The organism is Clostridium nigeriense (assembly GCF_050585265.1).
GTDB classification, from domain to species: Bacteria; Bacillota; Clostridia; order Clostridiales; family Clostridiaceae; genus Clostridium; species Clostridium nigeriense_B.
The window spans coordinates 1-115343 of the sequence record NZ_JBNOOE010000003.1; the positions used below are offsets into that span (position 1 = coordinate 1).

At 27.7% G+C, this 115343-nt stretch carries 105 protein-coding genes, 1 tRNA gene, 1 other RNA gene, 2 pseudogenes, 1 riboswitch and 2 other annotated features; of the genes and pseudogenes, 85 read left to right on the plus strand and 24 right to left on the minus strand.

From position 1 onward, the window contains the following. Positions 1-160: 160 nt before the first annotated feature. The gene (locus ACQPVP_RS03595; protein WP_430847321.1) at positions 161-1222 is read right to left on the minus strand and encodes a CotS family spore coat protein; all 1062 of its coding nucleotides are present in this window, start codon (positions 1220-1222) and stop codon (positions 161-163) included. A gap of 144 nt (positions 1223-1366) precedes the next feature. Here ACQPVP_RS03595 and ACQPVP_RS03600 point away from each other — a divergent pair, with 144 nt between their 5' ends. The 21 genes from ACQPVP_RS03600 to ACQPVP_RS03700 all read left to right on the plus strand — a co-directional run bounded on the left by ACQPVP_RS03600 (position 1367) and on the right by ACQPVP_RS03700 (position 24971). Next, positions 1367-2398, plus strand: a complete 1032-nt coding sequence (locus ACQPVP_RS03600) for a deoxyguanosinetriphosphate triphosphohydrolase (RefSeq protein WP_430847323.1) — start codon at positions 1367-1369, stop codon at positions 2396-2398. 175 nt (positions 2399-2573) lie between these two features. Further along, positions 2574-4331 carry a DNA primase gene (gene dnaG / locus ACQPVP_RS03605; RefSeq protein WP_430847325.1) on the plus strand — a complete coding sequence of 586 codons (1758 nt, stop codon included), beginning with the start codon at positions 2574-2576 and terminating at the stop codon, positions 4329-4331. A gap of 45 nt (positions 4332-4376) precedes the next feature. Continuing rightward, positions 4377-5483, plus strand: a complete 1107-nt coding sequence (gene rpoD, locus ACQPVP_RS03610) for an RNA polymerase sigma factor RpoD (RefSeq protein ID WP_430847327.1) — start codon at positions 4377-4379, stop codon at positions 5481-5483. 43 nt (positions 5484-5526) lie between these two features. Further along, positions 5527-6219, plus strand: a complete 693-nt coding sequence (locus tag ACQPVP_RS03615) for a tRNA (adenine(22)-N(1))-methyltransferase (protein ID WP_430847329.1) — start codon at positions 5527-5529, stop codon at positions 6217-6219. 12 nt (positions 6220-6231) lie between these two features. After that, complete coding sequence (locus ACQPVP_RS03620; RefSeq protein WP_430847331.1) at positions 6232-7023, plus strand: Nif3-like dinuclear metal center hexameric protein; 792 nt, start codon at positions 6232-6234, stop codon at positions 7021-7023. A gap of 96 nt (positions 7024-7119) precedes the next feature. Beyond that, a complete protein-coding gene (locus ACQPVP_RS03625; protein WP_430847333.1) occupies positions 7120-7371 on the plus strand; it encodes a hypothetical protein in 252 nt (83 codons plus the stop codon). A 54-nt stretch (positions 7372-7425) separates the two neighbouring features. Continuing rightward, positions 7426-7836, plus strand: an RNA gene (gene rnpB / locus ACQPVP_RS03630) — RNase P RNA component class A. Between the two features lie 100 nt (positions 7837-7936). Beyond that, entirely contained in the window at positions 7937-8068 is a 132-nt protein-coding gene (locus ACQPVP_RS03635; RefSeq protein ID WP_430847335.1) for a hypothetical protein, read from the plus strand. An 82-nt stretch (positions 8069-8150) separates the two neighbouring features. Continuing rightward, entirely contained in the window at positions 8151-8435 is a 285-nt protein-coding gene (locus tag ACQPVP_RS03640; protein WP_430847337.1) for a hypothetical protein, read from the plus strand. Between the two features lie 258 nt (positions 8436-8693). Then, entirely contained in the window at positions 8694-9728 is a 1035-nt protein-coding gene (locus ACQPVP_RS03645) for an NADH:flavin oxidoreductase/NADH oxidase (protein ID WP_430847339.1), read from the plus strand. A gap of 27 nt (positions 9729-9755) precedes the next feature. Next, positions 9756-10091: a DUF1653 domain-containing protein gene (locus ACQPVP_RS03650; RefSeq protein WP_430847341.1), complete on the plus strand. Its 336-nt coding sequence runs from the start codon at positions 9756-9758 to the stop codon at positions 10089-10091. Positions 10092-10308: 217 nt separating this feature from the next. Then, positions 10309-14478: a Cna B-type domain-containing protein gene (locus tag ACQPVP_RS03655; protein ID WP_430847343.1), complete on the plus strand. Its 4170-nt coding sequence runs from the start codon at positions 10309-10311 to the stop codon at positions 14476-14478. 286 nt (positions 14479-14764) lie between these two features. Next, positions 14765-15808 carry an aldose epimerase family protein gene (locus ACQPVP_RS03660; protein ID WP_430847345.1) on the plus strand — a complete coding sequence of 348 codons (1044 nt, stop codon included), beginning with the start codon at positions 14765-14767 and terminating at the stop codon, positions 15806-15808. 160 nt (positions 15809-15968) lie between these two features. After that, positions 15969-16079: riboswitch (TPP riboswitch) on the plus strand. 173 nt (positions 16080-16252) lie between these two features. Then, positions 16253-17428, plus strand: a complete 1176-nt coding sequence (cytX, locus tag ACQPVP_RS03665) for a putative hydroxymethylpyrimidine transporter CytX (RefSeq protein WP_430847347.1) — start codon at positions 16253-16255, stop codon at positions 17426-17428. Positions 17429-17438: 10 nt separating this feature from the next. Continuing rightward, positions 17439-18218 carry a bifunctional hydroxymethylpyrimidine kinase/phosphomethylpyrimidine kinase gene (gene thiD / locus ACQPVP_RS03670; protein WP_430847747.1) on the plus strand — a complete coding sequence of 260 codons (780 nt, stop codon included), beginning with the start codon at positions 17439-17441 and terminating at the stop codon, positions 18216-18218. A 273-nt stretch (positions 18219-18491) separates the two neighbouring features. After that, positions 18492-19034, plus strand: a complete 543-nt coding sequence (gene thiW / locus ACQPVP_RS03675; RefSeq protein ID WP_430847349.1) for an energy coupling factor transporter S component ThiW — start codon at positions 18492-18494, stop codon at positions 19032-19034. Positions 19035-19038: 4 nt separating this feature from the next. Beyond that, positions 19039-19839, plus strand: coding sequence for a hydroxyethylthiazole kinase (thiM, locus tag ACQPVP_RS03680; protein ID WP_430847749.1), 801 nt, complete (start codon positions 19039-19041; stop codon positions 19837-19839). Between the two features lies 1 nt (position 19840). Then, entirely contained in the window at positions 19841-20467 is a 627-nt protein-coding gene (gene thiE, locus ACQPVP_RS03685) for a thiamine phosphate synthase (RefSeq protein ID WP_430847351.1), read from the plus strand. A gap of 318 nt (positions 20468-20785) precedes the next feature. Further along, the gene (locus ACQPVP_RS03690; protein WP_430847353.1) at positions 20786-21568 is read left to right on the plus strand and encodes a potassium channel family protein; all 783 of its coding nucleotides are present in this window, start codon (positions 20786-20788) and stop codon (positions 21566-21568) included. A gap of 17 nt (positions 21569-21585) precedes the next feature. Next, complete coding sequence (locus ACQPVP_RS03695; protein ID WP_430847355.1) at positions 21586-22716, plus strand: glycosyl hydrolase family 8; 1131 nt, start codon at positions 21586-21588, stop codon at positions 22714-22716. Positions 22717-22817: 101 nt separating this feature from the next. Further along, a complete protein-coding gene (locus ACQPVP_RS03700; RefSeq protein WP_430847357.1) occupies positions 22818-24971 on the plus strand; it encodes a YhgE/Pip family protein in 2154 nt (717 codons plus the stop codon). Positions 24972-25081: 110 nt separating this feature from the next. Here the strand turns inward: ACQPVP_RS03700 and ACQPVP_RS03705 are convergent, their stop codons facing one another. Further along, positions 25082-25600, minus strand: coding sequence for a hypothetical protein (locus ACQPVP_RS03705; RefSeq protein WP_430847359.1), 519 nt, complete (start codon positions 25598-25600; stop codon positions 25082-25084). Positions 25601-25716: 116 nt separating this feature from the next. Between ACQPVP_RS03705 and ACQPVP_RS03710 the strand changes: the two genes are divergently transcribed. The 7 genes from ACQPVP_RS03710 (at position 25717) to leuA (ending at position 32281) form a co-directional block, all read left to right on the plus strand. Next, a tRNA-Leu gene (locus tag ACQPVP_RS03710) sits at positions 25717-25802 on the plus strand. Between the two features lie 231 nt (positions 25803-26033). Beyond that, a complete protein-coding gene (locus tag ACQPVP_RS03715) occupies positions 26034-26921 on the plus strand; it encodes a helix-turn-helix transcriptional regulator (protein ID WP_430847361.1) in 888 nt (295 codons plus the stop codon). 68 nt (positions 26922-26989) lie between these two features. Next, positions 26990-27640 carry a GyrI-like domain-containing protein gene (locus tag ACQPVP_RS03720; RefSeq protein WP_430847363.1) on the plus strand — a complete coding sequence of 217 codons (651 nt, stop codon included), beginning with the start codon at positions 26990-26992 and terminating at the stop codon, positions 27638-27640. Position 27641: 1 nt separating this feature from the next. Continuing rightward, positions 27642-28532, plus strand: coding sequence for a radical SAM protein (locus tag ACQPVP_RS03725; protein WP_430847365.1), 891 nt, complete (start codon positions 27642-27644; stop codon positions 28530-28532). Positions 28533-28660: 128 nt separating this feature from the next. Beyond that, positions 28661-29293 carry a pyrophosphatase PpaX gene (gene ppaX / locus ACQPVP_RS03730; protein ID WP_430847367.1) on the plus strand — a complete coding sequence of 211 codons (633 nt, stop codon included), beginning with the start codon at positions 28661-28663 and terminating at the stop codon, positions 29291-29293. Positions 29294-29312: 19 nt separating this feature from the next. Further along, a complete protein-coding gene (locus ACQPVP_RS03735) occupies positions 29313-30272 on the plus strand; it encodes a D-2-hydroxyacid dehydrogenase (protein WP_430847369.1) in 960 nt (319 codons plus the stop codon). Between the two features lie 73 nt (positions 30273-30345). Then, positions 30346-30545: a binding site (T-box leader), on the plus strand. Positions 30546-30613: 68 nt separating this feature from the next. Then, the gene (gene leuA / locus ACQPVP_RS03740; protein WP_430847371.1) at positions 30614-32281 is read left to right on the plus strand and encodes a 2-isopropylmalate synthase; all 1668 of its coding nucleotides are present in this window, start codon (positions 30614-30616) and stop codon (positions 32279-32281) included. A gap of 100 nt (positions 32282-32381) precedes the next feature. Here the strand turns inward: leuA and aspD are convergent, their stop codons facing one another. Next, a complete protein-coding gene (gene aspD / locus ACQPVP_RS03745) occupies positions 32382-34040 on the minus strand; it encodes an aspartate 4-decarboxylase (RefSeq protein WP_430847373.1) in 1659 nt (552 codons plus the stop codon). A 352-nt stretch (positions 34041-34392) separates the two neighbouring features. Between aspD and ACQPVP_RS03750 the strand changes: the two genes are divergently transcribed. Further along, complete coding sequence (locus ACQPVP_RS03750; protein ID WP_430847375.1) at positions 34393-35355, plus strand: glycoside hydrolase family 73 protein; 963 nt, start codon at positions 34393-34395, stop codon at positions 35353-35355. A 161-nt stretch (positions 35356-35516) separates the two neighbouring features. On the opposite strand, the gene ACQPVP_RS03755 is transcribed toward ACQPVP_RS03750, so the two are convergent. Beyond that, entirely contained in the window at positions 35517-35786 is a 270-nt protein-coding gene (locus tag ACQPVP_RS03755; RefSeq protein ID WP_430847377.1) for an acylphosphatase, read from the minus strand. A 141-nt stretch (positions 35787-35927) separates the two neighbouring features. On the opposite strand from ACQPVP_RS03755, the gene ndk reads away from it, so the two are divergent. After that, complete coding sequence (ndk, locus tag ACQPVP_RS03760) at positions 35928-36329, plus strand: nucleoside-diphosphate kinase (RefSeq protein WP_430847379.1); 402 nt, start codon at positions 35928-35930, stop codon at positions 36327-36329. 26 nt (positions 36330-36355) lie between these two features. Here ndk and ACQPVP_RS03765 read toward each other — a convergent pair whose 3' ends face one another. Genes ACQPVP_RS03765 through ACQPVP_RS03785 form a run of 5 tightly spaced genes read right to left on the minus strand, consistent with a single transcriptional unit; the run spans position 36356 to position 40666 of the window. Continuing rightward, positions 36356-37417 (minus strand): ABC transporter substrate-binding protein, encoded by a 1062-nt coding sequence (locus ACQPVP_RS03765; protein ID WP_430847380.1) that lies wholly within the window; start codon positions 37415-37417, stop codon positions 36356-36358. Continuing rightward, entirely contained in the window at positions 37404-38213 is an 810-nt protein-coding gene (locus ACQPVP_RS03770) for an ABC transporter permease (protein ID WP_430847382.1), read from the minus strand. Before ACQPVP_RS03770 ends, ACQPVP_RS03765 begins: the two co-directional genes overlap by 14 nt. Next, entirely contained in the window at positions 38207-39061 is an 855-nt protein-coding gene (locus tag ACQPVP_RS03775) for an ABC transporter permease (protein ID WP_430847384.1), read from the minus strand. The genes ACQPVP_RS03770 and ACQPVP_RS03775 overlap by 7 nt, the downstream gene beginning before the upstream one ends. Further along, positions 39054-40103 carry a spermidine/putrescine ABC transporter ATP-binding protein gene (gene potA / locus ACQPVP_RS03780; RefSeq protein WP_430847386.1) on the minus strand — a complete coding sequence of 350 codons (1050 nt, stop codon included), beginning with the start codon at positions 40101-40103 and terminating at the stop codon, positions 39054-39056. Before potA ends, ACQPVP_RS03775 begins: the two co-directional genes overlap by 8 nt. Positions 40104-40126: 23 nt before the next feature. Further along, positions 40127-40666, minus strand: a complete 540-nt coding sequence (locus tag ACQPVP_RS03785) for a helix-turn-helix domain-containing protein (RefSeq protein WP_430847388.1) — start codon at positions 40664-40666, stop codon at positions 40127-40129. Between the two features lie 455 nt (positions 40667-41121). Between ACQPVP_RS03785 and ACQPVP_RS03790 the strand changes: the two genes are divergently transcribed. Together ACQPVP_RS03790 and pflA are read left to right on the plus strand one after the other, a co-directional pair. Continuing rightward, positions 41122-42195 (plus strand): GNAT family N-acetyltransferase, encoded by a 1074-nt coding sequence (locus tag ACQPVP_RS03790; RefSeq protein WP_430847390.1) that lies wholly within the window; start codon positions 41122-41124, stop codon positions 42193-42195. A 101-nt stretch (positions 42196-42296) separates the two neighbouring features. Further along, positions 42297-43010, plus strand: coding sequence for a pyruvate formate-lyase-activating protein (pflA, locus tag ACQPVP_RS03795; RefSeq protein WP_430847392.1), 714 nt, complete (start codon positions 42297-42299; stop codon positions 43008-43010). 186 nt (positions 43011-43196) lie between these two features. Here the strand turns inward: pflA and ACQPVP_RS03800 are convergent, their stop codons facing one another. Together ACQPVP_RS03800 and rocF are read right to left on the minus strand one after the other, a co-directional pair. Beyond that, positions 43197-43826, minus strand: coding sequence for a 3'-5' exonuclease (locus ACQPVP_RS03800; RefSeq protein ID WP_430847394.1), 630 nt, complete (start codon positions 43824-43826; stop codon positions 43197-43199). A gap of 137 nt (positions 43827-43963) precedes the next feature. Further along, the gene (rocF, locus tag ACQPVP_RS03805) at positions 43964-44869 is read right to left on the minus strand and encodes an arginase (protein WP_430847396.1); all 906 of its coding nucleotides are present in this window, start codon (positions 44867-44869) and stop codon (positions 43964-43966) included. Positions 44870-45175: 306 nt separating this feature from the next. Here rocF and ACQPVP_RS03810 point away from each other — a divergent pair, with 306 nt between their 5' ends. Then, positions 45176-45916, plus strand: a complete 741-nt coding sequence (locus tag ACQPVP_RS03810) for an alpha/beta hydrolase (RefSeq protein WP_430847398.1) — start codon at positions 45176-45178, stop codon at positions 45914-45916. 59 nt (positions 45917-45975) lie between these two features. Here ACQPVP_RS03810 and ACQPVP_RS03815 read toward each other — a convergent pair whose 3' ends face one another. Next, positions 45976-46611, minus strand: a complete 636-nt coding sequence (locus tag ACQPVP_RS03815) for a hypothetical protein (RefSeq protein WP_430847400.1) — start codon at positions 46609-46611, stop codon at positions 45976-45978. A gap of 195 nt (positions 46612-46806) precedes the next feature. On the opposite strand from ACQPVP_RS03815, the gene ACQPVP_RS03820 reads away from it, so the two are divergent. The 3 genes from ACQPVP_RS03820 to argS all read left to right on the plus strand — a co-directional run bounded on the left by ACQPVP_RS03820 (position 46807) and on the right by argS (position 51493). After that, complete coding sequence (locus ACQPVP_RS03820; protein ID WP_430847402.1) at positions 46807-48252, plus strand: LCP family protein; 1446 nt, start codon at positions 46807-46809, stop codon at positions 48250-48252. Between the two features lie 314 nt (positions 48253-48566). Beyond that, positions 48567-49211 carry a site-2 protease family protein gene (locus ACQPVP_RS03825; protein ID WP_430847404.1) on the plus strand — a complete coding sequence of 215 codons (645 nt, stop codon included), beginning with the start codon at positions 48567-48569 and terminating at the stop codon, positions 49209-49211. Positions 49212-49508: 297 nt separating this feature from the next. Further along, positions 49509-49712: a binding site (T-box leader), on the plus strand. A gap of 89 nt (positions 49713-49801) precedes the next feature. Continuing rightward, positions 49802-51493 carry an arginine--tRNA ligase gene (gene argS / locus ACQPVP_RS03830; RefSeq protein WP_430847406.1) on the plus strand — a complete coding sequence of 564 codons (1692 nt, stop codon included), beginning with the start codon at positions 49802-49804 and terminating at the stop codon, positions 51491-51493. Positions 51494-51707: 214 nt separating this feature from the next. Here argS and ACQPVP_RS03835 read toward each other — a convergent pair whose 3' ends face one another. Then, positions 51708-51866 (minus strand): FeoB-associated Cys-rich membrane protein, encoded by a 159-nt coding sequence (locus tag ACQPVP_RS03835; protein ID WP_430847408.1) that lies wholly within the window; start codon positions 51864-51866, stop codon positions 51708-51710. Between the two features lie 408 nt (positions 51867-52274). Here ACQPVP_RS03835 and ACQPVP_RS03840 point away from each other — a divergent pair, with 408 nt between their 5' ends. Further along, positions 52275-53063, plus strand: coding sequence for a ribonuclease H-like domain-containing protein (locus tag ACQPVP_RS03840; RefSeq protein WP_430847410.1), 789 nt, complete (start codon positions 52275-52277; stop codon positions 53061-53063). Between the two features lie 71 nt (positions 53064-53134). On the opposite strand, the gene ACQPVP_RS03845 is transcribed toward ACQPVP_RS03840, so the two are convergent. Further along, positions 53135-54007 carry a ComEC/Rec2 family competence protein gene (locus ACQPVP_RS03845; RefSeq protein ID WP_430847412.1) on the minus strand — a complete coding sequence of 291 codons (873 nt, stop codon included), beginning with the start codon at positions 54005-54007 and terminating at the stop codon, positions 53135-53137. Positions 54008-54153: 146 nt separating this feature from the next. Between ACQPVP_RS03845 and ACQPVP_RS03850 the strand changes: the two genes are divergently transcribed. From ACQPVP_RS03850 to ACQPVP_RS03860, 3 genes are all read left to right on the plus strand, one after another. After that, positions 54154-54864, plus strand: a complete 711-nt coding sequence (locus ACQPVP_RS03850; RefSeq protein WP_430847414.1) for a lysophospholipid acyltransferase family protein — start codon at positions 54154-54156, stop codon at positions 54862-54864. Between the two features lie 437 nt (positions 54865-55301). Next, the gene (locus ACQPVP_RS03855; protein WP_430847416.1) at positions 55302-57050 is read left to right on the plus strand and encodes a phosphoenolpyruvate carboxykinase; all 1749 of its coding nucleotides are present in this window, start codon (positions 55302-55304) and stop codon (positions 57048-57050) included. A gap of 162 nt (positions 57051-57212) precedes the next feature. Then, a complete protein-coding gene (locus ACQPVP_RS03860) occupies positions 57213-58553 on the plus strand; it encodes a DUF2334 domain-containing protein (RefSeq protein ID WP_430847417.1) in 1341 nt (446 codons plus the stop codon). A gap of 44 nt (positions 58554-58597) precedes the next feature. Here the strand turns inward: ACQPVP_RS03860 and ACQPVP_RS03865 are convergent, their stop codons facing one another. Together ACQPVP_RS03865 and ACQPVP_RS03870 are read right to left on the minus strand one after the other, a co-directional pair. Continuing rightward, on the minus strand, positions 58598-58807 hold the full coding sequence (locus tag ACQPVP_RS03865; RefSeq protein ID WP_430847419.1) for a DUF378 domain-containing protein: 210 nt from the start codon (positions 58805-58807) through the stop codon (positions 58598-58600). A 62-nt stretch (positions 58808-58869) separates the two neighbouring features. Beyond that, positions 58870-59337 (minus strand): Lrp/AsnC ligand binding domain-containing protein, encoded by a 468-nt coding sequence (locus ACQPVP_RS03870; RefSeq protein ID WP_430840066.1) that lies wholly within the window; start codon positions 59335-59337, stop codon positions 58870-58872. 252 nt (positions 59338-59589) lie between these two features. Here ACQPVP_RS03870 and ACQPVP_RS03875 point away from each other — a divergent pair, with 252 nt between their 5' ends. Then, on the plus strand, positions 59590-59925 hold the full coding sequence (locus ACQPVP_RS03875; protein WP_430847421.1) for a hypothetical protein: 336 nt from the start codon (positions 59590-59592) through the stop codon (positions 59923-59925). Between the two features lie 45 nt (positions 59926-59970). Here ACQPVP_RS03875 and ACQPVP_RS03880 read toward each other — a convergent pair whose 3' ends face one another. Next, the gene (locus ACQPVP_RS03880) at positions 59971-60996 is read right to left on the minus strand and encodes a CehA/McbA family metallohydrolase (RefSeq protein WP_430847423.1); all 1026 of its coding nucleotides are present in this window, start codon (positions 60994-60996) and stop codon (positions 59971-59973) included. 123 nt (positions 60997-61119) lie between these two features. Between ACQPVP_RS03880 and ACQPVP_RS03885 the strand changes: the two genes are divergently transcribed. From ACQPVP_RS03885 to ACQPVP_RS03920, 8 genes are all read left to right on the plus strand, one after another. Next, entirely contained in the window at positions 61120-61620 is a 501-nt protein-coding gene (locus ACQPVP_RS03885; RefSeq protein ID WP_430847425.1) for a gamma carbonic anhydrase family protein, read from the plus strand. 14 nt (positions 61621-61634) lie between these two features. Continuing rightward, complete coding sequence (locus tag ACQPVP_RS03890; protein WP_430847427.1) at positions 61635-62477, plus strand: CvfB family protein; 843 nt, start codon at positions 61635-61637, stop codon at positions 62475-62477. Positions 62478-62769: 292 nt separating this feature from the next. Further along, the gene (gene licT / locus ACQPVP_RS03895) at positions 62770-63606 is read left to right on the plus strand and encodes a BglG family transcription antiterminator LicT (RefSeq protein ID WP_430847429.1); all 837 of its coding nucleotides are present in this window, start codon (positions 62770-62772) and stop codon (positions 63604-63606) included. Between the two features lie 182 nt (positions 63607-63788). After that, the gene (locus ACQPVP_RS03900; protein ID WP_430847431.1) at positions 63789-65672 is read left to right on the plus strand and encodes a beta-glucoside-specific PTS transporter subunit IIABC; all 1884 of its coding nucleotides are present in this window, start codon (positions 63789-63791) and stop codon (positions 65670-65672) included. 61 nt (positions 65673-65733) lie between these two features. Continuing rightward, on the plus strand, positions 65734-67146 hold the full coding sequence (locus tag ACQPVP_RS03905; protein WP_430847433.1) for a glycoside hydrolase family 1 protein: 1413 nt from the start codon (positions 65734-65736) through the stop codon (positions 67144-67146). Positions 67147-67310: 164 nt separating this feature from the next. Next, positions 67311-68087: an amino acid ABC transporter substrate-binding protein gene (locus tag ACQPVP_RS03910; protein ID WP_430847751.1), complete on the plus strand. Its 777-nt coding sequence runs from the start codon at positions 67311-67313 to the stop codon at positions 68085-68087. A gap of 33 nt (positions 68088-68120) precedes the next feature. After that, on the plus strand, positions 68121-68762 hold the full coding sequence (locus tag ACQPVP_RS03915) for an amino acid ABC transporter permease (protein WP_430847753.1): 642 nt from the start codon (positions 68121-68123) through the stop codon (positions 68760-68762). Between the two features lie 10 nt (positions 68763-68772). Beyond that, positions 68773-69462: an amino acid ABC transporter ATP-binding protein gene (locus ACQPVP_RS03920; protein WP_430847435.1), complete on the plus strand. Its 690-nt coding sequence runs from the start codon at positions 68773-68775 to the stop codon at positions 69460-69462. A gap of 22 nt (positions 69463-69484) precedes the next feature. Here ACQPVP_RS03920 and ACQPVP_RS03925 read toward each other — a convergent pair whose 3' ends face one another. Next, complete coding sequence (locus tag ACQPVP_RS03925) at positions 69485-72118, minus strand: calcium-translocating P-type ATPase, PMCA-type (protein WP_430847437.1); 2634 nt, start codon at positions 72116-72118, stop codon at positions 69485-69487. A 202-nt stretch (positions 72119-72320) separates the two neighbouring features. Between ACQPVP_RS03925 and ACQPVP_RS03930 the strand changes: the two genes are divergently transcribed. The 4 genes from ACQPVP_RS03930 to ACQPVP_RS03945 all read left to right on the plus strand — a co-directional run bounded on the left by ACQPVP_RS03930 (position 72321) and on the right by ACQPVP_RS03945 (position 77204). Further along, positions 72321-74033 carry an ABC transporter ATP-binding protein gene (locus tag ACQPVP_RS03930; RefSeq protein WP_430847439.1) on the plus strand — a complete coding sequence of 571 codons (1713 nt, stop codon included), beginning with the start codon at positions 72321-72323 and terminating at the stop codon, positions 74031-74033. Between the two features lie 109 nt (positions 74034-74142). Next, on the plus strand, positions 74143-74457 hold the full coding sequence (gene trxA, locus ACQPVP_RS03935) for a thioredoxin (RefSeq protein ID WP_430847441.1): 315 nt from the start codon (positions 74143-74145) through the stop codon (positions 74455-74457). A 14-nt stretch (positions 74458-74471) separates the two neighbouring features. Then, the gene (locus ACQPVP_RS03940) at positions 74472-75335 is read left to right on the plus strand and encodes an NAD(P)/FAD-dependent oxidoreductase (protein ID WP_430847443.1); all 864 of its coding nucleotides are present in this window, start codon (positions 74472-74474) and stop codon (positions 75333-75335) included. Positions 75336-75467: 132 nt separating this feature from the next. Further along, complete coding sequence (locus ACQPVP_RS03945; protein ID WP_430847445.1) at positions 75468-77204, plus strand: oleate hydratase; 1737 nt, start codon at positions 75468-75470, stop codon at positions 77202-77204. 374 nt (positions 77205-77578) lie between these two features. Here the strand turns inward: ACQPVP_RS03945 and ACQPVP_RS03950 are convergent, their stop codons facing one another. Further along, on the minus strand, positions 77579-78640 hold the full coding sequence (locus ACQPVP_RS03950) for an NAD(P)H-dependent flavin oxidoreductase (RefSeq protein ID WP_430847447.1): 1062 nt from the start codon (positions 78638-78640) through the stop codon (positions 77579-77581). Positions 78641-78992: 352 nt separating this feature from the next. On the opposite strand from ACQPVP_RS03950, the gene ACQPVP_RS03955 reads away from it, so the two are divergent. The 11 genes from ACQPVP_RS03955 to ACQPVP_RS04005 are packed head-to-tail and all read left to right on the plus strand — an operon-like array spanning position 78993 to position 88056. Continuing rightward, the gene (locus ACQPVP_RS03955) at positions 78993-79970 is read left to right on the plus strand and encodes a beta-ketoacyl-ACP synthase III (protein WP_430847449.1); all 978 of its coding nucleotides are present in this window, start codon (positions 78993-78995) and stop codon (positions 79968-79970) included. 12 nt (positions 79971-79982) lie between these two features. Beyond that, the gene (gene acpP / locus ACQPVP_RS03960) at positions 79983-80204 is read left to right on the plus strand and encodes an acyl carrier protein (protein WP_430847451.1); all 222 of its coding nucleotides are present in this window, start codon (positions 79983-79985) and stop codon (positions 80202-80204) included. Between the two features lie 21 nt (positions 80205-80225). Next, a complete protein-coding gene (fabK, locus tag ACQPVP_RS03965; protein WP_430847453.1) occupies positions 80226-81152 on the plus strand; it encodes an enoyl-[acyl-carrier-protein] reductase FabK in 927 nt (308 codons plus the stop codon). Between the two features lie 14 nt (positions 81153-81166). Next, positions 81167-82120, plus strand: coding sequence for an ACP S-malonyltransferase (fabD, locus tag ACQPVP_RS03970; protein ID WP_430847455.1), 954 nt, complete (start codon positions 81167-81169; stop codon positions 82118-82120). Further along, positions 82113-82856: a 3-oxoacyl-[acyl-carrier-protein] reductase gene (gene fabG, locus ACQPVP_RS03975; RefSeq protein ID WP_430847457.1), complete on the plus strand. Its 744-nt coding sequence runs from the start codon at positions 82113-82115 to the stop codon at positions 82854-82856. Before fabD ends, fabG begins: the two co-directional genes overlap by 8 nt. 15 nt (positions 82857-82871) lie before the next feature. Next, a complete protein-coding gene (gene fabF / locus ACQPVP_RS03980; RefSeq protein ID WP_430847459.1) occupies positions 82872-84113 on the plus strand; it encodes a beta-ketoacyl-ACP synthase II in 1242 nt (413 codons plus the stop codon). 1 nt (position 84114) lies between these two features. After that, the gene (accB, locus tag ACQPVP_RS03985) at positions 84115-84606 is read left to right on the plus strand and encodes an acetyl-CoA carboxylase biotin carboxyl carrier protein (RefSeq protein ID WP_430847461.1); all 492 of its coding nucleotides are present in this window, start codon (positions 84115-84117) and stop codon (positions 84604-84606) included. Between the two features lie 9 nt (positions 84607-84615). Next, positions 84616-85032, plus strand: coding sequence for a 3-hydroxyacyl-ACP dehydratase FabZ (gene fabZ / locus ACQPVP_RS03990; protein WP_430847463.1), 417 nt, complete (start codon positions 84616-84618; stop codon positions 85030-85032). Positions 85033-85047: 15 nt separating this feature from the next. Next, positions 85048-86391, plus strand: coding sequence for an acetyl-CoA carboxylase biotin carboxylase subunit (locus tag ACQPVP_RS03995; protein WP_430847465.1), 1344 nt, complete (start codon positions 85048-85050; stop codon positions 86389-86391). 13 nt (positions 86392-86404) lie between these two features. Next, positions 86405-87262, plus strand: a complete 858-nt coding sequence (accD, locus tag ACQPVP_RS04000) for an acetyl-CoA carboxylase, carboxyltransferase subunit beta (protein WP_430847467.1) — start codon at positions 86405-86407, stop codon at positions 87260-87262. A gap of 44 nt (positions 87263-87306) precedes the next feature. Continuing rightward, positions 87307-88056 (plus strand): acetyl-CoA carboxylase carboxyltransferase subunit alpha, encoded by a 750-nt coding sequence (locus ACQPVP_RS04005; protein ID WP_430847755.1) that lies wholly within the window; start codon positions 87307-87309, stop codon positions 88054-88056. 613 nt (positions 88057-88669) lie between these two features. On the opposite strand, the pseudogene ACQPVP_RS04010 reads toward ACQPVP_RS04005, so the two are convergent. After that, a pseudogene (locus ACQPVP_RS04010) lies at positions 88670-89690 on the minus strand (IS6 family transposase). 123 nt (positions 89691-89813) lie between these two features. Here ACQPVP_RS04010 and ACQPVP_RS04015 point away from each other — a divergent pair. From ACQPVP_RS04015 to ACQPVP_RS04065, 11 genes and pseudogenes are all read left to right on the plus strand, one after another. Further along, positions 89814-90308, plus strand: a complete 495-nt coding sequence (locus tag ACQPVP_RS04015; RefSeq protein WP_430847469.1) for a deoxycytidylate deaminase — start codon at positions 89814-89816, stop codon at positions 90306-90308. Positions 90309-90419: 111 nt separating this feature from the next. Then, positions 90420-90938, plus strand: a complete 519-nt coding sequence (locus tag ACQPVP_RS04020; protein ID WP_430847471.1) for a YcxB family protein — start codon at positions 90420-90422, stop codon at positions 90936-90938. Positions 90939-91206: 268 nt separating this feature from the next. After that, on the plus strand, positions 91207-91464 hold the full coding sequence (locus ACQPVP_RS04025) for a CD3324 family protein (RefSeq protein ID WP_430847473.1): 258 nt from the start codon (positions 91207-91209) through the stop codon (positions 91462-91464). Between the two features lie 198 nt (positions 91465-91662). After that, complete coding sequence (locus tag ACQPVP_RS04030) at positions 91663-92229, plus strand: GNAT family N-acetyltransferase (protein ID WP_430847475.1); 567 nt, start codon at positions 91663-91665, stop codon at positions 92227-92229. A 92-nt stretch (positions 92230-92321) separates the two neighbouring features. Then, positions 92322-93731 carry an amino acid permease gene (locus ACQPVP_RS04035; RefSeq protein ID WP_430847477.1) on the plus strand — a complete coding sequence of 470 codons (1410 nt, stop codon included), beginning with the start codon at positions 92322-92324 and terminating at the stop codon, positions 93729-93731. A 346-nt stretch (positions 93732-94077) separates the two neighbouring features. After that, the gene (locus ACQPVP_RS04040) at positions 94078-94890 is read left to right on the plus strand and encodes an ABC transporter permease (protein ID WP_430847479.1); all 813 of its coding nucleotides are present in this window, start codon (positions 94078-94080) and stop codon (positions 94888-94890) included. Positions 94891-94899: 9 nt separating this feature from the next. After that, entirely contained in the window at positions 94900-95883 is a 984-nt protein-coding gene (locus ACQPVP_RS04045; protein ID WP_430847481.1) for an ABC transporter ATP-binding protein, read from the plus strand. A 23-nt stretch (positions 95884-95906) separates the two neighbouring features. Further along, complete coding sequence (locus tag ACQPVP_RS04050; RefSeq protein ID WP_430847483.1) at positions 95907-96713, plus strand: ABC transporter permease; 807 nt, start codon at positions 95907-95909, stop codon at positions 96711-96713. Positions 96714-96734: 21 nt separating this feature from the next. Next, positions 96735-97691, plus strand: a complete 957-nt coding sequence (locus tag ACQPVP_RS04055) for a DUF5937 family protein (RefSeq protein WP_430847485.1) — start codon at positions 96735-96737, stop codon at positions 97689-97691. 51 nt (positions 97692-97742) lie between these two features. Next, positions 97743-97843, plus strand: a pseudogene (locus tag ACQPVP_RS04060) (peptide deformylase); the annotation flags it as partial. A gap of 112 nt (positions 97844-97955) precedes the next feature. Next, entirely contained in the window at positions 97956-98483 is a 528-nt protein-coding gene (locus ACQPVP_RS04065; protein WP_430847487.1) for a putative immunity protein, read from the plus strand. Positions 98484-98617: 134 nt separating this feature from the next. Here ACQPVP_RS04065 and ACQPVP_RS04070 read toward each other — a convergent pair whose 3' ends face one another. Then, positions 98618-98989, minus strand: coding sequence for a hypothetical protein (locus ACQPVP_RS04070; RefSeq protein WP_430847489.1), 372 nt, complete (start codon positions 98987-98989; stop codon positions 98618-98620). A gap of 349 nt (positions 98990-99338) precedes the next feature. Here ACQPVP_RS04070 and ACQPVP_RS04075 point away from each other — a divergent pair, with 349 nt between their 5' ends. Together ACQPVP_RS04075 and ACQPVP_RS04080 are read left to right on the plus strand one after the other, a co-directional pair. Then, positions 99339-100598, plus strand: a complete 1260-nt coding sequence (locus tag ACQPVP_RS04075) for a Gfo/Idh/MocA family protein (RefSeq protein WP_430847491.1) — start codon at positions 99339-99341, stop codon at positions 100596-100598. A 42-nt stretch (positions 100599-100640) separates the two neighbouring features. After that, on the plus strand, positions 100641-102533 hold the full coding sequence (locus ACQPVP_RS04080; protein WP_430847493.1) for a beta-N-acetylhexosaminidase: 1893 nt from the start codon (positions 100641-100643) through the stop codon (positions 102531-102533). Between the two features lie 92 nt (positions 102534-102625). Here the strand turns inward: ACQPVP_RS04080 and ACQPVP_RS04085 are convergent, their stop codons facing one another. The 3 genes from ACQPVP_RS04085 to ACQPVP_RS04095 all read right to left on the minus strand — a co-directional run bounded on the left by ACQPVP_RS04085 (position 102626) and on the right by ACQPVP_RS04095 (position 107554). Further along, positions 102626-104179 (minus strand): response regulator transcription factor, encoded by a 1554-nt coding sequence (locus tag ACQPVP_RS04085; RefSeq protein ID WP_430847495.1) that lies wholly within the window; start codon positions 104177-104179, stop codon positions 102626-102628. After that, positions 104172-106106: a cache domain-containing sensor histidine kinase gene (locus ACQPVP_RS04090; RefSeq protein ID WP_430847497.1), complete on the minus strand. Its 1935-nt coding sequence runs from the start codon at positions 106104-106106 to the stop codon at positions 104172-104174. Before ACQPVP_RS04090 ends, ACQPVP_RS04085 begins: the two co-directional genes overlap by 8 nt. 107 nt (positions 106107-106213) lie before the next feature. Next, a complete protein-coding gene (locus ACQPVP_RS04095) occupies positions 106214-107554 on the minus strand; it encodes an extracellular solute-binding protein (protein WP_430847499.1) in 1341 nt (446 codons plus the stop codon). Positions 107555-107878: 324 nt separating this feature from the next. Between ACQPVP_RS04095 and ACQPVP_RS04100 the strand changes: the two genes are divergently transcribed. The 8 genes from ACQPVP_RS04100 (at position 107879) to ACQPVP_RS04135 (ending at position 115256) form a co-directional block, all read left to right on the plus strand. Further along, a complete protein-coding gene (locus tag ACQPVP_RS04100) occupies positions 107879-108826 on the plus strand; it encodes a carbohydrate ABC transporter permease (RefSeq protein ID WP_430847501.1) in 948 nt (315 codons plus the stop codon). A 14-nt stretch (positions 108827-108840) separates the two neighbouring features. Next, the gene (locus tag ACQPVP_RS04105) at positions 108841-110181 is read left to right on the plus strand and encodes a carbohydrate ABC transporter permease (RefSeq protein ID WP_430847503.1); all 1341 of its coding nucleotides are present in this window, start codon (positions 108841-108843) and stop codon (positions 110179-110181) included. Between the two features lie 30 nt (positions 110182-110211). Beyond that, positions 110212-112122, plus strand: coding sequence for a right-handed parallel beta-helix repeat-containing protein (locus ACQPVP_RS04110; RefSeq protein ID WP_430847505.1), 1911 nt, complete (start codon positions 110212-110214; stop codon positions 112120-112122). Between the two features lie 285 nt (positions 112123-112407). Continuing rightward, complete coding sequence (locus ACQPVP_RS04115; RefSeq protein WP_430847507.1) at positions 112408-113166, plus strand: hypothetical protein; 759 nt, start codon at positions 112408-112410, stop codon at positions 113164-113166. 136 nt (positions 113167-113302) lie between these two features. Then, entirely contained in the window at positions 113303-113497 is a 195-nt protein-coding gene (locus ACQPVP_RS04120) for a hypothetical protein (RefSeq protein WP_430847509.1), read from the plus strand. A gap of 24 nt (positions 113498-113521) precedes the next feature. Continuing rightward, positions 113522-113809 carry a hypothetical protein gene (locus ACQPVP_RS04125; protein WP_430847511.1) on the plus strand — a complete coding sequence of 96 codons (288 nt, stop codon included), beginning with the start codon at positions 113522-113524 and terminating at the stop codon, positions 113807-113809. Continuing rightward, a complete protein-coding gene (locus ACQPVP_RS04130) occupies positions 113796-114383 on the plus strand; it encodes a DUF3885 domain-containing protein (RefSeq protein ID WP_430847513.1) in 588 nt (195 codons plus the stop codon). Before ACQPVP_RS04125 ends, ACQPVP_RS04130 begins: the two co-directional genes overlap by 14 nt. Positions 114384-114455: 72 nt before the next feature. Beyond that, positions 114456-115256, plus strand: coding sequence for a hypothetical protein (locus ACQPVP_RS04135; protein WP_430847515.1), 801 nt, complete (start codon positions 114456-114458; stop codon positions 115254-115256). The last annotated feature ends 87 nt before the right edge of the window (positions 115257-115343 follow it).

Sequence of the window (115343 nt, forward strand, 5' to 3'; positions counted from 1 at the left end):
CTTCGCCACAAATTTCTATATATTTGTCAAGTTTTTTATCAAAAAAAGAGCAAGATATTAATTTATATCTTGCTCTTAGTAGATTTTTTTAAAACCAATTTCTTAACTTAATGACATTGGCTGAAAGGCAGCCTTTTTTATGGAAAATGAAGATTTTATTCTAAATTTTTATATTGTAGTGTTTCCTAAAGGTATTTATTATTTCATAAGTGAATTCTAGTTGATTTTTACTTTTATTAAGGCCTTTTTCCATAAGAGAAATAAAAGAATTTTTATTACATTTACGTATGTTTTTATAGTAATCTCGTGATAGCTTCCAGAATTTTTGAGGAAAAGCAATATATGCCACTATATATCTTAAATCTGATTCAGTTAATTCATTTTCTTCCATATAAGTATCTAATATATTTAAGGTTAGATTAATTTGCCAATTAGTATTCTCTCTTTTTAATAACCTTCTTAAAAAGTAAGAAATATCCCTTGAACAAAAATCAAAGGCACATTTATCAAAGTCTATTAATGATACTTTATTGTTAATAATTAAGATATTTTTATTTACATAATCTCCATGACAAAGAGATCTAGATAAATTATTTAAATCTATTGAAGAGGATACTTCAAAAGAAATTTTTGCTAGCTCTAAGTTTTCATCTATATTGTCCAAAAATAGTCTAGAAAATCTATCATTATATTTATGAGCATTGTTTATACTTAATAGTAGTTGATTAAAGTGCTTAGCTATAGATTCACTATAATTATCAAATCCTTCTCTTTTAGCACTGCCATCTATAGGTCTGAAGTTCTTAGAGGATTTATGTAATCTACCAAGGGTACTAGAAGATAATAATACGTGAGTTAAATTGTCAAAATCACATTTTTCTCCATTAAGCCAAGGGGTAAGTATAAAAAGCATATTCTTATATTTAACATACCTACTTCCAGTAGTAGTAGGAAGTAGTTTTGGAACATCTATTTCATTTCTAAAGCACCATTCCATAGCAGAATAAACATATAAAAGGTCTTCTTCATTATAATATACTTTCTTTAAGCAATAACTTCTCTTATTAAGGTCTATTCTATAAACTGCTCTTTGTTTTTCAGTATCCTTAAATTTTATATTAACAATAGAGGCATGTTCTAAATTATAATATCTTAAAATATTATGTTTAATTTCATCCATAGGAAGCAACTCATCTTTTTTATTTGATAATAAGTTTCCCATTATTCTCTCCTTTATAATTACTTATTATTAAGATATTAGTAAAAAAAAGAAAATATACTTGGTATTAAATATATTATTATAAAATATGTTTAATTAGAGGAAAATAGAGAAAAATATAGAATATGTAATATAGAGGTGAGATATATGAATGTAAGAGAAAAAATGGAAGGTTTTGAAAGGTTGACATTAGTTTCTCAAGCTAAATTTAGCAGTGAAACCTTAGGAAGAAAAAGAAAAGAAGAAAATGATTCAATGAGAACATGTTTTATGGTAGATAGGGATAGAATAATTCATAGTAAATCATTTAGACGTTTAAAGCACAAAACGCAAGTTTATATAAAAACTTTTGGTGATCACTATAGAACAAGATTAACACATACATTGGAAGTATCTCAAATAGCTAGAACGATAGGACTAGGAATTGGTTTAAATGAACAATTAATAGAAGCAATAGCAGTAGGACATGACTTAGGGCATGCAGCTTTTGCACATAATGGTGAAGAGGTATTAAACCAATTTTTAGATGAAGGATTTAGGCATAATGAGCAAAGTGTTAGAGTGGTTGAAAAACTAGAAAAAAACGGTAAAGGTCTAAATTTAACTGAAGAGGTTATAGATGGAATTTTACATCATAGTGGATTAAGTAATAATAACAATAATAAAGCAAAGACTTTAGAAGGAAGAGTTGTTAGAGTAAGTGATAAGATAGCTTATTTAAATCATGATATAGACGATTCTATAAGAGCTGGACTTTTGAGTGAAGATTCGCTACCAAAGGAAGTAATAAAAGTACTTGGAAAAACTCATTCACAAAGAATAGATACATTAGTTAAAGATGTAGTTATTAATACTACTAAGACTTTAAACAATAATGAATTTGATATTGCCTTTAGTGAAGAGGTTTGGGAAGCTATGACAGAGCTTAGGAGATTTATGTTTAAAAATGTATATCTAGGGGATATTTTAAAGGTAGAAAGAAATAAGGCAAAATTTGTCTTAGAAAACTTAATAGAATACTACTATACTCATGAAGATGAGCTTCCTGGAATATATAAAGAAATAGCAAAGGAAGAAGGAATAAAAAGAGCTGTAGCAGACTATATATCAGGAATGAGCGATGATTATTGTTTAAATACTTTTAATTCTATATTTGTTCCCAAATTAGTAATATATTAATATTTTGGGTAAAATAAAATTTAAAGAAATGAAGGAATTTGAACCTTGGTAAAGAATATAGATAAAGAAGAAGTAATAAAAAAATATAAAAATTTTTATTTAAAGAAGGATTTTTATATAAAATGTCGAAATAAATATAAGTTGACGAAAATTTATAGTAAGGAGGTGAATCTCCTTGCAGATTTCTGAAGAGATTCTAGAAAAAATTAAAGAAGAAAATGACATAGTAGATATAATATCTGAGTCAGTAAGGCTAAAAAAGGCTGGAAGAAGCTTTTCAGGATTATGTCCATTTCACAATGAAAAATCTCCTTCATTTTCTGTTTCACAAGAAAAACAAATATATAAATGCTTTGGTTGTGGTGAATCAGGAAATGTAATTACTTTTGTTATGAAAAATAAAAATATGAATTTTGTAGATGCCGTTAAGTATTTAGCAGATAGAGCAAATATTCTATTAGAGGATGAAAAAAGAGTAAATCCCACTGCAAAAAAGAAGGAATTACTGTATAAAGTAAATGTAGAAGCAGGTAGGTTTTTTTATTCGAATTTAAAATCTAATAAAACAGCATTAGAATACTTTTTAAATAGAGGTATAAGACAAGATACTATAAAAAGATTTGGATTAGGATATGCAAAGGATAGTTGGAATAGTTTATTATTTCATTTAAGAAAGCTGGGTTTTAATGATAATACATTATTAGAAGCTGGTCTAGTTCTAACCTCAGAAAAAACAGGAAATAAATATGATAGATTTAGAAATAGAGTCATGTTTCCAGTTTTTGATTATAGGGGGAAGGTAATAGGTTTTGGTGGTAGAGTATTAGATGATTCTAAGCCAAAATATTTAAACTCTCCAGAAACATTAGTATTTCAAAAGGGAACTAATTTGTATGGCTTAAACTTTGCAATTAAAAGTAATATGAAGGAAAGATACTTCATTATGGTGGAAGGATATATGGATTTAATATCTTTGCATCAATATGGAATTACAAATGTTGTAGCATCTTTAGGTACTGCACTTACAGTTAATCAAGCAAGACTCTTAAAAAGGTATGCAGATAAAGTAATAATATCCTACGATGCAGACGTAGCAGGTCAAACAGCTACTATGAGAGGGTTAGAAATATTAAAAAATGCAGGCTTTGAGGTTAGAGTTTTAAGTATTCCACAGGGAAAAGATCCTGATGAGTACGTAAGAAGCAATGGAAAAGAAGCTTTTATGAAGTTGATTAATGAAGCAGAAGGCTTAATAGAATACAGAATAAAAAAAGCAGGGGAAAATATAAACTTTAAAGATAGCAATGATTTGGTTAAGTATGGTAAGATGGTAACTGAAATTTTAGCAAATGTCAATTCAATAGAAAAAGATATCTATATAAAGAGGATATCAGAGAATACTGGTATAAGAGAACAAGCATTATATGATTTATTATCAAAAGAAATGACAAAAAATATTAAAAATCAAGAATTTATGAATAATAAGGAAGAAAATGGAACAAAATTATATAATGAGCCTGCTTTTATAAAGGCAGAAAGATCTTTATTAAAATTATGTTTAGAAGAAGAATACTTTGATTATATTTCTCAGCTAATAAGTAAAGATGAGTTAATTCTTCCAGAACATAAAGAGATATTTTCTATTATTAAAGAAGCTAAAAAGGGAAACATAAATAATATAGTAACTTTTTTAGAGTCAAAGAGTGAAAATGTAAAGACTATTGAAGAAATAGTTAAAATTAAAGAACAGCAAGTTCTTAATGGAAAAGATAATAAGAAATTAATTCAAGATTTAATAAAACAGATAGAGAATTATAAATTAAACCAAAGATTAAAAGAACTAAAGCAAAAACAAAAGGTATTGGAAGCACAAGGAAAAATTGAGGAATCTATACAGATTGCAATTGAATTAAAAAAATTAATGAGTAGCTAAAGAGAGGTGTAGGCGCAGTTGGCAATAACGGAAGGAGGTAAAAATATGTTAGATGAAAAAACAAAAGCTAAGCAGGTTAAAAAAGAAAATGATGATAGAAGTAATAAGATGAATATAGTTAGGAACTTGCTTGATAAAGGAAAGAAAAATGGAACTTTAACATATAAGGATATAATGGATGAAGTTGAACATATCGACTTAAGTCCAGAGCAAATAGAAAAGATTTATGAAGTGTTAGAATCTATGGGAATAGAGGTAATTGGTGAACCAAGTGCTGAAGAAGAAATAGAAGAAGAATTAGATTTAACTATTCCAGAAGGTATTGCAATTGATGACCCTGTTAGAATGTACTTAAAAGAAATAGGTAAAGTTCCTCTATTATCCTCAGAAGAAGAAATAGAGTTAGCAAATAGAATAGAGCAAGGTGATGAAAAAGCTAAAAAGAAATTAGCAGAAGCCAATTTAAGACTTGTTGTAAGTATTGCTAAAAGATATGTTGGAAGAGGAATGTTATTTTTAGACCTTATTCAAGAAGGAAATTTAGGACTTATTAAGGCTGTTGAAAAGTTCGATTATAGAAAAGGCTTTAAATTCTCAACATATGCTACATGGTGGATAAGACAGGCGATTACAAGAGCTATTGCGGACCAAGCAAGAACTATTAGAATACCAGTTCACATGGTAGAAACTATAAATAAGTTAATAAGAGTTCAAAGACAATTATTACAAGAGCTTGGAAGAGATCCATTCCCAGAAGAAATCTCAAAGGTTATGGATTTACCAGTAGATAAGGTTAGAGAAATTCAAAAAATAGCTCAAGAACCTGTATCTCTAGAAACACCTATCGGTGAAGAAGAAGATTCACATTTAGGAGATTTTATACCAGATGATGATGCTTTAGCACCAGCAGAAGCAGCCGCATTTACAATGCTTAAAGAACAACTAATTAATGTTTTAGATACTTTAACTCCAAGAGAAGAAAAGGTATTAAGACTTAGATTTGGTTTAGATGATGGTAGAGCAAGAACTCTTGAAGAAGTTGGTAAAGAGTTTAATGTTACTAGAGAAAGAATAAGACAAATTGAAGCAAAGGCACTTAGAAAATTAAGACACCCTTCAAGAAGTAAAAAATTAAAGGATTATTTAGATTAGCACCAACAGGTGCTAATTTTAATTTAGCAAGGAGAAGAAATTTATGGAACTAAGCAAAAGATTAAATTTTATAATTGACAACATTGACAATACATCTGTTTTAGCAGATATAGGAACAGACCATGGTTATATTCCTTTATATGCTGTCCAAAATGGATTATGTAGTAAGGCTATTGCAATTGATGTAAATAAAGACCCATTAGATAAGGCTAGACTTAATGCAATCTTAGAAGGCGTGGGAGATGAATTAGAATTTAGATTAGGTAATGGACTTAAGCCTTTAGAAAAAGATGAGGTAGAAGTAGCAATTATTGCTGGTATGGGAGGAAACTTAATAAGAGATATACTTGAAGAAAGTATTGATAAAGTAAGTTCAATAGGTTATTTAATACTTGTACCTGCTCAGAACCCTGAAGTATTAAGAGAATATCTTTATAATAATGATTATGAAATAATATGTGAAGATCTTTGTGAAGAAGATGGAATATATTATGAATTATTTAAAGTAAGAAAAAAATCAGGGGAATCAATGAAACTAGATTCAATTTATTATGAAGTTAGTCCTAAATTATTAATGCAAAAGCATCCGTTAATTAAGGATTTCTTAAATGCAAAAGTAGATAATTATAAAAAAATACTTAGTTTTATAACAGAAAGTACAATCACTGCTAAAGAAAGAAAAGCAACTATAGAAGAAAAAATAAACATAATTTCAAATATGATTAATTTTTTATAAGGAAGTATAATTATGAAAAAAGTTAAAGATATTATTGAAATAATTGAAGATTTTGCTCCAGTAAATTTGAAAGAAGATTTTGATAATGTTGGATTAATGGTTGGAGATAGAGAAAAAGAAGTAAATAAAATACTTTTATCTCTAGATTGTACATTAGAAGTAATTGAAGAAGCAAAGGAAAACGGGGCTAATTTAATAATTACCCATCATCCATTACTTTTTATAAAGCCAAGCAGTATAACAACAGATACATTAGTAGGTAAAAAAATAATAAATCTTATAAAAAATGATATAAGTTTATACTCAAGTCATACTAATTTAGATTCTGCAAGTGGTGGATTAAATGAAACAATAGTAAATATATTAGGTTATGATTCAAAAGAACTTATAGAAGTAAACAAAAATGCTAGAAATTCAAATGAAGGACTTGGAAGATTTATTAGATTAAACGAGGAAATAGCCTTAGAAGATTTAGTTAAACAAGTTAAAGAAAAGCTTAATATAGGTGGATTAAAGGTAGTAAAAGCTTCAGAAAAAGTTAAAAATATTGCTGTTATTAATGGAAGTGGAAGTAGCTTTTTTGATATAGCATATAAAAAAGGTGCTGATTGTATAATAACAGGAGATACTACATATCATTTTGCAAGTGATTATAAGGAAATGGGAGTATCAATAATAGATACTGGACACTTCCTATCAGAATGGATAGTATTTATAGAAGTAATAAATAAATTGCAAGATAAGCTAAAAGACGTAGAAATAATTATTTCAGAATATAGCAAAGATCCATATACATTTGCATAAAATAAATAGGCATCAGTTTTTGATGCCTATTTATTTTAACTATTTATAAGTGTATAGCATAAACTAAATATAGGATAATAATTTGGGAGATGTGCTATGGGAAAATCTTATTATAAAAAAAAGAAAGGATCTTGGGCGAAAATATTTCAAGATGGAATTAAAGATATATTTGATGGTATAGGAAAAAAAATTGGTGATGGAGGACCTATATTTTTTAAAAATTGTATTAATCCTGCAGCAAGATTAGTTATATTCGTACTTATATTGTTAACTCTATTGCTTTCTGGTATAGGATTTTATTCTTGGGTAATACTACTAATGTTAGTTTTAATACTTCAATTTGTTTAAAATGTAAAAAATTTCATTTGTATTATTTATAAAGTTGTGATAATATAATTTTTGCGAGTAAGACATGCAATCGCTGCTAGACTTAGATCTAGGAGAGGAAAGTCGGAGCTCCATAGGGCAGGGTGCTGGATAACGTCCAGTCAAGGCGACTTGAAGGAAAGTGCAACAGAGAGATACCGCCTAAGTTAAGTGACACTCCAAATCTATGATTTGGTTAGTGAAACTTATACATTCTAATTTATTAGAATGTATTCCTTAGGTAAGGGTGGAAAGGCGAGGTAAGAGCTCACCAGCATCATGGTGACATGATGGCTATGTAAACCCCACTTGGAGCAAGGTCGAATAGGGAAACATTTAGGGGTTGCCCGCCCCGTTTCCGGGTGTACCGCTTGAGCTTATTGGCAACAGTAAGCCTAGATAGATGATTGCTTAATACAGAACTCCGCTTACGGCTTATCTCGTACATGAAAAACACTAGGTTAACGTCTAGTGTTTTTCTTTTTTTAATAGAATTTTTTTTGATTAATAGAGAATACTAATAGCATTTATGGAAGAGGTGAAATAAATGCTATTTTTTATTGTAACAATATGGCTAATAAGTATTACTCTAATATTAATATTTTTCAAGGGAGCAACTAGAAAAGAAAATGAAATAGAAATGAGAATGAGATTATTAGGTAATGAAGAAGATAAATAATAAAAAAATTATAACGAATAAGTGAATACTAAGATAAATATGATGTAATAAATGGATTTTAAGAAAATATGGGGGAGATATTATGGAAAAATTATTTATCATATTTATTTTAGCATTAATATCAGAAAGTGTTTGGGAAACGTTGAAGATGACGTGGCAACAAGGAAAAGTATCCAAGGATAGGATAGGAGCTTTAATAGTTTCCTTAATTATATGTTCAGATGTTAAATTAGATATTTTAAGTTTACTTGAAATTAATACTACTATACCTTTTGTAGGAGTAATATTAACAGCTATTTTAATATCTAGAGGATCTAATTTTGTACATGATTTAGTAGTCAAATTAGGACAGGCTAAAAGTAGATAATAGGAATATATATAATAAGAGTTTTAATTATTAAGAATGCCAGATAGAAAAGCAGTATGTAATAAAATCTACCTGGCAAAATAATTAACTACTGAATATATAATAAATTAAAGACAAGTTTTATGTCAAATACATATTTTAGCTAATTTTATAGATTGAAAATAATAATAATTCTTAAATAAAAATTAATACTCTTGATTTATAAAAGTAGTATATTTATACTAAGGTTAAGGAATAATATAGAAAGGTGGTTTTTTAATGGAAAATTTATTTACTCCCTATGAATTTAAGGGACTTAAATTAAAAAATAGAATAGTTTTACCACCAATGTGTCAATACTCAGTAGATAAGAAGGATGGAATAGCAAATGATTGGCATTTTGTTCACTACATAAGTAGAGCAGTTGGCGGAACTGGCTTAATAATTGTTGAGATGACAGATGTAGAGCCAGATGGACGCATTAGTGATTATGATTTAGGGTTATGGTGTGATGAACAAATAGAACCATTAAAAAGAATAGTAGATGAATGCCATAAATATGGAGCAAAGGTAGCAATACAAATTGCTCATGCTGGTAGAAAGGCACAGGATGCAAATGTACCAGTAGCGCCTTCACCAATAGCTTTTGATGAAAATAGTAAAACTCCAAGAGAATTAACTACAGTTGAAGTTAAGGAAATAGTTGAAAAGTTTAGAATGTCAGTTAGACGTGCTGTTAAGGCTGGATTTGATGCTATAGAAATACATGGAGCCCATGGATATTTAATACATCAATTTCATTCACCATTAACTAATAAAAGAGATGATGAATATGGAAAAGACTTAACTAAGTTTGGTTCAGAAATTTTAAAAGTAGCTAAAAGTGAAATGCCAGAAGAAATGCCATTAATTATGAGGCTTTCTGCTGTTGAATATGTAGAAGGTGGATATGGAATTGAAACTGGTATAGAAATTGCAAAGGCCTATAAGAAAGCTGGAGCTGATATATTCCATATTAGTGCTGGAGGAGAAGGACCAATTGCAGCAGCAGGTAGACCAGGAACTCATGCTGCATATCAAGTTCCATTTGCAAGAGCTATAAAAGAAAATGTAAATACTGATGTTATAGCTGTTGGAAGATTAGATGAACCTGATCTTGCAAATTCAGTTATAGGAAATGGAGATGCTGATTTAGTAGCAATAGGTAGAGCTATGTTTAGAAATCCTTATTGGCCTCTTGATGCTGCTATGAAGCTAGGTAAAAAGATAAAAGTACCTAAACAATATATAAATGGCTTTCCAAGAAATATATAATAGGTAAGTAAAGGAATAGGTGATAAAATGAGAAGTATAAAGTATCCTGCTATTTATAAACACTTTAAAAATAAATATTATGCTGTAATGGCAGTAAGTAAGCCGAAGGAAGACAAATCTATTATAGACAATAGTACTAAGCTACAAGGATACCACACAGAATTAAATAAGTTTATAGATATTTATAAAAGAGGAGATTTATATTATCATGACATAGAAATGGAAGATGTTTTAGTTTTATATAAAGCACTTTATGACGATAAAGGAATATATGCTAGACCTATAAATATGTTTTTAAGTGATGTAGACAAAAATAAATATCCAGATATAGAACAAAAATATAGATTTGAATTATTTAACTAACTAAAATATAGCTGTTAATATTAATTTATTAGCAGCTTTTTATTATGTTCTAAATTATTAACAGACTTTTTCTTCTTATTAGGAACATCAATATTCTTTTAATAAACTAGTCCTTATTCCATATACTTAGCATTTACCATTAGTAATATAGTTAAATGCTTTTATAAATCATAAAAGTAGAGTAATAAGAATACTATTAAAACGGGAGGAAAAGTTTATGTTAAAAAAAGTAATTAGTAGTATTTTAACCTTTACTTTAGTAGCTAGCTGTATTACATTTTCAAGTAACGAAACACATGTTAAAGCAGAAAGCATACCTATTGTTACAAGTGATAATCAGATAGTATATGAAGGTGGTACAAATGAAGTCAGTGCAGATAAAGTTAGTACTTCAAAAACTATTGAAGGAACAAATGTTGAAAATGAGTTTGATATTACTCTAAAAGTAACTACAGAAGAAGAATTAAAAAACATTAGCATATCTCCTGATGCAGTAACAGTATTAGTACTTGATAGATCTGGAAGCATGCGTGAAATATTAGATGGGGGTACTCGCTTTGAAAAAATGCAAATAGCTGCAGATGATTTTTTGAAAAAGTTTGCTGATGTAGAATCAGGTAGTAATGCAAAGCGTTTAGTATCTATTGTATCTTTTTCTAGTGATGTACAAAATGAAACTTATAGTAATGGAAAAAATAACTGGATTGATGTAGCTAAATCTTCCAACGATTTAAAGAAAGCAACAGATATAATAGATAACATTGAAAAGCCTAATGGAGGAACTAATATTGAAGGTGCATTAATAATGGCAAACAATATTGTGAACGATGGAAAAAGTAAAAATAGTCTTATAGGTACTGATGGAAAAGAAATAAAGAATATCAATATTATCTTATTAACAGATGGTTCTCCGACATTTCATATGAGTAACTCTAATACAGATAGTATTAATAAGTTAACAGGCACTCAAGGTGGGGGAAACTATGCAAAACTAAGTGATTGGCAACCAGTAGGAGGCAAAGTAAATAATGTATTAGCTAATAATAATAATATCTCTAATAAAATTAAAACAAGTGGTACAAATCTATATACAATTGCATTTTCTACGACAGAAGATACTTTTTATTATAGTAATAATAATTCAATAAAATTAAATCCAAGTGATTGGATGGCAACTTTTGCAACACGTAATTTTTTAGCTAAAGATTCTAATGATTTAAATGAGCAGTTCGAAAAGATTAATAAATTAATTGCGTTAAGTGCTCAAGCTTGGAAGGTTACTGATCCTATGGGGGAAAATATTATTTATAAAGATATTACTGGTTTCGCTGAAGATAATTCATTTAATTTTGATGATAATACTTTAACTTGGGATTTGAAAAATAGTACTCCAATAGAAAGTACTACAGAAGAAGGAAATAAAAAATATACTTATACATTAAAATATAGAGTAGTTTTAGATACAATAATAAAAGATGCTAATTATGAAGAAGTTCTAACAAATGGAGAAACAATACTATATTATTATTTATTTTCAAAGCAAGATGAACAAGAAGATATAAAATTAAAAGAAACTAATTTTAATGTTCCTAGAGTAAAAGGATTATTTGGAGAAGTTAAATTTAATAAAGTTAACCATAATAATGAAGCCATATCAGGAGTTAAGTTTATACTTAGTGGAACCTCAACAGGTTCAAATAGGCAAGTAGAAATTTCAGCAGTGTCTGATTCAAGTGGTAATGTATTATTAACAAATATTCCATCTGGAAAATATACTTTAAAAGAAGAAGCACCAGCTGGATATATAGCAGCAGGACCATTTAATGTAATAGTGTCTTATGGAAATGTAACTAAAGATACATTATTAACTGATACAATAATAAACTATCCAGCAGTTAGAAATATTAATGTTGAAAAAGAATGGTCAGGATTAACTGAAGATAAAGATATACCTGAAAGTATAACAGTTAGGTTATTTAAAAATGATAAAGTAACAGATAAAATGATTATTTTAAATACATCTAATGGGTGGGCAGGAACCTTTAGTGATCTTCCTTATATTGATGAAAATGGTGTAATTAATTATTCAATAAAAGAAGATAAAGTAGAAGGATATAATTCAGCTATTACATTTATTGAAGATGAAGATAAATATTTAATTACAAATGAATATAATCCAGATCTTATAAATATTAGTGGTAAGAAGATTTGGACTGATGAATTAGGTGAAAATATTGATGGTATTGTTCCGAATATAGAAATTAGTTTACAAAGAACTACAGCAGATAATTGGGATGATGAAAGTAAGATAGAAGATGTAGAGACGATTGAATTGGCAAATGGAAAAACTGAATATAAATTTGATAATCTTCCAAAGACAGCTTCTAATTCTAAAGAATATAAATATCGCGTAAGAGAGTCAAAGGTAAATGGCTATGAGCCAATATATAATGATAAATTCGATATTACTAATAAGTACACTCCTGGTAGTACAAAATTAACAGTAAAAAAACAGTGGATAAATGTAGATATAGAAAAAGATTCCTTACCAACAGTTAAAGCAATACTTTATCAAAATGGTCAAGAATATAGGAATGAAGTTTTGAATAATGCAAACGGATATACTTATACTTTTAATAATTTACCTAAGTATGAGAAATCAGGTAATGAATATGTATATACTGTTAAAGAAAGTATGCAAGAAGGAACAGTTGGTTATTTAAGTGAACAATTAATTAATTCTGATGGAAGTATAACTATAATAAATACTTTTGATAATGAAAAGATTGATATTGTAGGAATGAAAAAATGGGAAGGTATTCTTAATGGATTAGAAGTTCCGTCAATTACATTACACCTTTATCAAAATGGAGTGGAGCTTAAAGATAAAGTTATTAGATTAGAGGGTGGAGTAAAAGAAAACGGAAATGAATCTTATGTATTTAAGGATATTCCTAAGTATTCTACTGATGGCAAAGAATACATTTATACAGTAATTGAGGAGTATGTTGATGGATATACAAGTAGTGGTGTAGCAAATGCTGAAAATGGATATATTATAACCAACACATTTGCACCTGGAAGTATAGATGTCATAGGTGAAAAAACTTGGAAGGGTGTAACGGATTTAAGTGTTGTTCCAATAATTACAATTTCTTTAGAGAGCTCACTAAATGAAGGAGAAAGTTGGACACCAGTTTCAGGAAAAGTAATAGAATTAGCAGCTGGAAATACTAAATATGAATTTAAAGACTTACCAAGATATTCAGTTGATGGTAAGGAATATAAATATCGTGTAGTAGAATCAGCAGTTGATGGATATATATCTTCAAATAATGGAAGTTACAATATATTAAATACCTATGATCCAGGGGAAACCTCAATTAAGGTTACTAAGAAATGGACAAATGTCGATGAAAGTATAGATAATGTTCCAGAAGTTAAGATTGTATTAAAACAAAATGGAATAGAGATTGATAATGTAATCTTAAATAATAAAAATCAATATATTCATGTATTTGAAAGCTTAGATAAGTATGCACAAACTGGAGAAGAATATGTATACACTGTTGAAGATGTTCTATCAGATGATATTAAAGGCTATACAAATATAATAACACAAACTGATAATGGATTCATAATTGAGAATATATTAGATACAGAAGCAGTTACGGATATAACATTTAATAAAGTTTGGGAGAATGTTCCTGAGAATTCTAAAGTTCCATCAGTTACTCTACACCTTTATCAAAATGGCGTAGAATTAAAAGATAGAGTTGTAACATTAGAAGGGGAAGTAAAGGAAGAAGGAAAAGAAACTTATGTATTTAAAGATCTTCCTAAGTATTCTACTGATGGTAAAGAATATGTTTATACAATAATTGAAGAAAATGTTAATGGATATACATCCAGTGGTGAAGCAAATTCTCAAAATAATTATGTGATTACAAACACTTATGATGGTGGAGAAAAAGTTGTTATTAACGGTACAAAAACTTGGGCTAATGTAGCAAATATTAAAAATGTACCGGATATTACTATAAGAGTGCACAAGGATGGAGAAGAAATTCATAGTATTGTTGTTAAAAGTGGTACTACAACTTATAAAATAGCATTAGATTCTATGGTTAAGTACGCTCCAGATGGACATGAATATGAATACTCATTAACAGAAGATAAAATTGATGGATTTGAATCTGTAAAAGATGGATATAATTTCACAAATACTATGATTGTTAAAGAAGAAGCTCCAAAAACACCTGATGTGAAAAATAATAATGTTAAGACTGGAGATAACAGTATTGCAATACTATATTCTAGTTTAGCTATTATTTCATTAATTACAATCATTACTTTAAGAAAGAGAAAAAAATCTTTGGAAAAGTAAAGTATTTTGCAAGAAGTTTAATTTCTTCTTATAGTAAATAAATTTAAGGATAAAAGACACACTGCTTTTAATTTAAGAGTAGTGTGTCTTATTAATATTATTTATTGCAGAGACAACTAGAGGTGAAAAATAAGGATGTATATACTTGAAACTAATATTAATTATCTAGTTGCAAAAGCAAAAAACATAACTAAGTAATTGACTCTTTTACTTTATCAGTATATATTTAATATATAATGACAACGTTTTATATGTTAAATATATTAAGAATTTTAGGAGTGAAACTATGGAGATATTAAAGGTTCTAGTTGGAGAATTTAATGGGAAAAAGGTTGAAAGCTATAGTTTAAGAAATTCAAAGGGTTTTGGAATAAATGCTTTAAATTATGGAGGAATAATAACAGATGTATTAGTTCCAGATAAAGATGGAGTTATAGAAAACGTTGTTATGAAATATAAGGATATTAATTCTTATAAAGAAAATCCATCTTATTATGGTGCTCTAATAGGAAGAACTTCAGGAAGAATTGCTGAAGGAAAAGTTACAATAAATGATAATGTTTTGGAGCTTAATAAAAACTATGGAGTAAATCAAGGACATGGAGGAACTATTGGCTTTAGTAAAAAATTTTTAGATGTAATAACTAATGCTAATGAAGAAGAAGCATATATTGAATTCAATTATTTAAGCCCTTGTGGGGAAGAAGGGTATCCAGGAAATCTAAATCTTAAAGTAAGATATACTATCACAGAAAATAACGAACTAAAATTATCATATAAGGCTACTTGTGATGAAGATACATTAGTAAATTTAACTAATCATAGTTATTTTAATTTAAGTGGAAATTGTAAAGAAAATATTTTAAAACATCATTTATATGTTGATAGTGACTTTTTAGTAGAGCTTAACGAAAATGAAGTTCCTACAGGAAAAATTATAGAAATAGAAGGAACTCCATTTGATTTTACAAATCCTAAGACCATAGGTAGAGATATTGAAGAAGAGGATTATCAATTAGAAATTGGACAAGGTTATGATCATTGTTGGATCTTAAATGGTGGGAATGATGTTAAGATGAGACTTTATCATAAGGAGTCAGGAAGAGAAATGGATGTATATACTAATCAAAATAGCGTTGTTTTATATTCTCTTAATTTCCCAGATGAGGAGATTTTAGAATGTAATAAGAAGCCAAATAGAAGAGATGCTTTAGCAATAGAAACTCAGAGTCCACCAATAGGAAGAGATAATATATTTGCAAAGTATTCATTTCTAAAAAAAGGTGAGGAATATAATAAAGAAACTATATATAAATTTTCAACAATATAGTTTTATAGGAACATAGGATGTATTAGCATAGTTTGTTGATACTGAAGCATATTTTGGGGGAAAAGTATAATTTTATACTTGTAAAATTTAATCTTTAATATACGAAGAATAAATTTTTATTTTACAAAATATTCATGTTTTGATATAATAAAGTAAAAATAGATGTAATCGGGGGAGCTTGTGGTAGCAGGCTGAGAGGAAGTAATCAAACTTCGACCCTTACACCTGATTTGGGTAATGCCAACGTAGGAAGTGATATAGTTTGCTTATTATGAGGGAATGCCGTAGGTGTTTCCTTTTTTTATTTATATTTTCAATGCTTTGTAATTATTTAAATCTATCAGATATTAAAGTTAATTTAGGCTAAAAATATAAATACATTATTTAAAAGCAAATTTATATCTACTCACCTTTTTGACATGATTATAAAAAGGAGATGTATTTATGAAAGAATATAAAATATCAACATTTGGACAAGGGTTAATTTGGTTTGGGGCAGCAGTGTCTCTTGCAGAAATTTTAACAGGAACTCTTATTGCTCCTCTTGGTTTTAAAAAGGGCTTATTAGCTATATTGCTTGGACATTTAATTGGTTGTACTCTTTTCTATTTTTCAGGATTTATAGGAGCTAAAACAAGGCTTAGTGCAATGGAGACAGTTAAGTTATCTTTTGGTAAAAAAGGAGCAATATTATTTTCAAGTCTTAATGCATTACAATTAGTGGGTTGGACAGCTGTAATGATAGTTAGTGGAGCAGTAGCAGCAAATTCTATTTATAGTTTTGGTGGAAATGCAATATGGGCAATAATAATATCAATTTTTATAATATTATGGGTATTAATTGATATTGATAAATTAAGTAAGCTAAATACATTAGCTATGATTATGCTTTTTATACTTACACTAATTTTAAGTTTTATTGTTTTTAAAGGAAATAATATAAGTTCCTTTACTGAATCTATAAGTTTTGGAGCGGCAGTAGAATTAAGTGTAGCAATGCCTCTTTCTTGGTTACCACTTGTATCAGATTATATTCGTGATGCTAAAAAGCCAAAGTCATCTATATTAGTTAGTACAATAGTATATTTTATAACTAGTTTATGGATGTATATGATAGGAATGGGAGCAGCAATTTACACAGGAGAATCTGATATAGCTAAAATTATGGTTACTGCAGGTCTTGGAATGGCAGGGCTTATAATAATAATTTTTTCAACAGTTACTACAACATTTTTAGATGTTTATTCAGCTGGAGTAAGTTTAAATAGCATTTCAAAAGCATTTAATGAAAAGTGGACAGCTATAGCAGTTTGTGTTATAGGAATGCTTCTTGCTATATTTACACCAATCACACAATATGAAAATTTCTTATATCTTATAGGATCAGTATTTGCACCTATGATAGCTATACAAATTGCAGATAATTTTATTTTAAAGAAAGATAGCACAAATAAAAATTTTGATATAGAAAATTTAATTTTATGGGCTGTAGGATTTGCTATATATCGTATGTTTATGAAAATTGATACACCTATAGGAAATACTATGCCAGTTATGATTATTACTATTTTACTTACAACTATTATTGGAAAGGTTAAGGGGACAAATAAAAATGAGTAACAGAGGTATAATGAAAAAAGTTTTAACTATAGCAGGTTCAGATTGCAGTGGAGGAGCTGGAATTCAAGCAGATATAAAAACAATAACTGTTCATAAAATGTATGCAATGAGTGTTATAACGGCTTTAACAGCTCAAAATACAACAGGAGTTTATGGAATAGAAGATGCTTCTAAAGAATTTGTTTGTAAACAAATAGATTGTATATTTAAAGATATAGAGCCAGATGCAGTAAAAATAGGAATGGTTTCTAACTCAGAAATAATAGAAGCAATAGCAGAAAAGCTTTCTTATTATAATGCTAAAAATATAGTTTTAGATCCAGTTATGGTATCAACAAGTGGAAGTAAATTAATTTGTGATGAAGCTATAAATACACTTGTAAAAAAGCTTATGCCTTTAGCAAGAGTTATAACTCCAAATACAAGGGAAGCAGAAGTTTTATGTGGATTTAAAGTAGAAAATAAAGAAGATATGATAAAGGCAGCGAAGGAAATATCTAAAAATTTAAATGTTTCAGTGTTAGTAAAAGGTGGACATCTAAGTGATGATGCAATAGATATATTATATGAAAATGGAAAAATATCATATTTTACAAGTGAAAGAATAGATAATCCTAATACTCATGGGACAGGTTGTACATTATCTTCAGCAATTGCTTGCAACTTAGCAAGGGGTGAAAGTTTAGAGGATAGTATTAGAAATGCAAAAGAATATTTAACAGGAGCTATAAAAGCAAAGTTAGATATAGGAGAGGGAAGAGGTCCTCTTGAACACACTTATATTTTATAAAATAGCCTATAAAGTTTTCTTTAACAAACTGAAGGGGAGCGCCTTGAGTTTGGATAGGTAAGACAATTAAATAGCGAGGGAGCTCGTATTTCGAGATGAGAGGTAGCTAATAAGTTACGACCGATTTTAAAAGGGGATTATGTCCTTTCTTTTACATGCTATTTAATTATTATTTATATTCTTTTAGCAATATTTATTTTAAGAAAGGACAAGCTCTATATTTTAGTGGTTTTTAATTAAATTTTTAAAATAAATGTTAAAGGAAGATGAAAAATGACAAATCAAAACAAAGTATTAAGAACAGTATTTTTATCCATTATGGTAGCAATAGGGGTAGTTATATCTCCCATACTACGTATTGAAGGAATGTGTCCTACAGCTCATTTAATAAATATTGTATGTGCTGTATTTATGGGGCCAGGCTATTCGCTTTTATGTGCAACACTTATAGGAATTATTAGAATGATGTTTATGGGAATACCACCACTTGCTTTAACAGGAGCAGTTTTTGGAGCCTTTTTATCAGGTGTCTTATATAAGCTATCACATGGAAAGATTATATTTGCAGTATTAGGTGAAATTTTTGGAACAGGAGTTATAGGAGCAATAGTTTCATATCCAGTAATGACTTTTTTAGTTGGAAAAGGTGGATTAACAGTCTTTTATTATGTTCCAATGTTTATTACTGCCACTATTATGGGTGGATGTGTAGCTTATATTTTCTTAATTTCCCTAAAGAAAACAGGAATGCTTACTAAAATTCAAGATAGATTAGGATGTGAAGTATATGAAGGAAAAAGAAATTTTTCTAAATAACATAATAGAAATAAAAAATAAAGTAATGATAAATAATCCACTAATACATTGCATAACTAATCATATAACAATTAATGATTGCGCAAATGTTGTACTTTCAGCTTATGGTAAGCCTATTATGGCAGAACATTACAAAGAAGTTTCAGATATTACAGCTTCATCTAATGCCTTAGCTATTAATATTGGAAATATAACTGATGGCAGGATGAAATCAATAATGATATCTGGTAAAACAGCTTATGAAAAGAAAATACCATCAATTATAGATATTGTAGGAGTTAGTTGTAGTGATTTAAGGTTAAACTTTGCTATAGATTTTATAGATAAATGTAAACCAAGAGTAATTAAAGGTAATATGTCAGAAATAAAAGCTATATTTGGACTTGATACAAAATCAAAAGGTATTGATGTAAATGAAGAAGATATTACTACTTATGATACTCTTAAGAATAATATTTATATAGTAAAAGAGCTTGCTTTAAAAACAAACTCTACTGTAGTTGCAACAGGATCTATAGATATAATAAGTGATGGAAATAAGACATATACAATTGAAAATGGATGTGAAGAGCTTTCAAGAATAACAGGAACAGGTTGTATGTTAAATGTTTTAATTGCTACATATATAAGTAGTAAAGATATTATTAATAGTGCTATTTTAGGAACTGTAATAATGGGGATTTGTGGAGAATTATCTAGGGATGCTAAAGGTACAGCATCATTTAAAATAGAATTATTAGATAATATATCAACTATTAAAGATGAAGATATTTTAGAAAGAATAAAGATAAGGGTGGTGGAATAAAATGAAATTTGATTGTAGTTTATATTTAGTAACTGATAGTACAGGTCTAGAGGAAAAGGAATTTTTAAATAAAATAGAGGAAGCCTGCAAAGCTGGTGTTACTCTAGTACAGTTAAGAGAAAAAGATAAGTCAGGAAGAGAATATCTTAGCTTAGCTTTTAAGGTTAAAGAAATAACTGATAAATATAATATTCCATTGATTATTGATGATAGAATAGATATTGCAATGGTAGTAGATGCAGCAGGAGTGCATCTTGGCCAAAGTGATATAAACATAAAATATGCAAGAAAGATTTTAGGGAAGGATAAGATAATAGGAGCTACTACAAAGACTGTTAATCAAGCAAAGGCGGCAGTTGAAGAAGGGGCTGATTATCTAGGCGTTGGTGCAATTTATCCAACAACAACAAAAGTTAAAACTGTAATAACAGATATTAAAACCTTAAATGAAATATGCCATACAGTAGATATACCAGTTGTAGCTATTGGAGGATTAAATGAAGAAAACTGTAATATCCTAAATGGAAGTAAAATAAGTGGGATAGCTGTAGTATCAGCAATTATGAAGGCCAAGGATATTAAAAAAGCAGTAGAAAATTTAATAAGTTGGATTAGCTCAGAAAAATAAAGAGTTATTATAAAATTAAAGTTGGATGTCTTAAAATTATTAAAAATATTTTGTGATATTCAACTTTAATTTTATTTTTTATTTGAATAGAAGATAATTTATTAATTAGCTAAATATTAGTTTCGATTTATAGTTTTTCTATATAATTTATTTGATTTATATAGAAAATATAGATAAAAGGCTATACATATAGGGAAAATAAGACATATAAAATCTCTTGATAAAGTAAAAGGATTTTGTAATAAAGATTTTTTGTTATCATTTTTATTAAAATTACTTTATAAAATATAAGTAGATAACTAATTGAGAGGTATTTATATGAAGGTTAAAATTTTATATGAATTATTTATGGGTTTACTATCTTTGATGGCTGCAATTATGATAATTTTAGATTTAATGTATGAACTTCCATTAATGGTAGTAGAAAGCTTTTATTTTATTAATTTAATTGTTTGTATAATTTTTTTTATAGATTATTTAATTAATTTTTTTATATCAAGAAATAAGCTTCATTTTATAATGGATAATGCTGTAGATCTTCTTTCTACTTTTCCTTTAATAGTAATTGGAAGAATAATATTTGATTTGAATTTAGGAAGTTTTATAGATATTTATGTAGAATTTAAAATTTCTAAGGTAATAATTTTAGTTATTTTAATAATGAAATTTAAAGATAAAATTAGAGAATCAGTTAAGTTAAATAAATTCAATTACTTGTTAATCGTAACAACTATTATAATAGTATTAGGATCAGTTATAATTGCTTTATTAGAAAATATGTCATTTGGAGATGCAATTTGGTGGAGTTTTGTTACCTTTACTACTGTTGGATATGGTGATATATTATTAACAACTAAGCTGGGTAGAATAGTTGCAATACTATTAATGATTTTCGGAATAGGATTTATAGGGGTTACAACTAGTACAATAGCTGCGTATATAATAAATAATGATATAAGAAAAAGAAAAAAGAGAAATTTTAAGGATGAAACAATAGAATTTATTAAATACCGAATAGATGATTTAGAAAATGTTTCAGATGAAGAACTTGAAAATATATATAAGACTTTAAGGGTTTTAAAAGAAAATAAGAAAAAGTAAGAGGGGTAGTAAACATAATGAAGAAAAAGTTTAAAGCTTTAATAATTATTTTAGTTTTAATATTAATAGGTTTATACATAAGTTACATATACCTGTACAAATATGTAAAGAAAGTTGAAATACCTTCAGTAATATCTAATGAAGAGGTTTTAAAGGAAGAAGAGTTATTAGAAAATTTTATTAATGAAGATTTAATGAATGAAAGTGGTGGAATATACACTAATTATAGCAATAATAAAAGTGAAGGAGATTTAACAAAAGGGCATGACATCTTATCTGAATCTCAGGGAATGATATTAAATTATTATTTATACAAGAATAATGAAGACGCCTATAAAAATGTGTTTAATTATATTAAAAATAATATGATATTAAAGGATGGATTAATTAGTTGGAGAATAGAAAATAATATCCCTTCAGAGGTATCAGCTGCAATTGATGATTTAAGAATATCAAGATCATTAATAATAGCAGGAGATGAATTTAATGATTTGAAATATAGATACTATGGTTTAAAAATTGCAAATAGTATAAAGAAAAAATTAGTTACAGATAATAGATTAATAGATTTTAATGATGGGTACGGAAAAAGTAATGTTACTACATTATGCTACTTAGACTTATATGGAATGAATTTATTATCTTTATTTGATGATAGTTGGAATGATATTTATATTAAGTCTTTAGAAATAATAGATAATGGATTTATTAGTAATGACATACCTTTATATAAGAAATTTTATGATGGAAGTACTTTAAGTTATGATAGTGGAGAAAATGTGGATACATTATTATCAGTTTTAGTTATTTTAAATAAAGCTGAAGTAAATGAGGATGTAAGTTTGAGTGTTAATTGGTTAAAAAATAGGTTAAAAGAGTATGGATATATTTCAACTACCTATAATATTAATACATTAGAAGAAAGTAAAGTAGAATCAACCTCTATTTATGCTAATTTAGTTCAAATAGCAAAGGTAATTAATGATAAGGATCTTTATGAAATGGCAATGATAAAAATGAAGAATTTTCAAGTCCTAAATGAAGATAGTAAAATTTATGGGTCCTTTGGATTTGAGGGATCTAATGAAGTTTATTCTTATGATAATTTAAATGCATTATTAGCACTTAGAAGAAAATTTAATAATTAGAGCCTCTATTGTAAGGCTATTTTAAAATCTTTTAATAATTTTATTATTTTTAGTAAAAAATAAAGTTATTACTAAAGATAAGCCTTAGATGGAGGATAGGAATGAAAAATATATTTAAAATATTTATAAGGGATTTAAAAAGTATAGTAAAGAATTGGGTAGCCTTAATAATTATAGTTGGACTTATGATATTACCATCTTTATATGCATGGTTTAATATAAGAGCAAGTTGGGATCCTTATGGAAATACAGGAGGAATAAAGGTTGCTATTGTTAATAAGGATAGGGGTGGTAATCTACAAGATAAGTTTATAAGTGTAGGTGATGAGCTTGTAAATAAGCTTAAAGATAATACTAATTTAGGGTGGGAGTTTGTTTCAGAGGAGGAAGGTAATACAGGAGTTGAGAGAGGTATATACTATGCAACTATAATAATTCCTGAAGATTTCACAGAGGAAACATTATCTATAATGAATAGACCTATTAAAAGACCAATATTAATATATAAGGTGAATGAAAAAAGTAATGCTATTGCACCTAAAATAACAGATAAGGGTATTACAACAATAAAATCTCAAGTTGATACTAACATAATAGAAACTGTAGATGGATTAATATTTAAGGTATTAAATGAGATGGGTGTAAGTATTGAGGGATCAAAGGATAAAATATTGAAACTAATGAATGGAATTATTGAGTTAAATAATAAAGTTCCTGAAATAGAGAATATAATAAATGAAATATATAAAGGAAGCTCTAAGGCGGAGGATTTAATTTCTAAGGCTAAGGAGAATTTACCACTATTACAGGATACATTAACTTCTAGTGATAACTTATTAGTTGATACTAAAAATTCATTAGAAAAATCAAAAGAAGCATTAGGAGAGGTAGCGCCAGTTATCAAATCAGATTTGGAACTAATAAATACAGAGCTTAGTAATTTAGAGGAGCTTATTAATGCTGTCATTAATATAAATATAGATAAAAATTCCATTATAAATGGACTTGATAATATTAGTGTTAAAGTTGCTAATATAAATGATAAAATTAATGGAATAATAAAGGCTCTAGAACCTTTATCTAAGTTTAATGATAATTTAAAAGAAATAGTAAATGAATTAAATTTAGCAAGTTCTAAATTAAATTCAGCTATAGATGTTATAAATCAAGTAAATGATGCTATTAATAATTCAAAGCCTATAGATAAGAGTAAACTTAAAGAAATAAAGGAATTAATAGCAGCTAATAGAGAAATTATTTTAAGTATTTTAAATAATTATGATTCTAAATATATTCCAGCAATAAATAATGCTATAAACAAATTGACTGAGATATCGGATAATAGTATTAAGCTTTTAGATGAAGCAAAAACGGCAATTCCAGATATAGATAGCTTGTTAGATACCTTAGATAATGCATTAAAGCTTGGAAAAGACGATATAGAAAAATTAAATAATGAAATGCCAAATATTAAAGCTAGTTTAGGTGAACTTTCTTCCAAATTATCTTCAATAAATAAAGAAGAGGATATAGATAAGTTATTATCTTTATTAAAAAATGATTGGGAAGCTGTTAGTAAATTTTTAGGTAGTCCTGTTGAAATTAAAGAGCAAGTTTTATTTCCTATTCCTAATTATGGATCAGCAATGTCTCCATTTTATTCAACACTGGCTTTATGGGTAGGAGCATTAATTTTAGTTTCTTTATTAACTACAGATCCTCATGGATTTAAAGAAAAAATAGATTTCAAATCTTACGAAAAATATTTTGGAAAGCTTTTAACCTTTGGATTTATAGGAATATGTCAGTGTATAATACTAACATTAGGAGATATATACTTATTGAAATGTTATATTTTGAATAAGTGGTTATTTGTAGGAATAAGCCTTTTAAGTAGTATAATATTCATTATAATAGTATATACCTTAGTTTCTATATTTGGTAATGTGGGTAAAGCTATTTCTGTAATATTATTGGTTATACAAGTTGCTGGAGCAGGTGGCACATTTCCAGTAGAGGTAATGCCAAGTTTCTTTAAAAAAGTAAATCCGTTATTACCATTTACATATGCAATTTCTGCAATGAGAGAATCAGTAGCAGGTGTTGTTAAAGCAAATTTAACTAGAGATATAACAATGCTTTTAAGTTATGGAATAATATTCATATTAATAGGACTATTCTTAAAAGGACCTATTAATAAAATTAGTAAGAAATTTATAGAAAAGTTAAATGAAAGTGGACTTATAGGACACTAGTATAAGAATGAATAATGCATAATGAATAATTTAGGAAGGAATTCAGCTTTAGCTGAATTCCTTAAATTAAATAATTGATTTAAATTTTTTAACACTACTTTTAGTAGTTTTTATCCTAAAATATTTTCTATAACTGAGTTTATTTCTTGGATTTCTTTATCTGTATAAGTCATAAGTTTATAATCATAAGAGTAATTATCAAGAGCTCTTTCTGTTTTATGGTTATTTTGATCATTAGTTAAATTACTTTTATAGTCTACTCTAGTTATATGGATTGAGATCGTTCTTCCGATATCTTTTAAACATTCTATTTCTTTTGGAAATCTTGCATCTGGGATAATCGCGATATCAAAATCCTCTTTTACTAAGTTTAATATTTTAAGTAATTCATTAATTAAGAACATTTCATCTTGTTCTCGCATTTTATCTCCTAATTTTTGAAGTATATCTCTACCAATTTCATCTTTAAGACCATTCCAATTATATACTTGAGTTGCTACCATTTTTAAATAATCAGCATAATGAATTATGAATACTCTTTTACCTTTACTTTCAAGTAGGCATTTCAATTTGTTTGCAAGAGTATCTTTACCGTGTCCTGCACCACCAGAAATTGATACACATTTCATTAATAGCGCCTCCCTTTTCTTTTGAATTTACTAACATTCCTAAAAGATTATAACACAATATAGTATTAATATATTGAAAAATATAATATAATAAATTAAAATTATAATATAAAGATGCAGATGTGGCGGAATGGCAGACGCATCATCTTGAGGGGGTGACGGGGGGATCCTCGTGCGGGTTCAAGTCCCGCCATCTGCACCAAATTTCTATAAATATTTTAATTGATGAGTAAATTACTTAAAGAATTAAAAATATTGAATATGAACTTAATAGTTAACAATGAGAAAGGTCAGAGTATATATTATTCTGGCTTTTATTATTAATATATTTTAAAAGTGAGCATAGTTTTAAGGATTTTTATGAAAGTTTTCTTGACATTTCAGTTCCGCTTGAAACATATCACTTCTATTAAAATTAATGATAGGTGATTAAATGAAAAGGTTATTTGAAATTATATATATTTTACTAGAAAAAGAAAATGTGACAGCAAAAGAGTTAGCAGATCATTTTGAAGTGTCCCAAAGAACAATTTATAGAGATATAGATAGCCTTTCTGAAGCTGGAATTCCAATTTATATGGCTAAAGGAAAGGGCGGAGGAATAAGACTATTACCAGACTTTATATTAAATAAGGCTATTTTATCAAAAGAAGAGAAAAAAGAGGCATTAGCAGCTATTCAGGGATTTACTGCTGTTAATGAAAGTTGTTTTGAGGATAAATTATCTAAGTTAAGTGCATTTTTAGGTGGAAATAGTGAAACTTGGATTGAAATAGATTTTTCAAATTGGAGTAAAGATAATACTATGGGGGAAAAATTTGAAATAATAAAAAGTGCAGTGATAAATAAAAAAATAATAGTAATTACGTATTATAACTCTAATGGGAATCTTTTAGATAGAACTGTGGAACCATTAAAGCTAATATTTAAAGGACAAAGCTGGTATCTATATGCTTACTGTAAAGAGAAAGAAGATTTTAGATTTTTTAAGTTAACTAGGATAAGAAATATTAAAATTCTTATAGATGGCTTTACTAGAACTGCACCTAATAAGGTTTTAATAGATAATACATATGAAAATAATGATATAGTAAACATAAAGTTAAAGATAAATAAAAATATGGCTTTTAGGGTTTATGATGAATTTAAGGATTATACTTTAGATGAAGAAGGGAACTATATAATAAAAACAGATTTCTTATTAGGAGAATGGTTATATGGATATATAATGTCATTTGGAGATAGTATGGAAGTATTAGAACCTAATAAGATAAGGGAAGAAATAAAGGAAAGGCTAATAAAAACTTTAAATAATTATTAATATGACAGATAGATGTCATATTAATATATTTATAATTTAATTATAAATAATAAGTTAGGGGAGTTAGCATGGAAAAAATAGATTATAAAAAGAAGTATAAGGAGTTATATTTACCTAAAACAGAACCAGTAGAGATATTGGTTCCTGAAATGAAGTTTATAATGGTGGATGGTAAAGGTAATCCTAATGATGAAGATGGAGAATATCCAAAAGCTATTGAGTTATTATATGCTTTATCTTATACAATAAAAATGAACAAGGAAATAAAAAAAGAAATAGAGGGTTATTTTGATTATGTTGTTCCACCGCTTGAAGGATTATGGTGGTTACAAGATGATGACATGGATTTTAGTAAGAAAGATAAATATATTTGGACGTCTATGATACGTCAACCGGAATTTATAACTAAAGAAATCTTTGAATTTTCCTGTAACGAGGTTAAAAAGAAAAAGCCTAACTTAGATGTAAGTAAGGCAAGATTTGAAGCATTTAATGAAGGGTTATGTGTTCAGTGTATGCATATTGGTTCTTTTGATGAAGAATACAAAACTACCGAAAAGATTGATAAATTTATTAAAGAAAATAACTTAATGAATGATATCTGTGGAGTTAATGAAGAAGGTAAAATAAGAAGGCACCATGAAATATATTTATCAGATCCAAGAAGAGTTAATATAGAAAAAATGAAGACTGTTATAAGACATCCTATAAGGAGGTAATATGGATTATATTACTGCTAAAAGTATTGTTTCTAATTATAGAGAAGATGATAATTGGTTTGGTAATAATTACAATATGAATATTTACAAAGGTTGTTGTCATGGTTGTATTTATTGTGATAGCAGAAGTGAATGTTATGGAATAGAAAAATTTGATGAGGTTAGGGCGAAAGAAAATTCATTAGAAATAATAAATAAGGAGTTAAAATCAAAGAGAAGAACTGGGGTAATTAGCACTGGATCTATGAGTGATCCATATAATCCTTTTGAAAAGAAATATAATTTAACAGGAAGAGCTTTGGAAATTGTTAATAATTATGGATTTGGAATAGATATAGCTACTAAAAGTGATTTGATTGTTAGGGATATAGAAGTATTACAGAAGATAAAGGAGCATTCTCCAGTATTGTGCAAGATCACAATTACAACGATAGATGATGAATTGTGTAAAAAGATTGAGCCTAATGTTTGCGTTACTTCTAAAAGATTTGAGGCTATAAGAAGGTTATCGGATGCAGGTATTTATACTGGAGTTTTATTAATGCCTATTTTACCATTTATAAATGATACTGAAGAAAATATTTTATCTGTTGTGAGAAAAGCAAAGAAATGTGGAGCTAAGTTTATTTATCCACTTTTCGGATTAACATTAAGAAACAAACAAAGAGATTACTTTTTCAAAAGTCTAGATAATAATTTTTATGGAGTTAAAGAAAGATATTTAAAAACTTATGGTAATGAGTACTTATGTTTAAGTCATAATGCAAATTATTTATATAAAGTCCTTAGTAATGAATGTAAGAAGCTTGGATTACTTTATAATATGAAGGATATAATAGAAGACTATAAAAAAGGATATTATAATGAGCAAATAAGTTTATTTGATATGTAAAGGATGGTTAGAGGACTATCCTTTTTTGATTTTGTAATAATAATATGTAAATTTTGCATAATTATAATTTAATATGTTATTATAAAGTAAAGACGTTATAATTGATCATAAGATAATCAGGAGGAAATATGATAAAAGCAGTATTATTTGATTTAGATGGAACATTATTAGATACAAATGAATTAATATATAATTCTTTTGATAAGACTTTTAAAGATAAATTAGAAATGGAATTAAAAAGAGAAGAAATATTAGACTTTTTTGGCAGACCATTAGGAGAGCCTTTTAAGAAATATGCTAAAAGAGATAATGTTGATGATTTAGTTGCATATTATAGAGAATATAATGAAGCTATACATGACAGGATGTGTTTTGCTTTTGATGGGGTTAAGGAGCTTTTAGATGGACTAAAGGAAAGAAACATAAAGATAGGAATAGTTACTTCAAAAAGAGCTGAACTTGCAATTAGAGGGATGAAGGTAGCAGGAATATATGATTATATGGATATAATTATAACTCCAGAATCTACAGAATTACATAAGCCTAATCCAGATCCATGTTTAAAAGCTTGTAGTGATTTAGGAATAGAACCTAGCGAAGCTATGATGGTAGGAGATAGTATTTATGATATATATTGTGGTAAATCAGCGGGGTGTAAGACTTGTGGAGTAAATTATACTTTTATAGGATTAGATACTTTAAAAGCTTCAGAGCCAGATTATTTAATTGATAGGCCTGAAGATATATTAAATTTAGTATAGTAGTAAAGAAGGGTGCAATATGAAAAAGATAGTAATTTTAGATGGACAAACTCTAGGAGAATTAGACTTTAATGCCTTAAAAGAATTTGGAGATGTAGTTTATTATGATACTACAAAAGCAGAAGAGGTTGCTTACAGAATAAAGGATGCTAACATAATATTAACTAATAAGGTAGTTTTAAATGAAGATAACTTAAAGGAGGCTAAAAATTTAGAGCTTATATGTGAAACTGCTACAGGTTTTAATAATATAGATATAGTTTATGCAAAAAATAATAATATTGCAGTAACTAATGTTGCTGGATATTCAACTAATACAGTTGCTCAACATACATTTGCAACAGTTTTATCTTTATATGATAAGATTTCCTATTATGACAGATTTGTAAAAACAGGAGAATATGCAAATAGTGGACTATTTACAAATGTAAGTGTACCTTTTTATGAACTTGAAGGTAAGACTTGGGGAATCATAGGCTTAGGTGCTATAGGAAGAAAAGTTGCAAAAATTGCAGAGGCTTTTGGAGTAAATGTTATTTACTATTCTACTTCAGGAAAGAACTCAAATAGTGATTATAAGAGAGTTGATTTTGATGAATTATTAAAAAGTTCTGATATAATTTCTGTACATGCTCCATTAAATAAGAATACACAAGGATTAATAAACTATGATGCTTTAAGTAAGATGAAAAATACAGCTATATTAGTTAATATGGGAAGAGGACCTATAGTAGTAGAAAAAGATTTGGCAAGAGCAATAGATGAAGAGCTTATAGCTGGAGCTGCTTTAGATGTATTTGAATTAGAGCCAATAAAGTCAGATAATCCTTTAGTTTTAGCTAAAAATAATGATAGATTAGTATTAACACCTCATATAGCTTGGGCTAGTGTTGAAGCAAGAAATAGACTATTTAAAGAGGTAGTCAATAATATTAAAGCTTTTTATAATGGAGAAATTAGAGGAAGAGTAGAATTATAATATTGTATAAAAATATACTAGAAATATTTGACAAAATATAGAATATATAGTATATTACTAATTAACTCAATAAAGAAAAGCTTGGAATGAGAGTAGTAGAAGGTATGATATATTAGAGAGAGTAGGGGTATGGTGAAAGCCCGCATATAATCGCTTTTGAACTCGCTCATGAGCTACAAGACTGAATGGGGAAAGTAGGTCTTGTCGGTATAGAAGATACCGTTAAAACAATTAAGTATAAGCTTGGATGGTACCGCGTAAATCGCTCCAAATATAGGGAGGGTTTATGCGGTTTTTTACTGTTAGGAAAGTATTTTATTAAATAGCAAGGGGGCATTTAAATGAATTATAAGAAGTATAAGAAATTTCAAACTATCAAATTAGAAGAAAGAACCTGGCCAAATAAGGAAATAGAAAAGGCACCTATATGGTGTAGTGTAGATTTGAGAGATGGTAATCAAGCATTGATTAATCCAATGACTGTAGATGAAAAAATAAATATGTTTAATCTTTTAGTGGAAATAGGGTTTAAGGAAATAGAAGTAGGTTTTCCTTCAGCTTCACAAATAGAATTTGATTTTTTAAGAAGATTAGTTGATGATAATTTAATTCCAGATGGTGTTAAGATACAAGTATTAACTCAAGCAAGACCACATTTGATAAAAAGAACATTTGAGGCTTTAGAAGGTGTGAAAGAAGCTATTCTTCATATATATAATTCAACATCAATATTACAAAGAGATGTAGTATTTAATATGAGCAAAGAAGAAATTAAAGATATTGCAGTAGAAGGAACTAAATTAGTTAAGGAGTATACTAAAAGCTTTAATGGAAAAGTATATTTAGAATATTCACCAGAAAGTTTTACAGGTACAGAGGTTGATTATGCTTTAGAGGTGTGTGAAGCTGTTTTAGATGCTTGGGGTGCAAGTAAAGATAAAAAAGTTATTATTAATCTTCCATCTACAGTGGAAATGGATACACCAAATGTATTTGCAGATCAAATTGAATGGATGAGTAGTAATTTTACTAACAGGGAAAGAGTTATTTTAAGTGTCCATCCTCATAATGATAGAGGAACTGGAGTTGCAGCAGCTGAGCTTTCAATGCTAGCAGGTGCAGATAGAGTAGAAGGAACTTTATTTGGAAATGGAGAAAGAACAGGAAATGTTGATATTATTAATTTAGGTTGTAATATTTTTTCTCATGGAGTAGATCCAAATCTTAAGTTAGATAATATTAATAAAGTAATAGATGTATATGAAAAATGTTGTAAGATACCAGTTCATATAAGACATCCTTATGCAGGGGAATTAGTATTTACAGCTTTCTCAGGTTCACACCAGGATGCAATTAATAAGGGAATGAAGAAATATATGGAAAGAAATAATCAGTATTGGGAAGTGCCATATTTACCAATAGATCCTAGTGATTTAGGAAGAGAGTATGAAGCTTTAGTAAGAATAAATAGCCAATCTGGAAAAGGTGGAGTTGCATTTGTATTAGAAAGTCATTATGGTTATAAGATGCCTAAGACAATGCATAAAGAATTTGGAATTATAATTCAAGAAATAACAGAAATGGTTGGAGAAATTTCACCAAAGATTATTATGGACAAGTTTAGTGATGAGTATTTAGAAATTAATCATCCATTTAAGCTAATTAAATTTAAAGTAGAAGATAATGATAGTTTAGAAAATAATGGTGACAATACAATTATTAATGTAACATTTTCTTATAATGGAATAGAGCAAAACATTGTTGCACAGGGAAATGGACCAATAAACTCATTAAAGAATGCATTAGTTAAAAGTAAATTAGTAGAAACAACAATTTTAGATTATGCAGAACACTCTTTAGGTATAGGGTCTGAAGCTAAGGCAGCTGCATATGTTGAAATGAAGAGACTTGATAATTTAGAATCTACCTTTGGAGTAGGTGTAGATAATAATATTACAATAGCATCTGTTAAGGCTGTTTTTAGTGCAATAAATAGACTATATAGATAATTAAGAATTCTGAAGACTTAAGCTTTGAAGTGCTTCTATTAATTTTGCGATGACTTGGAGCTTGCAATGGAATAAGCAAAATTATATAGAAGCACTTTTTTTATTGTGCTTTTTTTGTTAAGTTTTCTTTAGCAAAATTACTTTCTTCCCATTCCTTAAGTAGGTCATTTAAAACTTTTCTTAGAACTTTACCAATAATATAGTAGCAATTATCATTTAAATTTGCTAAGGATATTCTAAATGACCATTCTGAAGAAGCAAAACCATCTCCATTTAAAAGTACGACTGAGTAATTTTCAGCAAGACTATATAATATATCTAAAGGAGTATAGTTTTTAGATATATAGCTTGAAAAGTCTTCACTATATTTATTTTTAGCCCACTCTAGTATATTAATTTCAGTGTAATAAGAAGCATCTAGAGGGTTTTCATCAACTTCTAATCCTAAACCTTCAAATAAATTTGACTTACGTTTTTTACATATTTCAATAGTTAGGTTTTTATAATTATTATTAATATCTACTAGTGCAGATCCACAGAATAATGACATCTGTACTTGTTGTGGAGTAGATAGGCCAGCTGTATGATTTAAAGCAACTTGTCTACTATCGGCTACTAATCTATCTATAAAAGGTATTTCTTCAGGATCTAATTTCATATGTTTATATCTATCATTTAAAACATCTTTATCTTCTTTTGGAAGATTACTAATTAATTCATTAAATATATTATTTTTATTCAATAATATAGTTCCTAATCTCCATCCTGTAACGCCAAAATATTTAGATAATGAGTACACTCCTACAGTATTATATGGTAAGTATGAAATTACTGATTTAAAATTATTTATAAATGTACAATAGACATCATCAGTTATTATCATTAGATTAGGGTTATAGTTATTAACAACATCCATTAAGTTATCAATACATTTCTCACTTAGTGCAATTGAAGCTGGATTATTTGGATTAACTATAAATAGGGCTTTTATATCTTTATTTTTAAGCTTGCTTAGTTCATCTAAAGGATATTGATAAGTAGGGTTATTATTTTCATCAACCTCGTTTGCATGAATTCTTATAACATTAAAATTATAATTAGGTAAATGAGGTATCTCTAAATAAGGTGTAAAAATTGGAGTCATTAAAGCTATTGTATCACCTTTATTCAATAATTTATTTGCAACTAAAGATTCAAAAATATAACACATTGCAGCTGTGCCACCTTCTACAGCAAAAACATCATAGTCATTATTATATTTTTCTTGTCCACATAATTCTTTTAATAAATATTTATTAACAATTTTTTCAATATGTAAAAGCATTCTATCAGGGAATGGATAGTTATCTCCTATAATTCCATCTGATAATTCAAATAGGAAATCATCTTCATTAAAATCAAATTCATTAATGCAAAAATCTATTATTTCCTTTAATAGCTTAATGCCAGGTAAATTTATATTTTCATTATAGTAATTTATAAATCTATTATAAATACCATCTTTTTTTATGGTTCCTGATAAATTTTCAAAGCACAATGTTCTTTCACATTCTAGAACTGCAAATTGTCCTAATGTAAAAAAAGCTTGTCTAGGTGTAGAAGATGTCCAATTTGGATTTCCCCTACCGGCATCTAATACAGTTCCGTTAAATTGTTCTTTATTAAGATTAGCTAAGCTTATAAGCTTGTCTTTAAATTCGAAAGGACTTATTCTACCATAAAGTTTTTTTAAGTAGTCCTTATTTAATGTTTCGTACATTATGGATCTCCTTCTCAATTTTGTTAATTATCTATTAATAGTATATATCTATGAAATAAAAAATCAAGGATTTCTTGCAAAATATAATAGAAAATGAAATAAATTCTTCAAAAAATAATGAATTTTAAATTTATAGTAGTCAAATACATTAAATATTATTAATCTAATAATAATGAGTTTAGGAAAATTAGTTATAGGAGAAACAGAGGAGTATTTGAAGATTTAAGAGAAGGTGAAGAAGAAATTACAGAAATTTAAGATATTTCTTAATTATTACTTAAATTTTTATAATAAGATTTATAAATGAGTAATATTAGTATAATATATTATTAAGTAAATGGGAGGTGAAGCTTTGCAATATAAGGGAACTTATAAAGGAATAAATGATTTTGGTAAATCAGATATAAATAATAAATATAGAAAGTTAGTTTTATCATTAATATTTATAATAACTTTAATTACAACTGTAATAATAGCTACCTCTAAACTTATTAATAATTCTAATAATAATATTATTTTATCCAAGGAAGAAGTTCAAAATTATATAGATGTAGTTGATGAATTAAGTAAAGTTGGATATCAGTTGAATTGGCAAGAAGTTGCAGCACTCAATTATGTTATTAATAATGAAAGCTTTGAAATTAATAATGATAATATAAATAGAATTGGGAATGCATTATTAAATAAAGATAGTGAAGGAAATGTATTGGGTATTAATAGCTTTAAATCTGCAATTAATAATTTAGGATTAAATAGTGATCAAGAAGAACTAGCTATAGAAAACTTGAAAGCTTTAAGGAAAAATTATATTAATGAAAGCTTATCTAATGATAATAACAAGATAGAATTTATAGAAAGTGTAGCAGAAGTTGCATATGAGAACTATAAGACTTATGGTATCTTACCATCTATTACTATTTCTCAAGCTGTTTTGGAATCAGGGTGGGGAGAATCAACATTATCCTCTGAATATAATAATCTTTTTGGAATAAAGGCTGATAGCAGATGGAGTGGTGAAAGTATTAATCTTGAGACAAAAGAAAATTATGATGATGTAATAGTCGGTGCATTTAGATCATATGATAGTTTTAAAGCTTCAATTAAGGATCATGGTAAGTTCTTATCAGAAAATGAAAGATATGCAAATAACGGGCTTTTTGAAGGAAAAACATATAAGGAACAAGCTCAAGCTTTAGAAAATGCAGGATATAGTACTGCCAAGGATGAAGAGGGTAATTTAATATATGCAGATAAATTAATAAGAGTTATTCAAGAAAATAACTTAATGTTTTATGATACAATAGCAGAAAGATAATAAAGAACATTATATATTTATGACTTGCAATTACGGCAAAATAAAAAATAACAAATATGAATAATGATAGATTTTTAAATTTGTTTTATAGAAGTAAATATGTTATAGCAATTTGAATATTGCAATGGGGGGGCTAACATAACATATTTACTTCTTTTTTGCTAAATAATTTTAAATTTAGTTTCATTAGGTAGTATATTAATTACTTTTTTTGATAGGGAAGTAACTCTAATGAAATAATTTCCTTTATTTATAATACTTATAAATTTAAAAAGAATTTTTTCATCTCCTTGTATCTCCATTTCAACCATGCCGTTATCCATATTACGAATCCATCCAGTTAAATTAAGGTTTGAAGCATTCATTTGGCAATAGTATCTAAATCCAACTCCTTGAACTCTACCATCAACAACAATATAGTATCTAGTCATAATATCACCCCATAAATAAATTAATATAAGAAATTATATCATAAATAGATGAAATATATTAATATTTTGAATTTTCGGTTAATAAAATGTTTAAATAGATGGTATAATTTAGATGAGAATTATTTTGTGGGAGGAAGTATTATGGAAAAATCATTAGTATTGATAAAACCAGATGCAGTTAGAAAAGGTTTAATTGGCAAGATAATAAGTAAGTATGAAGAAAATGGCTTGAAAATAATAGATTTAAAAATGGAAAGGATTTCTAGGGATTTTGCTAGTAAGCACTATGAAGAGCATATAGGGAAGACTTTTTATGAAGCGTTAATAAGATTTATTACTAGTGGATCATTATGCGCATTAATATTAGAAGGTGATAATGCTATTGAGAGAATTAGAAATATAAATGGAAGTACTAATCCAGAAGTAGCAAAAGAGGGTACAATTAGAAGAATGTATGCAGATAATAAAACTGAAAATTGTGTTCATGCATCTGATAGTAAAAACAGTGCAAAGAGAGAAATAGATTTATGGTTTGGAAACTAAAATAGGGTTACGTGTGTAACCCTATTTTAGTTGATTTTAACTTTTAACCAAGCATCATCATATAATTTAATGTCATTTCCTAAATCTCTAAAGATTTCACACTTATCTAACACTTCTTCAGGAGGATAAACAGTTTCATCTTCTTGGGTTTCCTCATCTAAAAGTTCATAAGCTCCTATATTAGGAGTAGCATATCCTATATATTCAACATTTTCCTTTGCATTTTCTGGATCAGATAAGAAGTTTATAAATTCTTCTGCTTCAGTTTTATGCTTAGCTCCCTTTGGAATAACCATAGTATCAAACCACTTATTAGAACCTTCTTTAGGAACCACATATTGAAGATTTAAATCTGGAGCTTCTTCTTGAATGAAGATGGCATCACCAGAGTAAACAGTAGCAAAAATTGCTTCTCCATTTACCATTTTATCTTTAACTTCATCCATTACGTAAGATTGAACTAAAGGTTTTTGTTTTATTAATTCATCAGCTGCCTCATCTAATTCGGATTTATTAACAGAGTTAATTGAATATCCAAGTCTAGCTAAAGATATAGCTAATGTATCTCTTATAGAATCAAACATAAAGATTTCACCTTTATATTTAGAATCCCATAATATGTCCCAACTATCTACAACCTCATCAACTCTATCAGCATCATAAATTATTCCTACAGTACCCCACATGTAGGGAACTGAATATTCGTTAGTAGGATCATATTGTAGATTTTTATAATCTTCTCCAATATATTTATAATTAGGTATATTATTAAAATCTATTTTTTCTAACATATCTTCTTCTAACATTTTCTCAACCATATAGTCTGAAGGAAAAACTAAATCATAAGTTCCAGGACTATTTTTAACTTTTTGATACATTATTTCATTTGAGTCATAAGTATTATAAATTACATCTATACCTGTTTCTTCTTCAAATTTATCTATTAAATCTTCATTTATATAGTCTCCATTATTAAATACATTTAAAGTTCTTTTTCCATTTTCACCATCTTTTTTACATCCAACAAAGGATGAAGAAATTAATATTAAAGAAGATATAACAGCAATAAATTTCTTAAGCTTTTTCAACTTTATCACCTCTTGTAAATTCCTTTCTATTAGCTATTAATAGAAGTGTTAATACTGTTACAAACATTAGTGTAGAAAGAGCATTTATTTCAGGTTTAATACCCCTTCTTGCCATAGAATATATTTCAATTGATAGGTTTGTAACTCCCGGACCTGCTGTAAAGAAGCTTATAACAAAGTCATCAACAGACATTGTAAATGCCATAAGCATACCAGCCAAAATACCAGGTTTAATTTGAGGTAATATAATTTTTCTTAAAGTATAAGATGGAGTAGCCCCTAAATCTAAAGCAGCTTCCTCTATATTTGCAGGTAACTGTCTAAGTTTAGGTAAAACTGCTAATATTACATATGGAATATTGAATGTAATATGAGCAAGTAACATTGTAGTAAATCCAAAATCTAATTTAATAATTGGTCTTAAAAATATAAATAAACTCATTAATGCAATACCAGTTACTATATCTGGATTTAATACAGGTAGGTAATTTATATTTAATAGTAATGCTTTCTTAGGACCCTTCATTTTATTAATTCCTATAGCAGCTAAAGTTCCAATTATTGTAGCAATAATAGATGAAATTATAGCAATAACAATTGTAAAGAATAAAGCTTTTAATATATTTTCATTATTGAATAATTCCACATACCATCTTAAAGTAAATCCGGACCATTTTCCCATAGTCTTGGAATCGTTGAAGGAGAATATTATTAATGCAGCAATAGGCATATATAAAAATATGAAAATTATTAATAAATAAAACTTTTTAATAAAGTTTTCAAATCCTTTTACCATAATTGTCCGCCTCCTTCTTTAGCCACTGAACTGTCAAATAAGCTCATTATAGCCATACAAATTAAAATAATTACCATCATAAATATTGATATTGATGAACCGAAGTTCCAATCACCCATAGTAGTGAATTGTTGTTCTATTAAGTTACCTAAAAGTGTATATTGTCCTCCACCTAATAATCTAGAAATTACGAAAGTAGAAACTGCAGGCATAAAGACCATAGTAATACCAGAGATTACGCCAGGCATACTTAAAGGTAATATTACTTTTCTAAATATTTGACTTCTGCTAGCACCTAAGTCAGCAGCAGCATTTAATAAATCATTATCTATTTTAGTTAACACTGTGTAAATTGGTAGTACCATAAATGGCAAGAAGTTATAAATCATACCTAAGATTACAGCACCATCATTATATAAGAAGTTAAAAGGTCCAAGTCCTATATAACCAAGTAAATTATTTATAAATCCATTTTTACCTAAGATAGGTAACCAAGCGTAAGTTCTAAGTAAGAAATTCATCCACATTGGAACTATAAACAGCATAATTAAAATATTACCTTTTGAAGGTTTCATTTTAGATATTATATATGCTACTGGATAACCTAAAATTAAGCACCAAAATGTAGATAAAAATGCAAGCCATAAGCTTCTTTCAAAAACTTTTATATATTGTGGTTGAACTAATCTTAAAAAGTTTTCTACAGAAAAAGTATATCCTCCATCAGTAGTTGATACAGTAAAGCCGAAAAATAATACTATTAGTAAAGGGATTATTATAAATAGAGCACTCCAAAATATAAATGGATATGCAGCAAGGTTCTTTCTAGAAACCGTAGACTTACTCATTATGAGATACCTTTCTCATTATATGAATATCCTCAGGATAAATATCTAAACCTATAACTGAATTAACTTCTGCAAACTTAGTATTGTGTAATATCCATTCATGTTTTCCATCTTCAACTTCTATTTCGTAATGTACTCCCTTAAATATTATTGATTTTACTCGTCCCTTTAACATTCCCTTATCAGCTGATACTATCTTGATGTCTTCTGGTCTTATAACAACATCTATTGATTCATTTTTATTAAATCCTTTATCTACACAATCAAATACTTTATTACAAAATTCAACTTTATAGTCTTCAAGCATTGTTCCATCTAATATATTACTTTCACCAATAAAATCAGCTACAAAAGCATTAGCTGGTTCATTATATATATCTTCAGGAGAACCCATTTGTTGGATTTTTCCTTTGTTCATAACTATTATTGTATCAGACATAGTTAAAGCTTCTTCTTGATCATGAGTTACAAAAATAAAAGTTATACCTAACCTTTGTTGTATTCTTTTAAGCTCAATTTGCATTTCTTTTCTTAGCTTTAAATCTAAAGCTCCAAGAGGCTCATCTAGAAGAAGAACTTCAGGTTCATTTATTAAGGCTCTAGCAATTGCAACTCTTTGTTGTTGCCCACCACTTAAAGATTCAATTTTTCTATTTTCAAAGCCTTCTAAAGAAACTAATTTTAGCATTTCTTTAACTTTTGAATCTATTTTATCTTTAGGAGTCTTTTTTATTTTTAATCCAAATGCTATATTTTGGTATACATTCATATGAGGAAATAAAGCATATTTTTGGAATACGGTGTTTACTTGCCTTTTATATGGAGGTAAAGAAGAGATATCAGTTCCATTAAATAAAACCTCACCTTCATCAGCTTCTTCAAAACCAGCAATAATTTTTAATGTAGTTGTTTTACCACATCCGCTAGGACCAAGTAATGTTAAAAATTCATTTTTTTTAATGTTTAATGAAAGGTTGTCTAAAACGCAGTTATTTTCAAAGGTCTTAGAAACTCCTTTTATTTCTATTATATTTTGTTCCAAAATAAACACCTCTTTCTACAGATTTAAAATGATGGTGGAGTACTTATCCAAATTACTTTAGCTTGTGTTTTTCCAGCATTTGAAATATAGTGATTAGATTTAGGCTTAAAATAAAAGCTTTCTCCCTTTTTCACTTTAAATTTCTTTTTACCTAAATGTAATATTATTGTTCCAGATAAAACAAAACCAAACTCTTCACCTTGATGAGGTTCTTCTTCTATATATTGCCCTTCAGGTTCTAAAGTTATCATAATTGGTTCCATTTCATTTTTTTGAGCATTAGGTATAAGCCACATTAATTTATATTTTAAGTCTTCATTTTCAGTTTCAAACATATCTTCATATGTAAAAGTAACCTTTTCTTCAGTAGCATCACTAAAAAATTCCGTTAGATTTGTTCCAAGAATCTCTAATATATCTATTAGTGTGGCTATTGAAGGAGAAGTTAAATCATTTTCTACTTGGGATATAAAGCCTTTAGATAATTCACATCTATTGGCTAATTCTTCTTGAGTTAATTGTTTTTCAATACGTAATCTACGTATTTTTTCACCGATTTCCACAAATACACCTTCCACCTATAAATTTTCTAATACTAAACCTTATGTTTAAAATTACTAAACAAACAATAGTAATTATATATATTTCTTCCATGAAAATCAATATTTTTTTATAAAAATTTAAAAAAAAATTTCTTTGAAAATCATTGATTTTATTAACTTAGAATAAGATTATAAAAATAATAGTTTAATAAAACAACACTTGAAGTTTAGAAATACTAAATAAAATTTAGAGGTGGGAAATTGATAGAAAATTCATATTTCTTTTCAATGTAGATGAAACCTGATTTTATAAATTTTATATCTTTTACTATGTAATTAGTATTATTAATAAAATATTAAAAATAAATAACATAACTTCCTTAAGTACCCTATATTCCTTGATAAAAAAATTAATTTATGAGATAGTTATTTATATATTTACTTTAATAGAGAAGGAAATATTTGTAGGTGATATTATGAATAATAAAATGGGATTGTATAGAAGGAATGGTAAATTAGTTTATATAAAAATGCCTGAGTTTAATGAATTATCTTTCGTAAAGGAGTTATGGGGGGATAAAAAAAATATGGGTGACTTTGGAGAAGTTTATTCTTTTCCAAAAGAAAAATGGGAAATGTTTTATAAAAAAATGGTTAATCCAACAGATGGGAAGAATTTTTATTGCTTAGTTTATGATACTATGGATCGACCAGTTGGTGAAGTTAGTTTTCATGGATATAATTCAGCTACTAAAGTTGCCAGAATAAATATAAAAATTCATTATGATCATAGAGGGAAAGGATATGCTGAAGAAGCTTTAATATTACTTTTAGAGTATTATTTCTTAGAGTTTGGTGGGGAAGCTATAATAGATTCAGTAATAACTAATGCAGGAAAGTCTTTACTGGGGAAAATAGGATTTGAGGAGTTAAATAATTTTAGAAATCAAGGCACATATAAATTAACTAAGAAAAAGTTTTTGAGTTGCAAAATTAAGAGCAAAAAATCAATTGCTATTTTATCTTATGATGACTTATGTCTATCAGAGTATTCTCTAATTTTTAATATTTTCAATAAAGTAAATGAAATTTTAAAAGAAGAGTATTTTCATGTTTATTCTATATCTAATAAAGAAAATATTAGTGCTAAAGGTGTATCTATTAAAATAAATGAAAATTTAAGTGAAAATAAAATATGTCCAGATATATTAATTATTCCAGGAGGAAAGGGAATAATTAAAGTTTTAGAGGATAATTATTTAGTGGATAGTATTAATAAAATTTATGAAAATTGTGATTATATTGCTACGTTTTCAAATGGAGTATATTTTTTAAAGCAGGTTAATGGAGTAAATGGTATTTATATGCCTGATTCAAAATGGAAAATTGAAGGAACTATAAAAGTAAATAGATCTTTTGTAGATAATGGGAAAATAATGATATCTTCAAATTTAATTGGAAATATTGAACTGTGCATTAGTATAGTAAAAAAGCTTGCAGGTGATGATATTGCTAGGAAACTAGCTAAAGAAATTGGCTATTTGTACTAGTATTAATACTTTTTGTATTGGACAATTTATAATATACAAATTATAATAATTAGGACAACTTAAGATGAATTTTAATTGTGCAGGATAGAGGAGAAGATTATATGATAAAAGGTAGAATTCATTCGATTGAAACAATGGGACTTGTAGATGGACCAGGAATAAGAGTGGTGGTATTTTTTCAAGGATGTAAGTTAAGATGTCTTTATTGTCATAATCCTGATACTTGGAGTGAAAAAGAAGGAGAAGAGTATACAGTAGAAGATTTAGTTGGTAAAATTAAAAGATTTAAAAGCTATTTTTCTACATCTGGTGGTGGAGTTACTTTTTCAGGAGGAGATCCTCTTAGACAACCAGAATTTCTTTTAGAAGTTTTAAAGCGTTGCAAGGAAGAAGGAATACACACATGTTTAGATACTTCAGGTGTAGGTTTTGGTGAGTATGAAGAAATCTTAAAATACACTGATTTAGTTTTATATGATGTTAAGCATTTAACTGAAGATGGCTATTTAGATATGACAGGATATAAAATAGATGAAACAAATAAGTTTATAGAAGCTTCTCAAAAAGTGGGAACTAAGTTATGGATAAGACAAGTAGTTGTACCAGGAAAAACAGATAGTGAAAAATACATGGAATCTTTAAAAAAGTTTGTAGATTCATTAAAGAATGTTGAAAAGGTGGAATTACTACCATACCATTTATTGGGTGTGAATAAGTATGAAAATTTAAAACTGAAATATAGATTAGATGGAGTTCCAGCAATGGACAAGGAGATTTGCAAGAATCTTAAGAATAAATATTTCAGTGAATATTAATTTATACAATTAATTTAGAAGTGCATATATTAGTTTTGAGTGCCTTCTAGATTGCGATGGGGCAAAAAATCATAATTCCGAGGAATAAGGAATTATTACCCTTATTATAGAAAGAGGTAAATATTATATAACTGAGACTTAGGGCGTATGCAACGGAGTAAGGATATAATATTTACCTCTTCTTTTTTACTTATTGAGTAATTTTGAAAAGTATCCAGCAGGAATTAATCCTTTTTTCATACCTTGAATTACTGTTAGGTAAGTTGCAGCAGTATCAAATCTAGCATCGTGATAGTTTCCGCTACCTTCAAATAATTCATTTGCTTTATCAGCGATTTGTTTTTCTGTAATTTGAAGATAATCTATTACTTCAGCTAATTTTGGGTTTTTAACAGTTCCAGATGGATTTAATATATTACATATTGGTTTATAATATGCCATAGTACAAAAAGTATTTTTAGGCTCCCAAGTAGTATCTATTAGTCCTGCCTCCCATAATTGTTGTAATTCATGTTTTAAAAACTTTATATCAAATTGAACATTATGTCCTATAATAAAGTCTGCTTCAAAGAAGTCAGGCATAAATTCATGAACAAACTCTAAAAATTCTCTTCCATCTGAAAGTTCATAGAGTTTTTCTAAAGAAAATCCATGAATAGCTTGAGCTCCTTCATCCATACTATCTACTGTAAAGAAAAAGTTTTTACCTGTAGTTTTTTGTGGCTTAGTTGAAGCATCTATTACTATATAACTTAATTGACATATGTTTCCAGGTTTTATGCTGGTAGTTTCTGTATCAAAAAATAATAGCTTCATTATATCCTCCTAAGATTATTTTGCTTATTATATAATAACACAAAAATTAAAAAAATCGAAATACGGATTTTAAATAAATAATAAAGGAACCTAGAAAATCATTTTTAATGATTTTCAATAGGTCCCAAATTTATATCTTATTTTCCTTCAAAAGATTTAGAAATAACTTTTAATAACTCAAGACAAGTTTCTAAAGTTTTTTGATTATTATCTAAATCAGGATTAAATTCTACAAAATCCATAGATCTAACTAAAGAAGTATTGATAATACTTTCAATAACTTCTTTTCCTTCTGAAAAAGATAATCCATCTTCTACTGGAGTTCCTGTTCCTGGTACGTATGAAGGATCTAGGCTGTCTATATCAAAGCTAAAATGAATGTTATTAACATTATTCTTTTTAATAGCTTCTAACAACTCTGTTAAAACAACTTTTATGCCCTTTGTTTTAATATCTTTCATGGTCCATACATTTAGATTATATTCCTTGATTAATTCAAGTTCACCTAAATCTAAGTCTCTACAACCTAATAAAAATACATTTTCAGGTTTGACCTTTTGGCTTGGGGAATAAAGGTTAGTCAACTGCTCATGTCCAATTCCCATAGAACTTGCTAAAGGCATTCCGTGAATGTTTCCTGATGGGGAAGTCTCTAGTGTGTTCATATCACCATGAGCATCCACCCAAACTACTGCAAGATCTTCCTCGAAAAACTTACTAGCACCAGCAATACTTCCAATTGCTAGGGCATGATCACCACCTATTGTTAATGGTAGACTAGAATTTTTTAAGGATTCGTAAACTTTATCAGCTAGTCCAATATTTGATCTCACAACTTCATCTAAATACTTCATTTTTGCGTTTGCTGCGTATTTATCATTTGAAGAAACATTTTTTACATGAACTTCGCCCATATCACAGACTTCATGGCTTTTATTAAAGATATCTAGAAGGTTGTTCTCTCTTAAAATCCTTGGGCCTTTTTCTACTCCAGGATTATCACATCCGTAGAATAGAGGCATATCAATAATACTAATATTCATAAAACAAACCTCCAAAATGAATAATAATTTATAGGGCAATAAATATATATTAATAGTTTAAGGCGAATATGTAAATAAAAAAATAATAAAATTTTATTAAAATTTGCTAAATTAATTTTTATATAAGAAATACTAAAAATATCATTATATATGAAAATGAAATTTGTCTAAAAAAGCGAAAATTTCTCTATAAATATACTATAGTTTATTTATACCCTTATTAAATTTTGTTATTCTAGTTATGTACTATTTATTATTAAAGGAATATAATAATAATATTAAATTAAGTGTATAAAGAGGAATGTAATGATTAAAAAGAGAAAAAATAATATATTTAAAAATATTATAATTTCAAGTTTTATTATTTTAGCTATATTATTGTCTGGATTTGTTATTTGGGCAAAAGATTCCTACAATCCAACAGAGGATGCGAAGCAAGTTTTTAAAAATATAGATGTTGTTGATATTACAGAAGAGGAGTTTATAATATTTACTCCTAAAGACAATAATCCTAGTAAAGGATTTATTTTTTATCCTGGAGGAAAAGTTAATCCAGAGGCCTATTCTATTTTAGCAAAAGGAATAGCCGAGAAGGGATATCTGGTAGTTATAGTGCCAATGCCTATGAATCTTGCTGTATTATCACCAAATAAAGCTAATGAAGCTATTGAAAAGTATAGCTATATAGATACCTGGGCTATTGGAGGACATTCTTTAGGTGGAGTAATGGCTAGTAAGTTTGCAAGTGAAAATGATAATATTAAGGGACTAGCTTTACATGCATCTTATCCAAGTGGAGATGAATTAAAGGGTTCTAATATAGAAGTTATAAGTGTATATGGAAGTGAAGATGGAGTAGCTGATTTAGAAAAAATTAAAAGCGCTCAGTTATCAGAAAATAGTACATTTTTTGAAATTAAAGGTGGAAATCATGCACAGTTTGGTAGTTATGGTCCACAAAATGGAGATAATGATGCAATCATAAGTTCATCAGAGCAAATTAATGAGGCTATTAAATATACTGTTAAAATGTTAGAAGAAATATAATTAATGAAATATAAAAGAAATTAGCTGGTAAATTAATTTACCAGCTAATTTCTTTTATATTATGAAATCATTTCGCTAAGCTTTTGTAATGCAGCATCTTTTGAATCAAAAGAAAATTTATTTTCTTTAATATAATTTTGATCAGTTTCAGGCAAGTTTCCTAAGGGTTTTGAATCTGTATAGACTTTCTTTTCTGATTCAATTACATTACCATTAGCATCAGTTTTGAAAATAGAGATATATCCATTTTCTTCACCTAGATAATATTTATTAGCTTCAAACTTATCACTTTTTACTTCTTTGTCACGACTATATGTTAGTTTTTGTTCATTTTTTTCGGAAAGTTTATATCCATCTTTAGAAAGCTCAGTTGTTAATTCTTCTTCAGTTAAATTTTCCTTTAATTTAAGCTTTTCTTTTAAATTAAGTAAATTATCTATCATATCTACATTTTCGTTAGTTTTAAGTGTAACGAATATATCATTACTTAGATATTTATTATCTGCATATACATTTTCATTTTCAGCATCTATATTAGAGATTTTTCTGTTAGGATTAGTAAAATAATCAGTAATAAAATAGCTTAAACAAAAAGAAATAGCTAATAAAGTTACAAATGATACCAATAATGCAGCTTTTTGTTTTTTATTTAAAGTTTTTTTTGTAGAATTAGAATTATTATTAAAATTATCCATGTTTATCACTCCTTGCTATGATTATTGACAATAAACACAAAAAATAAACAAGTATAATTAAAAAATATAAAAATTTATGCAGATTGTTATTTTTTTGTAATGAAAATGACAAACTATTCTTGTATAATATTAAAGGTATTGTTGTGGATATGAATTTAATTGTTATATAATATGAAAGTAAGGGGAGGAATAGGAATGAGTGAAAATGAAGGATTAAAGAAAATAAAAGAAAATAAAAAAAAGAAGAAAAATATAGGAAAAATAATATTATTATCTATATTGGGGGTAATAGCTATTTCAATTGCAGTAGCAGTTGGATATTATAATCATATTAGAAATCAAGTATATGTAGAATATACACCTACTCCTAAAAATAATGTGGAATATACTGAAGTAGATGGTATTACTAATGTTTTACTAATAGGAACAGATGGTAGAACTACTGATGAACCAGCAAGGTCAGATTCCATAATAATCGCTACCTTAGATAATAACAATAAGAAAGTTAAGTTAACAAGCATACTTAGAGATACATTAGTAAATATTCCAGAGTATGGGGAAGATAAAATAAATGCAGCGTTTTATTACGGAGCATTAGAAGAAGACGATAAAGGTAATTTAAGAGGTTCAGAAGCTGGAGCTGCTTTATTAATGAATACTATAGAAGAAAACTTTAATATACATTTAGATAAGTATATTATAGTGAATTTTTGGGGATTTGAATCTATTATAGATGAAATTGGTGGAATAGAAGCTGATATAAAAGACTATGAAATAGATGAAATTAATAAATATATTGGTGAATCTACAGGAGTTAATTCTCCTCCAATAACTGAAACAGGATTACAAACTTTAAATGGTCAACAAGCTCTTTCATATGCTAGAATTAGATATGTTGGAAATGGTGGATTTGAAAGAGGAGAAAGACAAAATAAAGTTTTATTACAAGTTGCTACAAAATTGAAAGAAGTTAATCCTTTAAAATATGTAAGTTTAGCTAATACATTATCAAAGCAAGTTAAGACTAATATAGATATACCAGAAGCGTTAAATCTAGCTTATACTATATATAAGTTACCTTCTTTAAATTTTGAACAATTACAAATACCACAAACAGAACTTATAGCAAGAGATAATTTATATAAGGATAGAGGTTGGTGTCTATTAATAGACATTGAACAAAATGCACAGATAATGAACGACTTTATATTTAATGATAAGCTTCCTAATTCAGATGAATTTGATTTAGCTTCAGTTCAAAGTGTAGCGGCTATGTATAATGCAGAAGAAGCAAGGTATAATTCAGTTTATAACATAAATCCATCAGATTATAATGATAAGAATAGTGAAGAAGAAGTACTTCCAACACCTCCAAAAGAGGAAACTCCAAGTAACAATAATTCAAGTCAAGGTGGAAATACAAATAATGGTAGTAATGGCGGAAACACTAATGGAAGTAATGATGCTAATAATGGTAATAATACTGGTGGCTCTGGAAGTAATGATACCAATACTGGTAATAATACCGATACTGGTAATAATAGCGATACTGGTAATAATACTGATGGCTCTGGAAGTTCTGGTGGAGAAGCTGGAAATGTAGAAGGTGGAGAAGGATCAGGAACTGGAAGTTCTAATTAGGGAAGTGTGGTCCTAAAAATAGAAATTCAAATTCTGATGAATAGTAATTAAATTAATATAGGAGTGGGATGATATACTTACATTCCACTTCTTTTTAATATTTAGACCAGTTATAAAAATGTCACCATGTGATAATGTTTTGTAAATCCCTTCCTTTAGTCTATAGAGGTAAATATGTTGTGTTAGGGCAACTTGGAGATTGCCACGGAGTAACTAATATAATATATTTATTTTTATTAAATAAATATGAACAGAAGGAATTTATAGAAATAAATATGATATAATCATTAAAAAAAGAAAATAGGAGGGCTTAAATGTCAGATATACTATTAAATAAGATAATAACTATCCCTGCAATATTAATAGCCTTTGTGGCGCAGGGTTATGCAAGAGCTAAAGTTGCAGATAAATTAGGAGATAAAACCCCTAGATTTCAGGGTAGAGTGAGTTTAAATCCGTTAGCACATATAGATTTAATCGGGTTTGTGATGATAATACTAACTGGATTTGGATGGACAAAACCTGTAGAAACTAATCCAAGTGCATTTAAAAGAGGATATAAGGATGAAATAAAAGTAACATTAGCAGGACCTTTATCAAATTTATTAGTTGCTTTTATTTTTATGTTTATATTCCAAACCTGGGCTGAAGTTGCATATAATAGATTACCATATTCTACTTATGTTATTATTGCTAATATGCTATATGCTATTTGTTTTATAAATATAAATTTATTTATATTTAATTTAATACCTATACCAGGACTTGCTGGATTTGATTTATTTAGGGAACTTAGTCCTAAAAACTTTTATAAATATGGAAGTAAATTATATGATTATCAACTGCCAATACTTTTAATAATTGTTCTTTTTGGAGGAGTTATATTACAATACCCATCACAATTAATTATTAAGTTATTTGCAGCAATATCAGGTTTAATATTAGGAATATTTTTTTAGAATTATATGGAGCTGTCGCACAATGAAAAATTAAGAATGAATAATGAAAAATTAATGAAAAAAATCTTGAAAGAGTTTTGAAAAGAAATTAATTTTAATAATTCTTAATTAAGGCTATTTGTACGACAGTTCCATATTTAATAATTTAGGAAACTATAAAGCTGTTACATTGTAAATAACTTTTCATATTAATTTAATAATTAACTCTCCAATATTAACTTCTTTTAGATATAATGATTTTATGTTGACAATAAATCTTTGGTTTATGTATAATGTTGATATTATAATATAATAATATTAATATCTATGAAGAGAAAAGTACTATATTTGATTCTTTTAAGCGAGTAAGGGATGGTGTAAGCCTTGTAAGATAGAATATTAGGAAGAGAGCCTTGGAGATAGCTGCCTGAATTTTAAGTAGGATAGTTCGTTTGCTGCGTTAAAGCATTGAGTGGCATTTAATGCAATCAGAGTGGTACCGCGGATTTATTCGTCTCTTATTTATTTAAGAGGCGTTTTTTATTTGTATGAATTTTTCTAATCAATGTAGAAGAATAGTATATAATTTTTAATTTTTAAGGAGGATAAAAATGGATTATAAGAAGAAAGTTGCAGAAGCTATAAAACAACATGTTGATATGGATGTCGAAAATATAGAAAAGTTAATAGAAATTCCACCTAAAAGTGAAATGGGTGATTATGCATTTCCATGTTTCCAATTAGCGAAGGCTTTTAGAAAAGCTCCTAATATGATTTCGGAAGAGTTAAAAGATAAGATAAATGGTGAAGGATTTGAAAAGGTAATTAATGTTGGACCTTATGTAAATTTCTTTGTTGATAAGAATGAATTTACTAAGAACACTATTGAAAAAGTATTAATTCAAGGCGAAGGCTATGGTTCAAGTAATGTTGGTGAAGGAAAAACAGTATGTGTAGAATATTCATCACCTAATATTGCAAAGCCATTCCATGTTGGTCACTTATTTACGACAGCAATAGGTAATTCTTTATACAAATTATTTAAGAAAGAAGGATATACTGTAGAAGGAATTAACCATTTAGGTGACTGGGGAACTCAGTTTGGTAAGCTTATATCTGCATATAAGAGATGGGGAAATGAAGAAGCATTGGAAGAAAATGCAATAAATGAGCTTTTAAGAATATACGTTAAGTTCCATGATGAAGCAGAAAAGGATCCAGCTTTAGAAGATGAAGGAAGAGCTTATTTTAAAGCTTTAGAACAAGGCGATAAAGAAGTTGAGGCCTTATGGAAAAGATTTAGAGATTTAAGCTTAAAAGAGTTTGAAAGAATATATGAAGTATTTGATGTTAAGTTTGATTCTTATGCTGGAGAAGCTTTCTATAATGACAAGATGGATGCAGTAGTTAATGAGTTAAGAGATAAAAATCTTTTAGTAGAAAGTAATGGTGCTCAAGTAGTTATGTTAGATGAGTATAATATGCCTCCATGTATAGTATTAAAAGGGGATGGAGCATCAATATATGCTACTAGAGATTTAGCGGCAGCAATGTATAGAAAGAAAACTTATGATTTCTATAAGAGTATATATGTAGTTGGAACTCCTCAAGCATTACACTTTAAACAAGTATTTAAAGTATTAGAACTTGCAGGACATGAGTGGGCTAATGATTGTATTCATGTAGGATTTGGATTAGTTAAATTTGCAGACAGAAAGCTTTCAACTAGAAAAGGAGAAGTTATTTTATTAGATGACTTAATAAAAGAATCTGTAGATAAAACTTTAGAAATTATTAATGAAAAGAATCCTAATTTAGAAAATAAAGAAGAAGTAGCTAAGAAAATAGGTGTAGGTGCTATTGTATTTACGTATTTAAAGAATTCTAGGGAGAAGGATATAGTATTCGATTGGAAGGAAATGCTTTCATTTGAAGGTGAAACAGGCCCTTATGTTCAATACTCTTATGCTAGAGCAAATAGCATTTTAACTAGAGCAGGTGAATTAAAAGGAGTTGCAGATTATTCTAAACTAGATTCCAAGGAAGAATTTGAATTAATAAAGGCGCTAGAAGGATTTGGAAAGCAAATACATTTAGCAACAGAAAAATTAGAACCATCTATAATTACTAGATATGCAATAGAAGTTGCAAAGTTATTTAATAAGTTCTACAATGCACATTCTGTATTAAACTTAGAGGATGAAAGCTTAAAAGAAGCTAGAATTAACTTAGTAAAAGCTACATGTCAAGTTATTAAAAATTCTTTAGCTTTAATAGGAATAGAAGTAGTAGATAAGATGTAAAATATATAATATGCTTATAGTAATATAAGTTGTGAAAATTTATCACAAAAAATACTGAAAAAATAAGGAGCTGTTGTAAACAGCTCCTTAATATAAAATGTAAAATTTAAAAATAGGTTAATATTTCTGAGTAAAAGACTTAAATTAGTGTTAGATAAAAACTACTTTTAGTATTTTAACTTAAGTATGAAGTGATAAATATTCGATAGAATATTTATTTTTTTTCTAGCTTAACAATATTTTCTTTTTGTATAGGACAGCTACTAGAGCATTTTCCACAGTTACAACCACTACCTTTAGATGATTTACGAACACTTTTAAAGATTATATATGCTGCTAACACAACTATAATTAAAGTAATTAATATCTCCATGAGAACACCTTCTTCTTATAATAAATATATTCATAGCAAATATTATATTTTTGGATTTGACTAAGGAGCTTTTTATCTCCACCAATTTCTTTTATTATTGATTTTCTCTTAATTTTAAATTAATAGGCTTATTTTATCCACTTTGTATTGAAAATCATTATCATAATTTAATGATAACAAACTGTTAAAAAATAGTCAATACAATTGAAAAATTATTAATGATAATTTTAATTAATTTAGAATATTTATTATTTTCAATGTTGAACATATTAAGTATTACATAATATTATATAAGTAGGGATAATTATATTATTATTTATTCCTATATTGTTATAAAAGATGATATAATGTTATAAGATAAAATAAGGAATTTTAAGGTGATAATGATAAGGAAGAAAGAGTGGTAATGTGATTATAAGAGAAAATATAATAGAGGTAGATTCCACTAATAGGGAATTTATGTTAAAAACGTCTGATATACACAGACAACCGGAGGAACTTATATTTTTTGATTTGGAACACTATGTTTATAAGAAACCAAAATGTATAGGGGTATTTGGAGCTTGCATATATGAAAATAATAAGTTGTATGTTACTCAATATATGATAGAAAATAAGTATGAAACAATACAAATTTTAGAATTAGCAAAAAAATATTTTGTAAGAATGAAGAAAAAAGGGAAAAAAGCTATTGTCACCTTTTCTGGAAATAATGATTATACTGTGATTAATTATTTGTTCAAAAGGTATGGAATAGAACTTAACTTTTCTAAAGAGTTTGAGGATATAGATATTCAAAGAGAATATGAAAAGGAAATGAAACACTCCATAGGGCTTAAAAATTTAGAAAAAGATTTTGATATCCATAGAGAAGGAGAAGTTATAAGTGGTTCGAATCTTGCAAAAACCTTTAATAAGGTTTTAAAAGATAAGGAATATATTTTAAGAATGCCAAGGGAAAAAATTGAAACTATATTATTATATAATGAACAAGATGTAACTAATTTATATAATATATATATGCTTTGGAAAGCTTATGTTAAAAATGAATCTAAAGAAATAAAAGAAATTGATGTGAAAAATGAAAAAGAAAATACTAAAGATCAAGTCTTAGATGCTATTAATGGTGAAACAATAGAAATAAAGAGAGAAAAAAATTTAAATAGCCAAGAAGATGCATTAGGAGAAATAAGATAAAATATGTATATATTAATTTAAGAATAAATTCTTAAATGATAGATGCTCCTAAAAATTTTTAGGAGCATCTATCATTTCAAAGAAACTTTAATATTACTTCCATCTGAAGTAATAATTATATTTCCATTTATATCAGTCCTATATATATTAGTTTTTTTTAATTTATTTAGGGTATTTTCTGTAGGATGTCCATAGGAATTATTTTTTCCTACTGAAATAACTGATATTTTAGGATTTACTGAATCTAAGAAGGTCTCTGATGTTGAAGTTGAAGAGCCATGATGACCTACCTTTAAAACATCACTCTTTAAGTTTAAATTATTAGCTAATACTTCTTGTTCCACTTCCTCCTCAGCATCTCCTGTAAATAGAAAAGAAGTGTTTCCGTAAGAAACTTTAATAATAGGTGAATAATTATTTAAATTATCATAGGAATCTAAATTAGGAGAAAAAATTTCAAATAATGTATTTTGCCCAAGGTTTATAGCTGAAGAATTAGCTTTCAATATTTTAATTTTTAAGTTTTTTCTAGAAAGAGCTTCTGCCATATTTTCAAAAGAGGATGTATTATTATCTATTTTAGGAGAGTAGAAATTTAATACGTTATAGTTATTTATTATATAGGCCATGTTTCCTATATGATCTTCGTGAGGATGAGTTGCAATTACATAATCAAATTGAGTTATATCGAGTGAATTCAAATATTGAATTACCTTATCTTTTCCATCTTTAGGGCCTGAATCTATAAGTATATTTTTATAATTAACTTGAATTAAAATAGAGTCACCTTGCCCAACATCTATAAAATGAACTCTCATTTCATTTGGAGTGATAGAGGTAGCATTTGAATTAATTAGTGATTTTAATAAAAAAATACTTAGTAGCGTTAATGTCACTATTAATATATTTTTTATTTGTTTTATTAATTTATATTTTTTTATCATTTAAACTCCTTAAATAGAAATGTATATTTAAATTTACAAATAATATACATATATTATTGACATAAGAAAATAAAAATATAATTGAAGAATAAAATATAAGACATTATAATGAAATATAAGTAAATAAGATGGAGGTAGCAAATATAATGAAAGTCTTTAAAGTTATACATTATGGATTATATATGTTATTTATGCAATTTAAAGCTGTTAAACGTTGGTATATAGAAAAGACTAAGGGAGAGAAGGCAGCAGTTGAATATAGCGGAAAAGTTGGTGAAGACTGGGCTAGATATACTATCCATAGAGCAATAAAAATGAATGTTACTGTGGTTGGAAAGGAAAATATACCAGATCAGCCATGTTGTTATATTGGGAATCATACAAGTATATTAGACATACCATTATTAATTGATTCAGTTGGAAAATGTATGGGGTTTGTAGCAAAAAAAGAAATGGTTAAAGCACCTGTAATAGGCTATTGGATGGGAAAGTACAATTGTGTTCCTTTAGATAGAGAAAATCCTAGAGAAGCAATCAAGGTTATTAGAGAAGGTGCTGAAAATATTAAAAATGGATATAGTATGGCTATATTCCCAGAAGGAACTAGAAGTAAGGATGGAAAGCTTAGAGAGTTTAAAAAAGGAAGCTTAAAACTTGCAACTATGGCAAAGGCACCAGTTGTTCCAGTTTCAATAGATGGAGCATATAGAGCTTTTGAAATTGATAGAAAATTTAAACCTATAGATATAACAGTTACATTTGGAAAACCAATTTATACAGATAAATTAACTAGGGAAGAAGAAAAGGGGCTTATGGAAAAGGTAAGAGAAGTAGTAGCAAAAAACCTTAACCAATAATATAATTATCAAGAAGGGTCTACCTTAAAAACAATACAAATTAAAAATTAAAACTAAATATTTATTGATATAATTTTTAAAGAATTACTAAAATTAACAAAAAAGCTCCTTTAGGAGTTTTTTTATTAATTTTTAATTGTTAGATAAATCCTTCTTGATGTATAATTATATCTACTAATAAAATAAAAACATTCGAACTGGTATAAATATTAACTAAAAGTTGAAAAATAATATTCGTATATTTAATAAATCATAAAAAATATCATTAAATTTTTAGATGATTACGTTTACTTTGGAATGAAAAGTTAAAGATTCGTAAAAATTTTCAAAAATGCAAAATCCACCTTTATAATCTTGCAGAAAATATGCTATAATATAAAAAAATAACGATAAAATGAAATTTTTATTTTGTATATATTTCAAAAGGGGGCAAATCTATGAGAAAAGAATTTTCTATAAGTAATGATAAGGTATTAATAAATTTTACAGCTAAATACTGTAGTACATTTGAAGAATTAGTTGAGAGCGAGGGCTTTAGACGAGTTATAGAAAATTATTTAAAAAAGTCAAAAAAGAAATTTACTTTAAGTTGGAGATACTTAAGCAAAGAATTAAAAACAGAGGATGTAAATGAAGTATTAAGTACAGTAGTTAAGATTTTTAAGTATTGCACAGTTATGAATGTTGAGGAAATAGTTGAAGCTAATCCTAGTTATTCGGATTTATTTTCTGACAAAGATAATTTTATTGCATTTGTAGAAGATTTATATTTATTCTGGAGAACATTAGAAAGATATACTGTTATTCATAGTAATAAGCTACAAAATGGATTATCAGCAGTTAGTTTTACACAGGCTAACTCAGCATTATCTAATTTAATAATAAAATTATACAGAAAAATAGAGAAAAATGTATTAGGATATAAGCCTAATGTGTTTAGACAAATTCCTGTAGGAGGAAATGCATCTGTTATAATTAATAAGGTTTTATGGCCATTACCAAAGGGATATGAGTCTCTTGAAGATATAGAATTTATAGATAGTATATTATTAGAAACACCATTTATAACATATCCAAAGAAAAATACAAGAAGTGGTATGTTTAGTGAAGTTAATTATAATCCATTAGTAAATTCAACCTTAAATAGGGACCATTGGTTCTGTTATCCAGCTAAGGTTGGTGAGTTGCTAGCATTTATATATTTCCATAGAGATTTTATGCAACATGGAATAACATTATGTAATTTATTTGAAATGGCAAGAATAGAAGAATATAGAGGAAAAAAGCCAGATTTAGTTTATGTTTTTGGTGCAAAGGATAATTATGGGGATAAGAAAACAGTATTCTATGATGATAAAGAAAATGATATAATGGTAGGATATGTAAATCACTCAGAAGAAATAGATTATTTTGGATATATGAAGAAGATGACATTAACACTTCATAATTTAGTAATGATTAAAAGAGGTTATCTACCAATTCATGGAGCAATGGTTAATATAGTACTTAAGGATGGAAAGACTGCTAATGTAGTAATTATGGGAGATAGTGGTGCAGGTAAGTCAGAAAGTCTAGAGGCCTTTAGGACATTAAGTGAAGATTATATTAGTAATATGACTGTAATATTTGATGATATGGGAACATTTAAAGAAATAGACGGAAAGATTTATGGATATGGAACTGAAATTGGTGCCTTTGTTAGATTAGATGACTTAGACCAAGGGTATGCTTTTAAAGAAATAGATAGAAGTATATTTATGAATCCAGATAAGATTAATGCAAGATTAGTTATGCCGGTTGCACCATATAAGGAAATTGTTAAAGGATATGAAGTTGATTTATTCTTGTATGCAAATAACTATACAGAAGTAAAAGAAGGGGAAAAATCAATTGAGTATTTTAAGACTCCATCAGATGCAATAAAGGTATTTAAATCAGGAGCTAGAATGGCAAAGGGAACTACTTCAGAAAAAGGACTAGTTGAGAGTTATTTTGCAAATCCATTTGGTCCTGCTCAAAAGCAAGAAGAAACTAATGAATTAATTGAAAGATATTTTGATGCAATGTTTAATGGTACAGTTAAGGTTGGAGAAATTAAGACTTGTCTTGCGTTAGAAGGACAAGAAAAAGATGGACCAAGAAATGCTGCAATAGAATTATTTGATATAATTAAGAAAATGAAATAAATATTTAATAAAGTCTACTTTAAAAGTAGGCTTTTTTTATTGTAAAATAATTCTATTATTTATTATTTTTAAGAAAATTATAAAACGTAGTATTTTAATAATTTTCATAACTGATCTAAAAATAGACTTATTATTTTTATATTAATCTAGGAGGGGATATAAGTGAGGAAGAAGATTTATTCAATTATATTAATGATAGTGATTATAATTTCTTTATTTAATTTTCCAGTATATAAAAGTTATGGAGTAAACTATAGCTATTATAATACTAGAGGACAAGAATTTATAAAAACACTAAATTCTTCAAATAATAGAAGTAAAGAAATAAAAAAGATCCCGTATAATATTTCATTTATTTTAAATAATGAAACAATGAATTTTAAAGATGAGGTTTTATATGAAAATAATAGAATATATATAGCCATATCTGATTTTATTAAATATTTTCATAAAACTGAAGAAATAGATGGGGACAATATTAAAATAGATAATATTGCAGAAATAGATATTACAGATAAAACTTATTATGAAAATAATACAACTAAACAATTAAGAGGAGATATATTTAAAGAAAATAATGATTATTATATTTCTTTCTTTGATTTATGTGAAATTTTAAATCTTAATACCTTTTGGGATTATGATAATAATAAAATTTATATAGCGAAAAAGTCTATAGAAAAAGATGTGAATATAAAGGGAAATTTAAATAAAAAAAATGCATATATAAGATTTGAAGATTTTACAGCAGGAGATGTTTATCTTAGCAAATCTGCCTTGGAAAAAGTTAGAGCAGTTGTTGATTATATGAAAGATAAACATGAGGATTTTAGTATTTCTTGGATACCAAGATACATTAATTATGATTGTAATATGGATAATGATATATCTAAAAATGAATCTATTCAGAATTCAAATTTTATTTTCACATTAGATTATATAGTTAACAGGGGAGGAACTATAGGATTACATGGATATACACATCAATATGAAGATAGTAATAGTGTTACTGGATTTGAATTTGGAGATGGAGGATGTACTGACTCAGAGGAAATAAGAAGAAAGGTTGAAAATGCTATAACTGTAGCTGATAATCTTAATATACCTATTACTTATTGGGAAACACCACATTATAGAACAACAGCAGATGAACAAGAAATATTTGAAGAATATTTTAAAATTCTATATGAACCTGCAATAGGCGTTTATAATGCTAATATTATAACGAGTGCTAATAACGAAATTACTAAGTATATACCAACGCCTCTAGGGTATGTAGATGATAATACTGGTGAATCCATGATAGAAAGAATAAAAAATAGAGATAAAAATCAAGAATTTAGTCTATATTATCATTTAAGTATAGAAATTGATAGTATAGATGTGCATGTTGATAATAATGGTAATATAGTATGTAAATACGATGATAACTCAATATTAAAAAATATAGTAAATCTAACAGATCAATTAGGGTATAGATTTTCAAATATAAATAATTTGTAAAATTAATAAGGAAGTATAAAACTTCCTTATTAATTAAGTCATAATTATTCAATAAAATCTGTATATTTGCTTTTAGCAAAAAATGAAATTGAGTATAATCCAGCAACACCTACTAAGGCATAAATAATTCTTTCTAAAGCAGGCATTGAGCCGAATAAACCATTAACTAAATTATATTGAAAAAATCCAATTAATCCCCAATTAACAGCTCCAATTATAACTAAAATAAGAACGATTGAATCTAAAACTTTCATAATAATCCTCCCTTATTAATAAACTACATATTTAGTTTAACCAAGAGAGAGGAGATTATGCATTATATAGTAATGTTTCTATCTATAGGTTGATCTAAAGATATAATTGTATCAGTTCTTTGTATTCCTGTAATAGAATTGATTTTGTTTAATAATATATCTTGAAGGTCTGATATATTTTTGCATACAACCTTAGTTAATATAGAATAATTACCAGTAGTTAAATGTATTTCTACGACCTCTTTAATTCTAGAAAGTTCCTCAAATACAGAATTAAAGGAAGAGGTCTTGTCTACGTATATTCCAACAAAACAACATACGTCATAACCTAGCTTAGGTAAATTTAAAAGTATTCTTGTTCCTTTAATTATTCCAAGCTCCTCCATTTTTTTCATTCTTACGTGGATAGTACCGCCACTTACATGACAAATTCTAGCTATTTCTAAGTAAGGAGTTCTACAATCTTTTATTAATAAGTCTAATATCTGTAAATCTAATTCGTCTAACTGTGAAGTTAAATTTAAACTCATAAGACCACCTCATTTTAACATTTTATAATTTCTTAGTATATTCTATCAAATAATTAATTAAAATAGAAGGGAATTATAATAAATTTAATAAATAAAATTCAAAATTTTATTATATTACTAAAAATTGTATTATAATTTCCAATATATTAGTAAATGTTTTAATGTTACAAATAATTAAATTTATATGTCTTGAAAAGATTCAGTATTTCTTTTAATATAGTATATAGAATCTTTAAAAGGAGGAAGTATATCGTGGGCATACTATTTACTATAGCATATTTTGCATTCCTAATTTTATCAATGATTTTATTATTTACATTAGGCAGAAAGTATGTATTTTCAAAAGTAAGAATAAACAAATGGATTCCATTAGGAATATCATTAGTTTTATTTGTATTACAGTTCTTTTTTGGTAAACAAAATATATGGATAAGTGCGATATTTACTTTAGTAGTCGTTTGGTTCTTTATGTGGTTTATTGATATTCAAAGCACAGGTGGGCCTAAGCAAAAGGAAAAGAAAATTGAAATTAGACCTAAGGCTAAACCAAACAGAGTTAAACATATGCAAAATCAAAAAAAACAATAATTTTGAAAATAAACATGGCATTCTTTTTTGAATGCCATGTTTGTTTTAATTTAAAATGTAATTATTATTTATAAAAATAGGAGAGCTGAAGGCTACCTTATTATCATCTTCAATTATTTTAATAATATACCATGTTTCATTTTTTTCGTTTTTATGCTCATAAAGATATTTAATACTATTTAAATTTATGTTTTCAATAGATCTTATAACTTTACCATTATTACTTATTATTTGAATTTCTCTAATTTTATATTTAATATCTTCAGCTGATATCATAAATCTAAGTTTAGTTGAATCAATATTAATTTCTTCACCCATGAACATATCATTAATAGTAAAATAAAACCTTAAATATCTAGATTCAGTTGAATAAGTTCTTCTTTCTCTAAATGCAGAAATAATATTGACTGATGAAAGACTATTACATATACAAACTGTTAGATTTTCTGAATCTCCAAAGTTAATTTTATGATTGTCTTGTCCGTTAATTGCCCCAATCAACCAACCAGAATCTAATAAGTTATAATAGTATTTATCGTGACGTGTATATTTTCCATCAATACTTCCATTACCTACTTCAATTGAAGTGATTAATTTATTTAATAATTCATTATAATGTAGATTTTTTATATTTTTATGAGGGTGGTTAATGGATATAAAGGCGTCAGGATTATTAAGCATCCATAGGGCTAATATTTTTAAGTCTCTTACAGTTCCAGTAAAATAATTATTTGAATTAATTATATTTAAATCTCCATAGAGGCTAGTTTTGCTTTCAAAGCCAACTAAAGGCAGAAAGTCACTATATTTATTTCTTATTCTAGAAGCATAAATTTTAGTTCCCTGAAACTTTGAATATTTATTATCTTTAATATATACTTCATCTGAAAGATAGGAGTTATGATCAGTTATGAACATAAAATTTAAACCTGATTTATAAGCATATTCATAGGCTTCAGATGGGGAACCCTTACCAGTAGAATATTCTGTATGGCAATGAGGGATTCCATAATAGTATTTAAAATCAGATTTATCAAAGGTTTTTATATCTTTACTTCTTTTTTTTCCCAACTTAAACTCCTTAACAAATTATTATCTATCTATATATAGTATTTAAGGAGTAGAAATAATGACAATAATATTAAGTAGTGATAAAATAACTTTAAGTAGAAATTTATTTGGGAGGTTATAAAAATGATTTTAGATTTTAATGGAGTTAAACCAGTTATAGATAAAACTTGCTATATTTCAGAAAGTGTTGATATAATAGGAGACGTTGTTATTGAAAAAAATGCTAATGTTTGGTTTGGAACTACAATAAGAGGGGATATGAGTAAAATTCATATTGGAGAAAATACTAATATTCAAGAAAACTCTGTTGTGCATGTAGACTTTGATTATGAAACTAATATAGGAAATAATGTGACAATAGGTCACAGAGCAATTATTCATGGATGCGAAATTGAGGATAATGTTTTAATTGGAATGGGATCTATAATATTAAATGGAGCTAAAATATCAAAAAATAGTATTGTAGGTGCAGGATCCTTAGTAACTCAAAATAAGGTTTTTGAAGAAGGAGTTCTTATTATGGGAAGTCCAGCTAAGGTTGTAAGAAAATTAACAGAAGATGAAATTAAGAGTATAGAGCAATCTTCAAAGAATTATGTCGAAATTAGCAAGAAATACGTATAAGGCCAGGAGGAAAAATGATTAACATAGGTGATTATAATTTATTAGAAGTCAAGAGAGAAAAAGACTTCGGATATTATTTAGGTGATGAGGGTAAAATAGAGGTATTATTACCTAAATCAATGACAGAAAAAAAAGAAATAAATATTGGAGATAAGTTAGAAGTTTTTGTATATAGAGATTCAAAAGATAGACCTATAGCAACTTTTAAAAAGCCATTAGTAACTGTGGGTGAAGTAGGGTATTTGAAAGTAGTTTTCCAAACGGATTTTGGTGCTTTTGTGGATTTTGGATTAGATAGGGATATTTTTGTACCAATGAAAGAACAAAGATTTAAACTTCATATAGGAAGTAAATATTTATTTTATGTTTACTTAGATAAAACAGGAAGATTAGCAGCAACTACAGAAGTAGGAGATTATATTTTAAATGCTGTAGAAGAAGGAAAAGAATATAAAATTGGAGATGAAGTAATAGCACAAGTTTATGGAAAAACTGAAGGTGGTACTGTTCATGTTGCAATTGATGGTAAATATAAAGGGTTAATTTTACCTAATGAATATTATATGGATATATATCCTGGAACTGAAATGAAATTAAGAGTTAAAAGAATATATGAAGATGGTATTATAGGATTAACTCCTAGAAAAACTAGATTGAATGAAAGAGAAAAGATTCAAGAGGATATATTAAAATATTTAAAGAAAAATGGTGGATTTATGCATTTTAATGATAAATCTAATCCAGAAGATATAAAGGCTACATTTAATACAAGTAAAAATTACTTCAAAATGGCTTTAGGTGGTCTTATGAAGGAAGGAAAAATAGTTCAAGAAAAAGAAGGAACTAGATTAAAGTAATAAATTTTTAGTTAAGATACTAAAGGTGTTTGCATTTAGGTAGACACCTTTTCTGATTAAATTTATGCAATAAAAATGCAATTATTAAGCATATTTTCTTACAATATAAGGAAATGTGGAAAGGTTGACATTGAAATTTTTTAATGTTATAATTATGATAAATTAATAATGCTATGGGTTGTTACTGGTTATGCAGGCTTTACCAAATTATTAATAATATCTACAATAGGTATTATTTTATTTGAGTATGGTCTTTTTTTATACTCAAAAATCTGTTAAGGGGAGGAAGATAATGAAAATCGATAAAATAATAAACAATAATTTAATTAGAACATTTGATAATAATGGAAAAGAAGTTCTTGTTATGGGCTGTGGCTTAGGTTTTCAAAAGAAAATTGGTGATGTAGTAGATCAAAGCAAGATAGAAAAAATTTATTCTATTGAGAATAAAAATGATTGTAATAAATTAATGACGTTACTTTCTGAAATCCCTTTAGAGTATATTCAGACTTCAAATGAAATAATTTCTTATGCAAAATATTCTTTAGGTAAAAAGTTAAATGATAATATCTATATTTCATTAACTGATCACATAAGCTTTGCAATTGAAAGATATAAGCAAGGTTTGAATTTTGAAAATGCCTTATTATGGGAAATAAAAAGATTTTATAATCATGAATTTCTAATTGGTAAAGAGGCTTTAGGCATTATAAGAAAACGTCTAAATGTTGATCTTCCAGAAGGTGAAGCAGCATCTATAGCAATGCATATAGTTAATGCACAGCTTAATTCACGAGATATGAATGATACTTTAGACATAACAAAAATCATTCAAAATGTTTTAAATATAGTTAAGTTTCATTTCAATATAGAATTAGATGAATACTCACTTCATTATGAAAGATTTATAACCCATTTAAAATTCTTTGCACAAAGAATGCTTAGTGGAAAAGTTATGAAAAGTGATGATACTAATTTTTGTGAAATGATAAAAATCCAATATAAAGATGCGTATTTATGTGCTGAAAAGGTTGGAAAATATATATTAAAAGAATTTGAACATGAAATTTCAGATGAAGAAATGATGTATCTAACAGTACATATACAAAGAATAATAAAAGAAGATTAATTTTATTATTCTTGATACTAGCAATATAGGCTAGTAATAGAAATTATAGATTTTGAGCGCTCATCTATATTTCTTATATTTTTTAATCTTAGTTATGAAAGGTAGTTACCGTAAGCAGAATAGTTTCTGTATTATGGGCTTTACTTCATTAAAATTTATATATTTTAAATGGAGGAATAAAAATGGATTATGCAATAGTTGCAAAGAAAATATTAGAAAAGATAGGTGGAGAAAGTAATGTTAATAGTGTACAGCACTGTATGACAAGACTTAGATTCACATTAAAAGATGAAAGTAAAGCTGATGATGACGCTATAAAGAAAATAAAAGGTGTTATGGGTGTAGCTAGACAAGGTGGACAATATCAAGTTATTATAGGCAATAATGTAGGAAGTTGTTATAAAGAATTAATGAAACTTGGAAATTTTCAAGAAAGTAAATCAAGTGAAGTAAAAGAGAAAAAAGGAATTATCAATAACATATTAGACATAGTTTCAGGATGCATGTCTGCGACAATGCCAGCTATTATTGGTGCAGGTATGATAAAGGTTTTATTAGTTATATTACCTATGATAGGAATACTATCAGATACTAGTCAAACATATGCAATATTAAGTGCATTAGGTGATGCAACATTTTATTTTTTACCACTTATTTTAGTAATTTCATCATCTAAAAAGTTTAATATAAATCCATATACTTTAGCAGCAGTAATTGGTGTTATGGTATATCCAGATTTTATAGGGCTTGTTGATGCAGGTGAAAAGATTTCTTTATTTGGATTACCAGTAGCGTCAGCTAGTTATGCTTATTCAGTAATTCCAGTAATTATGATGGCATGGGTAATGCAATATGTAGAAAAATTATCAGATAAAATTACACCAGCAGTTACAAAAAATTTCTTGAAACCAATGTTAACATTATTAATTGCTTTACCAATTGCTTTAATAGTTATTGGACCAATAGGATTCTATGCAGGCGAAGCATTATCAAGTGCAATGGTATTTATTTATGATAAAGCAGGATGGCTTGCAATTATGATAATGGGTGCACTAATGCCACTTTTAGTTATGACAGGCATGCACTGGGCATTCGTTCCACTATCAATAATGAATATAAACAATCCTAATATTGGATTTGATGCTTTATTATTAGTAGGTATGTTATGTTCAAACCTAGCACAAGCCTCTTCATGTTTAGCAGTATTCTTAAAATCAAAAAATAAAGATTTAAAGCAAGTTGCAGGAGCTTCAAGTATTTCAGCATTCCTTGCAGGTGTTACAGAACCAGCTATGTATGGTGTAACTTTAAAATATAAAAAACCATTATATGCATGTATGATTGCAGGTGGAGTTTCAGGGCTATATGCAGGATTTGTAGGACTAAAATGTTATGTTTTTGCTACACCAGCGGTAATATCTTTAGTTCAATTTATAGATCCAAATGGTGGTTCTAACTTTATAAATGCATTAATAACATTAGGAATTTCAGTTATACTTGCATTTGTATTAACTTGGATATTAGGTTTTGAAGATCCAGAAAATGAAGAAGAGGAAGAAAATCTTAATGAATCAAGTAAAAAAGTTACAGTTGAAGAAGTAAAAAGCAAATCAAACTCAATTGTATTATCACCAATTGAAGGTAAAGCTGTTTCTTTAAAACAAGTGAATGATGTTACATTTTCAGAAGAAATAATGGGAAAAGGTGCAGCTATAATACCAACAGTAGGAAGAGCTGTTGCTCCAGTAGATGGAACTGTTTCTGCATTATTTGAAACAAAACATGCTATTGGAATAACTGCAGATAATGGAGCAGAAATATTAATTCATATAGGATTAGATACAGTAAAATTAGAAGGAAAGTACTTCACTGCTCATGTAAAGAGTGGAGATAGAGTTACGGCAGGAGATTTATTAGTAGAATTTGATATAGAAGGAATTAAAAAAGAAGGATATGAAGTAATTACACCTGTACTAGTTACAAATACATATGATTATAAAGATATATTATCTTTAATAGATAGAGATGTTAAAGAAAAAGATGAATTAATTAAAGCAATAAAGTAAATTTAAATTAAGAGTTGGAGCTGTCTATATGATAGCTCCAAATAAAATGGAGGTTATTAAAATGATTAAGTTTCCAGAAGGATTTTTATGGGGAGGAGCTACAGCAGCTAACCAATTTGAAGGAGCATATAATGAAGATGGTAAGGGATTATCAATTCAAGATGTAATGCCAAAGGGAATAACAGGAGCAGCAACTGAAGAGCCAACAGAAGATAATATGAAACTTGTAGGTATAGATTTTTATCATAGATACAAGGAAGATATAAAGTTATTTGCAGAAATGGGATTTAAGACATTTAGACTTTCTATTGCATGGTCAAGAATATTCCCAAATGGTGATGATAAAGAACCAAATGAAAAAGGCTTAGAATTTTATGATAAAGTTTTTGATGAATTAGCTAAGTATGGAATAGAGCCATTAGTTACTTTATCACATTATGAAACACCATTGGCATTAGCTAAAAATTATGATGGATGGACGGATAGAAGACTTATAGGATTCTTTGAAAATTATGTAAGAACTGTATTTACGAGATATAAAGATAAGGTAAAGTACTGGTTAACATTTAATGAAATTAATTCAGCATTACATTTTCCTTTAATGAGTGCTGGAATATGGACTCCAAAGGAAAAATTAAGTAAACAAGATTTATACCAAGCTATGCACCATGAATTAGTTGCAAGCGCATTAGCAGTTAAGATTGGTCATGAAATAAATCCAGATTTTAAAATTGGATGTATGATTTTAGGTGTACCAAATTATCCATTAACTCCAATGCCAAGTGATGTTTTAAAAACTTTAGAACAAGATAGACAAAATCTTTTCTTTGCAGATATTCATGCAAGAGGAGAATATCCAAAATATATGAATAGATACTTTAAGGAAAATAATATTGAAATTAAGTTCGAAGAAGGAGATGCAGAAATACTTAAAAATACAGTAGACTTTATTTCATTTAGCTACTATATGAGCTCATGTGCAACTGCAGATCCAGAAAAAAATAAAGCTGGTAAAGGAAACTTAATTTCAGGAGTTCCAAATCCATATTTAAAAGCGTCTGATTGGGGATGGCAAATAGATCCAGAAGGGTTAAGATATATACTAAACTTCTATTATGATAGATATCAAAAGCCTTTATTCATAGTTGAAAATGGTCTTGGAGCTGTAGATGAGTTAATTACAGACGAAAATGGAAATAAAACTGTAAATGATGATTATAGAATTAATTATTTAAATGATCATTTAGTACAAGTGGCAGAGGCAATAGAAGATGGTGTTGAGCTTATGGGATACACTACATGGGGATGCATAGATTTAGTATCTGCATCTACTGCTGAGCTTAAGAAAAGATATGGTTTCATTTATGTTGATAGAAACGATGATGGAAGTGGAACTTTAGAAAGATATAAGAAAAAGAGCTTTAATTGGTATAAAGAAGTTATAGCAACTAATGGTGGAAGCTTAAAAAGATAATCATATATTAATAAAAATACGATAAATTTCTTATCGTATTTTTATTGACTTTGTCACTTCACTATGATAAAGTAATAAATAAGAAAAGTGATTTAGAATTTTAACATTATCTATAATATTAGGGGGATATAAAAATGAATTTAAAAATAAAGAAGAGAATTTTAATGCTAAGTTTATTATTAATATTGCCATTTACATTAATATCTTGTAAAGAAAAAAGTATAGAAAGTGCATTGGATAAGGAGAAACTAGTTTTAGGCTTTGATGATACCTTTGTTCCAATGGGATTTAAAGATGAAAATGGTGAATATACAGGTTTTGATTTGGATCTTGCAAAAGCAGTTGGTGAAAAATTAGGAAAAGAAATAGTATTTCAGCCTATAGATTGGACGATGAAAGAAACTGAACTTAATAGTGGAAATATAGATTTTATATGGAATGGTTATAGCATAACAGAAGAAAGAAAAGAAAAAGTTGCTTTCTCAACAGCATATTTAAATAATAGACAAGTTATAATTACATTAGCAGACTCGGATATAAATACTAAAGCTGATTTAGCAGGAAAGATAGTAGGAGCTCAAAGTGAATCTAGTGCTGTTGATGCTATAGAAGCAGATGGAGATATAATAAGTACATTTAATAGTGGGAAAGTTATTACTTTTGATACTAATAATGAAGCTTTAATGGATTTAGAAGCAGGTAGATTGGATGCAGTTGTTGCTGATGAAATATTAGCTAAATATTATATAAGTCAAAGAGGCTCAGATAAGTACAAGGTATTAGATGAAGACTTTGGAAAAGAAGCTTATGCTGTAGGAATGAGAAAAGATGATGTTGAATTAGTAGAAGCATTTAATAAAGCTTTTAATGAATTAGTTGAAGATGGTACTGCCGGCGAAATATCTGAAAAGTGGTTTGGTGATGATATAATAGCAAAATAAAAAAAGACAAGAGAGGTGTTTACTTTGGAATTAATAAATGAAATTATGGGTTTTATTCCAGAAGCTTTAGTAGGGTTAAAGGTAACAATAGAGATATTTGCAATTACGCTTATTTTATCTATTCCATTAGGTGCAATTATAGCATTAGGAAGAATTTCTAAAATAAAATTGATAAAATCAATAACAGGATTCTATGTATTAATATTAAGAGGAACACCTCTTCTTTTACAAATTATATTTATATTTTTCGGATTACCTTTATTAAATATAACTATTCCAAGATTTCAATCTGCTATATTAGCAATGGTTTTAAATTATGGGGCATATTTTGGAGAGATATTTAGAGCAGGAATTTTATCTATAGATAAAGGTCAGTTTGAGGGAGCAGAAGTTTTAGGGCTAAGTAAAAAAGATACATTCTTTAGAATTATAATGCCCCAAGCATTAAAAAGAATTTTTCCACCTGTAGCTAATGAAATAGTAACTTTAGTTAAGGATACTGCATTAATTTATGTTGTAGGGTTAGATGAATTATTAAAGATAGCAAAGATAGCAGCAAATAGACTTTCATCAATTATGCCATTTGTGGTGGTAGGTGTAGTTTATTTAATTTTTAATGGTATCATTACAAAAGTATTAGAGTATATAGAAAAGAAGTTTGATTACTATCAATAGGAGGTATATTATGCTGAAAATTCAAGGGTTGAAGAAAAGCTTTGGAAAATCAGAAGTATTAAAAGGGATAGATTTAGAAGTTGAATCTGGAGAAATAGTAGTAATAGTTGGACCTTCTGGTGGGGGTAAGACAACATTACTTAGATGTGTAAATGGACTTGAATATTGTGATGAAGGAACTATAGAAATAGATAATAAATATTTATGTAAAAATGGAATTTATGGAGATAAGAAAAACTTTAATGAAGTAAGAAGAGGAATAGGGCTAGTTTTTCAAAATTTTAATCTTTTTCCACATATGAATGTATTAGAAAATTTAATTGAGGCACCTAAAAGAGTTTTAGGACAATCTGAAGAAGAAGCGGTAAATAGTGCAAAAGAAATTTTAAATTTCTTATGTCTTTCAGATAAAATAAATAGTTATCCATATGAATTATCAGGTGGGCAAAAGCAAAGGGTTGCTATAGGTCGTGCTCTTGCCTTAAAACCAAAACTAATGTGTTTTGATGAACCTACATCAGCTTTAGATCCAGGATTAACAGGAGAAGTAACAAAACTAATACGAAGTCTTGCAAAAGATGGTATGAGTATGCTTATTATAACTCATGATATGGATTTTGCTATAAAGGTAGCTGATAAAATTTATTCTATGGACAATGGAATATTATCCAAGGGGAATTTTTATACAGTAAATAATTAAAAGGCACTTTCGTGCCTTTTAATTATTTATCAAATTTTCTTTTATCACTTAACCTAAAGAATATCTTTACTATTTCGTTAATAGCAAATGGTATTAATGAAATTAAAAGTACTATTCCCCAATCTTTTAAAGTTAGAGAATAAACCTTAAATATTGTAGCTGTCAATGGAATAGTAATTATAGCAAATTGTATTAATATACCGAATAATACGGAACAAATTAGCCATTTATTTTTTAAAATTCCAACTTGGAATAATGACTTAGTTTCATTTCTCATAGAAAGTGAATAGAAAAGTTGAGAAACACTAAGAACAACAAAAGCCATAGTTTGGGCATGTTTCAATGAATCAGGATATAAATATTCTCCTAATACAAAAGCAAATAATGTATTAGCTCCTATTAATATACCATTTAGTATTAATAAAATTCCCATTCTTCCAGTAAATAAACTTTCTTTTGGACTTCTAGGTGGAAGATTCATTACACCTTTATCACCAGGATCAACACCCAAAGATAATGCTGGAAAACTATCTGTTATTAAATTCACCCAAAGAATGTGAATAGGTAATAGTGGAGCAGGCCAGTTTAATAATATTGCTACGAATAAAGCTACTACTTCTCCTAAGTTACAGCTTAGAAGGAATATAATAGATTTCTTAATATTATTAAATATATTTCTTCCTTCTTCCACAGCTTTAACAATTGTAGTGAAATTATCATCTGTTAATACCATATCAGCAGCGCCCTTAGCAACATCAGTACCTGTAATTCCCATAGCAACGCCTATATCAGCTGCCTTTAATGAAGGAGCATCATTAACACCATCACCGGTCATAGAGACTATATTATCATAAGATTTAAAAGCTTTAACTATTTTAACTTTATGCTCAGGTGACACTCTTGCAAATACTCTATAATTATTAATAATCTTAGTAAACTCTTTATCTGAATAACTGTCAATTTCACTTCCGGACATAGCTTGAGAGATATCTTCTGCAATTCCAAGTTCTTTAGCAATAGCTACTGCAGTATTTTTATGATCTCCAGTTATCATTATAGTTCTAATTCCAGCCTTCTTACTTAATTCTATAGAACCCTTAACTTCTTCTCTAGGTGGGTCAATCATACCCATAAGCCCGATGAAGATTAAGTCTTCTTCTAATTCATCTATAGCAACATGCTCATTATCAATAGTTTTATAAGCAAGGGCTAAAACTCTTAGTGCATCGTCAGACATTAAATTAGATGCTTTTAAAACTTCATCCTTTTCTTTATTTGTGAATTCTTTAATTTCACCATTTACTAAGATTTTATTAGATATTTTTAAAATACTGTCTATAGCACCTTTAGTAAATACATTATACTTATCGTTATAAGAATTTACTGTAGTCATAAGTTTTCTGTCAGAGTCAAAAGGAATTTCATTTATTCTTTTAAATTCTTTATTTAGATCTTCTTTTAAAATATTAATTTTATTTCCAACGTCTATTAATGCAACCTCTGTAGGATCTCCTGTTTGAATTCCATCTTTGGAAGTAGCATCATTACATAATATCATTCCATAAACTAAAAGTTTAGTCTCATGATTATTTATATCTATATTTTCTAAATCAGTAATTTCTCCATTAATATAATATTTTTTTACTGTCATTTTATTAATAGTTAATGTACCTGTTTTATCAGAGCAAATTATATTTACAGATCCCAAGGTTTCAACAGAAGGCAGCTTTCTTATAATTGCATTTTCTTTTATCATTCTTTGAACACCAAGTGCTAATACAATTGCCACAATAGCTGGTAATCCTTCGGGAATAGCTGCAACAGCTAAGCTTATAGATGTCATAAACATTTCTAAGATATCTCTTCCTTGAAATATAGAAACTATAAACATTAGTATTGATATTCCAACGGCAATAAATCCTAGAGTTTTACCTAGCTGAGCTAGTTTCTTTTGAAGTGGTGTTGTGTTATCCTCTTCAGCATCTAACATTTTAGCAATTTTACCAATTTGTGTATTCATGCCAGTATTAACTACTATTCCAATTCCACGACCATAAGTAACAAGTGTAGACATAAATGCCATATTATGCTGGTCACCTATTGAAACATCTTTGTCATCCAATATAATATCAGAACTTTTTTCTGCTGGAACAGATTCCCCAGTAAAAGCAGATTCTTCAATCTTTAAGTTAGCAGTCTCAATAAGTCTTAAATCTGCTGGAATATATCTTCCTGCATCTATAACTATAATATCTCCTACAACCACTTCTTCAGAGGGAATTTCAATAACATTTCCATCTCTTCTTACTAAGGCTTTGGGAGTAGACATGCTTTTTAAGGCTTCCAAAGCTTTTTCAGCCTTTGATTCTTGTATTACTCCAATAATGGCATTAATAAATATAACAATTAGTATAATTATTGCATCACTTATTTCACCAACTATAGCTGAAATAATAGAAGCAATTAAGAGTATATATATCATTACATCATTAATTTGAGAGAAAAAAAGTTGTAATAATGATTTTTTCTTTTTTCCTTGAAGCTTATTTAATCCATTTTTCTCTAACCTTGATTTAGCTTCAGAAGAAGAAAGACCATTAATTAAATTAGAAGATAATTCATTAATTATATCTTCGGATCTTTTATTAAACCACATTTAAAAACCTCCAACCTTTATAATATATTTATAAAAAAACCTATATAAATATATTGTATTTATTTTTAATAATATTAATACATGGAAAAAAAGTGAGTAAATTTATTTTTAAAGATAAAATACTTATAAAGTATGGAAAATTATTATTAATTAGTCTATTATTAAATAATACTAGTATTTGTAGTAATATAAGGAGGAAAATATGGTAAAAAGATTTATTAGTTATTATAAGCCATATAAGAAATTATTTTTCTTAGATATGTTAGCAGCATTTATAGCAGCAGCTTGTGATTTAGTTTATCCAATGATGACTAGAACATTAGTTAATGACAGTATACCTAATAAAAATATTAGGATGTTAATTATATTTGCTGTAACTTTAATTATCATATATTTAATTAAGGCAGCTTGTGGATATTTCATGCAGTATTATGGACATGTTATGGGGGTTCATATGCAAGGAGACATGAGAAGAGATATGTTCTTGCGCCTACAAAAATTGCCGAATACATATTTTGATAATAATAAGACTGGAGATTTAATGAGTAGAATGATTAATGATCTTATGGAAGTATCAGAGCTAGCTCATCATGGTCCAGAAGATTTATTTATCTCAATTGTTATGTTAGTTGGTTCTTTTATAGTGCTGTGCACAATTAATATCCCATTAACTCTTATAATTTTTGCATTTATTCCATTTATAGTTTTATTTACTTGGCAACAAAAAAATAAAATGCTTAATGCATTTATGGAAACAAGAGTAGAAACATCAGCCGTAAATTCAAATCTAGAAAATTCTCTATCAGGAATAAGAATTACAAAGGCTTTTGTATCTCATGAACATGAAATAGATAAATTTCAAAATGGAAATGATAGATTTAAAAGAGCTAGGTCTAGAGCATATAAAGTAATGGCTGAATATTTTGCAGGAGTTGGCTTTGGAATAGATATTTTAGATTATGTTTCTTTAATAGCCGGAGGTATTTTTACTTATTTTAATATAATTAACTTAGGTGATTTCTTTGCTTATCTATTATATATTAAGCTATTTACTCAACCAATTAAGAAACTTGTTAACTTTATGGAGCAATATCAAAATGGTATGACAGGATTTAAGAGATTTATAGCTATAATAGATGAAAAAATAGAAGAAGATGGAAATGCAGAGTTGAAAAATATTAAAGGAGAAATTCAATTTAAAAATGTCAATTTTAGTTATGAAGAGAAAAGCATATTAGAAGGAATTAATCTAGAAATAGAAGCAGGTAAAATGCTAGCTTTAGTTGGCCCTTCAGGTGGAGGTAAAACAACTTTTTGTAATTTGATACCTAGATTTTATGATGTAACTGAGGGTGATATTACTATTGATGGGGAAAGTATTTATGATGTAACTTTAGAATCATTAAGAGGTAATATAGGTATAGTTCAACAAGATGTATTCTTATTTACAGGAACTATAAAAGATAATATTCTATATGGTAAACATGATGCAACTGATGAGGAAGTAATAAAAGCAGCCGAAAGAGCTAATATACATGAGTTTATAATGAAGTTACCAGATGGATATAATACTTATATAGGTGAAAGAGGTGTTAAGCTTTCTGGTGGACAAAAACAAAGAATTTCTATTGCAAGAGTTTTCTTGAAAAATCCACCAATTTTAATATTAGATGAAGCAACATCTGCCCTAGATAATACGACAGAATATATGATCCAAAAATCTTTAGAAGAACTTTGTGAAGGAAGAACTACAATAGTAGTTGCTCATAGATTATCTACAATAAAAAATGCAGATGAAATTTTAGTCTTAACTGATAAAGGAATAGAAGAAAAAGGAAGTCATGATGAACTTCTTAATAATGGTGGATTATATAAGGAATTATATGAATCACAATTTTTAAATTTGAAGAAATAAAATAAAAGATATTGGATAAAATATCTAGAGAGTATATTGACTATTAATAAAAAAATATAGTAGAATAATTAATAATACCCCTATAGGGTATATCAGGAGGTAGATTTAAATGGTTCAACATGTATCTGAAGTTGATTTTAATGAAGTAGTACTAAATTATGAAGGTGTTGTTTTAGTTGATTTTTGGGCAACTTGGTGTGGCCCATGTAAGATGATAGCACCAGTAGTTGAAGAGGTTTCTAATGAAGTAAGTAATGCAAGGTTTGTAAAAGTTGATGTTGATGAAAATGAAAATTTAGCTAATAAATATCAAATATCAAGTATACCAACTTTAATGATATTTAAAAATGGTACTCCTGTTGATACATTAGTAGGATTTATGCCAAAAGATTCTTTAAAAGATGCTATAGTTAAGCATCTATAATTAGAGGTATTATATTGAATAAGAGATATGATATTGCCATTGTAGGTAGTGGACCAGCAGGATTATCAGCAGCATTAAATGCAAAAATTAGAAATAAAGATTTCATTATTTTTGGAAATAAAAATTTAACTAGTAAAATAGTTAAAGCACCTAAAATTAATAATTATTTAGGGTTTTATGGACTTAGCGGAGAAAATTTAAAAGAAAGATTTCAAGAGCACTTAAATGCTATGAATATAGAAATAACGGAAGAAAGAATAAATAGCATATATGCAATGGGAGAATATTTTGCATTAATGGCAAATGATAAGACCTTCGAAGCAAAGTCTGTTATATTAGCTACTGGAATAGAGTTTACAAAGCCTATTAAGGGTGAAGAAGAATATTTAGGTAGAGGTGTTGGATATTGTGCTACTTGTGATGCACCTCTATATAAAGGGAAAACTGTAGTTATAATAGGTCATAATAAAGAGGCTGAAGATGAAACTAATTATGTGTCTGAAATTGCTGGAAAAGTATATTATGTTCCAATGTATAAAGGAAAGTATAATTTAAATGATAATATAATTTTAGTTGAAGATAAACCTATAGAGGTTATAGGTGATTTAAAAATTAAAAAGTTAGTTTTACAAAATTCTGAAATAGAAACTAACGCAGTTTTTATATTAAAAGATTCTATTTCTCCAGGTCAGTTAGTACCTGGCCTAAAAATTGAAGATGAACATATATCAGTTGATAGACTTATGACAACGAATATTAAAGGTTGTTTTGCAGCCGGAGATTGTGTTGGTAAGCCTTATCAATATATAAAGGCTGCAGGAGAAGGAAATATTGCCTCACTTAGTGCAGTAAGATACTTAGATTCTATAAAAAAATAAAAAATATATTAGAGTGCAAAATTATTATAAATTTGTACTCTTTTTTAAAAGTGGTTAAATACTTTTTGCTTTGGATAAACTATAATATTGATATTAAAGAAAATATTATATAGGAAGGTTGAGGTATAGATTATGGCTAAGAAACAAAAAAATAGTAAAGTAAATCCTTTATTAATAGTAAGTGCCGTTGCAGGAGCAGCAGCAGTTGCAGCAGCTGCAAAGAAGGTAAGAGATAATAAAGAAAAGAAAGAGTCTTTCGTAAGATTTAGTGAAAATTTTGTAGATAATAAAGAAAGGCAAGCTTACTTTGTTGGGGGTGGATTAGCATCATTAGCAGGAGCTGCTTATTTAATAAGAGATTGTAATTTTAAAGGAGAAAATATTCATATTATTGAAGGGCTTCATATTTTAGGTGGAAGCAATGACGGAGCTGGAGATTCTACAAATGGATTTATTGTTCGTGGTGGTAGAATGTTAAATGAAGAAACATATGAAAACTTTTGGGAATTATTTAAGACTATACCATCAATCGATATGCCTGGAATGAGTGTTACAGAAGAAATATTAAATTTTGACCATTTACATCCAACTCATTCACAAGCTCGTTTAGTTGATAAGTTTGGAAATATAATAGATGTAACTAGCATGGGATTCAATAATGCAGATCGTTTAGCATTAGGAAAATTAATGATGATGCCAGAAGAAAAATTAGATGATTTAACTATAGAAGATTGGTTTAGAGATACTCCACATTTCTTTAGTACAAATTTCTGGTATATGTGGCAAACAACTTTTGCTTTCCAAAAATGGTCTAGTTTATTTGAATTCAAGCGTTATATGGAGCGTATGATATTTGAATTTTCACGTATAGAAACTTTAGAAGGAGTAACTCGTACAACATACAATCAATATGAATCAGTTATACTTCCAATTAAAGAATATTTAAGTAAGCAAAATGTAGATTTTAGCATAAATGCTACAGTTACAGATATAGATTTCAAACCAGGAGAAGGAATAACTGCAACAGCAATTCATATACAGGATGCTGAAGGGGAAAAGATAATAGAATTAAAAGAAGATGATATATGCATAATGACTAATGGATGTATGACTGATAATGCAACATTAGGAGATTTTAAGACAGCTCCAGAATATAAACCTGAAAATCCAATGTCAGGAAACCTTTGGGAAAAGGTTGCAAAGAAGAAAATGGGACTTGGAAACCCAATACCTTTCTTCGATCATCCAGATCAAACTAACTGGGAAAGCTTTACTGTAACTTGTAAAGGCAATAAGCTATTAAAACTTATTGAACAATTCTCAGGCAATATACCAGGAAGTGGAGCCCTAATGACATTTAGAGATTCAAGTTGGTTAATGAGCATAGTTGTTGCAGCTCAACCTCATTTTAAAAATCAACCAATGGATACAACTATTTTCTGGGGATATGGACTTTATACAGACAAAGTTGGTGATTATGTTAAGAAGCCAATGAGAGAATGTACTGGAGAAGAAATATTAATAGAACTTTTACATCATCTTCACTTTGAAGATCAGCTTGATGAAATTATGGATACAGTAGTAAATGTAATTCCATGTATGATGCCATATATAGATTCTCAATTCCAACCAAGAAAGATGACAGATAGACCTAAGGTAGTACCTGAAGGCTCAACTAACTTTGCTATGATTAGTCAATTTGTTGAAATACCTGAAGATATGGTATTTACTGAAGAGTATTCAGTTCGTGCAGCAAGAATAGCTGTTTATACATTATTGAATGTTAAGCATAAAACTATTATACCTGTAACACCTTATAAAAAAGATCCTAAAGTTCTAATGAAAGCATTAAAAAAATCTTATAGCTAAAATAAGCTGCCTTTGGGCAGCTTATTTTAATAGTTCATAATTCATTATTAATGTATGGTTGATACATCATAAAAGCATGATTTTCACAAATATATTCATCATTCAAATTAAAAACTTTGCTATAAGAATTATTAGAAAAGTACCAATATAAATACTTTCGAATTTTATAGTAATTTTCTCCTAAAAATAACCTGACTTTACTTCTATTTATAGGCTTTTTTTCTATCTAAGACACTATATTTCACCACCTCTCTTCAGGATAATTATAACTTATATCACTATATATTCTTTGGTATAAATATTTCTATAAAAAATATTACTGGAATGAAAATTTCCAGCAATATTTAAATAATAAAAATATTATATATTTTTATCTATTGATTTTTATTCATAAGTTTATCTAGTATTTCTTTAACAGAAACAATTTTATCTATTTTATAGGCATTTGCACCACAAAAAACTAGTCCATTTTCTATATCTCCTTTGACAGCTTTTATTAATGCAGAGCTTATACAATAAGGTGTACTAGCAGGGTTACATGGAATTAGACAATCATAACATTTAGTAACTCTTACCCTTTCATTTTTCAAGGTTTCAGTTAATTTATTTCGAATAGCTCTTCCAGGCATACCTACAGGACTAATAGTAAATTCAATATCTTCTTTTTTACAATTTACATAAGCGTTTTTAAAGTTAATATGAGCATCACATTCATTAGTAGCTACAAATTGAGTAGCTACTTGAACTCCGCTTGCACCAAGTTCTAAATACTTAACCATATCTTCGTGAGTAAAGACTCCTCCAGCCACTATTACAGGTATTTCTTTATCAAATTCTTTTTCAAAGTTTTTAACTTCTTCTATTACACTTAATACGTTCTTATCGAAATTAACTGTTTCGTATTTTATGTTATCTTTCTTAAAACCTAAATGCCCTCCTGCTAAAGGTCCCTCAACTATTACAGCATCTGCTGTTTTATTGAAGTGCTTTTTCCAATAAGTAAGAATAATCTTAGCGGCTTTTGAAGAGGAGACTATTGGTACTAATTTTATACTACTGCCTTTTGTTATTTCTGGTAAGTTTAATGGTAGTCCAGCACCTGATATTATAAGATCAGCACCAGCTTCAATTGCTGCTTTTACATGTTCAATATAGTTGTTTATTGCAACCATAACATTAACACCAATGATTCCGTTGCCACTTATTTCTTTAGCTTTTTTTATATGTTTAGTTAGTCCTCTTAAATTAGCTGCTAGGGTATTAGTTTCAAAATCTTCTTCTTGATATCCAGGATGAGCAGCAGATATAACTCCTATTGCACCTTGTTTTGCAACTGCTCCAGCAAGATTTGATAATGATATACCAACACCCATTCCACCTTGAATTATAGGTATTTTTGCAATTAAATTGCCTATTGTTAATGGTTTAATATTCATAAATATACTCCTTTTATAAAATAAGAATAATACTTTGATAATCAAAGTATTATTAATAGTATAATCTAGTAATTTTAAAAATACAATAATATTAAAAAATAATTACGAATATTGACAAAATAAAAAAATGGTATTATTATGATGATATTAGTTTGATAATCAAAATATTCGAATTGCATAAAGTTATCAATATCATTAAAAACTCAGTTAATTTTGATTTATAATAACTAATTCAAAAAAATAATAAAGTATTGTTTCAATATAATTAAATACTTTGATAATAAAAATATTTGAAAGAAATATAAAATATAATAAGAGGAAAAAACTTTTATATTTTAGAAAGAGGAGTTAAATGAAGGGAGTAAAATTACTTGGATTTGGTCATTATTGTCCAGAGAATATAGTTACTAATAAAGATTTAGAAACTATAGTTGAAACTACCGATGACTGGATAATAAAAAGAACTGGTATTAAAGAAAGAAAAATATCAACTGGTGAAGGCACTGTTGAATTAGCGTATAAAGCAGCTTTAAATGCATTAAAAAACAGTAACTGTAGTAAAGATGATATAGATTTAATAATTGTAGCAACTACTTCTCCAGATAAATTAATGCCATCAACAGCTTGTAGTATTCAAGGACTTTTAGGATGTAAAAATGCAGCTGCTTTTGATATAGCAGCAGCTTGTTCAGGTTTTGTATACTCACTGATAGTTGCATCTAGCTTAATAAAATCTACAGACAAAAAGAGGGCTTTAATTATAGGATCAGAAGTATTGTCAAAAATAGTAGATTGGTCTGATAGAAGTACTTGTGTATTGTTCGGTGATGGAGCAGGAGCAGCGGTATTAGAGCTTTGTGAAGAGGAAGATTCAATAATTAGCACTTGTTTTTCAGCTGATGGTAATTTAGGAGAAAAATCATTAGTAGCTGCAGAATTAAAATTAAATACACCTTTTGCTCAAGATAACTCTATTGAAAAGAGATATGTTGAAATGAAGGGTGGTGAAGTATTTAAATTTGCAGTTTCAGTATTACCTGAAATGGTTAAAGAATTATTATCTAAATCAAATGAAGATATAGATAATATAAAATATATTATTCCACATCAAGCAAATTTAAGAATAATAGATGAAGCTGCAAGAAGATTAAAAATTAATAAAGAAAAGTTTTATATTAATGTTGATAGATATGGCAATACTTCAGCAGCAAGTATTCCAATAGCATTAAGTGAGCTTTTTGAAAAAGATCTTATAAAAAAGGGAGACAAAATTATTTTAGCAGCCTTTGGAGGGGGACTAACTTGGGCTGGAGCATTAATTAAATTTTAGGAGGAAATAAAAATGGTATTTGAAAAAATTAAGGAAATAGTAGTTGATCAATTAGGAGTTAATGAGGAGAATGTTAAATTAGAAACTAGTTTTATTGAAGATTTAGGAGCTGATTCATTAGATTTATTCCAAGTAGTTATGGATATTGAAGATGCCTTTAATGTAAAAGTAGATAATGTTGAAAATATTAAGACTGTTGGAGATGCAGTTAAATATATAGAGAGTGCTATATAAAAATAAAATGGAGGAAGACTCATGGATAAAAATATTTGCAATTTGTTAAATATTAAATACCCTATTTTTCAAGGGGGAATGGCATGGGTTTCAGATAGTTCTTTAGCAGCTGCAGTTTCAAATGCAGGTGGTCTTGGAATAATTGCAGGGGCAAATGCTCCTGCAAGTTTTGTAAGAGAACAAATTAAAAGAGCTAAGGAATTAACTGATAAACCATTTGGTGTAAATATAATGTTACTTTCTGAAAATGCAGATGAGTTATCAGAAATAGTAATTGAAGAAGAGGTTAAAGTAGTTACAACAGGAGCGGGAAATCCAGGAAAGTACATGAAAAAGTGGAAGAATGCTGGAATAAAGGTTATACCAGTTGTAGCTTCAGTAGCCTTAGCAAAAAGAATGGAAAGAGCAGGAGCAGATGCAATTATTGCAGAAGGATGTGAAGCAGGAGGACATATTGGGAAATTAACTACTATGGTTTTATTACCACAAGTTGTTGATGCAGTAAGTATTCCTGTTATAGCGGCTGGTGGAATTGGAGACGGAAGAGGAATAGCAGCAGTATTTATGTTAGGGGCAAAAGGTATTCAAGTCGGAACAAGGTTTTTAGTAGCTGATGAGTGTACAATACATGATAATTATAAGGAAGCAGTTATTAAGGCAAAAGATATAGATACAGTTGTAACAGGTAGACCAACAGGGCATCCTGTTCAAGTTATTAAAAATAAATTAGCAAGAGAGTATATGAATCTTGAAAAGGAAAATGCTCCGATTGAAAAAATAGAGGAATTAGGAAGAGGAGCTTTAAAAAAAGCTGTAAAAGATGGGGATATTGAAAATGGCTCACTCATGGCAGGGCAAATTTCAGGACTTGTTAATAAAAGACAAAGTGCTAAAGAGATAATTGAAGAAATGTTTAGTGAGTATGAAAAAGTTAAGAGTAGCCTTTAAGAGGAGATGAAAATATGAAAATAGCATTTATTTTTGCAGGTCAAGGTTCTCAATATATAGGTATGGGCAAGGAATTATATGATAATATTTTAGTTTGTAGAGAAACTTTTGATAAAGCAAGAGAATTATTAGATTTTGATATAAAAGAGTTAATGTTTAACGGAGAAAAAGAAGAGTTAGATATTACAGAAAATACTCAGCTTGCAATATTAGCTACTTCTATTATGGCAAAGAAGGCATTAGAGGAAAAAGGAATCAGGCCAGATGTAGTTTCTGGATTAAGTTTAGGAGAATATTCAGCATTAGTTGCAGCAAATGCATTATCTTTTGATGAAGCAATTCCTCTAATAAGAAAAAGAGGGAAGTTTATGCAGGAAGCTGTACCAGTAGGTATTGGTTCTATGGCTGCTATTATAGGATTAGAGTTAAATAAAATAAAATTAGCTTTAAATGAAGCAAGTGCTATTGGAATAGTTGAAATCGCTAATTATAACACTCACAATCAAATTGTTATTGGTGGAGAAAAAGAGGCTGTAGAAAAGGCAAGAGAACTATGTTTAAAAACTGGAGCTAGAAGAGCAATTCCATTAAAGGTTTCTGGACCATTTCATACATCTTTACTCGAAAGTGCTTCAGTTAAACTTAAAGAAGAGCTAGATAAAATAGAATTTAAAAAGCCAGAAGTAAAAATAATATCTAATGTTACAGCTGATTTCATTGAAAATAATGAAGAAATAAGGGAATTACTTTATAAACAAGTTAAATCTTCTGTTAGATGGAGTGAAAGCATAAATAAAATGTTAAATATGGGTATAGATACTTTTATTGAACTTGGACCTGGAAAGGTACTAAGTGGATTTATAAAAGAAATTAGTAGAGAAAAAAGTTTAAAGGTTAATATTTTTAATATTGAAGATATAAAATCTTTAAATAAAACTTTAGAAGGGATTGGAGTTTTGAATGATTAAAAATAAAAATGCAATAGTGACAGGTGGCGTAAGAGGAATTGGAAAAGAAATAGCAAGAAGCCTAGCAGAAAATGGAGCTAATATTGCAATTAATTATAGAAAATTTACTGATGAAATTAAATTATTTGTTCAAGAATTAAATTCTCTTGGAGTAAAAGTTTTAACTTTTAAATGTGATGTTAGTAAAGAAGAAGAAGTTGAAGAATTTATAAAAGAGGTTAAGAATAGCTTTGGTAGTATAGATATATTAGTAAATAATGCTGGGATAACTAAAGATGGTCTGCTATTAAGAATGAGCGAAAAAGATTTTAATGATGTAATTGATGTTAACTTAAAAGGCACATTTAATATGACAAAAGCTGTATCATCAATAATGGTTAGACAAAGATATGGAAAGATAATTAATATTTCTTCAGTTGTGGGTGTAGCTGGAAATGCAGGTCAATGCAATTATGCGGCTTCTAAAGCAGGAGTTATAGGATTCTCCAAATCAATAGCAAGAGAGCTAGCATCAAGAAATATAAATGTTAATGTAATAGCTCCGGGATATATTAATACAGATATGACTAAAGTTCTACCAGATAAGGTAAAAGAAGAGGTTTTAAAGACTATTCCTATGAAGAAAATAGGAGAACCTAGAGAAATAGCTAATTTAGCTCTATTCCTATCATCTAATTTATCAGACTATATTACAGGGCAAGTAATAAATGTAGATGGTGGAATGGTTATGCATTAAAAGGAGAGAAGTAGTATGAAAAGAAGAGTAGTAGTTACAGGTATGGGTGCTATAACACCAATTGGTAATTCTATTGAAAGTCTCTGGAATTCTGTAAAAGAAGGAAAAAATGGTATAGATAATATTACTTATTTTGACACATCAGATTTTAAAGTTAAGGTGGCAGCAGAAGTTAAAGATTTTAATGCAGAAGAGCACTTAGGAAGAAAAGAAGCAAAAAGATTAGATAAATTTACTCAGTTTGCATTAGTAGCAGCAAAAGAGTGCATTAAAGATAGTAAGATAGATTTAGATTCTGTTGATAGAGAAAGATTTGGAGTTGTATTTAGTTCAGGAATTGGTGGACTTATTACTATTGAAAATCAAATGACCAATTTGATTAATAGGGGACCTAGCAGAGTATCACCAATGGCAATTCCAGCTATAATTTCAAATATGGCAGCTGGTGCAATTTCTATTGAGTTCGGAATATTAGGAACTTGTTTAAGTGTTACAACAGCATGTGCTTCATCAACTCATGCTATTGGAGAAGCATATAGAAGTATAAAAGATGGATATTTAGATAGGGCAATAGTTGGTGGTACTGAAGCATCTATTTGTAGATTTGGTATTGCAGGCTTCCAATCTTTAACTGCTCTTAGTAAAAGTGAAGATATAAATAGAGCATCAATTCCTTTTGATAAAGACAGAAGTGGATTTGTTATGGGAGAAGGTGCAGGAGCATTAATATTAGAAGATTTAGAAAGTGCATTAAATAGAGGTGCAAAGATTTATGGTGAAGTAGTTGGTTATGGAACAACTTGTGATGCTTATCACATTACATCACCACGATCAGATGGGGATGGGGCATATAGAGCTATGAGAGATGCTATAAATAGTGCTAATATAAATCCTAATGAAATTGGCTATATAAATGCTCATGGAACTTCAACAGAAATTAATGATAAAGTTGAAACTTTAGCAATTAAAAATGCTTTTGGTGAAGCAGCAAAAGAAGTATATGTAAGTTCTACAAAGTCAATGACAGGACATTTACTTGGGGCAGCAGGAGCAGTAGAAGCAATAATATCAATTAAAGCATTAGAAGATGGATTTATTCCAGCAAATATAAATTATTTAAATCCAGATGAAGATTGTGATTTAAATTTAGTTGTAAATGAAGGAAAGAATAAAGAAATAGATTATGCTATGTCTAATTCATTAGGCTTTGGTGGCCATAATGGAACAGTAATATTTAAAAAGTGGAGAGGAAAGTAAGATGTTAACTTATGAACAAATTAAGGAAATAATAGAATCAATAGATTCATCTTCTCTTAGGGTCTTTGAATTAGAAGAGCAAGGTTTTAAATTAAAATTAAGTAAAAATGAAGAAACTTCAAAGGAAATAATAAAGGAAAGTAACTCTTTAAATGAAGTTAAATCAGAAATTCCTTCATTAGAAAACAATAATATAGTAATTAACAATAAAGCAGAAATAAATAATGATATAAATGAATCTTCAAATAATGATGAATCTTATAATGTAGTTAAATCTCCTTTAGTTGGAACTTATTATTCATCAGGAACTCAAGGTGGAAAGCCTTATGTTGAAAAAGGTGATAAGGTTAAAAAAGGGGATGTTCTTTGTATAGTAGAAGCTATGAAGATTATGAATGAAATAACTTCTGAATATGATGGCGAAATAGTTGAAGTATTAAGAAGTGATGAAGATATTGTTGAGTATGGAATGGAATTATTTAAGATAAAGTAGGTGAATATTTTGGATATAAAAGAAATAATGGAAATAATACCTCATAGATATCCATTTTTACTAATAGACAGAGTAGAGTCTTTAGAAGATACTAAGATAGTAGCTATAAAAAATGTAACTATGAATGAGTATTTCTTTCAAGGACATTTTCCAGTGGAACCAGTAATGCCAGGAGTTTTAATTGTTGAGGCCTTAGCTCAAACTGGAGCAGTTGCTTTACTAAAAAGGGAAGAATTTAAAGGAAAGATTGCTTACTTCGGTGGAATTAATAAAGCAAAATTTAGAAGGAAAGTAGTACCTGGAGATACACTAAGATTAGAAGTTGAACTTACAAAAATTAGGGGATCAGCAGGAATAGGTAAAGGAATTGCTTATGTAGATGACAAAAAGGTCTGTGAGGCAGAGCTAACTTTTATGGTTGGATAATAAAGAGGTGTTTTTATGATTAGAAAGGTATTGATAGCTAACAGAGGAGAAATAGCAGTAAGAATAATAAGAGCTTGCAAAGAACTTGGAATAAAAACAGTAGCTATTTACTCAGAGGCTGACAAAGATGCAATGCACGCACAGTTGGCAGATGAAGCTATTTGTGTTGGAAAGCCTAAATCTAAGGACTCATATTTAAATGAAAGTAATATTATAAGTGCAGCAGTAATAACAAAATGTAATGCCATTCATCCGGGCTTTGGATTTTTATCTGAAAATGCAGAATTTGCATCAATATGTGAAGAATGTAATATTAAATTTATTGGACCTAATAGTGATACTATTGGAATAATGGGAGATAAGTCTAGAGCAAGAGAGATTATGAGAAATGCAGATGTTCCTATAATTCCTGGTAGTAATGGAATAGTTAAAAGTTTAGATGATGCATATTCCGAAGCAGAGAAAATAGGATATCCAGTAATGATAAAAGCAGCTTTAGGAGGAGGCGGTAAAGGAATAAGAATAGTTCATAGCAAAGATGAATTAGAAAATGCTTATTTTACTGCAAAAACTGAAGCAAAGGTTAATTTTGGAGATGAGACTATCTATATGGAAAAGTTTATCGAAAACCCAAGACATATAGAGTTTCAAATTTTAGGAGATGAACATGGTAACATAGTACATTTAGGAGAAAGAGATTGTACTGTTCAAAGAAGAAATCAAAAGGTATTAGAAGAAGCCCCTTCTACTATTTTAAGTGATGAACTTAGGAGAGAAATGGGAAAGGCTGCTATAAATGCTGCAAAAGCGGTAAACTATGTAAATGCAGGTACTATAGAATTTTTAGTAGATAAGCATGGACATTTTTATTTTATGGAAATGAACACTAGAATACAAGTTGAACATCCTATAACAGAGATGGTTACATCTATAGATATAGTAAAAGAACAAATAAAGATTGCTAATGGAGAAAGATTAGAATTTTCTCAAGAAGATATTAAAATTAAAGGGCATGCTATTGAATGTAGAATAAATGCTGAAAATCCAAGTAAGGGATTTATACCTTCTCCAGGAAGGATAGAGTTTTTAAATTTACCTGGTGGTAATGGAATAAGGGTAGACACTGCAGTGTTTACAGGATATACTATACCGCCGACTTATGATTCTATGATAGCAAAATTAATAGCCTATGGTAATAATAGAGAAGAAGCTATTAATAAGATGCTAAGGGCATTGGATGAGTTTGTAATTGAAGGAATTGAAAATAATATTGAGTTTCAAATAGATATTTTAAATAATGAAAAATTTCGCTTAGGGAATTATGATACTAGTTTCATAAGCAAAGAATACAATTTATAGTTGGTGAAAAATTATGGGGATTTTTAAGAAAAGACAGTATGGAGTTATAAACATAACTAATTTAGAAGAAAAGGATATACCAGTAGTTCCAGATGGAACTTGGATTAAATGTAGCAATTGTGGTAAGATTCTATATAAAAAATCTTTAGAGGAAAATTATAATATTTGTACTAATTGTAACTATCATTTTAGACTTGGTAGTTATGAAAGAATTGAACAAATTTGTGATAAAGGAAGCTTTAAGGAGTTTAATAAATACATGAAGTCAAAAAATCCAATGAACTTCCCAAACTATGAAGAAAAATTAAAAATAAATGAAGAAAAAAGTGGTATAACTGAGGCGGTAGTAACAGGTGAATGTGAAATCGGTGGAAATAAAGCAGTTATTGCTGTCATGGATTCAAACTTTTTAATGGGAAGTATGGGAACTGTAGTTGGAGAAAAAATCACTATTGCAGTGGAAGAAGCTACAAAAAGAAGACTACCTATTATTATATTTACAGCTTCAGGTGGAGCAAGAATGCAAGAGGGAATACTATCTCTTATGCAAATGGCTAAAATAAGTAGTGCATTATCAAGACATAGTGATGCTGGTTTACTTTATATAACTGTATTAACAGATCCAACAACAGGAGGGGTAACAGCTAGTTTTGCAATGCTTGGAGATATAATATTAGCAGAACCAAAAGCTTTAGTTGGTTTTGCAGGAAGAAGAGTAATAGAAGGAACTATAAAAGAAAAATTGCCTGAAGATTTTCAAAGTGCAGAATTTTTATTAGAACATGGATTTATAGATAATATTATTAAAAGAGAAAATTTAAAAATGGCTCTTTCAACTCTTTTAAATTTTCATAGAGTTAAGGAGGTGTAGTTGTGAAAGATATTAAAGCTTATGATAGATTACGAATTGCTAGAATGATAGAAAGACCGACTACACTAGATTATATAGATAAGATATTTACAAACTTTTTTGAATTGCATGGAGATAGAGTCTTTAGGGATGATAAATCAATAGTTGGTGGTATAGGCCTTTTAAATGGTATGCCTATCACTATAGTTGGTATTCAAAAAGGAAAAGATTTAAAAGAAAATATGGAAAGAAATTTCGGTTCTCCACATCCTGAAGGATATAGAAAAGCACTAAGATTAATGAAGCAAGCCGAAAAGTTTAATAGACCAATTGTATGTTTTATAAATACTTCTGGTGCGTATTGTGGGATAGAAGCAGAAGAAAGAGGGCAAGGAGAAGCTATAGCGAGGAATTTAATTGAAATTGCTCAAATTAGTGTGCCTATAATTTCTATAATAATTGGAGAAGGTGGAAGTGGAGGAGCTATTGCATTAGCTTGCGGAGATAAAGTATGGATGCTTGAAAACTCAGTTTATTCTATATTATCTCCTGAAGGATTTGCTTCTATATTATTAAAGGATTCATCAAAATCAAAGGAAGTCGCAGAAATAATGGGAATAACATCTTATGAACTTTTAGAGCAAGGTGTAATTGAAAAAATTATAAAAGAGCCTAAAGGAGGAGCTCATAAGAATGTAGACATAGTTGCAACTTCAATAAGAGATGAACTAATAAAAGAATTTAAAGTATTATTTAAAAAATCAAAAGATAAACTTTTAGAAGAAAGATATCAAAGGTTTAGAAAATTTAAGTAAAATAAAGAAATATAATATCTCGCTTATTCAGTCATATGCATTCCAAGTCAACACGAGATATTATATTTCTTTTAATATACTGAATGAAGAAACTCCTCATATTTCGGAGTTTCTAAAAATACTTATTCCGTCGCGAACTCCAAGTCAACGTAAAATGATATTTACCCTTTCAGAACACAAGGAATAAATTCCTCACTATTCGGAATTTATGATATGTTCGCTTATTCCGTCACATTCGTTCCAATGAGATATTGTCTTTTCTTTATATTTGAATCTTTGATTAATATAGAATATTTTGAAATTGATGCTATAATAAATATATATATTAAATTTTAATATTTTATTAAGTAAAATAAACTAATGAAGAATGTAAAATACATAATTAAGTTTAAAATTTTTAATTTTTGCTTAGCAAAACATCCTAAATTCTTCATTCTTCATTTTTAATTCTTAATTATTTGAATCTGTTAAGCTGTTATGAAAAAAATAGCATGATTTTTCATAGAATTACTCGCTCTTTGAAAATTATATAAGTTTGAATATTTTATTGCATGGCAAACAAGCCTGCAATAGAATTGATTTTTTGCAGGTTAAATAAAGGTATTAAGTTTAATTAAGCTGCTGAAAACCAACAGTTTTTAGCAAAGCTATCGCTAGCGAAGCCAGCAACTTCTGCTGGAGTAAAGTTATTTAGTGATCCATGTGGTCTGATAAAGTTATAGTGAAAGATAAACAAGTAAATTAGGTTATTAGCTTTGTCAAAAGAGTTAAATCATTTTTTAGCTTTATACCAAGCTTTAAATGTCTTGTTAAATGATTCTATTAAGTTATTATTTATATCACTAGACATTGGTGCTACAGGTACATGTTCAGTATTTGGCAATACTGTAGCGGCAGCTTCGTTATACGAAGGTAATCTATCAGTTATAAAGTAAGTGGGTTCACCACAATTTTTAGCTTCATTTATTAAGGCATAAGCAGAATCAGAACTTCTAGACTTAGTTAGATGAAATGCTAGAATAAATCTAGTTTCAGAATCAATAGCTAACCAGATAGTACCTTTCACCATTAATAAATACTACTGTTTCATCAGCGTGCCAATCGTCAGATTGTAAGTTTAAACTAGCTTTGAATTTATCAGCTTTCTGTTTAAAGAAAGGTGCAAATTTATTAGTCCAACTTGCTATAGTAACATGGGATACCTTAATACCAGAGTTAATCATCAAGAATTGAGAAATAGTTCTTGTTGATGAATTATTTAAAAAGTATAGCGTTAATGCAGTTAATATTACATGTAGAGGAAAACGCATTCCTTTCATTGAAAGGGAACCGCTAACTCACTCACTAGAAGCATTTTCAATATTCGTAGTATGATGTTTTACTATTATGTGATTACACTTCTTGTTATTGCACTTATAGCGATTGTAATGTTTATATGCATGATGTAAGTAAGTTCCCTTACCGCATCTAGGACACTTTGGATTATTAAGTTTAGGACGTCCGCCACCGTCGCCTAAGGCGAACTGGCGTTTACATTGCTTACATTGATACTTTTGTTTAGCCTGCTTATTCATACCAAACTTGTATAGTTTATCAGAATTACAGCGTGGGCATTTTATATTAGTTTTGTTCATTGTTCTTCTCTCCTTTTTAAGGGGGTATTATTTAGTTTTGCAAACATATTGTATTTCCTATGGTTGAGAAGAGCAATGTTCATATAACTTAACAGATCGAATTATTTAATTGGGGGGATTTAATTGAAAAGAATAGATTATATATCTTGGGATGAATATTTTATGGGCGTTGCTATTTTAGCTGGTATGAGAAGTAAGGATCCAAGTACCCAAGTTGGAGCATGTATAGTTGATAATGATAATAAAATATTAAGTCAAGGGTATAATGGGTTACCTAGAGGATGCTCTGATGATGAGTTTCCATGGGATAGAGAAGGTAATATGCTTGAAACAAAATATCCTTATGTAGTTCATGCGGAGTTAAATGCAATATTAAATTGTAGAGGAACAAATTTATTAGGTTCTAAAATATATGTTGCCTTATTCCCATGTAATGAATGTGCGAAGGCGATAATTCAGTCAGGTATTAAAGAAGTTGTTTATTTATCTGATAAATATGCTGATACAGATATAGTTAAAGCATCAAAGAGAATGCTTAGTGCTGCAGGAGTTAAAATGACTAAACTAGAGCCTAAAAATAGGACTATAGAGATATCTTTTGATATAAACAATATTTAATTTAGTTAAGGAAGCGATAGCTTCCTTTTTATTTACACATCATGGAAATTAATAGTATGATAAATTAGGAGTATATATTATTTTGAGAATTTATATAAGGAGGGAACATATATGTTTGATAGCACAGGGGTAGTTAATGAAGAAATAGTAAGGACTTTTAAAAGTGGGATATTACCATTTGCAACGGAATTTTTTTTTAGAACAATGATTTTTATATGTATGGGATTTGGAATTCTAAGTATATTCATGACTGAGAATAAAGCTTTTTTATTAAGTTTTTCTTTATTAACTATTATTTTTATTGCAGAATATCTTTATATTATAAATAAAGTTATTAAAATATGTATAAAGCGCATGGAAGAGTCTGTTGGGAAAAAGGAAAGTAAATATAATGTATATTTTGATGAAGAAGGGGCTATAGTAAATAATTTAGATACAGGAATAAAATCACATATGAAATACGATGTATTTAAGAGATTTGCAGAAACTTCTACTGCATATGCACTTTTTACAAAATCAAATGAAATTATTGTTATATTTAAAGATTGCTTGAACAAAAGTGAAATTGACGAATTTAAAGGATTTATAAAAGAAAAATGCCAATTGAAATCAAGTCTTTTTATCAGATAATGGATTTGTAATAATATTAGCAATTAATAGAGTATGATAAAATTAGAAAATACTTAAACATTGACATAGAAGACAGCTATGATATACTCATATTTATCAATTTTAAGGCTTTGGAGGTGGGAGGTATGTTTATAAATTTAAAAAATAATTTTAATAGTGTTTATACCCATGCAGAATAGTAGAAATGCAACAAACTGCGTGGGATAAAAAGTTGCATTAGCTGCTCATTCTGCACTTTATTTAATTAATTAAGTAAAGGAGTATGAATATGAAATATATTAATGCAGCAGATGTGCTTCCAAAAGAATTATTGAATGAAATTTTAAAGTACGTAGATGGGAAATTATTATATATTCCGACTTCCAGAAGAAAAAGAAAATGGGGAGAATGTAGTGGCTCAAGAGAATACTACAAGAAACGTAATAATGAAATAATAGATCAATATAAAAATGGAGTAACAATAAATAACATAGCTAAGAATTATTGCTTATCATATGATTCAGTAAGAAAAATAGTTAATAAATAAATTAAAGGAGATTTTACCATTAGGGTAAGATCTCTTTTAATATAGGAAAAAACAATTATAACTATTATTGAGGCTATGACTATGCTATTTTAAATTATAAAATAGGAACATAATCTAAAAAGATATATGTCTTTTAATGGAAATATTCTATTATTTATAGATAAAACAGAATGATAATTTTAGGAGGATTAGAATAAAATGAAAATTAAAATGGAACTAGAAACAGAAAGACTAATATTGAGGCCATGGAGAATTGAAGATGCGCCTGCACTATATAAATATGCAAGGGATCCTAAGGTTGGTCCAATAGCTGGATGGCCAGTTCACACAAGTGTTGAGAATAGCCGTGAAATAATAAGGGATGTATTTTCTAACGAAGGGATTTATGCAATTGTTCCAAAAGGAGAAGAAGAACCAGTTGGATGTATAGGGCTTTTAATAGGAGAAGCTAGCGATTTCGGGATTGGATCAGACGAAGGAGAAATTGCTTATTGGATTGGGGCTCATTATTGGGGAAAAGGCCTTGTACCAGAATCTATTAGAGAATTAATGAGATATTCATTTGAAGAACTTGGACTTAAGGCACTTTGGTGCGGATACTTTGAGGGGAATGAGAAGTCACTTCGTGCTCAAGAAAAATGTGGCTTCGAGTATCATCATACTAATTATGATAAGCCTTGGCCTTTGATGGGAGATGTAAGAACAGAAGTTATTACATGTATCACTAAGGTGAAATGGTTGAATAATATGTTTATTTGCAAATAGTATAGGGAAGATGTTAAAATGATAAAAGCTACAAGATATAATAATATTATAATTGTGGTTTTTATTATTTTAATTGAAATGAGGTTAAAAATATGCCGGAAAACAAAAGCAAAAAAATTATGTGGTATAGTCTTGCATTAATGGCCTTTTCAGGAGTTTGGGGATTTGGTAATGTAATCAACGGATTTTCTGAATATAATGGATTACAAGCAATTGTAGCGTGGTTAATTATTTTTGCAATCTATTTTATACCATATGCATTAATGGTTGGAGAATTAGGATCAGCATTTAAAAGCCATGGAGGTGGTGTTAGTTCTTGGGTTGGTGAAACTATAGGACCTAAGATAGCGTACTACGCAGGTTGGACATATTGGATTGTACATATGCCATATCTTTCACAAAAACCTAATAGCTTTATGATTGCAACAAGTTGGGCTATTTTCCAAGATAGTAGAATTAGTAAGATGAATACATTATTATTACAAATAAGTTGTTTAATTATATTTGTAATTGCTATGTATATTGCATCAAAGGGATTAAATCCATTAAAGAAGTTATCTTCTTTAGCTGGAACATCTATGTTTGTAATGTCTATGCTATTCATATTATTAATGATGGCAGCACCAGCAATTACAAATGTTCAATTAAATGAAATTGATTGGTCATTAAGTACATTTATGCCGAAGTTTGATATGTCATTCTTTACAAGTATTTCAATATTAGTTTTTGCAGTTGGGGGTTGTGAAAAAATATCTCCATATGTAAATCAAATGAAGGATCCAGCTAAAGGTTTTTCTAAGGGAATGATTACACTAGCAATTATGGTTGCAGTTACAGCAATACTTGGAACAATTTCATTAGGAATGATGATTGATTCAAATAATATACCGAGTGATTTAATGACAAATGGAGCATACTATGCATTCCAAAAGCTAGGTGAATACTATAATTTGGGAAATTTATTTGTTATAGCTTATGCCATTACTAATATGATTGGACAGTTTGCAGTACTTATAATTTCAATAGATGCACCATTACGTATGTTACTTGATAGTGGGGATAGAAGATTTATTCCAGAAAAGTTATTTGTACAAAATAAAAATGGAGCATATACTAATGGACATAAATTAATTTTTGTTATAGTTTCTATATTAATTATAGTTCCAGCAATAGGAATTGGAAGTGTTGATGAGCTAGTTAGATGGTTAGTAAAGCTAAATGCAGTATGTATGCCTTTAAGATACTTATGGGTATTTATAGCCTATATAGCTTTAAAGAAGGCTGGAGACAAATTCCAAAGAGAGTACTATTTTGTTAAAAATAGAACTTTAGGAATAATTTTAGGAGCTTGGTGTTTTGCATTCACAGCATTTGCTTGTATAGGTGGAATGTATTCAAAAGATGTATTCCAACTAGTACTAAATATTATAACTCCATTTATATTAATTGCATTAGGATTAATATTACCTTATATAGCTAAAAAAACAAATACATCTAAATAATAGAAGAGGTTATCTTAGTAGAAGTATATAAATTACTGAGATAACCTTTTATTTATATTATTTACTAAGTAATTAAATTAATATCTATAATAGTGCATTTTCTCTTAAATAATTTTACAATCTCTAAAGAATGGCTCAATAGCCCAACAATCTGTATATTGAATTAATTTTATTTTATTCAGTTATAAAAGTATTCAAGTATTTTTGCGATATTATAGTAATATAATTATTAATTAGAAATTATTGACAAGAATATAAGTGTGGTATATAATTCCATAGCCTTAAAGGAAACTGGGTTTTGATTAACTAAATAGTTAATCAAAATTATAATAAAAGGAGGATTATTATGGAATGGAGAATATTAAGAGCCACATTTAAAAGAAATTTAATTATTAATTTAAGAGCATATCCAAAGGATTTCTTTATAGGGAACTTGCTAACAGGAGTATATACTGTAATTTCTGCTTTATTTATGTACAAGATGTTATTTGATGGAAATATAACAGAGGAATTTGTACAGTATACAAGTACTGGAGATTATATGGGATATATAATTTTAGGAAGTTTAACATATCTATTTGCTGTTAGGACATGTCTAAATGTAAGTAGGAGTCTTATTACAGAATTAAGAGAAGGAACTTTAGAAAGCTTAATGATAGCACCATTTAAAAGAATAGAATATTTCTTAGGAAATATGCTACATCAAACTTTAGCTACATCTTTTGAAATTATGGTATCTGTTATTATTGCTATTCCTTTTGGGCTAACCTTTAAAAATATGAATTTTATATCATTTTTATTAGTGTTTATCATTGCTTTATTTGGATTTTTTAGTTTATCTTTAGTCCTTGGAGCATTAATGCTTTATACAAGGGATACGTATATATCACAAAATACATTATTTGTTGGAATGTTACTTTTATGTGGAATCACTTTTCCAATAGATTATCTACCATATCCTTTAAGGATAGTAGGTGAGTTAATCCCTGTAACAGAAGTTTCCAATTTAATTAGGGGAACAACATTGCTAGGACAGGGAATAGTAGAGCAAATGCCAAGAATTATTTATGTAGTTTTATTAAGTCTAGTTTATTTATTAATTGGATTTAAATCATTTAAGTATGTGGAAAAAATTGCATTAGAAAAAATACAAGGATAGGTGAGAAATATGATAGAGGCAAAAAATTTAAAGAAGGTTTATGAAACTAAAGTATCTAAAGGATTATTTAAAAAAGAAAAGGCCTTAGTGAATGCAGTAAATGATGTATCTATAAGAATAAATAAAGGTGAAATCATAGGTTTTTTAGGTATTAATGGAGCAGGAAAAACAACAACTATAAAAATGTTAACTACATTAATATCACCAACAGAGGGAAGTTATTATGTAGATGGTATAGATGCTATTAAGAATCCTATGGTTATTAAAAAGAAAATAAATATGGTAGCAGGAGGAGAAAGAATGATTTATTGGAGGCTTACAGCTTATGAAAATCTCTGGTATTATGGGAGCCTTTATGGATTAGACTCCAAGTTATTAAATGAAAGAATAGATGAGCTATTAAAGCTAGTAGGGTTATATGAAAATAAAGATAAAAAAGTTGAAGAGTTTTCAAAGGGCATGAAGCAAAGATTACAAATAGCTAGAGGCTTAATAAATGATCCAGAATATCTTTTTATGGATGAGCCAACATTAGGATTAGATGCTATAGTTTCAAAAGAACTTAGAAAGCATATAAAATCTTTAGCTAAAGAAAAAAATAAGGGAATATTATTAACTTCACATTATATGGAGGAGGTAGAGGAACTTTGCGATTATATTTATATATTAGATAAGGGAAATATAATAAATCAGGGAACAGCAAAGGAATTAGCTAAAGATGCTTTTTCACATATAAACTTAAAATTATCTTTATATAATGAAGGTTATAACTTTAAGGAACACTTATTAAAAAAATTACAAGAGGAAGATAATAAGGTCAAAATAATTCTAAAAGAAGGGTATTACAATATAGAATCAACAAAAGACTTAAGAGTAGAAATATCAGAATTTTGTAATAAAAATGAGATACTAATTAAAGAAATCTTTAAGATAGAGCCAAGACTAGAAGATATAATAATTAAACTATCTAATACTAGAAAGGTACCTAATTAATTTGAGAAAGAGTGGTTTGTATTATGAGGAAGTTTTTTAAAGTAGTAAAAGCAGAATGTAAGAAACAACATTTAAATTATTTTCATAGTAAAATAATTTATGTATCATTATTTATATGGCCTGTTTTAAATTTTATAACTAGTTATTATAGCTTTAAACCTTTTAAGATAATAAATAGTAAAATACCCTATTTAAATGAAGAAAATATAATTATATATCTTTTATTAGGATATATGACTATGAGTTTATTTAGAAGCTTAGTTCAATCAGCTTGGAACTTTTCTTTCGAGAGAATAAGTGGTACATTAGAGTTAATATATCTATCTCCAGCTTCTAGACAAGCTGTTATACTGGGTAATGCAATCTCATCACTTTTTGAAAGTGTAGTAGTTATGGTATGTTTTTCTATAGGAGTTATTATATTTAAAAAAGAAGTTTTAAATATAAATTATCTAAGTTTAATGATAGTTTTATTAATTACATTAGTAATGGCTGTATTATGGGGAATGCTTTTAAATTCGTTATTTTTATTTTCAAGAGATTCAGGATTTTTATTTACTATACTAGAAGAGCCAATGGAGATTTTTTCAGGGGTAAAGGTTCCAGTAGTGGTCTTTCCTATTTGGGCAAAAGCTATTAGCGTGATATTTCCATTAACCTATGCTATAGAAGGAGTTAGGAAGGTAATATTGAGTGGTGGTAGTATATATTTAGGTAACTTTATTAGAATAGGAGTTACTATAATAATTATTGAATATATAGCTTCAGTAACAATTATTAAAATCGTTGAAAAGCATAGTAGAAAAACAGGAAACTTTACTTATTTTTAAATAAAAGGATGTTGATTAATTATGAGGGTAGATGCAATTTATGAAAATGGAATAGTTGTTGAATTTGTATATTCACCATTATTTGAAATGTTTTGTGCACTACATGTGCTTTCAAATAGTCAGCATCATATCCATAGAGAGAAATGGGTAGAAAAGATAAATAGTTTAATGACGGAAAAAATGAAAAATGATATTAATAGATTTTCTTTAATTACAGATGAATATTTAATAATAATGGATTTTTGTAATGATTTTAAAGAATGCTCAGATTTAAATATATTAAGTGCATTAGATTTTCTTGATGATGTGCCATTTTATAAGATAAATGGAGTATTTAAAAATTACAATAAAAGAATAACAAATATATATTATAGAGAGCTGTTAAGATTTCTAAGAGATTTTTATATTGAGATTTTTCAAAATGAGTTAAAATATATAGAACCAATTATTATTAGGGAATTAAAGAGAAAATTAACTTTAGGAAAAGATAAAGGAATTTTTTATCTTATAAATAGTATTCATAGTAGAATAGAGGTTCTAGAGGATGAAATAGTATTTTATAAGTTTAAAGAGTTTAGAGTAAAACTATTAGATCTAAAGTATATAAATATTAATGTTTCTACTTTTATAAGTCCACATTTACTTTTAGGACAAGGTAAAAATAGCATAAATTTAACTGTTTTAATAGAGTTAGGGAATAATGAAGATAAGTGCCCTAAAGATTTAGAGAAAAAGCTTAAAGCTTTAGGAGATGCCACAAGACTTAGGATATTAAGTGAAATAAATCCTATAGGGAAAAGCACTCAAGAATTAAGTGGTATCTTAAATATATCAGAAGCTGCAGTATCTAAGGCTTTAAAGTTATTGTTAGAAGCAAAATTAGTAAATAAAATAAGAAGAGGTAATTATATAATATACTCATTAAACTCTATAGAAATTGATTATTTACCATATAATATTTATGAATATATAAATTAGAAATAAGTTATATTTATTAAATTAATAGGATAAAAAATATTATAATAATAAATTATTGATGATTTAGTAGATACATTAAGGAGAATTTAGAGTATTGTGTTGGCATGGCTGCTAATATGATAGGAGTTAAAAAACGTATTCTTGTATTTACTGCACAGATTATTCAACATGAAATAGGCAATTTTGAAGGGATAATAATCTAATATATAAAATTTCGTATGATGAGATTATTAATTAAAAAATATTTAAGAAAAAGGAGTTATAATGGCTAAAGTACGAAAAATGCTTGGAAAAGCGGATTCAACATATATTATATCTCTTATGAGATTAATAGAGACACAAAACAATAATACAATTATAAAATGGTGCAATGAATATGCAAATGAATATATTCTACCAATTTATGAAAAAGATTATCCTAATGATCTTCGTTTAAAAAATGCATTAAATGCAGTAAATGAATGGCTAGAAGGAAAAATTAAATTAGTAGAAGCAAAGAAATTTATTAAGGAAGTTCAAGTTGCTGCAAGAGAAGCAGAGAAAAAACCAGCTGCACAAGCTGCAGCGAGAGCAATTGGGGCAACAACAGCAACGATAAATACTGTAACAAGTTCACTAGGACTTGCGTTTTATGGGGCTGCATCTATAGCATATTCATCCGTTGGTGTTAATGAACAGGCGTATGTCTATGATGAAATTGCAGCAAAAGAGTGCAAAAAAATGGAAGAGGCTTTACGTAAAATTGCTATAATAGATGAACCTAATCCAGCTAAAATAAATTGGTATTGCTAAATATGTAAACATAACAATAATATGTAATGTTAGGTTGGGGGATTTTTTTAAAATAGATTTCTATATGTGATAAAAAAGCAAATATGAATAATATTTAAAAGGACACCTATTTTGTGTCCTTTTAAGCATATATGTTATATTATAAAGTTTACTACAATTACCAATAGTCCAGCCATAACTAAAGAAATTGTATTTAATCCTACACTTATAGTAGTTTTTATATTTTTAGTCTTATCTTTTTCCATTTTAGTAACTTGGAGGTTTGCATTAGAAATATATTGAGCGTTAGTTTGTCCAAGACCTTGCATAGATAATCCTATTGGATTACCTCCAAAAGATGAAAGAGTTCCTCCAATAATAAAAATTATGCCCTCAATAAAAAGCATATTTTTTAATTCATAACCATTGAAATTTGTAATTATAAGTGCAATTACAAATAAAACTATAGCCCAAACAAATCCTAAAACTACACATTTCCTAATAGTTTTTAATACACTTTTATCCATAGATTTCCCCCCCTTTTTATATGGTAATAAAGTTTTCATATATTTATTATATAGCAAATATAATACAAGTTAAACATTAATTTGGAATAATAGTAATTACATTACAGTAAGTCTAAACTTTTTTATTTACAGCTGGATGAAAGGGATTAAGTCAAATCATTATAACACGATAGAGTAAATATCCATCCAAACTATAATGAATATAATATATTTAAATTACTAGAATTATATGAATTTAAATACCTTAATAAATTAGGATAAAAAGTTGAAAATGATACTAATATATTAATTTTTAAATTTATATAATTAGAATATATAATTTAACTATTAAAAGAAAAGGGGAAATTTTATGAGTAAAATCCATGTAGTATTAGTAGGTGCTGGAGCTCGTGGAAAGGATGTATATTCAAAATATATACTTAATAATCCAGAAGTTGCAAAGGTAGTAGCTGTAGCAGAGCCCAATGAAGAAAAAAGAAAAATGATTGTAGAGGCTTTTAATATTCCAAAAGAAAACGTATTTAATAGCTGGAAAGAGATTAAAGACAAAGAAAGACTTGGAGAGGCTATGATAATTGCAAATAATGATGAAGATCATTATTCACCTTGCAAATTAGCTTTAGAAAAAGGATATCATGTACTTTTAGAAAAGCCAATGACAAATAATTTAGATGAATGTATTAAGCTTGGAGAACTATCAAAAAAATATCCTAATCAATTGTTGATGATAGCACACGTATTAAGGTATACACCTTTTTTTGAAGAAATAAAAAGAATTATTGAAAGTAAGGAACTTGGTGAGTTAGTAAGCATTCAACATAATGAAAATATAGGATACTGGCATTATGCACATAGCTTCACAAGAGGGAACTGGAAAAATTCAGACGAAACCTCACCATTAATTTTATCTAAAAGCTGTCATGATATGGATATATTAACATGGTTAACTTCTTCTAAATGCAAAAAAATAGCATCTTTTGGGAATTTGAGTAAATTATGTAGTAAGCATTATGATAAAAATACAATGAGTGAGCGCTGTTTAGATTGTAGTGTTGAAGAGGATTGTCCTTATTCAGCTATTAAGTTATATTTAGGAGAAGCGCCAATTATGGTAAATTATTTAGATCCAAATCCGACTAAGGAAAATATTTTGAATGCCTTGAGGAATGGTGATTACGGAAAGTGCGTTTATAAATGTGACAATAATGTAGTAGATCATATGACAACTATACTAGAATATGAAAACGGTGTAACAGCAACTTTCAATTTATCAGCCTTTACTTTAGATTGTAATAGAACAATAAAGCTTATGTTTACAAAAGGTGAGGTTGGAGGAAATGATGAAAAAAATACTATAAAGGTAAAAAGATTTGGTAAAAGAGAAATGACAACCATACATCCTATTAAGGTAGAAGGTGGACATAATGGTGGTGATACTAAATTAACAGAGGCATTTTTCAAAAGTATTTTAGATAAGGACTTTGATATAAAAACTACAGCAAGTAAAAGTGTAGAAAGTCATGTAATGGCTTTTGCTGCTGAATATTCTAGACTTAACAATGTAATTGTTGACATTGATGAATTTATAAAAGAAAGATTAGAAAAATAACAATTTAAATAAATAATATTTTGCTTCTTAAGGAGGAAATAAATGAATTATAATGGATTAAGTGAAGAAATGAAAAATGCCCTAAAGGATGTAAGTAAAATAATAAATATAGACTTTATATATGAAAATGAATCAATAGAATTTTCTGTTCTTGAAGAGAATTCTGTTAATGATATAGAAATAAAATATGGCAGAGAAAATTATATAAAATATAAAAATAGAAATCATTTATTTAGAGCTTTAAGCTTGTATGCTCAGTTTATTAAGGAAGGAAAAGAAAACTTTGAGCTTAAAGAAAAAGCTTTAATACAATCAGTTGGAACTATGATTGATGTTTCAAGAAATGCAGTATATAAAGTAGAAGAAATCAAAAAATTATTAGTAAAAGTTGCTTTAATGGGGCATTCAAGATTTATGTTATATACTGAAGATACCTATGAAGTTGATGGATATAAATATTTTGGATATTTAAGGGGTAAATATAATAAGGCTGAATTGAAAGAAATTGATGATTATGCATATTCACTAGGTATTGAAGTAATTCCTTGCATTCAAACCCTTGCACATTTAAAGCAAACTTTAAAATATGAATATGCAAAGGATTTTAGAGATACAGCAGATGTTCTTTTAGTGGGTGAAGAAAAGACATATAAATTTATTGAAGCGATGATTTCAACTCTTAGAGGAGTATTTAGAAGTAATAATATTCATATTGGTATGGATGAAGCCTTTGACTTAGGAAGAGGTGAATCAATTAGTAAAAACGGATACAAATCACACCATGAGTTAATGATTGAGCATTTAAATATTGTAAATGAAATTTGTAAGAAATATAATTTTAAACCAATGATGTGGGATGATATGTTTTTTAGAGCTGGTGCACCAAATGGAAATTATTATGATTTAGATACGGTTATAACAGAAGAAATTACAAGTAATATTCCTAAGGAAGTAAGCTTAGTTTACTGGGATTACTATAATTCCGATGAAGAGGTTTATGAAAAGTTATTAAAAATTAGAGAAGGCTTCAATAACAATATAATATTTGCAGGTGGATCTTGGAGATGGCTTGGATATGCTCCTACTTATTCGAAAACTTTTTCAACAACTAATGCTGCTTTAAAGCTATGCAAGGCTAAAAATATAAATGAAGTACTTGTAACCTTATGGGGAGACGATGGTTCAGAAGCTCCTTTAAATGTATCTTTATTAGGATTAATGCTTTTTGCAGAGCATAGTTACTATGAAGAAGTGGACGATGATTGGTTGAATAGTAGATGTGAGTTTTTAACAGGTTTATCAATGGAGGATTTCTTTGCACTAGAGAAGCTAGATTTAGTTCCAACAGTTAAATATCCTAATTTAAAGGAAGTAAATCCATCAAAATACTTAACTTATCAAGATATATTACTAGGAGCTTTTGATAAGCATATTGAAGGATTAGAGTTAAATTCACATTATAATAAATTAGCAAAAGAATATGAAAAGATATCTAAAAAAACAGAAGAATATAAAGAAATGTTTTTAACCTTTTCAAAACTAAGTAGCTTCTTAGAATTAAAAGCAGAAATAGGAATTAACTTAAGAAAAGCATACTTAAATAAAGAGAAGGCAGAGCTTAAAAATATAAAAGATTATATTTTAAAAGAATTGATAAGAAGATTAGATGATTTTCATAATAGTTATAGAAAACTATGGTATAGAGAATGTAAGGGGCAAGGCTTTGAAGTAATTGATATAAGGCTTGGAGGAATTAAAGCTAGATTAGATTCAACAAGATATAGATTAGAAGAATATTTAGCTGGAAATATTGATTCTATTGAAGAGCTTGAAGAAGAAATATTATATTTCCTTAATAATTTTTCAGAAGACTGTAAATTAATTTCTTATATAAGATATAAAGATATAGTTACACAAAATACTTTAACTTGGTAACTTAAATTTAATAAAATAATTTCCCTTTTAAAATAGAGTGGTAGACTATAGTAATTTCTCGTTATAGAAATTAAGTAGCCTACCATTTTTATTTAATTCAAGCTATCTCTATATTCCTTAGGAGTTAGTCCTACTGTTTCTTTAAAAACCTTACTAAAATATTTAGGACTTTCATATCCAACTAGTTCTGTAATGGAATAAATCTTTAAACTCCTATCCTTTAATAAAGTCTTAGCTTTTTCTATTCTAACATCTGTTAAATATTTAATATAATTTTGACCAGTTTTTTCTTTAAAGAGTCGGCTTAAGTAAATAGGATGAATATATAGTACATCTGATAAGGTATTTAAACTAATATCCTTCCAATAATTTTGATTTATAAATAAAATAGCACTATCTATAATATTATTGCTGCAAGAAGCAATAATTTCATTTAGTTTATTAGAGCAGCTGTTAAGGGTATTTAAAGTAAAATCTATTATACTATTTTTAGTTCTATTTTTTAGAAGATCTTTTGTAAAATCTTCTATTTGAAATTCAAATTTTTTCTCAAAACTAAAGTTAGAAATATAATTACAAGTAATTACAATTAGCTCGATAGCAAGAGAATAAAGTTGATTATTTCCTAAAATTAAATTAGTAGAAGTTTTATCTAATAAATATTTTGAATAAGCAATAAAGCCATCTGTGTTAAGATTGGATAAATATTCAATAAATTTTTGCTTTTCCTCTGAGCGTAATGGAAGAAATACATCTTTTAAATCCTTTAAATCATTAAAGTTTAAGACGGAAATTTCATTTTTATTAATGCTTTGTAGAAGCGCGACACCGCTATTTTCGTATAGAGTGGAAATATTATTAATATCACTATCTATATTACTTATCCCTATATTTACTTTGGTAAAGGTTGAGTCTAAAACATTTTTGCATAACTCAAATAGTTCATTAGATAAATTTAAATGTTTACTTTTTGGATAGACTATTACTGATAAATCCTTTATATTTTCAACAATATAATAACGGTTACTAAATTTGCTTAATATTTGATTCAAATTAGAATAAATAATGTTTTGAATACTAACAAAATCATTATATTGGTTAATATTATAATTAATATTTAATCTTATAATAAAATAAGGTTCATTTATTAGTTTTATATTATTAAAATTTTCTAAGGCATTAGGCTTTATAGAACCGCATAATATATTATTTAACAGTATATTTTGTTTTATATTAATATAATCCATAGTGGTAGTTTCACTATTTTTTTCAGAATCAAGAACTTGGCGTAATTTTTCAAACATTTCTGTTAACTCACTAAAATTAACAGGCTTTGTTAGATAATCAAAACAACCAAATTTAAGAGCTTTTTTAGCATAAGCAAAATCTTCATATCCACTTAATATTATAGATTTTATAGAGGGAAAGCTTTTATATAAAATTTGAAGTAAATCAAAGCCAGATTTAATAGGCATATTTATATCAGTTAGCACAACATCTATATTATTTTCCTTTAATACTATTTCAGCTTCATCAACGGAAGTACAACAAGTTGCAACTTCATAACCAAGAGCTTCCCAATTAACAAAGCGTTTTAAACCGTTTACTACAATTTCTTCATCATCTACAATTAATAATTTATACATATAGACCCTCCTTAGATACTGAGTTAATATCAATAGTAGTAGGAAAGGTAATAGTTATAATTGTACCTTCACCATATTTACTATAGATACTTAAACCAAACTTATCACTTGAATAAAGCTTAATTCTTTCGTTAACATTACAAATACCTATTTTATTAGTAATTATAGTTTTATTATTTAAATTGCTTTTAACTTCAGTTAATTTATCTTTCTCCATACCTATACCATTATCTTTGATAGTGATTACTATTTTATTATTAACTATTGAACCGCTAATTTCTATAGTTTTATCTAATGGATTATTTACAAAGCCATGTATAATTGAATTTTCCACTAAAGGTTGAAAGGTTAATTTTGAAATTTTATATTGTGAAATATCAAAATTAAAGTTAGTTTTTAATAAGATTTCATTAGTATATTTATAATTTATAACCTTTAAATAAGCTTGGATATGATTAATTTCTTCAGCTATAGGCACAAGGTCATTGTCCTTTTTTACACTTAATCTAAGTAGCTTAGAAAAGTCTTCTATCATCTTACTTACTTTACTTTCACCATTTACTTCATACATTGATTCCCATCTAATTAAGTCTAAGGTGTTATATAAAAAATGAGGATTAATTTGCATTTGTAAGGCATTTAATTCAGCATTTTTCTTTCTAAAATTTAAGGTCTTTTCATTTATTTCGGCTTTATATAAATTATCAATTAAGGATTCAATATCGTATATCATATTATTAAAGTTATCACCTAAATTACTTATCTCATCATTTGAATTGTCATCATAAAATACATTTAAGTGTTTTCTAGCAGCCTTGTCCATATTTTTCTTTAACTTATTTAAAGGAATAATAATACTTAAAGTAACCATATAAGCCAGTATAAGAGCTAGAAAAGTACATATAAGTAAAACATTAAAATTTAACTTAAATATAGTTTTACTGCTACTAAAAATAGATAATTTATCTATTATATAAATAAGATAATATGGCGAATTAGGTAATTGTTTAAAGTAGATCAAATAAGGCTTACCATTTATATCTTCTGTTAAAGAGCCAGAAGAAGTAGAGTATATTTTTTCTACAATTGCAGAATCTTGTGAAATCGCAGGGGTTTTAACGTTTTCATTAAGAGACATTAATGCTCCAGCCTTTGACATAAATAAAATATTACCTTTATTATCAAATTTAATCCCTTTTATGTTTATTAAAAATCTTAAATCTATATTCATATGTATAACACCCAATGTTTTACCTGTGTTAAAATCTATTAATGACCTAGACATACTAATATGATTAAAGATAATTTGATTATTATTATTTTGATTTAGGAAGATAGTTTGCCCTTGAGGTTGATCAAACCAAAGAGGATAACCATTATTATTTATAGCAGCAGTGTATTCAGGTAAATCTCTAAATACATTTAAATTTGAAATTATTGCACCTTTTTTTCTTCCATCTTGGCTAATTTGAGTATATTGGTCATATGGCGTTATAATTTGAATATTACTAACATACTCATGATCTGTGGTTAAGGTAAAAAGCATATCATTTATTATATTTTTATTTTTTTCATATTTGGATTTATCTTCTAAAGTAGCATTTGTATTTAAAGCTATCTTTTCATTTTCATTAAGGAGAGAGGAAATATACTCATCTTTATAAACCTTATAGGATAAATTTTCATAATATTCCATTTCCGTTAATAGTATTTCGTATATATTTTCTGTTAAAAGATCTAAATAATATGTAATAGTGCTTTCCATTTCTTTAGAATAAGTTCTGTAGTTAGAAGTTGCAATTATAATAGTGGGAACTAAAATAACAATTAAAAAAGAAATAAGAAGTCTTTTTAAAATATGAACTTTTCTAAAGTATGTGATAATTTTATTTAATATCTTAGATTTATATTGAAATATTTTAAACATCTTTAATCTCCAATAAAATAGAATATAGTAAAATTGTAACATAAAAACAAATAAAACCCTAGACTAATAGTAAATTACTTATACTCTAGGGATTTTTTTATTTATAATTATTTATTAGTTTTAATGTCTTCGTTGAATTTTTCCAAAACCTCTTTTTCAGCTAAATCTTGAACATTTTTAAATTCCTTAGTAGGATCTGCAGTAGGATCTGAAATTATTTTTTGTACTGCCTTATCTATATAAGAGCCAACAGTAGCTTTTCCATAGAATTCAAGTCTTCCTTCATCTTGAACATCACTTAATACTTTTGAATATTCTTCAGGCAAGTTAACTATATCACCTAAAGATAAATCATCTCTTGGGATAATTACAGGATTTACAACACCCTTGCTTTCAATATTTTTATAGAACTTAGTTTTTTCTTCCTTACTTTCATAAAAACTTATATACTTGAATGCAGCATCTTTCTTTTCAGGAGTTGTTTTAGCATTTATAACTTTTGCACTACCACCAATAGCAGTTGTATGTTTTCCAGAAGGACCAGCAGGGAATAAAGCCAGGCCAATATCATCAGGGTTCATACCAAGGCTTGTTGCCCAACTTACCCAGTCACCAGCAAATGGCATCATAGCAATCTTTCCTGTTGCAAATTGAGGAATTAAATCATTAAATTTTAAAGTTAAATCTGATTGAGTTACCTTTTCTTTTATTAAAGTTTGATAAAATTCTGCAGCTTTTATAACCGCTGGGTCTGTAAAAGTTAAAGATAAAGTGTCATCAGAATTTTGTTTAGTTAAATCTCCACCTGCTTGCCAAACATAATATTGGAAAAACCATTCTGTCCATTCTGAAGAAAGTATTCCATAACCTGCTTGTTGTTTTTCAGGAATAGTCAATTTTTTTGCATAATCTAAAGCTTCATCCCAAGTCTTTGGAGCAGATGTAATACTAGCATCAGCAAATAGCTTTTTATTATAACCAAAGAACATTGGATTTACTTGTGATGGAATACCATATACTTTTCCATCTAAGGAAAGCATGTCTAGATATTTTTTTGATAATCCTGATCCTTCGTCCCACTTGTCTATATAGTCATTAAGTGGTTCAAGAATACCAGCCTTCATATATTTATCCATCATTGTAAAGGAGACATCTATTAAATCTGGAGCATTTCCAGCTGCAACACCTTGGTAAAATTCATTACCTGGATCTCCTTCCTTAACAACTTTGTTAAGCTTGATATTAGGATATTTTTGCAAAAATTCTTTTTCCACATTGGCCGTAAAGTCATCTTGTTCCCTACTCGTAACCCAAAGTGTTAATTCTACCTCTTTATTAGAAGTTTCTGGTTCATTATCAGTTTTAGTTGAGCAACCAGATAATGTACCAATACTAACACCTACAATTAAAAATGTAGCAAGTAATTTATTTAGCTTTTTACTTAACATATAAAATCCCCCTATACCTTTTAAATTATCAATATACTATTATCTTGCTTGATAAAATAAGTATACAAAAAATCAACACTTGATGTAAACGGTTTTAAATTGACAAATGGTATCTAAATTTAACTATTGATATTTCTTATAAAAGTATCAAAAATTAATATATAGTATCTAAATTTAACCTTTACTATAAATGAGGTCTATATATACAGATATTTCTTTAAAGCTAGTACCTTTTTTCTTAAATTTGCAACATTCAACAAATATTAGTAATCGCTTACAATTGTAATATCAGATAATTTAAATAAGTAAATAGGGAGGACAAATATGTTGAATGAAAATTTAGTTAAATGTGAAGAAAAAAGTTTAATTAATAAAAAAAGTACTATTAAAAAGAAAAAAAATAAATATAAGAAAGTTATGAGAAAAATTTCACCTTTCTTATTTTTGCTTCCAGGAATAATATTTACTCTTTGGCTTAGGTATATACCTATATTTAAATCATTTTATATGTCGTTATTTAGATATGATGCAATAAATCCACCAGGACAATTTGTGGGGTTTAAAAATTATGAGAATTTATTTCAAACACATTTTTATTGGGATGCTTGGAAAAACACTTTTGTTTTTTTAATATTATCTTTAACATTAGTTTTCTTTGTACCAATAATTCAAGCTTTATTTTTGAATGAAATATTAAAAGGAAAGAAATTATTTACAACTATTTATTTAGTTACAGCAGTAATTCCTATGTCTGTAAATGTGATTATATGGAAATGGATTTGGAGTCCTGATTATGGTCTAGCAAATCAAATACTAAAATTTTTTGGAGCAGAACCACAGCTATGGCTTAGTGATCCTAATTTAACGAAATTTGCAATAATTTTCCCAGGAGTAATAGGTGGAGGGATTGCAGTACTTATGTATACAGCAGCTATTCAAGGTATACCAGCTGAGGTTTTTGAAGCAGCTGCACTTGATGGGTGTACTGGATTTAAAAAGATAAGGCATATAATATTACCTAATATTATCTTCATTATAATAATTCAATTAGTATTAGCTGTTATTGGAGCTATGCAAATATTAGATGCCCCTTACCAATTTACATCAGGGGGGCCAAGTGGTTCATCAACCTCAATGGGTATTTTCATTTATAATGCTTTTAAGCAAGATTTAGATTATGGTAAAGGTGCTGCTGCTTCAATGATATTATTTGTGGTAATAGCAATAATGACAATATTCCAAATGAAGCTAGATAAATCAGAAAGAAATTAGGGGGAGGGATAGAGATGAAAAGTAAAAATAAAATAAATAATAATAAAGGCTTAAAAGTAGTTGCATATATTTTTACAATTTTGTTTGCTATTGCAATATTATATCCTTTATTTTATATTGCAAGTAATTCATTAAAGGATAATGTTAAGATTTATGATATGCCTCCAAGTATATTACCAGATAGTGCAAAAAGTATTTCTATTGTTTTAAATTACGATAATTATACTGGAAAGGATGAAGATGAGCTTTTAGAGACTATAAAGAAAGATACAGTTGTATCTATGTTTGCAACAATTAATGATTTTAAAAGAGATTCTATTTATGAAGTAAAATTTTATGGGGTAAAGGATAATAAGACTGTTTATTATTCAAGAGCTCACAAAATGGAATTAGAGCTTGAAAGAGATTTTGGAGTTTATGCTAATTCGGTTATAAACAAGGAGGTTATTTTAACAAATGATAGATACAACAAGGCAATGGATAATATAAAATATGATTTTAATATAAATGGGGTAAAGGAAAGCTATGATAATTCAAAATTTGGAACTAGTGACTTTGAACCTAAAATGGCTAACTTATTAAATGGTGATTTCAAGACCACTGGTGAATTTAAGGGATTAACTGCAAAGAAGAATAATTTTCTTTTGCTAGAAAGTTTTGCACATTATCATAAATTACCAGCTTATGCTTATTCGCAAAATAAAACTATTAGTCAATATAGCTTCTTAGTTTTTGTTATGAATACAGTAATAGTAATATTATGGGCAATTTTAACACAAACAGTACTATGTTCATTAACAGCATTTTCTTTATCTAGATTGTTGCCAAAGAAAATTTCAAATCCATTGTTATTTTTCTTTTTAGCAACTATGATGATTCCTTTTGCATCAATAATGATACCACAGTTTACAATGTTTAAAGATATGGGATTATATGATAATTACGGAGCATTACTGGTTCCATTCTTATTACCTTATGGATTCTTTATTTATCTATATAAAGGATTCTTTGATAGATTACCTAATGAACTTTTTGAAGCAGCAAAGGTTGATGGAGCTTCAAACTTATATTGTTATTTTAAAATTTGTATGCCTTTATCAAAGCCTATTATTTCAATAATAGCTCTTCAAACCTTCCTATCAAACTGGAATGATTTTTTCTGGGCATGGATGGTTACAGAAAAACAAGAATTATGGACATTAAATGTTGCATTATATAATTTATCTAATAATGGATCTATAAAGCAAAACTTTATATTAGGTTTATCACTTATAACAATTTTACCAGTTATCTTATTAACTATTCTTTTATCAAATCAAATAAAAGAAAGTATAGCTTCAACTGGACTTAAATAGAAGAAGATTATAAGGACGGTGTGTAAGGAAATGGGAAAAAACAAACAAGAAAGCATAAGAATAAAACTAAATGATTTAGAAAATATAAAAGTAGAAAGCCCTAAAAATACAAATGGTATTGTTGTAAATATTCTAGATTTTGGAGCTACACAAGAAAGAGATAAATGTAATTATGAAGCATTAAAAAAAGCAATAGAATATTGTAGGGAGATTAAAGCTAGCAAGCTTGAAATACCTAAGGGAAAATACTATTTTAATACTTCTTTAGATAATGGAGAAGCACAGATAAAATTAGATGGTTTATCTGATATTACTATTAATGGTAATGGAGCTGAATTTATTTTTTCTAGTGATAATAAATTTATATCAATTAATAGCTGCACAAGATTAGAAATTAAAAATTTGTTTTTAGATTGGAATTGGGATAAAGAACCATTAGCTAGTCTTGGAAGAATAATAAATGTAGCAAAGGATGGTAGCTATTTCGATTGTGAATTTCCTTCCTTTAAGAATATTAAAGATTCATTTGAAATAAGGATAGTTGGTCCTTTTAATCCAAAGGAAGTTAAACCAGGAAATAAAGGTGCATTAGAATTTAGACCATATAAAAATAATCATGTAATTGAATCAGATGATGAAAAATCCAATAAGGATATGGAAAAACTTGTGAGAGAACTGTCAAATATTATTAAAGGTATGAAAAAGATCCAAAAGAATGTAATGAGATTTTATACTACTGATTTTATTTGGACTTTAGACAGAATAAAAAAAGATCAAGTATATAATTTTAGACATTATGAATATGAATCAACAGCTATTTATTTAACAGATAGTAATAATATAAACTTAGAGAGTATAACAATATACTCTTGCCCTGGAAGTGGAATTGTTGGTAGAGGTAAATTGCATAATTTTACAATTAATAAATGTAAGGTTGTAAGAAAGCCTGGAACAAGCAGATCTATAACTACCTCTGCTGACTGTATTCATATAGGAAATTCACAAGGTAATTTTATTATTGAAGATTGTGAATTTAGTTATGCAGGTGACGATTGTATAAATATCCATGATAATACTTCTATGGGAGTTAAAATAATAGGAGATAAAAGTATAATAGCAAAAAGAGTAGATAAAGAAAGAAATGCTATTTACGAAGGGGACATATTAGAATTTAGAAATGGTGATTTTAGCGAAACTGGATATTCTTCTAAAGTTAAATCTGTAAAATATAATGAAGAAGAGGTAACATGTACTATTGAACTTGAAGATAAAGCTCCAGAAAATTTAAATGAAAAAACTATTATTTTTAACAGAAGATATTGTACTGAAAATTATATTATAAGAAATAATAAATTTCATTCAAATAGAGCAAGAGGCGTTTTAATTCATGGTTCTAATGGGATAATAGAAGGAAATAGTTTTTATAAAATACAAGGAGCTGCTATTCAAATTGAAGCTGGTGCAGAAAGTCGTTGGGCAGAAGGAACAGGAGTAAATAATGTAATCTTTAGAAATAACTTTATAGAAAGTTGTGATTTAAATAGATGGACTATGGCGGTTATATATATGGGGGTGTACCTTCCAGATGGAAGATGCAATTATCCAATGTTTAATAATATAATTTTTGAAAACAATACTATAGTAGATTGCCCAAGATTAGCTTTTTACTTATCTTCATGCTCAGATATATTTATTTTAAACAATACTATAATAAATCCTAATACAGAGACCTTTAATGGAAGAGTTTACGGATCAAGCCAAAGTGAATTGCCAATTTATGAGGAGTATTATCAAGGAACTATAGAAATAGTTAAGGCTAAAGACGTAGTAGTAGAAAATAATGAAAGAATTGAATATGTAGATACGTATTCTAATGGTATTTATTTTGATAAAGGTAACACTTCTAATATAACAGTAAAAAATAACTATGGATTTATTTAAAGGGTATATAAAAGAGTGGGTAATTAAAAAAAATTATTATTTTGGAACTATAATTGTATCATGAAAAGATAAAAATACCGAATTGAGTAATTGATGTATTTAAAAGATAACTAGTAAAATTATAAAAGTTTTACTAGTTATTTCTATATAAAAATACAGTATTAAATCTTGAAATTCAAGTAATGTTAATTATATTTTAATAAGTACATACTTCGTTACTTTTAGTGTAAATGATATAATTAGTAATAGAGTATATTACTAGAAAAGTTTTAGAGGAGGTTAGAAATGTACTATAATAAAATATATAATTTTATAGAAGAGTTAAGTAGTAATAACATAGAAGAATGTAAGGGACAATTAAAAAAATACATAATTGAGTTAATTCTTTCAATTAAGGATTATGATAATAATATAAACTTAGAAGAGTTAGAATCTATGCTAAATATAATATTAATTAAGGAAGAATTACAATCAGAAGTTCAGGCTGAATTAAAAGAAGCTGGATTTAAATTAGGAATGCTTACAGATGAATTTATGAATATATATGGCGAATTTACTAAAGAAATTGTTGAAAATGGATATATAGAAAATGCCATAACATTAACAAGAAGCGTTATAAAAGGAATAGGGTGCACTTATAGAGAAATATATTTAGTAAAAAAGAATGGCGGTTTTACTGAGAAAAATTATAAGTATTTAAAGTCAATAGAATTCCTAAATGATTTGCAAGGAGAGTTGAGGAAGCATCTAAATCAGGATATAAATAATATACAAAAAGAATACTTTAATATATTAGGATTAGTTGAGTATATTAAAAGTGATTTAGAAGAAAGTATTAGTAGTATTGGAAATATAATTATGTCTGAATTAAGAAATAAATCTTTAGATGATTTTCATAAAGAGGAGCATATATGCGAGTATAAATCTATTTTTAGACCTGAATATGTTGAAGAATTAAAGAGAAGAAAATATAAATGGTTTATTTTAAGTTCAAGACTAAAAGAAAGTTATCATAGAGATATGTTATATAAGGATTTAGATTAGAAAAATATGCTTTTATAGGAGTAGGATTATTATCAACATTTATGCTTATTACTATTATTGTTCTAACAAATTATTATGATAGTATAGATAAATGATAATTATGGTATGCGTAGTGTTATTATTTTAGGAGGTATATATGTTCAAAATAGATGTAGAAAATTTATGTTGGATAGATGGAACTACGGATAATTTAGAGGATATATGTTTACATGGTGAAACTACTGTAAAAATTGGGGATGAGATATTTAAATATAATGCAACAGTTAGTGCAACTGCATTATATTTATTAAAAACATTAACAGAAAATCATATAATGCATACAGAAAATTAAATGCTACCATGTTGTGGTTATTTTATGATTCCAAATGAAGATTTAACAAATGTAGATATTTGTGGATGTGATAATGGAATTGATTGGAGTGTAATACATGAAGGTGATTATGTAAAAATAGTTACAGAAAGTAAAAATGAAACAATAGTAAGTATTCATAAATATACAAAAGAAGTATATAAATTTGCAGATAAAATAGAGTCTTTTTATAAAAAATGTATTCCTAGAAAACTTCCTTATGATGAATTTGAGAAAAATGGGTACATTGCATTTTGGAATGAATGGAGTATTAGAAGAAATGGAGAATTTTAATATAGATAGTGTGGATATGAATAAATTGGATTTATATGTTAGTAGTTTATTTAACGAATATTGTAATTTAACAAAAGTTTGTGTTTCATTTGAACTTGCACCCAACCAATATCCTTATCATGATGTCGATAATATAGAAGATGAGGATTTAAAATATAGAGAAGAATATGTTGAGATATGTATTAAAGATGCATATGAAATTTGGAAACAATGTGAATTCTCTAATGATTTAATTGTATTTTATGAAGATAAATATAGTTGTCATAAGAAAAATGAAAAAGAGTTTGTTGAAAGTACTTTACAATTATTAGATTTTATAATATATCCATTTAAATGGAAAGATGATGGTGAGATTTATAATGGTGTTAGATATATTTGGAGAACCAATAAAATAAATGTAAAAGAACTTTTTAGAAAAATAATTCTTTCAGATATAGGAGAAAATACAGAGTTAGATTGTGCAGTATATATTATTGATAATAAAACAAAAAATGTATTTTTTCTTTATGATGATAGAGGTGTTGATGTATATTCAGCTAATAAAGAATTTATAGATAAAATAAAGCAAGTATAAGTATAGTGAAGTTTTGGTACAAAATTAAAGTTAGAATATAGGGATAATTTATAAGTTAATAGGGGGGATTGAATGGGGAAAATATTAGGTTCTTTGAGTGGTATGCGTAAATATCTTGAAAAGGAAATGATTGCAGAATGTTTGTATGGACGAGTTAGATATACTTGCACTTCATATGTTGGCATGGATAGATGTAATATTTTTGAAATATATATTGATGGCAAATTAATAAAGCAATTTTCTTGGGAAACTGTTAATACCTATTTCATTAAAAATAGGTACAAGAAAAATTCACATCCTTATGGTATCGAAGAATATTGGGATGAATTTTGGTCACTTATGGATACTGTACCTATGCAATTGAGAGAGGAATACACTGATAATGAATTCTGTGCAGCACTTGAAAATTATCGAAAGAATAAAGTATATTTAGATGTAACAGAACTAGATAAGAGTGTATGTGTAGTTATAAAAGATAAGGAAGTTATTAAAGCAGGTATTACTATTTATCCTATGAGTTCAAATGAAAAAAATCATAATTATCAACAATATGCCGATAATTATGATATACATTTTATTTTTGATGATGATATTCCTAAATTATCATTTTATACAGTTCCGCAAGTCGATATTTTTGCAACAGATAGCGAAGATGGATTAATTGGAAGCGTTGGTTCAATGACAGATTTAGAAAGTGACTCACCAATATGCTATATCAGTAACAATAAAAAATGCTTTTTTATTGCAAATAGTCTAAAAGAATTTTTAGAAAAAACTGATAACTGGAAAAATAATCTTAAACCATACAATGAAGTTGTATTATATGATTCTAAATTAGAAGCTGAAAAAGAATTGAGATTTATTAATATTTAAGTTCTAAAAAGTAACTAATTTAAATTAATGTTCTATTACAACTTTCATTTTAATTAATAGATAAATATAATTAGAATATAAAAACTC

Coding starts and splice junctions, on each gene's coding strand:
- ACQPVP_RS04030 (WP_430847475.1), top strand. CDS start 91,663: ATGAAAATTAAAATGGAACTAGAAACAGAAAGACTAATATTGAGGCCA.
- ACQPVP_RS03705 (WP_430847359.1), bottom strand. CDS start 25,600: ATGAAATGTGTATCAATTTCTGGTGGTGCAGGACACGGTAAAGATACT.
- ACQPVP_RS03995 (WP_430847465.1), top strand. CDS start 85,048: ATGATTAGAAAGGTATTGATAGCTAACAGAGGAGAAATAGCAGTAAGA.
- thiE (WP_430847351.1), top strand. CDS start 19,841: ATGAAATTTGATTGTAGTTTATATTTAGTAACTGATAGTACAGGTCTA.
- fabG (WP_430847457.1), top strand. CDS start 82,113: ATGATTAAAAATAAAAATGCAATAGTGACAGGTGGCGTAAGAGGAATT.
- ACQPVP_RS03720 (WP_430847363.1), top strand. CDS start 26,990: ATGGAAAAAATAGATTATAAAAAGAAGTATAAGGAGTTATATTTACCT.
- ACQPVP_RS04105 (WP_430847503.1), top strand. CDS start 108,841: ATGAAAAGTAAAAATAAAATAAATAATAATAAAGGCTTAAAAGTAGTT.
- ACQPVP_RS03885 (WP_430847425.1), top strand. CDS start 61,120: ATGATTTTAGATTTTAATGGAGTTAAACCAGTTATAGATAAAACTTGC.
- ACQPVP_RS03770 (WP_430847382.1), bottom strand. CDS start 38,213: ATGGTAAAAGGATTTGAAAACTTTATTAAAAAGTTTTATTTATTAATA.
- ACQPVP_RS03855 (WP_430847416.1), top strand. CDS start 55,302: ATGAGAAAAGAATTTTCTATAAGTAATGATAAGGTATTAATAAATTTT.
- ACQPVP_RS03800 (WP_430847394.1), bottom strand. CDS start 43,826: ATGAAGCTATTATTTTTTGATACAGAAACTACCAGCATAAAACCTGGA.
- ACQPVP_RS04125 (WP_430847511.1), top strand. CDS start 113,522: ATGATTCCAAATGAAGATTTAACAAATGTAGATATTTGTGGATGTGAT.
- aspD (WP_430847373.1), bottom strand. CDS start 34,040: ATGTACGAAACATTAAATAAGGACTACTTAAAAAAACTTTATGGTAGA.
- rpoD (WP_430847327.1), top strand. CDS start 4,377: ATGTTAGATGAAAAAACAAAAGCTAAGCAGGTTAAAAAAGAAAATGAT.
- ACQPVP_RS03645 (WP_430847339.1), top strand. CDS start 8,694: ATGGAAAATTTATTTACTCCCTATGAATTTAAGGGACTTAAATTAAAA.
- ACQPVP_RS03625 (WP_430847333.1), top strand. CDS start 7,120: ATGGGAAAATCTTATTATAAAAAAAAGAAAGGATCTTGGGCGAAAATA.
- acpP (WP_430847451.1), top strand. CDS start 79,983: ATGGTATTTGAAAAAATTAAGGAAATAGTAGTTGATCAATTAGGAGTT.
- ACQPVP_RS03700 (WP_430847357.1), top strand. CDS start 22,818: ATGAAAAATATATTTAAAATATTTATAAGGGATTTAAAAAGTATAGTA.
- ACQPVP_RS03905 (WP_430847433.1), top strand. CDS start 65,734: ATGATTAAGTTTCCAGAAGGATTTTTATGGGGAGGAGCTACAGCAGCT.
- thiW (WP_430847349.1), top strand. CDS start 18,492: ATGACAAATCAAAACAAAGTATTAAGAACAGTATTTTTATCCATTATG.
- licT (WP_430847429.1), top strand. CDS start 62,770: ATGAAAATCGATAAAATAATAAACAATAATTTAATTAGAACATTTGAT.
- ACQPVP_RS04085 (WP_430847495.1), bottom strand. CDS start 104,179: ATGTATAAATTATTAATTGTAGATGATGAAGAAATTGTAGTAAACGGT.
- ACQPVP_RS03810 (WP_430847398.1), top strand. CDS start 45,176: ATGATTAAAAAGAGAAAAAATAATATATTTAAAAATATTATAATTTCA.
- ACQPVP_RS04005 (WP_430847755.1), top strand. CDS start 87,307: ATGATAGAAAGACCGACTACACTAGATTATATAGATAAGATATTTACA.
- ACQPVP_RS04065 (WP_430847487.1), top strand. CDS start 97,956: ATGGCTAAAGTACGAAAAATGCTTGGAAAAGCGGATTCAACATATATT.
- ACQPVP_RS04135 (WP_430847515.1), top strand. CDS start 114,456: ATGGGGAAAATATTAGGTTCTTTGAGTGGTATGCGTAAATATCTTGAA.
- ACQPVP_RS04080 (WP_430847493.1), top strand. CDS start 100,641: ATGAATTATAATGGATTAAGTGAAGAAATGAAAAATGCCCTAAAGGAT.
- ACQPVP_RS03775 (WP_430847384.1), bottom strand. CDS start 39,061: ATGAGTAAGTCTACGGTTTCTAGAAAGAACCTTGCTGCATATCCATTT.
- ACQPVP_RS03950 (WP_430847447.1), bottom strand. CDS start 78,640: ATGAATATTAAACCATTAACAATAGGCAATTTAATTGCAAAAATACCT.
- ACQPVP_RS03825 (WP_430847404.1), top strand. CDS start 48,567: ATGTCAGATATACTATTAAATAAGATAATAACTATCCCTGCAATATTA.
- accB (WP_430847461.1), top strand. CDS start 84,115: ATGTTAACTTATGAACAAATTAAGGAAATAATAGAATCAATAGATTCA.
- thiD (WP_430847747.1), top strand. CDS start 17,439: ATGAAAAAAGTTTTAACTATAGCAGGTTCAGATTGCAGTGGAGGAGCT.
- ACQPVP_RS03660 (WP_430847345.1), top strand. CDS start 14,765: ATGGAGATATTAAAGGTTCTAGTTGGAGAATTTAATGGGAAAAAGGTT.
- ACQPVP_RS04045 (WP_430847481.1), top strand. CDS start 94,900: ATGATAGAGGCAAAAAATTTAAAGAAGGTTTATGAAACTAAAGTATCT.
- fabK (WP_430847453.1), top strand. CDS start 80,226: ATGGATAAAAATATTTGCAATTTGTTAAATATTAAATACCCTATTTTT.
- fabD (WP_430847455.1), top strand. CDS start 81,167: ATGAAAATAGCATTTATTTTTGCAGGTCAAGGTTCTCAATATATAGGT.
- ACQPVP_RS03835 (WP_430847408.1), bottom strand. CDS start 51,866: ATGGAGATATTAATTACTTTAATTATAGTTGTGTTAGCAGCATATATA.
- ACQPVP_RS03595 (WP_430847321.1), bottom strand. CDS start 1,222: ATGGGAAACTTATTATCAAATAAAAAAGATGAGTTGCTTCCTATGGAT.
- fabF (WP_430847459.1), top strand. CDS start 82,872: ATGAAAAGAAGAGTAGTAGTTACAGGTATGGGTGCTATAACACCAATT.
- pflA (WP_430847392.1), top strand. CDS start 42,297: ATGATAAAAGGTAGAATTCATTCGATTGAAACAATGGGACTTGTAGAT.
- ACQPVP_RS04075 (WP_430847491.1), top strand. CDS start 99,339: ATGAGTAAAATCCATGTAGTATTAGTAGGTGCTGGAGCTCGTGGAAAG.
- ACQPVP_RS04100 (WP_430847501.1), top strand. CDS start 107,879: ATGTTGAATGAAAATTTAGTTAAATGTGAAGAAAAAAGTTTAATTAAT.
- ACQPVP_RS03655 (WP_430847343.1), top strand. CDS start 10,309: ATGTTAAAAAAAGTAATTAGTAGTATTTTAACCTTTACTTTAGTAGCT.
- ACQPVP_RS03815 (WP_430847400.1), bottom strand. CDS start 46,611: ATGGATAATTTTAATAATAATTCTAATTCTACAAAAAAAACTTTAAAT.
- ACQPVP_RS03865 (WP_430847419.1), bottom strand. CDS start 58,807: ATGAAAGTTTTAGATTCAATCGTTCTTATTTTAGTTATAATTGGAGCT.
- ACQPVP_RS04130 (WP_430847513.1), top strand. CDS start 113,796: ATGGAGAATTTTAATATAGATAGTGTGGATATGAATAAATTGGATTTA.
- ACQPVP_RS04120 (WP_430847509.1), top strand. CDS start 113,303: ATGTTCAAAATAGATGTAGAAAATTTATGTTGGATAGATGGAACTACG.
- ACQPVP_RS03790 (WP_430847390.1), top strand. CDS start 41,122: ATGAATAATAAAATGGGATTGTATAGAAGGAATGGTAAATTAGTTTAT.
- ACQPVP_RS03695 (WP_430847355.1), top strand. CDS start 21,586: ATGAAGAAAAAGTTTAAAGCTTTAATAATTATTTTAGTTTTAATATTA.
- ACQPVP_RS04025 (WP_430847473.1), top strand. CDS start 91,207: ATGAAATATATTAATGCAGCAGATGTGCTTCCAAAAGAATTATTGAAT.
- ACQPVP_RS03600 (WP_430847323.1), top strand. CDS start 1,367: ATGAATGTAAGAGAAAAAATGGAAGGTTTTGAAAGGTTGACATTAGTT.
- accD (WP_430847467.1), top strand. CDS start 86,405: ATGGGGATTTTTAAGAAAAGACAGTATGGAGTTATAAACATAACTAAT.
- ACQPVP_RS03650 (WP_430847341.1), top strand. CDS start 9,756: ATGAGAAGTATAAAGTATCCTGCTATTTATAAACACTTTAAAAATAAA.
- ACQPVP_RS03735 (WP_430847369.1), top strand. CDS start 29,313: ATGAAAAAGATAGTAATTTTAGATGGACAAACTCTAGGAGAATTAGAC.
- ACQPVP_RS04115 (WP_430847507.1), top strand. CDS start 112,408: ATGTACTATAATAAAATATATAATTTTATAGAAGAGTTAAGTAGTAAT.
- ACQPVP_RS03845 (WP_430847412.1), bottom strand. CDS start 54,007: ATGATAAAAAAATATAAATTAATAAAACAAATAAAAAATATATTAATA.
- ppaX (WP_430847367.1), top strand. CDS start 28,661: ATGATAAAAGCAGTATTATTTGATTTAGATGGAACATTATTAGATACA.
- ACQPVP_RS03635 (WP_430847335.1), top strand. CDS start 7,937: ATGCTATTTTTTATTGTAACAATATGGCTAATAAGTATTACTCTAATA.
- ACQPVP_RS03945 (WP_430847445.1), top strand. CDS start 75,468: ATGGCTAAGAAACAAAAAAATAGTAAAGTAAATCCTTTATTAATAGTA.
- cytX (WP_430847347.1), top strand. CDS start 16,253: ATGAAAGAATATAAAATATCAACATTTGGACAAGGGTTAATTTGGTTT.
- ndk (WP_430847379.1), top strand. CDS start 35,928: ATGGAAAAATCATTAGTATTGATAAAACCAGATGCAGTTAGAAAAGGT.
- ACQPVP_RS04055 (WP_430847485.1), top strand. CDS start 96,735: ATGAGGGTAGATGCAATTTATGAAAATGGAATAGTTGTTGAATTTGTA.
- ACQPVP_RS03690 (WP_430847353.1), top strand. CDS start 20,786: ATGAAGGTTAAAATTTTATATGAATTATTTATGGGTTTACTATCTTTG.
- ACQPVP_RS03930 (WP_430847439.1), top strand. CDS start 72,321: ATGGTAAAAAGATTTATTAGTTATTATAAGCCATATAAGAAATTATTT.
- trxA (WP_430847441.1), top strand. CDS start 74,143: ATGGTTCAACATGTATCTGAAGTTGATTTTAATGAAGTAGTACTAAAT.
- ACQPVP_RS04020 (WP_430847471.1), top strand. CDS start 90,420: ATGTTTGATAGCACAGGGGTAGTTAATGAAGAAATAGTAAGGACTTTT.
- ACQPVP_RS03725 (WP_430847365.1), top strand. CDS start 27,642: ATGGATTATATTACTGCTAAAAGTATTGTTTCTAATTATAGAGAAGAT.
- ACQPVP_RS03820 (WP_430847402.1), top strand. CDS start 46,807: ATGAGTGAAAATGAAGGATTAAAGAAAATAAAAGAAAATAAAAAAAAG.
- ACQPVP_RS04110 (WP_430847505.1), top strand. CDS start 110,212: ATGGGAAAAAACAAACAAGAAAGCATAAGAATAAAACTAAATGATTTA.
- ACQPVP_RS03755 (WP_430847377.1), bottom strand. CDS start 35,786: ATGACTAGATACTATATTGTTGTTGATGGTAGAGTTCAAGGAGTTGGA.
- ACQPVP_RS03925 (WP_430847437.1), bottom strand. CDS start 72,118: ATGTGGTTTAATAAAAGATCCGAAGATATAATTAATGAATTATCTTCT.
- ACQPVP_RS04050 (WP_430847483.1), top strand. CDS start 95,907: ATGAGGAAGTTTTTTAAAGTAGTAAAAGCAGAATGTAAGAAACAACAT.
- ACQPVP_RS03890 (WP_430847427.1), top strand. CDS start 61,635: ATGATTAACATAGGTGATTATAATTTATTAGAAGTCAAGAGAGAAAAA.
- ACQPVP_RS03900 (WP_430847431.1), top strand. CDS start 63,789: ATGGATTATGCAATAGTTGCAAAGAAAATATTAGAAAAGATAGGTGGA.
- ACQPVP_RS04095 (WP_430847499.1), bottom strand. CDS start 107,554: ATGTTAAGTAAAAAGCTAAATAAATTACTTGCTACATTTTTAATTGTA.
- ACQPVP_RS04035 (WP_430847477.1), top strand. CDS start 92,322: ATGCCGGAAAACAAAAGCAAAAAAATTATGTGGTATAGTCTTGCATTA.
- ACQPVP_RS03850 (WP_430847414.1), top strand. CDS start 54,154: ATGAAAGTCTTTAAAGTTATACATTATGGATTATATATGTTATTTATG.
- argS (WP_430847406.1), top strand. CDS start 49,802: ATGGATTATAAGAAGAAAGTTGCAGAAGCTATAAAACAACATGTTGAT.
- ACQPVP_RS03910 (WP_430847751.1), top strand. CDS start 67,311: ATGCTAAGTTTATTATTAATATTGCCATTTACATTAATATCTTGTAAA.
- ACQPVP_RS03920 (WP_430847435.1), top strand. CDS start 68,773: ATGCTGAAAATTCAAGGGTTGAAGAAAAGCTTTGGAAAATCAGAAGTA.
- ACQPVP_RS03870 (WP_430840066.1), bottom strand. CDS start 59,337: ATGAGTTTAAATTTAACTTCACAGTTAGACGAATTAGATTTACAGATA.
- ACQPVP_RS04070 (WP_430847489.1), bottom strand. CDS start 98,989: ATGGATAAAAGTGTATTAAAAACTATTAGGAAATGTGTAGTTTTAGGA.
- ACQPVP_RS04090 (WP_430847497.1), bottom strand. CDS start 106,106: ATGTTTAAAATATTTCAATATAAATCTAAGATATTAAATAAAATTATC.
- ACQPVP_RS03640 (WP_430847337.1), top strand. CDS start 8,151: ATGGAAAAATTATTTATCATATTTATTTTAGCATTAATATCAGAAAGT.
- ACQPVP_RS03615 (WP_430847329.1), top strand. CDS start 5,527: ATGGAACTAAGCAAAAGATTAAATTTTATAATTGACAACATTGACAAT.
- ACQPVP_RS04040 (WP_430847479.1), top strand. CDS start 94,078: ATGGAATGGAGAATATTAAGAGCCACATTTAAAAGAAATTTAATTATT.
- ACQPVP_RS03715 (WP_430847361.1), top strand. CDS start 26,034: ATGAAAAGGTTATTTGAAATTATATATATTTTACTAGAAAAAGAAAAT.
- leuA (WP_430847371.1), top strand. CDS start 30,614: ATGAATTATAAGAAGTATAAGAAATTTCAAACTATCAAATTAGAAGAA.
- rocF (WP_430847396.1), bottom strand. CDS start 44,869: ATGAATATTAGTATTATTGATATGCCTCTATTCTACGGATGTGATAAT.
- ACQPVP_RS03955 (WP_430847449.1), top strand. CDS start 78,993: ATGAAGGGAGTAAAATTACTTGGATTTGGTCATTATTGTCCAGAGAAT.
- ACQPVP_RS03620 (WP_430847331.1), top strand. CDS start 6,232: ATGAAAAAAGTTAAAGATATTATTGAAATAATTGAAGATTTTGCTCCA.